This is a genomic window from Lacticaseibacillus chiayiensis (assembly GCF_004123795.1).
In the GTDB taxonomy this organism is placed as follows: Bacteria; Bacillota; Bacilli; order Lactobacillales; family Lactobacillaceae; genus Lacticaseibacillus; species Lacticaseibacillus chiayiensis.
On record NZ_MSSM01000001.1, the window covers coordinates 115,344 to 196,510 of the forward strand.

General features: G+C 48.0%; 76 protein-coding genes and 5 pseudogenes (1 of these 81 only partly in view). 65 read left to right on the forward strand and 16 right to left on the reverse strand.

The genetic code is table 11. The features are described from left to right. Positions 1 to 632 carry the 5' portion of a 5-dehydro-4-deoxy-D-glucuronate isomerase gene (kduI, locus tag BVJ53_RS00570; protein ID WP_129300681.1) on the reverse strand. Its footprint begins 214 nt before the window's first position, so 632 of the gene's 846 nt are visible here — the first part of the coding sequence; the start codon lies at positions 630 to 632; its stop codon lies beyond the left edge, outside the window. 382 nt (positions 633 to 1,014) lie between these two features. On the opposite strand from kduI, the gene BVJ53_RS00575 reads away from it, so the two are divergent. From BVJ53_RS00575 to BVJ53_RS00630, 13 genes are all read left to right on the forward strand, one after another. Further along, positions 1,015 to 1,506, forward strand: coding sequence for a PTS system mannose/fructose/N-acetylgalactosamine-transporter subunit IIB (locus BVJ53_RS00575; RefSeq protein ID WP_129300682.1), 492 nt, complete (start codon positions 1,015 to 1,017; stop codon positions 1,504 to 1,506). Positions 1,507 to 1,519: 13 nt separating this feature from the next. Next, positions 1,520 to 2,323: a PTS mannose/fructose/sorbose/N-acetylgalactosamine transporter subunit IIC gene (locus BVJ53_RS00580; protein WP_129300683.1), complete on the forward strand. Its 804-nt coding sequence runs from the start codon at positions 1,520 to 1,522 to the stop codon at positions 2,321 to 2,323. Beyond that, positions 2,316 to 3,173: a PTS system mannose/fructose/sorbose family transporter subunit IID gene (locus BVJ53_RS00585; RefSeq protein ID WP_129300684.1), complete on the forward strand. Its 858-nt coding sequence runs from the start codon at positions 2,316 to 2,318 to the stop codon at positions 3,171 to 3,173. Before BVJ53_RS00580 ends, BVJ53_RS00585 begins: the two co-directional genes overlap by 8 nt. A gap of 160 nt (positions 3,174 to 3,333) precedes the next feature. Further along, positions 3,334 to 4,098 (forward strand): HAD-IIB family hydrolase, encoded by a 765-nt coding sequence (locus BVJ53_RS00590; protein WP_158280552.1) that lies wholly within the window; start codon positions 3,334 to 3,336, stop codon positions 4,096 to 4,098. Between the two features lie 11 nt (positions 4,099 to 4,109). Continuing rightward, entirely contained in the window at positions 4,110 to 4,658 is a 549-nt protein-coding gene (locus BVJ53_RS00595; protein WP_238150112.1) for a hypothetical protein, read from the forward strand. Positions 4,659 to 4,720: 62 nt separating this feature from the next. Next, entirely contained in the window at positions 4,721 to 4,906 is a 186-nt protein-coding gene (locus BVJ53_RS15270) for a hypothetical protein (protein ID WP_137291797.1), read from the forward strand. A 35-nt stretch (positions 4,907 to 4,941) separates the two neighbouring features. After that, positions 4,942 to 7,044: a glycoside hydrolase family 36 protein gene (locus BVJ53_RS00600; RefSeq protein ID WP_129300686.1), complete on the forward strand. Its 2,103-nt coding sequence runs from the start codon at positions 4,942 to 4,944 to the stop codon at positions 7,042 to 7,044. Between the two features lie 113 nt (positions 7,045 to 7,157). Next, complete coding sequence (locus BVJ53_RS00605; protein ID WP_158280542.1) at positions 7,158 to 7,577, forward strand: PTS sugar transporter subunit IIA; 420 nt, start codon at positions 7,158 to 7,160, stop codon at positions 7,575 to 7,577. Between the two features lie 14 nt (positions 7,578 to 7,591). After that, positions 7,592 to 9,157, forward strand: coding sequence for a glycoside hydrolase family 43 protein (locus BVJ53_RS00610; protein ID WP_129300688.1), 1,566 nt, complete (start codon positions 7,592 to 7,594; stop codon positions 9,155 to 9,157). Next, a complete protein-coding gene (locus tag BVJ53_RS00615) occupies positions 9,154 to 10,287 on the forward strand; it encodes a glycoside hydrolase family protein (RefSeq protein WP_238150113.1) in 1,134 nt (377 codons plus the stop codon). Before BVJ53_RS00610 ends, BVJ53_RS00615 begins: the two co-directional genes overlap by 4 nt. Positions 10,288 to 10,331: 44 nt before the next feature. After that, positions 10,332 to 12,128 carry a DUF2264 domain-containing protein gene (locus tag BVJ53_RS00620; RefSeq protein WP_129300689.1) on the forward strand — a complete coding sequence of 599 codons (1,797 nt, stop codon included), beginning with the start codon at positions 10,332 to 10,334 and terminating at the stop codon, positions 12,126 to 12,128. Positions 12,129 to 12,143: 15 nt separating this feature from the next. Continuing rightward, entirely contained in the window at positions 12,144 to 12,782 is a 639-nt protein-coding gene (locus BVJ53_RS00625) for a ThuA domain-containing protein (protein ID WP_129300690.1), read from the forward strand. Between the two features lie 150 nt (positions 12,783 to 12,932). Further along, positions 12,933 to 13,952 carry a sugar kinase gene (locus BVJ53_RS00630; RefSeq protein WP_129300691.1) on the forward strand — a complete coding sequence of 340 codons (1,020 nt, stop codon included), beginning with the start codon at positions 12,933 to 12,935 and terminating at the stop codon, positions 13,950 to 13,952. A gap of 18 nt (positions 13,953 to 13,970) precedes the next feature. On the opposite strand, the gene BVJ53_RS00635 is transcribed toward BVJ53_RS00630, so the two are convergent. Both BVJ53_RS00635 and BVJ53_RS00640 read right to left on the reverse strand, forming a co-directional pair. Further along, complete coding sequence (locus BVJ53_RS00635; RefSeq protein ID WP_129300754.1) at positions 13,971 to 14,615, reverse strand: hypothetical protein; 645 nt, start codon at positions 14,613 to 14,615, stop codon at positions 13,971 to 13,973. Positions 14,616 to 14,920: 305 nt separating this feature from the next. After that, positions 14,921 to 15,691: an IclR family transcriptional regulator gene (locus BVJ53_RS00640; protein WP_129300692.1), complete on the reverse strand. Its 771-nt coding sequence runs from the start codon at positions 15,689 to 15,691 to the stop codon at positions 14,921 to 14,923. A gap of 348 nt (positions 15,692 to 16,039) precedes the next feature. Between BVJ53_RS00640 and rpiA the strand changes: the two genes are divergently transcribed. The 12 genes and pseudogenes from rpiA to BVJ53_RS15550 form a co-directional block, all read left to right on the forward strand. Then, complete coding sequence (gene rpiA, locus BVJ53_RS00645) at positions 16,040 to 16,729, forward strand: ribose-5-phosphate isomerase RpiA (protein WP_129300693.1); 690 nt, start codon at positions 16,040 to 16,042, stop codon at positions 16,727 to 16,729. 554 nt (positions 16,730 to 17,283) lie between these two features. Beyond that, positions 17,284 to 18,461, forward strand: a pseudogene (locus BVJ53_RS00650) (glycoside hydrolase family 88 protein). Positions 18,462 to 18,473: 12 nt separating this feature from the next. Next, on the forward strand, positions 18,474 to 18,974 hold the full coding sequence (locus tag BVJ53_RS00655; RefSeq protein ID WP_129300694.1) for a PTS sugar transporter subunit IIB: 501 nt from the start codon (positions 18,474 to 18,476) through the stop codon (positions 18,972 to 18,974). A gap of 145 nt (positions 18,975 to 19,119) precedes the next feature. Next, the gene (locus BVJ53_RS00665; protein ID WP_129300696.1) at positions 19,120 to 19,929 is read left to right on the forward strand and encodes a PTS mannose/fructose/sorbose/N-acetylgalactosamine transporter subunit IIC; all 810 of its coding nucleotides are present in this window, start codon (positions 19,120 to 19,122) and stop codon (positions 19,927 to 19,929) included. After that, positions 19,919 to 20,734: a PTS system mannose/fructose/sorbose family transporter subunit IID gene (locus BVJ53_RS00670; protein ID WP_129300697.1), complete on the forward strand. Its 816-nt coding sequence runs from the start codon at positions 19,919 to 19,921 to the stop codon at positions 20,732 to 20,734. The genes BVJ53_RS00665 and BVJ53_RS00670 overlap by 11 nt, the downstream gene beginning before the upstream one ends. A gap of 86 nt (positions 20,735 to 20,820) precedes the next feature. Continuing rightward, positions 20,821 to 21,291, forward strand: a complete 471-nt coding sequence (locus tag BVJ53_RS00675) for a PTS sugar transporter subunit IIA (RefSeq protein WP_129300698.1) — start codon at positions 20,821 to 20,823, stop codon at positions 21,289 to 21,291. After that, on the forward strand, positions 21,291 to 21,641 hold the full coding sequence (gene yajC, locus BVJ53_RS00680; RefSeq protein WP_129300699.1) for a preprotein translocase subunit YajC: 351 nt from the start codon (positions 21,291 to 21,293) through the stop codon (positions 21,639 to 21,641). The genes BVJ53_RS00675 and yajC overlap by 1 nt, the downstream gene beginning before the upstream one ends. Beyond that, on the forward strand, positions 21,577 to 23,508 hold the full coding sequence (locus BVJ53_RS00685) for a heparinase II/III family protein (RefSeq protein WP_129300700.1): 1,932 nt from the start codon (positions 21,577 to 21,579) through the stop codon (positions 23,506 to 23,508). The genes yajC and BVJ53_RS00685 overlap by 65 nt, the downstream gene beginning before the upstream one ends. Before the next feature lie 2 nt (positions 23,509 to 23,510). Then, a complete protein-coding gene (locus BVJ53_RS00690) occupies positions 23,511 to 24,509 on the forward strand; it encodes a hypothetical protein (protein WP_129300701.1) in 999 nt (332 codons plus the stop codon). 15 nt (positions 24,510 to 24,524) lie between these two features. Next, positions 24,525 to 26,807 carry a right-handed parallel beta-helix repeat-containing protein gene (locus BVJ53_RS00695; RefSeq protein ID WP_129300702.1) on the forward strand — a complete coding sequence of 761 codons (2,283 nt, stop codon included), beginning with the start codon at positions 24,525 to 24,527 and terminating at the stop codon, positions 26,805 to 26,807. Between the two features lie 181 nt (positions 26,808 to 26,988). After that, positions 26,989 to 27,114 (forward strand): holin, encoded by a 126-nt coding sequence (locus BVJ53_RS00700; RefSeq protein ID WP_414467412.1) that lies wholly within the window; start codon positions 26,989 to 26,991, stop codon positions 27,112 to 27,114. 296 nt (positions 27,115 to 27,410) lie between these two features. After that, positions 27,411 to 27,618 (forward strand): annotated as a pseudogene (locus BVJ53_RS15550) (hypothetical protein); the annotation flags it as partial. Between the two features lie 84 nt (positions 27,619 to 27,702). On the opposite strand, the gene BVJ53_RS00705 reads toward BVJ53_RS15550, so the two are convergent. Next, entirely contained in the window at positions 27,703 to 29,388 is a 1,686-nt protein-coding gene (locus BVJ53_RS00705) for a glycoside hydrolase family 13 protein (RefSeq protein WP_129300704.1), read from the reverse strand. Positions 29,389 to 29,651: 263 nt separating this feature from the next. Between BVJ53_RS00705 and BVJ53_RS14920 the strand changes: the two genes are divergently transcribed. Continuing rightward, positions 29,652 to 29,825: a hypothetical protein gene (locus tag BVJ53_RS14920; RefSeq protein WP_158280520.1), complete on the forward strand. Its 174-nt coding sequence runs from the start codon at positions 29,652 to 29,654 to the stop codon at positions 29,823 to 29,825. Positions 29,826 to 29,849: 24 nt separating this feature from the next. On the opposite strand, the gene BVJ53_RS00710 is transcribed toward BVJ53_RS14920, so the two are convergent. The 4 genes and pseudogenes from BVJ53_RS00710 to BVJ53_RS00725 form a co-directional block, all read right to left on the reverse strand. Further along, positions 29,850 to 30,656 (reverse strand): manganese catalase, encoded by an 807-nt coding sequence (locus BVJ53_RS00710; RefSeq protein WP_129300705.1) that lies wholly within the window; start codon positions 30,654 to 30,656, stop codon positions 29,850 to 29,852. A gap of 490 nt (positions 30,657 to 31,146) precedes the next feature. Beyond that, the gene (locus BVJ53_RS00715; protein ID WP_191983419.1) at positions 31,147 to 31,407 is read right to left on the reverse strand and encodes a helix-turn-helix domain-containing protein; all 261 of its coding nucleotides are present in this window, start codon (positions 31,405 to 31,407) and stop codon (positions 31,147 to 31,149) included. Positions 31,408 to 31,410: 3 nt separating this feature from the next. Then, positions 31,411 to 31,596: pseudogene (locus tag BVJ53_RS00720) on the reverse strand (type II toxin-antitoxin system RelE/ParE family toxin); the annotation flags it as partial. A gap of 251 nt (positions 31,597 to 31,847) precedes the next feature. Continuing rightward, positions 31,848 to 32,117: a type II toxin-antitoxin system RelB/DinJ family antitoxin gene (locus BVJ53_RS00725; RefSeq protein WP_129300706.1), complete on the reverse strand. Its 270-nt coding sequence runs from the start codon at positions 32,115 to 32,117 to the stop codon at positions 31,848 to 31,850. A 386-nt stretch (positions 32,118 to 32,503) separates the two neighbouring features. On the opposite strand from BVJ53_RS00725, the gene BVJ53_RS00730 reads away from it, so the two are divergent. From BVJ53_RS00730 to BVJ53_RS00750, 5 genes are all read left to right on the forward strand, one after another. Then, a complete protein-coding gene (locus tag BVJ53_RS00730) occupies positions 32,504 to 32,722 on the forward strand; it encodes a hypothetical protein (RefSeq protein WP_129300707.1) in 219 nt (72 codons plus the stop codon). Positions 32,723 to 32,739: 17 nt separating this feature from the next. Then, positions 32,740 to 33,858: a glycerol dehydrogenase gene (locus BVJ53_RS00735; protein ID WP_129300708.1), complete on the forward strand. Its 1,119-nt coding sequence runs from the start codon at positions 32,740 to 32,742 to the stop codon at positions 33,856 to 33,858. A 111-nt stretch (positions 33,859 to 33,969) separates the two neighbouring features. Then, on the forward strand, positions 33,970 to 34,530 hold the full coding sequence (locus BVJ53_RS00740) for a glycerol-3-phosphate responsive antiterminator (protein WP_129300709.1): 561 nt from the start codon (positions 33,970 to 33,972) through the stop codon (positions 34,528 to 34,530). Between the two features lie 150 nt (positions 34,531 to 34,680). Then, complete coding sequence (locus BVJ53_RS00745; protein WP_129300710.1) at positions 34,681 to 36,150, forward strand: FGGY-family carbohydrate kinase; 1,470 nt, start codon at positions 34,681 to 34,683, stop codon at positions 36,148 to 36,150. Between the two features lie 20 nt (positions 36,151 to 36,170). Then, positions 36,171 to 37,634 (forward strand): FAD-binding oxidoreductase, encoded by a 1,464-nt coding sequence (locus tag BVJ53_RS00750; protein ID WP_129300711.1) that lies wholly within the window; start codon positions 36,171 to 36,173, stop codon positions 37,632 to 37,634. A 269-nt stretch (positions 37,635 to 37,903) separates the two neighbouring features. On the opposite strand, the pseudogene BVJ53_RS00755 reads toward BVJ53_RS00750, so the two are convergent. Together BVJ53_RS00755 and BVJ53_RS00760 are read right to left on the reverse strand one after the other, a co-directional pair. Next, positions 37,904 to 39,026 (reverse strand): annotated as a pseudogene (locus tag BVJ53_RS00755) (NAD(P)-dependent alcohol dehydrogenase). A 191-nt stretch (positions 39,027 to 39,217) separates the two neighbouring features. Beyond that, the gene (locus tag BVJ53_RS00760; RefSeq protein ID WP_129300712.1) at positions 39,218 to 40,240 is read right to left on the reverse strand and encodes a helix-turn-helix domain-containing protein; all 1,023 of its coding nucleotides are present in this window, start codon (positions 40,238 to 40,240) and stop codon (positions 39,218 to 39,220) included. A 122-nt stretch (positions 40,241 to 40,362) separates the two neighbouring features. On the opposite strand from BVJ53_RS00760, the gene BVJ53_RS00765 reads away from it, so the two are divergent. From BVJ53_RS00765 to rhaD, 5 genes are all read left to right on the forward strand, one after another. Further along, positions 40,363 to 41,727 carry an MFS transporter gene (locus BVJ53_RS00765; RefSeq protein WP_129300713.1) on the forward strand — a complete coding sequence of 455 codons (1,365 nt, stop codon included), beginning with the start codon at positions 40,363 to 40,365 and terminating at the stop codon, positions 41,725 to 41,727. 81 nt (positions 41,728 to 41,808) lie between these two features. Beyond that, complete coding sequence (gene rhaB / locus BVJ53_RS00770; RefSeq protein WP_129300714.1) at positions 41,809 to 43,299, forward strand: rhamnulokinase; 1,491 nt, start codon at positions 41,809 to 41,811, stop codon at positions 43,297 to 43,299. Positions 43,300 to 43,301: 2 nt separating this feature from the next. After that, positions 43,302 to 43,616 carry an L-rhamnose mutarotase gene (rhaM, locus tag BVJ53_RS00775; protein ID WP_047107002.1) on the forward strand — a complete coding sequence of 105 codons (315 nt, stop codon included), beginning with the start codon at positions 43,302 to 43,304 and terminating at the stop codon, positions 43,614 to 43,616. A gap of 64 nt (positions 43,617 to 43,680) precedes the next feature. Then, positions 43,681 to 44,961 carry an L-rhamnose isomerase gene (locus tag BVJ53_RS00780; RefSeq protein WP_129300715.1) on the forward strand — a complete coding sequence of 427 codons (1,281 nt, stop codon included), beginning with the start codon at positions 43,681 to 43,683 and terminating at the stop codon, positions 44,959 to 44,961. Positions 44,962 to 44,990: 29 nt separating this feature from the next. Beyond that, entirely contained in the window at positions 44,991 to 45,881 is an 891-nt protein-coding gene (gene rhaD, locus BVJ53_RS00785) for a rhamnulose-1-phosphate aldolase (RefSeq protein ID WP_129300716.1), read from the forward strand. 415 nt (positions 45,882 to 46,296) lie between these two features. Here rhaD and BVJ53_RS00795 read toward each other — a convergent pair whose 3' ends face one another. Continuing rightward, positions 46,297 to 47,079 carry a DeoR/GlpR family DNA-binding transcription regulator gene (locus BVJ53_RS00795; protein ID WP_129300717.1) on the reverse strand — a complete coding sequence of 261 codons (783 nt, stop codon included), beginning with the start codon at positions 47,077 to 47,079 and terminating at the stop codon, positions 46,297 to 46,299. Between the two features lie 210 nt (positions 47,080 to 47,289). Between BVJ53_RS00795 and BVJ53_RS00800 the strand changes: the two genes are divergently transcribed. The 5 genes from BVJ53_RS00800 (at position 47,290) to BVJ53_RS00820 (ending at position 50,746) form a co-directional block, all read left to right on the forward strand. Beyond that, positions 47,290 to 47,769, forward strand: a complete 480-nt coding sequence (locus BVJ53_RS00800; RefSeq protein WP_129300718.1) for a PTS sugar transporter subunit IIA — start codon at positions 47,290 to 47,292, stop codon at positions 47,767 to 47,769. A 22-nt stretch (positions 47,770 to 47,791) separates the two neighbouring features. Further along, positions 47,792 to 48,112 carry a PTS sugar transporter subunit IIB gene (locus BVJ53_RS00805; protein WP_129300719.1) on the forward strand — a complete coding sequence of 107 codons (321 nt, stop codon included), beginning with the start codon at positions 47,792 to 47,794 and terminating at the stop codon, positions 48,110 to 48,112. A 96-nt stretch (positions 48,113 to 48,208) separates the two neighbouring features. After that, positions 48,209 to 49,792: a PTS galactitol transporter subunit IIC gene (locus BVJ53_RS00810; protein ID WP_129300720.1), complete on the forward strand. Its 1,584-nt coding sequence runs from the start codon at positions 48,209 to 48,211 to the stop codon at positions 49,790 to 49,792. Further along, a complete protein-coding gene (locus tag BVJ53_RS00815; RefSeq protein WP_129300721.1) occupies positions 49,785 to 50,021 on the forward strand; it encodes a hypothetical protein in 237 nt (78 codons plus the stop codon). The genes BVJ53_RS00810 and BVJ53_RS00815 overlap by 8 nt, the downstream gene beginning before the upstream one ends. Continuing rightward, positions 50,018 to 50,746: a class II aldolase/adducin family protein gene (locus BVJ53_RS00820; RefSeq protein WP_129300722.1), complete on the forward strand. Its 729-nt coding sequence runs from the start codon at positions 50,018 to 50,020 to the stop codon at positions 50,744 to 50,746. Before BVJ53_RS00815 ends, BVJ53_RS00820 begins: the two co-directional genes overlap by 4 nt. 481 nt (positions 50,747 to 51,227) lie before the next feature. Here BVJ53_RS00820 and BVJ53_RS00830 read toward each other — a convergent pair whose 3' ends face one another. Next, complete coding sequence (locus tag BVJ53_RS00830; RefSeq protein ID WP_129300724.1) at positions 51,228 to 51,953, reverse strand: GntR family transcriptional regulator; 726 nt, start codon at positions 51,951 to 51,953, stop codon at positions 51,228 to 51,230. A 223-nt stretch (positions 51,954 to 52,176) separates the two neighbouring features. Between BVJ53_RS00830 and BVJ53_RS00835 the strand changes: the two are divergent. From BVJ53_RS00835 to BVJ53_RS14925, 17 genes and pseudogenes are all read left to right on the forward strand, one after another. Continuing rightward, positions 52,177 to 53,503, forward strand: a pseudogene (locus tag BVJ53_RS00835) (PTS sugar transporter subunit IIC). A 23-nt stretch (positions 53,504 to 53,526) separates the two neighbouring features. After that, positions 53,527 to 56,166, forward strand: coding sequence for a glycoside hydrolase family 38 N-terminal domain-containing protein (locus BVJ53_RS00840; protein WP_129300725.1), 2,640 nt, complete (start codon positions 53,527 to 53,529; stop codon positions 56,164 to 56,166). Beyond that, positions 56,166 to 57,458, forward strand: a complete 1,293-nt coding sequence (locus BVJ53_RS00845; protein WP_129300726.1) for a glycoside hydrolase family 125 protein — start codon at positions 56,166 to 56,168, stop codon at positions 57,456 to 57,458. Before BVJ53_RS00840 ends, BVJ53_RS00845 begins: the two co-directional genes overlap by 1 nt. Beyond that, positions 57,455 to 58,351, forward strand: coding sequence for an ROK family protein (locus BVJ53_RS00850; protein WP_129300727.1), 897 nt, complete (start codon positions 57,455 to 57,457; stop codon positions 58,349 to 58,351). Before BVJ53_RS00845 ends, BVJ53_RS00850 begins: the two co-directional genes overlap by 4 nt. After that, positions 58,351 to 59,772: a glycoside hydrolase family 1 protein gene (locus BVJ53_RS00855; RefSeq protein ID WP_129300728.1), complete on the forward strand. Its 1,422-nt coding sequence runs from the start codon at positions 58,351 to 58,353 to the stop codon at positions 59,770 to 59,772. The genes BVJ53_RS00850 and BVJ53_RS00855 overlap by 1 nt, the downstream gene beginning before the upstream one ends. 18 nt (positions 59,773 to 59,790) lie before the next feature. After that, a complete protein-coding gene (locus tag BVJ53_RS00860; protein ID WP_129300729.1) occupies positions 59,791 to 60,105 on the forward strand; it encodes a PTS sugar transporter subunit IIB in 315 nt (104 codons plus the stop codon). Between the two features lie 42 nt (positions 60,106 to 60,147). Continuing rightward, a complete protein-coding gene (locus BVJ53_RS00865; RefSeq protein ID WP_129300730.1) occupies positions 60,148 to 60,486 on the forward strand; it encodes a PTS lactose/cellobiose transporter subunit IIA in 339 nt (112 codons plus the stop codon). A gap of 17 nt (positions 60,487 to 60,503) precedes the next feature. Further along, complete coding sequence (locus BVJ53_RS00870) at positions 60,504 to 61,694, forward strand: EndoS/ChiA family endoglycosidase (protein ID WP_129300731.1); 1,191 nt, start codon at positions 60,504 to 60,506, stop codon at positions 61,692 to 61,694. Positions 61,695 to 62,243: 549 nt separating this feature from the next. Then, entirely contained in the window at positions 62,244 to 64,289 is a 2,046-nt protein-coding gene (locus tag BVJ53_RS00875) for a BglG family transcription antiterminator (protein WP_129300732.1), read from the forward strand. Between the two features lie 39 nt (positions 64,290 to 64,328). Next, positions 64,329 to 64,955, forward strand: coding sequence for a bifunctional 4-hydroxy-2-oxoglutarate aldolase/2-dehydro-3-deoxy-phosphogluconate aldolase (locus BVJ53_RS00880; RefSeq protein WP_129300733.1), 627 nt, complete (start codon positions 64,329 to 64,331; stop codon positions 64,953 to 64,955). A 16-nt stretch (positions 64,956 to 64,971) separates the two neighbouring features. Continuing rightward, positions 64,972 to 65,436, forward strand: coding sequence for a PTS sugar transporter subunit IIA (locus BVJ53_RS00885; RefSeq protein ID WP_129300734.1), 465 nt, complete (start codon positions 64,972 to 64,974; stop codon positions 65,434 to 65,436). Positions 65,437 to 65,451: 15 nt separating this feature from the next. After that, positions 65,452 to 65,739: a PTS sugar transporter subunit IIB gene (locus BVJ53_RS00890; RefSeq protein ID WP_129300735.1), complete on the forward strand. Its 288-nt coding sequence runs from the start codon at positions 65,452 to 65,454 to the stop codon at positions 65,737 to 65,739. A 55-nt stretch (positions 65,740 to 65,794) separates the two neighbouring features. Beyond that, positions 65,795 to 67,171: a PTS galactitol transporter subunit IIC gene (locus BVJ53_RS00895; RefSeq protein ID WP_129300736.1), complete on the forward strand. Its 1,377-nt coding sequence runs from the start codon at positions 65,795 to 65,797 to the stop codon at positions 67,169 to 67,171. A 45-nt stretch (positions 67,172 to 67,216) separates the two neighbouring features. Continuing rightward, positions 67,217 to 68,362: a galactonate dehydratase gene (gene dgoD, locus BVJ53_RS00900; RefSeq protein WP_129300737.1), complete on the forward strand. Its 1,146-nt coding sequence runs from the start codon at positions 67,217 to 67,219 to the stop codon at positions 68,360 to 68,362. Positions 68,363 to 68,395: 33 nt separating this feature from the next. Next, complete coding sequence (locus tag BVJ53_RS00905) at positions 68,396 to 68,995, forward strand: hypothetical protein (RefSeq protein WP_129300738.1); 600 nt, start codon at positions 68,396 to 68,398, stop codon at positions 68,993 to 68,995. An 821-nt stretch (positions 68,996 to 69,816) separates the two neighbouring features. Beyond that, positions 69,817 to 70,044 carry a hypothetical protein gene (locus BVJ53_RS00910; RefSeq protein ID WP_129300739.1) on the forward strand — a complete coding sequence of 76 codons (228 nt, stop codon included), beginning with the start codon at positions 69,817 to 69,819 and terminating at the stop codon, positions 70,042 to 70,044. A gap of 300 nt (positions 70,045 to 70,344) precedes the next feature. Continuing rightward, complete coding sequence (locus BVJ53_RS14925) at positions 70,345 to 70,521, forward strand: hypothetical protein (RefSeq protein WP_158280526.1); 177 nt, start codon at positions 70,345 to 70,347, stop codon at positions 70,519 to 70,521. A 397-nt stretch (positions 70,522 to 70,918) separates the two neighbouring features. Here the strand turns inward: BVJ53_RS14925 and BVJ53_RS00920 are convergent, their stop codons facing one another. Together BVJ53_RS00920 and BVJ53_RS00925 are read right to left on the reverse strand one after the other, a co-directional pair. After that, positions 70,919 to 71,557, reverse strand: coding sequence for a CPBP family intramembrane glutamic endopeptidase (locus BVJ53_RS00920; RefSeq protein ID WP_129300740.1), 639 nt, complete (start codon positions 71,555 to 71,557; stop codon positions 70,919 to 70,921). A 167-nt stretch (positions 71,558 to 71,724) separates the two neighbouring features. Then, positions 71,725 to 72,051: a bacteriocin immunity protein gene (locus BVJ53_RS00925; protein ID WP_129300755.1), complete on the reverse strand. Its 327-nt coding sequence runs from the start codon at positions 72,049 to 72,051 to the stop codon at positions 71,725 to 71,727. 520 nt (positions 72,052 to 72,571) lie between these two features. Here BVJ53_RS00925 and BVJ53_RS00930 point away from each other — a divergent pair. Genes BVJ53_RS00930 through BVJ53_RS00945 form a run of 5 tightly spaced genes read left to right on the forward strand, consistent with a single transcriptional unit; the run spans position 72,572 to position 77,706 of the window. Then, on the forward strand, positions 72,572 to 74,359 hold the full coding sequence (locus tag BVJ53_RS00930; RefSeq protein WP_129300741.1) for an L-fucose isomerase: 1,788 nt from the start codon (positions 72,572 to 72,574) through the stop codon (positions 74,357 to 74,359). A 19-nt stretch (positions 74,360 to 74,378) separates the two neighbouring features. Continuing rightward, positions 74,379 to 75,632 (forward strand): rhamnulokinase, encoded by a 1,254-nt coding sequence (locus tag BVJ53_RS00935; RefSeq protein WP_238150116.1) that lies wholly within the window; start codon positions 74,379 to 74,381, stop codon positions 75,630 to 75,632. A 6-nt stretch (positions 75,633 to 75,638) separates the two neighbouring features. Then, the gene (locus BVJ53_RS15275; RefSeq protein WP_238150117.1) at positions 75,639 to 75,908 is read left to right on the forward strand and encodes a hypothetical protein; all 270 of its coding nucleotides are present in this window, start codon (positions 75,639 to 75,641) and stop codon (positions 75,906 to 75,908) included. A 1-nt stretch (position 75,909) separates the two neighbouring features. Next, complete coding sequence (locus tag BVJ53_RS00940; RefSeq protein ID WP_238150118.1) at positions 75,910 to 77,253, forward strand: sugar porter family MFS transporter; 1,344 nt, start codon at positions 75,910 to 75,912, stop codon at positions 77,251 to 77,253. A 15-nt stretch (positions 77,254 to 77,268) separates the two neighbouring features. Next, the gene (locus BVJ53_RS00945; RefSeq protein ID WP_129300742.1) at positions 77,269 to 77,706 is read left to right on the forward strand and encodes an RbsD/FucU family protein; all 438 of its coding nucleotides are present in this window, start codon (positions 77,269 to 77,271) and stop codon (positions 77,704 to 77,706) included. A gap of 330 nt (positions 77,707 to 78,036) precedes the next feature. On the opposite strand, the gene BVJ53_RS00950 is transcribed toward BVJ53_RS00945, so the two are convergent. After that, entirely contained in the window at positions 78,037 to 78,843 is an 807-nt protein-coding gene (locus tag BVJ53_RS00950; protein WP_129300743.1) for a class II aldolase/adducin family protein, read from the reverse strand. Positions 78,844 to 79,038: 195 nt separating this feature from the next. Between BVJ53_RS00950 and BVJ53_RS00955 the strand changes: the two genes are divergently transcribed. Together BVJ53_RS00955 and BVJ53_RS00960 are read left to right on the forward strand one after the other, a co-directional pair. Continuing rightward, on the forward strand, positions 79,039 to 79,794 hold the full coding sequence (locus BVJ53_RS00955) for a DeoR/GlpR family DNA-binding transcription regulator (protein ID WP_129300744.1): 756 nt from the start codon (positions 79,039 to 79,041) through the stop codon (positions 79,792 to 79,794). An 85-nt stretch (positions 79,795 to 79,879) separates the two neighbouring features. Further along, positions 79,880 to 80,047: a hypothetical protein gene (locus BVJ53_RS00960; protein WP_191983420.1), complete on the forward strand. Its 168-nt coding sequence runs from the start codon at positions 79,880 to 79,882 to the stop codon at positions 80,045 to 80,047. A gap of 224 nt (positions 80,048 to 80,271) precedes the next feature. Here BVJ53_RS00960 and BVJ53_RS00965 read toward each other — a convergent pair. Next, the coding region (locus BVJ53_RS00965; protein WP_129300745.1) for an LPXTG cell wall anchor domain-containing protein at positions 80,272 to 81,167 on the reverse strand (896 nt) is incomplete at its 5' end.

Below are 81,167 nucleotides of genomic sequence, written 5' to 3' on the forward strand. Positions count from 1 at the left end.
TCGCAATACATGTAAGTTTCCATGCGACGTGCATGGGTGTGAGCTGGCATTGTGTTCCATGAAGAGCCTGGTTCTAGGACAGTGTAGCCCATCTGTAACTGGCAAGTATCCATTTGGGATGCATCAATATACTTATAAATGGTCCGCTTGTTCATATGCTCTTGGTCGCCCATTGGCTTTGCCAGTGCATTCGCGAATGGAAGTTTTTTATTTGGGTAGGTTTTGTGAGCCGGCGTTGAAACAACATAGAACTTAGCAGGATTAGCAGCATCCTTCGACTGAAAGACGACATGTTTTGTTCCCATGCCAATGTAAAAACCATCGTGAGTTGTCATTGGTTCTGTAGCGCCATCAATCGTGACGCTGCCATCGCCGCCAATATTGATGAGACCCAATTCGCGACGTTGTAAGAAGAAATCAACCCCTAAATCTTTAGACAACTTAATTTCTAAAGGTTGATCAGTAGGGGTTACGCCTCCAAAGATCATGCGATCGTTGTAAGTGTATGTGAGTAGTATGTCCCCTGGCGTGAAGATCTTCTCCATCAAAAACTCTTCACGAAGCTTATCGGTGTCGTAATGTTTGATGTCTTCAGGGCTATGCGCATAACGCGTTACCATCTTGAATGACAATGAAAAAGCCTCCGTTTCTATTTAAGAAATAGTGTTTACTCCTATGAGCAACTCTAATATAACACGACCACTCAAAAAAGCAAGCGCTATTATGAATTTAATATTTAGGACTTGACATTGTGTATACGCTTGCAATACGATACAGATGTTTTCATATTTTGAAAACTCTATTTCTTAAATAGAAACAAATTTAAGTGTTTAGGGAGATGGGACTTTTCTTGATAACCTGTACGTTTGGCGTGCGATATCGCTAGATTTTGCGGTGATACACATGTGGATTTTAGCCATTATGTAAAAGTGTTCACAAGTTCAGCACATGTGAGTGTCATGGCATACACCATAAACTCAACAATATTATATGGAAAGATTGGTGATCAGCACTATGATCAAAATGTTACGGATAGACGATCGGTTGATTCATGGACAAGTAGCAGTAGTGTGGTCTAAGAATCTCAACGTATCACGCATCATTGTCATTAGCGACTCGATTAGTAAAAACGAAATTCAAAAAAGTGCTTTAAAGATGGCTGCACCGGAAAACATTAAAACGTTTATCCAGCCTGTTGATGAAGCCCTAAAGCTTTTGAACGATCCTCGTGCAGCAAAGCTTTCGATTTTGGTTGTGATGAATGATCCTAAGGAAGTTAGGCGGGTACTTGAGGGACTAAAGCCTGATGCCAAACCCGAGACATTGGATTTAGCAAATTATGGCCGAATTGTTGGTGATCTAGAAGGTAAGCACAAGATTACCGATACGGTTTATCTAACTGACGATGAGATTAGGATTTTCAAGGATCTCAGTTCAGAAAACTTTAAGTTTATCTATCAACCATTACCTAGTGACACTGCAAAGGCGCTTGACGATTTGATCTGAGGAGGAAAAGAATATGACAATGATTTGGCCTGCATTCATGGTCGGCATAGCGCTGACTATTCAAAAATGGGGCGACTGGTATGGCAGCCTCGGATTTAACCGGCCAATGGTAGCTGGTACGATTGTCGGGATTTTACTAGGTCATCCTGCTGAAGGCATTACGATAGGCGCAGCTTTGGAACTTGTTTATTTAGGTAGTATTTCATTGGGCGGTGTAATGCCGCAGGACTTTGGAATGGGCGCTGTTTTCGGAACAGCTTTTGGTATTTTACTTTCATCGAAAACCTCTGTTGCTATCGCGTTGTCATTGCCGATTAGTATGCTTGGCACCTTGGTATATCAGCTGTTCAAGATCTGGGCGACAGCTTTGGTGCCGCGTTTTGAAACTCATCTGAAAGAACATAATATCAAAAAGTTTAATCGACTTTGGCAGATTCAACGTGCTGTCTACTTACTGATGTGGTTTTTAATGGGCTTTATCGGGATTGCAGCTGGCACAAGTGCTATTAAAAGTTTAGTTAATGCTATTCCCAAGCCGGTTATGAGTAGTTTGACAGTTGCTGCTGGCATGCTTCCAGCTGTCGGGATTGCATTATTAATGATTACTTTATGGAACAACAAACTTGCGCCATGGTTCTTTTTGGGTTTTGCAATTGTTTCCTTCTTTAAAGGCACAATGATCGAAGTAGCCTTTATCGGCGTTTGCATTGCGGTTTTAGTTGGCATTTCCGATTTGTCTAAAAACAAACAAAAACCTTCTACCCCTGAAGGTGGTTCGTCTGAAAGCAGCGTAGAGGAGGACTTTTTCAATGACTGATCAAGTGCAGAAGTACGACAGCTTTTTAACAGATAAGCATACTGAAAAGCAATTTTACCGAAAACTGTTTTGGCGTCAGAATTGGCTGATGTTTTGTACCTCTTATACAAAGCAACAGGCGGTCACTTATTCGTGGACACTCGAGCCATTTCTTGAAAAAATTTATGGTAAAGACACGCCGGAATTTTATTCAGCGATGTTACGTCATCAAACGTTCTTCAACACGACACCAATGATGGCACCTTTCATTATGGCGTTGAATCTGTCAATGGAACGTGAAAATCATGATACAAAAGGTAAATTCGATGTGACTTCCATCACGGCAATTAAATCAGCCTTGATGGGGCCATTCGCTGGTCTTGGTGATTCAGTTCAGCAAGGTGCATTGCGGATTATTGCAACTGGTATTGCTATCGGATTTTGTCAGAAGGGCATGTGGCTTGGACCGGTACTGTTCTTATTGATTTACAATATTCCTAATTTCTTAATTCGGTGGTATGGTGCTAAGCTGGGTTATAGTGTTGGTCAAGAATTCGTACAAAAAGCGATGGCCAACGGAATTTTTAAAACGATTACAAATGCAGTGTCAGTTCTTGGCTTGATGATGATTGGTGCCATGACAGCACAGTATGTTACCTTTACCTCAACTTTTGTAACAAAGGCTGCCGGACAAACATTCAAGTTGCAGGCAGTATTGGATCAAATTCTACCAGGGTTATTGCCATTAGTTTTGGTGCTTTGCTGCTTTGCCTATCTACGTAAAAAGAACCGTCCTGTACGCGTACTAGTAGCTATCTTGGTTCTAGCGTTTGTTTTGACATTCTTAGGTCTTACAGGTGGCAAGGCTTAGCGTAAAGGTGAAAACGGTGTGGGTAAAACCAACACCGTTTTATTTTTGAAGGTGTGGCGCTTGTTACTTGAAATGGTTTTTGAGCGTCAGTGCACTTGATTTTTAAAATGTGGGTATGTGTTCTTGCGAGGAGATCAGGAGGAGAGGTTGGTTCACAAAAATGATAAAAGTCATTTGCTCTGACTTAGATGGAACATTACTTAATGATGACAAGACACTATCAGAAAGAAATGTTGCGGGGATCAAACGCTGGCAGAAGCAAGGTCGCCTATTTGGTATCACATCAGGACGACAGCTGACTGGCGTTAGAAGGGCCCTGGCAAATAAATTTGTGCCCAATTTCATTGTTTGTCTCAATGGCGGCCGTGTACAAACGATTACGGGTCAAGTCATATGGAATCGAATTGAAAACGCTGCAGCGGCGGAAGTGTTAAGTGTCATGTTTAGCCACGCTGATAGGCTTGATAAACTCATGGTCACAGAAAATGGCGCAACTGCCAGCGTGGATCTGCAACAACAGACATCTGCTAGAGAAGAATTGGGTGCGCGGTTAAATACTTCCAAACCTATTTTTGAAAAAATTTCTGCCAGATTAAAGGACGACAGCTATAGCCGCGTGCTTCTTGCCGAACTAACAAAGTTGCCAGTGAGCCCTTCTTGGTCAGATCGTTTTTTTATTGAAGTTGCCGGTCAAAGTGTCAATAAACTTAACGGGCTAAAGCAAGCACTTGAAAATTCGATTTCAATTGATCAGGTTGCGGCTATTGGGGATTATGGCAATGATTTGCATATTGTGAAAGGCGTCGGTTACGGGATCGCGGTGGCCAATGCTTCTGATCAATTAAAACGCGCGGCTGATTTGGTCACACTGAGCAACAATGATGACGCGATTGCACAAGTGATTCATGATCTTTTAAAGGAATAGGAGATGGTACTATGACAAAAATAACTTTGCAGTTAATGAACGATACCAGTGTTTTAGCGGAGGCGTGTGCAGATGACAAAACATATTTAGCTTACCAGTCACAGTATGCCTTGGGAAATTATTATCGAGTAAGGATTCGTAATGCACCTGCTTATGTTTGGGTACAATTAGATGCCAGTCTGGCGCCTTCGTTAATCTACATGAATCAACCGACTTGGGATTTCAAGATACCATTTAATACCCAGAGAGAGTGGCCGTATCCTGATGGTGCCTTTTTAGGTAAGCGTCATTATGCATGGGTTCGGCTGGCTAATGAAGACGAGCTGACCGTTTCGCGTAACTTGGCGCTGAACACATACGATCAACACGAAGAAACAACGGCCTATCCACACATCTCTGCGAATGCTGAGACACGCAATGAAACAGTTTTTTATGCCAAAAATGCGATTGATGGCGTCATCGCCAACGAAAAACATGGTAGCTATCCATTTCAGTCATGGGGCATCGCCGGCCGAGCGGATGCTGAATTGATGTTGGATTTTGGGCGCCTGTTGATTTAAATCAACTAGTCCTTATTTTGCGCGCCGATTATCCGCATGATAGTTATTGGACGGATGCTACAGTGACATTTTCTAATGGTAATGTACAACAGCTTTCGTTGGCGAAAACCGCGAATCCACAAGCGTTTGACTTGTCAGCAAAGCACATCACTTGGCTGAAACTTACACATCTTGTGAAGGCTCCGGACAGCTCATCTTTTCCAGCATTAACCCAGCTGGAAGCTTGGGGCAAAGAAGCCTTTTTGTAAGCGTCGAGAATACGTGACAAGGAAGGAATCCACAAATGGTCAATTTTTCAACACTTTCAACATTTACTTTTGATGATATGGTCTTGCATTACATCATTGATGAAGACGGCCATGTTGAGTGGATGATATATCCACAAGAAAAAAAGGATCTTGTCAAATTACCTGATCATCAGCGCACCCCGATTAGTTTGGTTCAGGCTAAATTGGCTGGTGATGCGTATGACAAGAACTTCAGCAATGGCATGACGATGTATAACAGTGAAACAGCTAGACATTTAACTTTTGTTGGGCAGAATAAAAACGCAGATCAACGCGTGACACAGATTAGAACAAACTTGAAAGATCAGCACGGCAACCTGTATACCCATGTGGTCGAGTGGCAAACAGGTAGCCAACGTCTGAAGTGCTGGGCGGAATTCACGAATCAAACGCAGACAACCGTTAAGCTTGACTATTTAAGCTCGTTTACGCTTAATGGCGTGACCCCTTTTTATAAGCGAATCCCGGCTGGCACGTTAGATTTAATTCGTTTTCGTTCAAAATGGTCCATGGAAGGACGACTCGAGCAACAGCCAATCGAAATGTACGACCTTGAACCGAGTTGGAAGCCTTCAGGATTGGCACTTGAGCGATTTGGACAAAATGGGACTATGCCGGTTCGACGTTTTTTCCCGACCATAGGCATGGCAGACAAACACAACAATGTCATTTGGTTAGCAACATTTGACGCGCGCGCTTCATGGCAGTTGAATGCTGCGCGGTTGGATGATCGGTTGGTGTTGTTTGGCGGCTTGCCTGATGCTGATAATGGGCAGTGGTACAAGTTGGTTGCACCGCAGACGACTTACCGGACGCCTAGTACTTATATGACGGTGGCTGCCGGCGATTTGACACAAACAAGTCGCCGCTTGCAACAGATCCCCAGTGCTAAATCAGCGCTGCCAATAGTTTACAACGAGTGGGGAACAACATGGGGTCATCCGAGTGCAAGTCTGGTCTCAGAGTCATTGTCATTGCTGGCTGATCATGCTGTTGATTATTACGTGATCGATGCTGGTTGGTATCATAGTCCCACTGATGACTTTAACGCGGGCCTTGGTGACTGGCAGATTGATCAGGAGCGTTTTCCCCAAGGCTTAACTCCAGTCGTGAAAGCTATTCATCAACATGGCATGAAAGCTGGTATTTGGTATGAGTTTGAAGGATTAGGACCAGACAGCCATAAATATAATGACACGGCAGCACTCGTTAAACGCGATGGTTGGCCAGTGACAACGATGAAACGGCGATTTCTCGACATGACCAGTGTAGAAGTCCAAAACCATCTTGAAGAAAAAATGATTCGGCCAGTTACAGACGCAGGGTTTGAATATTTGAAAGTCGACTACAATGACAGCATTGGCATTGGGGCTGATGGGGCTGACTCGCCGGCTGAAGGCCTCCAGGCGCAAGAAACGGCCACACTGGCTATGTTTAAGAAGATTCACGAACGCGTGCCAGGCATCGTAATCGAAAACTGCTCCTCAGGTGGACATCGCCTTACACCTGCTTTTATTGAAAATACTGAATTGTCATCGTTCTCAGATGCACATGAAACGCATAGTATTCCAATAATCGCCGCTAACGAGCTGCAGATTTTACCTGCTGCCAAAAACTTGATTTGGTGTGTAGTCCACCCCGATGATCAGCTACACGAGCTTCAATTTCATCTAATTGCCACCTTCCTTGGTCGCATCTGCATGTCCGGTGATATTCGTAAACTAAGTCAGGAACAATGGCAGACGATTGACACTGGATTTGCTTTTTATCACCAGTGCAACCGATTGATCGCAACCGGATTTCCTTTCCGACGAGGGCCAAAGATTCTCAGTTACGCGAATCCAGTCGGTTATCAAATAAGCGGTTTTTGTGATGGCAAAACGCTGGAAGAGAGTCATCAGGTACTGGTACTTGTTTTTGGTTTTAACCAAGAAACGGCGCAAACCATGAGTTTAGACATGGATGCGACCAAGTGGCAGTTAACGGATGAGTTCGGTGCGGAAAATCTAACGGTTCACAATTCAAAAAAAGCGTATCACGTGACAATTCCAAGTCATCAATTCGTTGCAAAGGCGCTTCTATTCACCTTAAAGGATTAAGTTAAACAAATCGTAAGCAAAAATGGCGCTTGCTTTCTGTATACGCTTGCAATACGATAGTTATATATTAAGGCAACACAATTTCAGTATAAGAAATGGAGTGGCTGTGCGTTATGGCTGAAACAAAATATCAAATTTTCTTTATTTCACACAATAAGTTGGCGGAAGGGGTATTAGCAGCCGTCAAGATGATTGCTGGCGACCAAGTTGAAGCAACTGCCTATGGTTTGATGCCAGGGCAAAATCCTGAAGACAAGATCAAAGAGATTGAGGCTAAGATTGAGTCGGATAGTCATACATTAATTCTGGCTGATCTCTTTGGTGGCAGTATGGCCAATGCAGCCGTACAACTTGCAGCAAAACCTAACGTTCGCTTAATCACCGGTCTGAACTTGGCTTTGGCGCTGGCGGCAGTTTTGGAAAAGCCGTGGACGGATGAGGAAATTAACAAGTTAATTGCACGCTCACGTGAAAATATTCGTGAAGTTACCATTGATCCTGTCAAGGAAGATGCCGAGGAAGACTTTTTTTAGGAGGACCCGAGTTAATGGTTAAGAATCCAATTCTTACCGGCATGAATCCTGATCCAAGTGCTTGTACCGATGGCCAGCGGTACTATATTGCGACCTCAACGTTTGAATGGTATCCGGGTATTAAGATTTATGTTTCGGATGATCTGGCGAACTGGGACTTGGTTGCACGTCCATTAACGACCAAACAGGTTAACCTGAAAGGAATACCCGACAGTGCTGGTGTTTGGGCACCTGGTCTTCGTTATTTTGATGGCAAGTTTTGGTTAACATATTCGGTGATGCACCAAATTGACGGTGTCTATAAGGACTTGCGAAATTACGTGGTCACAGCCGAGCATGTAGAAGACGAATGGTCAGATCCGATTTTTATAGGTGCTCAAGGGTTTGATCCGTCTTTATTCCAAGATGACGATGGCCAGATTTATCTTGTTTCGCAAAACTGGGACTATCGACAAACTTATTTACATCAGAAATTCAACGGCATTTTAATGCAAAAGTTTGATGATGAAAAGAAAACGCTGGTGGGACCGAGTAAGCGTATTTTTACCGGTAGTCCGCAGGGTGGGACGGAAGGGCCGTCCATTTTCCGGCACAACGGGTATTACTATCTTTTGATGGCCGAAGGAGGTTCTGGCCGCCACCATTCAATCACGGTTGCGCGCAGTCAGCGGGTTACCGGGCCTTATGAGTTATCGCCCAATGTTACGTTGTTGACAGCCTTCAATGCCGATGATCAGCCAATTCAAAAAGCCGGTCATGGTAACTTGATTGAGACGCCGGATGGCCGAACGTTTTTAGTCCATTTGATGAGTCGCTACTTGCCCGGTACTGGCATGAGTATGCTTGGGCGGGAAACGGCGATTGAAGAAATTACATGGCAAGATGACTGGCCAATCTTGAAAGGCGGTGGTCAAGCGCCAGCCGAGGTCGTTGAAGATTTGCCACGAGTCACACCTGAGTCGACTTACGAAACTGATTTCTCTGGCGGTTTGGATCTTAGTTGGAGCAGTTTACGTCAACCATCTTTACAGAAGAAAAGCCAAGAAGTCGGATTGGTACTAAAGGCAGATGAATCGCTATCGTCTTTGTTATCGCAGGCAATGGTAGTTCGTTCATGGCAGGCATTTTCGTTTGAAACAACAGCAACTCTTTCGTTCGAGCCGCAAAGTTTCCGTCACCAAGCTGGGCTAGTGCTTTATTACAACACAAAAAATTGGCTATTTCTGTATGTTAGTCATGATGAAATAACCGACCGACGAATTCTGAATTTGCAGATGGCTAAACAAGGACATATTACGGAACCATCTAATGGTTTGTATGCTTATTTACCTGATAACGGCGATGTACAGTTACGCTTTGTTGTTGCTACCGGAGTGGCACATGCTTATTACCAAGTGAAGGCGGATGGCTTTCAGTCTTTTGGTCGACACATCGATGTTAGTTTCTTGTCTGATGAAGGTGTTGGCGGCTGGGGATTTACAGGCGCCATGATCGGCCTAACTGCTATTGATACTGATCGCAAAGACACAACTGCGACTTTTTCGCATTTTGAGATGAAAACAACGGAGGAAAAATTGTGACAAACACAGAGCAATTGAATGAATGGGCAACTGATAAACTAGACAAAATCCAGACAAAAACGTTACAGAGCCTTAAGCGCCATGGCAAAAAAATGATTCCGTATCAAGCTATGAATGGCGTTTACACCAAAGACATGGCCAAGGAAGACATTACTTGGTGGACCAATGGATTTTGGGGAGGATGGTTGTGGCAGCTAAATCATTATCAGCCCAATGCCGATCTAGAAGCGGCGGCTATTGCCAATGAAGATGAGCTGGACGCAGCTTTTTTAAAGTATCAAGGTCTGCACCATGATGTCGGTTTTATGTGGTTGCCAACTGCGGTCACCCATTATCGTCAAGATCAAAATGAACGGGCATACTGGCGGGGCCGACATGCAGCAGATTTGCTGGCAGGTCGTTACAACCCAGCTGGTCATTATCTGCGTTCCTGGAATCGTGATCGCGCTGGCTGGGTGATTATTGACTCTATGATTAATATTCAATTGCTATACTGGGCTAGCGAAGTGACGAAGGATCCACGGTTTGCGATGATCGCAGATGAACATGCGCATACGGTCATGCAAAATCACGTGCGGCCAGATGGCTCGGTTTCACATATTGTGGTTTTCGACCCGACCACGGGAGAACGCTTACGGACTGAAACAGGGCAAGGTTATGACGAAAATAGTAGCTGGTCACGCGGCCAAGGATGGGCAATTTATGGTTTTGCCTTAGCTTATCGCCACACAGGCAAACCTGAGTACTTGGCAACGGCAAAACGAGTTGCAAATTATTTCTTGGCAAATACAGCACAGACAAACCATATTCCAGCCATCGATTTTCGTGCACCGTCAAAAGACGCGGGAACCGATACGTCTGCTGCGGCAGTGGCTGCTTGCGGTATGCTTGAAATCGCGAATCATTGTAAAGACACTGAGGCGATGCTTTATACAACTGGTGCGGTCGATATGTTGCAGGCAGTAAGCGAGCGGTTTGCCAATTATGATGCCAACGTGGATGGCATTTTATCAGGCGCTACGACTGCCTACCATGAAGCGACTGGGCATAATGTAAACCTGAACTATGGTGATTACTATTTTGTTGAAGCGTTATTGCGCGTGATTAATAAGGACATATTGGTCTGGTAGTTGCAAGGTTTGATCAAAAGCCGGTTTGGAAAACAGGGATAAACGTGCAGACGAAAGCAGATCTTTTACAGTGGTTAAAGCAAATGGTTCCCGGAGATCTAAAATATCTCGATCAAAGCGGCGCGGCCTACCTGCCAGAGATTCGCGAACTAGAGGCGATTCTCCGACCGCTTTGGGCAATTTTGCCAGCTTATTTTAGCGGGGAGCCGCTAACAACGAGTGAGCAATTTTATTTAAATGAACTAAAGCGGAGGGTTGAAACTGGCGATTTACCGGCGATAACGACCCATAACCGCCAGATTGCAGTTGAACTTGGCGTCATTGCTTATGCCCTTGGTACCTATCGCGAACGGTTTCTTAACTTGTTTTCCGCAAAAGGACAAAAGCAATTTGCTGCTTGGCTAAACACAATTAACGATATTGAATTTCCTGCTGGTAATTGGTACTTTTTCTTGGCTCTCATCAATGCGGCGCTTCGGCGAAATCACTTTCCATATTCGAAGGAAAAGTTAACGGATGCGCTTGATAAGATTGAGACCTTCTATAAAGGCAATAACTGGTATACAGACGGATCCAATGAGCAGTCTGACTACTACATTGCTTTTGCGTTTCACTTCTACGGGATGATCTATGCCAGTTTTGTCGATGATGACGCAGCGCAATTGTTTAGGCAACGCGCACTTGGATTTGCTCATGATTTTCAATATTGGTTTGATGATCAAGGTCGTTCATTGCCTTTTGGACGTAGCTTGACTTACCGATTTGCTCACGTTTCATTTTGGAGCGCGATGGTGACGACCGGATTGTATCGCGACTCGGACTTCTCACTTGGGCAGATTAAAGGCATTATCTTGCGGAATTTTCGGTTTTGGCAAAAACAACCGATTGTGGTTCCGGCCGAACATAATCTTGCCATCGGTTATGGCTATGCCCAGCAAGTGATGGCGGAAGATTATAATGCCCCCGGTTCGCCAATGTGGGCCTTCAAAAGCTTGATTTTGTTAGGGCTGCCGGCTGATCACGCTTTTTGGCAGGTAAAAGAAGCAAGCTTAGAGAAATGGCACCATGTTGCTGAAACTGGACCGGGTTTCTTGATTGACCATGACGATCAGCAAGTAACGGCTTTGTCAGCACGCCAATATGCTAATAGTCCCCAGCTTTACCGCGGCACTGAAAAGTATAGTAAGTTTGCCTACTCGACCTATTTCGGCTTTAACGTCAGTCGCGGACAAAGTGGGTTGAGTCAGTTTGCGATTGACTCAACACTGGCTTTTTCAATCCCGGGGCACGATCAATATGCAACACGCCATGTGATTGACGATGCGGCCGTTTTTTCTGAATACGCAGTTAGCAAGTGGCGAGTGTGGCATGACATTCAAGTGGTCAGCTATTTAATACCGGTGGCTGCCAATTGCCATGTCCGCCTTCACGAAATTGACACACCCTATGCAGTGATGACTGCAGAAGGGGGCTTTCCGCTAGCAAATTGGAACCATAAATATAATCAGTCTCGCATCAGTGAAACAGTGTGCGTAGCTTATAGCGATCACGGTCAATCCCTGATTAAAAGTTTAGCAGGAACGCGGCAACCGCTGTTAGTACCACAAGGGCCGAATACGAATCTTTATTCTCCGGAAAAAAACGCCATTCCTGTATTGACAGCGACGCTTACAGCTGGTCAGCACGTCTTAGGCTGTTTGGTGTTTGGTGATCCAAATACCAAGAAGCAGATCGCAGAAGTGTCCTTGACGATGTCAGACAAAGCTTTTGAGCTAAAAATGCCTGGTCGGCTTGTAACAATTTCGCGAGCAACACCACTGAAGAGGAGGCGAAAAAATTGAAAAGAGCGTTGATTTATTTATGGTGGTTGGGAGGGACACCAGCCAGCCACAGTAAGTGCTTATCTCGCCGCGCAATTAAAGGAAGTAGGATTTGACGTGACGCGCACGCCCTCACTGGATGTGCTCGATGATGTCGACACGCTATTCGACTTTAATCTCATTATCATACACTGGACGCGCGGTGAACTCAGTCCTGAGCGATTTGATAATATTTCTGCAGCAGTTGCACACGGCGTTGGTTTGGCGGGGATTCATGGTGGCTTAACATCGGCCTTTCAAAACAATAAAAAATGGCTTTGGTTAACCGGTGGATGTTTTGTGGCACATCCTGGTGGCCTCAATACAACCTATACCGTGAAGATATTGGATCATCAGCATCCAATTACACAGCATTTGGATGACTTTGAGATTCAAACCGAGCAGTATTTTGTGCTGATGGATCCTGCGATTCATGTGTTAGCGGATACTGTGTTTGCAGCTGGTGAGCATCCAGAGGCAACTAATCCGGAGCCGATTCATCTTCCGGTTGCTTGGATCAAGCGGTGGGGCCGCGGCCGGGTTTTCTTTCAATCGCTTGGGCATGATCTCACAACTTGTCAACGTCCGGAAGTTACAAGGCTAACGCTGCAAGGGTTTCAGTGGGCTGCGCAGTGATTTAGTGAGTGGAAGCGGATGACGTCAAGTCTGCTTGTAACTGAAAGCACAGCTTGTTTGAAGCTTTTTTTATTTATTATTGAAAATCGACCTTATGACTATAGCATGAGTCGCAGGTCATCAGAGCTTAGGCGAAAGGAAGATCAAACAATGACAAAAATTTTAACGATGGGCGAGATGCTGTTGCGTTTAAAACCAACCGACCATCAGCGCATTATTCAGGCAAATACGTACGATGCTAATTATGGTGGGTCTGAGGCCAATGTTGCGGTGTCGCTGGCACTTTTGGGGGATGATGTTGAGCTTCTAACCAAGTTGCCTCAGAATGCACTCGGTGATATGGCGCTCAATACTGTTCGTCAGTACGGCGTGAAGACGCAAAAAATTCTGCGCGGTGGTCGGCGTCTAGGGATCTACTTTTTTGAAAAAGGTGCCAGTGTCCGAAACACGAATGTTGTGTATGACCGTGCTGATAGCTCGTTTGCGACTGTTTCGCGAACTGAATTTGATTGGGAAAAGCTTCTCGGCAATGTTGACTATTTTTATTTCTCCGGGATCACTGCAGCTTTGTCGGATTCGATTCGCGCATCGTTGCTTGATGCCTGCAAAGCTTGCCGTGATCGCAATGTGACCGTTGTATGCGATATGAACTATCGCGGTAAAATGTGGACGCCTAAAGAAGCCCAAGCGTGCATGCAGACATTGATGCCGTATATTAATATTTGCATCGCCAATGATGAGGATTTTGAAGCAACGCTGGGTATTAAAGCGTTTGATGGCGATATGACGCGCGGTATTGAGCAAAAACAGCAGTTTGAACAAGCAATGCGCGAAGTTCAGGCCAAATATCCAAACTGTCACACGGTGGCAAGCGTGCTGCGCGATATTCATTCAGTCGAAGACAGCCAATGGACAGCCATGATGCTGCACGATGGTCAGATGGTTGAAGGTCCCACCTATAAAATGCACGTTTATGAAGGCGTAGCTGGTGGCGACGCGTTTGGCGCGGGGCTAGTTCATGGGTTTGTGAACGGATTTAAAGCGCAGGAAATGATTGATTATGCGATTACGGCATCTGTCATGAAGTTGACGATTCCAGGCGATTTGAATCTGGCTACAGATCAAGATATCCGCAATGCGATGGCGTCAGGTAATTCGGTCAATCGCTGAAGGCTCGCCAAGCCCATTTCAGTCCTGTGAAACCTTTTCTAATTGATCAGAAACCTTGAAGTTATGCTTTAGCTGGGGCCAGATATGCTTGTCGGCCCAAGCAATGATAACACCATTAAACAGGATGGAAAAAATTGTTGCGACGTTAATACCCAGTAAACGCCCAGAAGAAAAATAAGCAATAATGATGACCACGATCGGTGGAATGAAGTCAATCATTTGTGCAGCCGTCGCGTTTCCCCGTAGATAAAGAAAACGAAGGATGTTTGTTGTGTCGTCATTTGGATGCATAATGATGTTTGCTCGTTGATATAACGAAATCGCGATCCCAAAAGAAACAACCCCAAAGCATGAAACCAATCCGCGCGCCACGACTGGCCAAGTGCCAACTCCCAGAGTAGTGAACAACCATGTAAAAATATTGACAAAATAGCCATAAAAAATAGCATAAATAATTTCCCCGATGAATCTTGGCAAATCAATATGTTTAATCAAGAACTGGTTGGTTAAGGCATTTAAAAAACCGCTGATGATCAAAATGATGCCGATGTCCCAGTTTTGCCATGCATTTAGGTTAATCGCTGCTGCTGTCCAAATACCGCTTCCCATCGCACCAACGATACACAGACCTTGGCCAAAAGCATTTAGCAATAAGCCAATGATCAAACCTGACCAACGTTCCGTACGCGAATTAATAAACATAAGCTCCTCCTGATGACAAAGTGGTGTCCGTTTGTTGAAGTATATTCAATATACCACGTTTTTTAAATAAGAAACAGCATTTCCTATTAATAAATTTCATGTATTGCTCAATGGCTGTCAACGCATAGCAATGAGGGACAAGGAACAAACCATTCGCGATATTTATAATGGAAAAAGGCAGTCGCCCCGCTTGTTGTCACAACAAGCGGGGCGACTGCCTTTTGTGTGGGTCGGTTGCGATTACTGATGGGCAGTTAATAATAACCTTACAGCGTTTGTTCAATCGCGTGCTGTGTATTGAGCAACAAACGGATGAAGTTGGACTGCCGTTCTTTGTTCACTCGATATTTCGGCGAACTGATACTGAAGGCACCATAAATTCTGCCAGCTTTCATGATCGAAGCACCGAGGCAAAGAACTTCCGGTTGGTTTTCTTCATTATCGATGGACACGCCCATTTCTTGAATGTTTTTCAGATTCTGGCGAAGTTTTGGCAGACTGGTAATCGTATTTGGGGTCAGTGGTTTAAGCTTATGCGTCTCAAGATAATCATCTAAATGCTTGCGCGAATAGTTGGCTAGCAGCGCTTTGCCCATCGCGGACGAGTACATGTTCATTGTACCGCCGATGATAGATTCCAACTTGATACTGTTGGGGCTTTCAAGCTTTTCGACCAACACGATTTTGTCGTTGCGGACAATGCCGAGGTTAATCGTCTCGTTGGTTTCATCACGCAAAGTCTCAAGGAACGGCCGGGCGACCTTGGCGATGTCAAAACTGTCGAGCGCTTTTTTGGCATATGGAATGAGCTCAGTGCCGAGATAATAGCGCTTGGTGCTTTCATCACGGCGAACAAAGCCAATCATATCTAGCGTGTTGAGAATCTTTAGAATCGTCGGTTTTGACGAACTTAAGGCGGCGCTCATGTCTGCCAGCGATGGTGGATCATCAGCCTTCATGAGATAGTCTAAGATGTCCTTAGCTTTGATGAGCACCGTGCCATAAGGTTTTTGGTGGTTTTCCTTTACTTGTTCCAATTGAAGGCCTCCAAACAAAATTTAAAAGTTTATTATATAGAAATATACATTGAAAAAAATGGTTTGTCCAGTGTGTTTCTTACTGAATACTGTTTTTTTGCAATGGTCGCGCCCAGACATTGCTTGTTTGATGGCGTTTACATATAGATTACCAAAATAACGGGTTGTTTCAAAATATTTTGTTTCATTTTTGGAAATTGTGATATTCATTTAAGAAAAGCTTAACTTGAAGCGGGCGCAACTGGCAAAAGGGCACAGGTTAATCTAAGGACACAAGCCATTTGCTGAGCGTCCATCGTTCGGAAAATCAGATATAATAAAGTTATTAAATGAAAAGGATGGTTGACCATGGATCAGAATAAGTTGAAGCAGGAGGCCGCTCAAAAGGCAGCTGAATTTGTTGAAGACGGGATGACGATTGGCTTGGGCACTGGCTCGACAGTGTTTTATCTAGTTGAAGCGATTGCACAACGGGTCAAGGAAGAGCACCTGAATCTGACCGGTGTTGCGACCAGCGTGCGGACGCGTAAGCAAGCAGAGTCTCTTGGCATTCCCATGAAGGATCTGGATGAAGTGGCGCAAATCGATTTAACGATTGACGGCGCCGATGAAGTGGACAAGCATTTCCAAGGCATCAAAGGCGGCGGACGCGCGCATTTGATCGAAAAAATTGTGGCGATTAATTCTGCGCGCAATATCTGGATTGTGGATGAAACCAAATTGGTGGATACGCTGGGTAAGTTTCCGTTGCCGCTTGAAGTGATTCCCTTTGGCAGCGGCAAGTTGTTGCAGCGTCTTAGGGATGAAGGCCTGAAGCCGGCTTATCGCCTGAACGACGACGGCACCAAGGCATTGACTGACTCGAAGAATTATATCATTGATCTGCATCTTGGGCACATCGACCATCCGCATTTGTTAGCGGAATGGCTGAACAGGCAGGTGGGGATTGTCGAACATGGGCTATTCCTTGATCTCGTCAAAACCGTGGTTGTCGGCACCACGCATGGCCCGGAAATCTTGGATGCGCACCGCGGTTAATAACTAACTAAAATAAACAACAAACGCGCACTGTCTGCTGAACAGCGCTCACGATAAACCCTCAAAGCTGCAATTTGGTTTTGAGGTTTTTTTGTGTTGGCGTTTTTGCCGATTCGGTCTGATTCAGCGGGCTGATGCTCACGGATGACTTAAAAGTGATTATAAATGTTTATAGATGTTTCTTTTAAAACCTTATTAAAACAGCCTTTATAAGCTTTAACCGTTTTTTAAAGCCGTGAATTTGGGAAAAAATGTTCTTAAATGATTTACATTAAAGCGCTTCCATGTTATAGTCGTTTTGGAAATAAAAAGAAAGAATGTTTATCATAAAGAAATAAATGAACGGCTCAACAATATCCTTTGTTTTTAACCATTTCATCAAAATAGTTGAGTTTTCCTACGTGACGAGGCGCGAATTCTGCAGGTGAGTTTTTGAGAAGGACGATTTTTCCTAACGTATCATGTGGCGGGAACTCTATTTCCAAAAGGTATACACCGATTTTACATAGCTAGTGATCCAAGCAATCAGCAACAAAGCATCAAGGAGGCAGAAATTGAAATCTGAAAACTTAATGAATGCCCAGCGCTTTTTTAACGCCGGGATCGTGGACAAAGGTATGGTGACGGCAGCACTGGATGATGCTGTGAAGCATCTTGATTTAAACATGAAGGTGTTCGGCGAGAATTTTCCTGAGCCTCAACGGTGAACAACCGCTATGCGCCGATGAAAAATACGGAATGGACCAATGGCTTTTGGACCGGCCTGTTGTGGCTGGCTTATGAGTATACAGGTGACCACAAGTATCGTGCGTTGGCCGAAAAGAATGTCGCCAGTTTTGCTGACCGGATTGATCGCAAAGTTTCCGTTGATCATCACGATTTAGGCTTTTTGTATTCACCATCAGTGGTCAGTGCGTATCGGCTGACTGACAGCACGTTGGCAAAGGACACTGGGATCAAGGCGGCCGACCAGTTGCTCACGCGTTTCCATGAAAAAGGCGGCTTTATCCAGGCGTGGGGCGCAAAGGGCGCTAAGGATGAAAATCGGCTGATCATTGATGCGTTGCTGAATATTCCGCTGCTGTATTGGGTAACGAACGTGACTGGAGATTCTAAGTATCGGCAGGTGGCTGATCGCCATTACCAAACGGCGCTTAAGACAGTGTTTCGTGAGGACGGATCCACGTTTCATACTTATTTCTTCGATGATGCGGGGAATCCGTTACGTGGGGCGACGCGGCAAGGTTATGCTGACGATTCCGATTGGGCCCGCGGGCAGGCGTGGGCGATTTACGGGACGGCGTTGCACTACTATGACACGCATGATGCGGCCACATTTGACAGTTTCAAAGCCGTGACCAACTTTTTCTTAAATCGGCTTCCGGGAGATGATGTGCCGTATTGGGATCTGATTTTTCAAGACGGCAGTGATCAAAGTCGCGATTCGTCTTCAGCGGCGATTGCGGTATGCGGCTTGCATGAGATGTTGAAATATTTGCCGGAGTCGGATCCGGATAAGCCGGTTTATCGGGCGGCAATGCATGCCCAGTTGAAGTCGCTGATTCAAAATTATGCGACGCCGGTGGACGGCCAAACTGCGGAACCGCTTTTGCTTCACGGCGTCTATTCATGGCATTCCAGTCATGGCGTGGATGAGGGGAATTTATGGGGCGACTATTTCTATATGGAAGCGTTGATCAGGTTTTATAAGGATTGGCAATTATATTGGTAGGAGGCTTTTAAAATGACGGAACCAAATATTAAGGCAGTACGGCTGGATGAGCGGCTGATTCATGGACAAGGACGGTTGTGGATTTCCAACCTCGGCGTCAACTTGGTGATCGTGGCCAATGACGAGGTCGCCAAAAGTCACATTCAGCAACAGTTGATGTCTTCATTAATGCCGGAGTCGGTGGGAATTCGCTTCTTTTCACTTCAAGAGACGATCGATAAGATTTTCAAAGCATCGCCGCGGCAAACAATTTTCATTATTGTCAAAACGGCGCAGGATGTTTTGACGTTGGCGGAAGGTGGTGTGCCGATCAAAGAATTGAACGTGGGCAATATTCATATGAAAGAAGGCAAAACGCGACTGACGAATTTTATTTCGGTGGATGCAGATGACCTGCACGCGTTGAGGACGTTGCATGAAAAGTATCATGTGGATTTGAACACGCGGACGACGCCGCTGGGGAACGATGTCGGATCGGATTTTGATTTAAACGATTATGTTGCTAAGCATTAACACTTATGATAACGCGTTCACCGGCGCAGAAGTCTGCGTGTCAGGATCTCCGGCGCAGTGGCCTGAAAGTCCGGGCCATCCCGCCCGACACTGCGTATACGCTGACCTGTAAGCGCGCCGGTTCACGCTCAAGGGGGAGAAAAGCATGACCTATTCTATTGTTCAAGCACTTTTGGTGGGTCTCTGGGCGGCATTTTGTTTTGCCGGCCAGCAATGGGGCATTTACACCAACCGGGCATTATTTATTTCATTTGGTATCGGCTTGATTTTGGGTGATTTGCAAACAGCTGTTGTTTTCGGGGCAACTGCGGAACTGGCCTTTATGGGCTTCGGGGTTGGTCCCGGGGGCTCAACCCCGCCTAATCCGTTGGGGCCAGGCGTGGTTGGCACGATCATGGCGATTTCGATTTCAGGGTTGAAACCGGCCGCGGCCTTGTCGCTGTCGTATCCGTTTGCGATTTTGATTCCATTCGTCATCACGTTTATTTTCTCGGTCAATGCCAACAACTTGGCATGGTCACGAAAGGCGATTGAAGAAGGCAAGTATCGGCGGTTCCATTTCCTGGCAAATACCACGTTGCTCGGGTTCATCATTTTCGCCTTCTGCTTCGGCTTTGCGGCGACCTTGAGTACGTCGGCGTTGAAGGTGTTCGTTCAGGCGATTCCGCAATGGCTGATCAGTGGTTTGACCGTTGCCGGCGGGTTGCTTCCGGCCGTTGGGTTCGCCTTAATCATGAGCACGATGGTCAAGAAGGAATATATTCCGGCGCTGATTCTGGGTTACGTTTGCGTTGCCTATCTGAAGATGCCGGTTATCGGGTTAGCTTTTGCCGGGGCTGTATTGGCGTTCAACAACTATTACAATGGTCGCCGTGCTGATAAGAAGGATCATGGCACTAACGGCAACGATGACGGCAGTAACGAGAATGAAGGGGGTATTGAAGATGGCATCTAGTCGCAAACCGGTTTTAACCAAAAAAGATTATTTAAACTCCATTCTCCGTTCTTATGTCCTACAAAATGCCCAAAACTACGGCACCATGCAGGGAACTGGAATGGCGAACAGTATCATGCCGCAGTTGCGGAAAATCTATAAAGACGATGAAGCGGAGTTTAAGCGCGTGACAACGTCCAATTTGGAATTTTACAACACGAATCCGCAGCCATATCCGTTTGTGACCAGCATCATGCTTGCCATGTATGACAGTGGTCAGGATGAAAATGATGTGCGGGCGATCAAGTTTGCATTGATGGGACCGTTAGCCGGGATTGGCGACGCGCTTTCGCAATTCGGGTTGGCACCGCTGTTCAGTTCGATTTTTGCCTCCTTGGCACTTCAGGGGATGACCTGGGCGCCGATTCCGTTTATTCTGTGCTTGTTCGGCATCACATTCGGTGTTCGGATGTTGATGGGATACTTGGGCTGGAAAGTCGGCACGAGCATCATCGACACACTGTCGGATCGGATGGCGGCAATTGCCGATGTCGCCAGCATGTTGGGCCTGACCGTGATTGCCGGGTTGTCGGTTTCTTTTGTGAAAGTCAACTTAGCCTGGCAGTATACGCAGGTGATCAAAGGCAAGACGCAGGTCGTGGCGATTCAGACCATTTTGGATAAGATCATGCCGTACATGCTGCCGATTGCGCTCACGTATTTTGTTTATTGGCTGATTACCAAGAAAAAATGGACCATTTACAAGATTGTCATTTTGCTTTTTGTTGCCGGCGTCCTGCTATCGGTGCTGGGGATCTTAAAGTAAACAGATGATGCATTCGGCCGTCGCAAACCTTTGTCGACGGCTGTTTTAGAAATTAACAAGGCGAAAAAATTGGAGGATTTGAACACATGAATTACGCAATGGCAGTTGTCGGTCACGGGCGCTATCCAGAAGGGGTATTGTCCGCCTTGAAGTTGTTAATCGGTACCACAGAGGGCATGACCGCGTTTAATCTGGACGAAACCACGACTCACGAGCAATTCGAGCAGCGGTTAAAAAGTTTTCTTGATGAAAATGATCACGCTTTGGTCTTCGCTGACATGACTGGTGGCGCGCCACATCAAATAGTTGCGCGGCTGATGCTGGAGCAAAATCGGCCACACCAATACATTATTTCCAGTGCGCCATTGAACTTGATTTTGGATCTATACGCTAAAAATATGGGCGGCTTTGACGATGCCAGCGTTGATGAAACACTCCGGCATACCGTCACACTGTCAAAAGACTTGATTGAAATTTTGCCAGACAGAATGAAGACCAACTCTGATGAAGTGCCGGTGCCGGATATTAAGCACGAAGATGAAGGAGATGGGATCTGATGACGGTGTGGCAAATTGCGTTGATTGTGATGGTGATCATTGTCTGTGCACTTTATCTAGTCGCGATTCCGCTGGCGAAACGATCAGCCATGCGCAAACAGGCCAAAATGGTTGATCAGATGCATGCGAATCTGAAACCTGGTGATCAGATTGTTTTGATTGATGGCATTGTCGGGAAAATCAAACATTTGAATCAGGAAGACGTTCAAGTTGAAATTGCAGCTAATACCGTGATCACGGTTAAACGGATGGGGATTGCTGGTGTTGTGAAGGAGGCGGCGACAGGTGACGGAAACGAGTTGGACCACGTACATTCAGCAGTTGAGTCAACAGCGGCATCTCACGGATGATGCTCGTAAAAATGCTGACCGATTGTTAAAGAACGAATTTTTATTTGACAGTCCTTATGCGATGGAACCAACGCAAGTGAGTTACACCATGGATCCGATTACCTGGCAGCAGACGCCTAATGGGGATCCGGAGTGGTTGTATATGTTGAAGCGCCAAGAGTATTTGCTGGATCTTTTGGAAGCTTATTACGAAACCGGCCGCAGTGACTATCAAGTTAAAATGAAAGCTTTGTTGTTTGACTGGCTTGATGAAAATCTGGCGGTGCCGGATACTTGGCGCACGATTGATACCGGCATTCGCTTGCTTAATTGGACGGGTGTTGTCGCGAATCTGTTGGAAGATCAGCAGTTAACCCATGAAGAGCAAGCCCGCATTGAAGAAGCCGTCAATGTTCAGGCGACATACTTGCAGCAAAATTACACTGAAAAATTTGATATCAGTAACTGGGGTGTGTTGATCACCACGGGTATCTTGGTATATGCGGCGCGCTTTCCAGAGGTTTTACCGCGCGCGATTGTCCAGTGGGCCCAGCAAAAATTTGAGACTGAACTGGATTTGCAAGTTGACGCGCAAGGGATGCAATGGGAACAGTCGCCGCTTTATCTACTTGAAGTCTGGCGGAGCACCCTAGCCGTCATTGCCGCACAGCAGCGAGCCGGGATGCCAGTCGCGCCGATCGTGCTGATAAAAGCCCGTGCCATGCAACAAATGATCACGCAGTATGTGAAACCGGATTTATTGTTGCTGCAGCAAGGCGACACCGACGCGATTCGGATTGACAGCCTGTACCATGCGTCGGCAGCGCTGTTGCAACAACCATCACCATTGCAGCAACGGTTGGCACCGGTGGTTGATTTTGCCTTGTTAGAGCTGAGGCATCAGGAATGGCAGGTGCCAAAAGCGGACGCGGAACAGTCGCTGTCAGAAGTATTTGCGGCGACCACGAGCGGCAATTACTTTTGGCGGTCTGGTTGGGATGCTAAAGCAGATTATTGGCATGTGTTTAATGGCAATTTAGGCAGTGGCCACGGACACGCAGCGCTGGGGCATGTCGATTTGACGATTGGCGGCCATGACGTGTTGGTGGACCCGGGTCGTTACACATATGTTGACGGGACTGAACGGCGACAGCTCAAGTCAGTGGCTGCGCATAATACGGTCATGCTGGATCAGCGGCCGTTTAGCTTGCCAAACGACTCGTGGAAGTATCGCTATGTGGCGACACCAGTGCAGCATTCATTGATCGATTTTGGCGGCGGGCAGGTGGTTAAGCTGACGTTTCTTGATCAGGCACAGACGCAACCAGCGCTTGTCACGCGGCTGTTGATCAGCTTAAGCCAAGAACGTTTATGGCTGGTCGTTGATATGATCCATCAGCCCGGGCGCCATTCGCTGAAACGGTTTTGGCAGGTTGCGCCGCAGTTAACTGTGACACAACAGGATCATGGCTATCAACTTGGTGAGGTGGCGAACTTTGCGACAACTGATACCCAAATGTGGACCAGTCAGCAGCTCTTTTCACCGCGGTATAACGAACTTGAGCACCTGACGCGGGTGGAAAGTGAAACGACATTTACCGATTTCACGGTGCAAGCGGCGGTGTTTGCGTCGCAACAACAACCGCTGACTCTCACGCCGATTGCCGCGCAACACTCTGGCGATCGCCAAGCGCTTGTGCCGCAACGGCTAGCGGCTGGATTCCGCATTGATTTGGGCGAGGGACGCAACATTTTGGTGACCCTGCAACCGGAAAATACGATCGTTGGCCGCAAACTTTATTGGTTTGATGGTACCGAGGCGTATGGCAGTTTGAATATTTTTGAGCGGCAGGTACAGCAGGTCAAGCAACATTTTCAGGTGTTTTAAGGATGAAAAAGAAGAAAACAAGCCTTGAACTGCGGCTATTGTTGGGCTTACTTTCGCTAGCGCTGACATTTTCGATCGGCGGCTGTCAGGCACTCAAGCCGACGGATGCGCTGGCCGTGGCGGGTACGCCGATTTCGACCAAAGTTTACCGTTTATTCCTACAAAATGAAAAAGCCTTAACGGTCAATCGCTATGTTACCAAGTATCACGCCAAGTATGACACGCACTTTTGGCAGACAAAATACGGACGCCAAACGCCGCAACAGGCCGCGCAAGTGCAGGCGATGAAAAAGCTGCGGCAGTTTGTGGTGGAAGATCAGGCGTTGGTGAAGGCAAAACTGCTGGACAAACCGTTGGCGGAGTTTGCGGTTTTGAAGAAAACTAACGGCACCGGCGCGGATTTGACGGGAATGGCCGCGGCACAGAAACAGCATCGCGAGTTGATGTTGAAATTACAGTCGCAGTACGTTAAGGCACACCGTAAGTCGGTGACGGAGAAGCAGCAAGGGGGTTTTTATAGCCACAACAAAAGCAAATATTGGGCGCGCCCGAATGTCATCCATTATGAAACACTGACTTTTAACCGGGGAAAAATCAATAATCTTAGTGATTTTACCGCGATGATTCAGCAGGTTAACGGCCAGCAAACTGATTTGGCCAGCGTGCAGAAGGTATTTGGCGCAGCAGGTTTCCAAGGGCAGCTGAACCAAACCGATTCGCTGCATGATGCCGACCAATATTACGGCGCCTATTTGCGGGCGACCAATGACCACACCGGGCAGATTGGCCAGATTTTTGCGGCATGGTTGTCGGATCGGAAAATGTGTCTTGTGCGCGTCACGAAATCAGTACATGGCGGCTTTGTCCCATTTGCCGATGTGCAAGAAGATGTGACGGCGAAAATTTTGCAGAAGCAACTGGCCGAGACGCTAGCGAACCGAGCTAAACATGCCGGCGTGAATGGTGATCCAGCCGTACTTGCCAAGGAAACGTTAGCGTAAAATGGAGGATGAAGGATGAAACAATGGCGGGTGACACAAGGGAAATTATTGGCGATTTTACTGGCCATGGTTGGATTAGCCGTGCTGGTCAACGGGCAGGCACCGCAACGCTCATTAGCCGCCGGGCCGCGGACGTTTTACGTGGCCAACGATGGCAGTGATCACAATGACGGGTTGTCGGCAAATCAGCCGTGGCAATCGCTGGAAAAAGTGGCGGCGACGCATTTTCAGCCAGGCGATCGCATTTTGTTGGATGCCAATAGCGTTTGGAATGGGCAATTGATTTTGGATGGTGCAAAAAACGGTGAAGGAACCAGTGGCGCGCCGATCACGCTTGGCAGTTACAACCAAGGCAGCACCGGCAAAAAAGCGATTATCAACGGCATGGGGACGACGGCTGACAAAAATCCTTATCATGCGCGGCATTTGAGTAATCTTAATTTGATGACCGGAACCGTTGAATTGTGGAATGCCAATCATTGGACGATTGCCGATTTAGAGGTGACCAATACGGCCGGTGACGGAAATCGGCAGGGGATGCGGATTGGGATTTTGGTCGCGTCCGACATTCCTCGCGACTATCCGGCTGGCAATGATGCTGCGGCGGTGCAACAGAAGCTGGCGATTTTTAAGGCTTCGCACCGAACTGGCATCACAATTACGAATAATCACGTTCACAATGTCGATGGAGCGTATCAAAGTGACCTGATTCTCGACCAAACCGGCAAGTTGGTGGCGGCGGGGAAAAATTCCGGTGGCATCATCATTGTCGGCAACACCGATGTGACGGCGACCCACAATGTCATCACCGATGTCGCCAACGAAGGGCTGCGCAATGATGCCAACGCCTCGGTTTTGCCAGGTGGTTGGGATCAGTATTCTTTTCAGGCCAGCGCTAAAACGGTTTTCAAAAATAACTACATTCGCAACAGCGCCGGTGACGGGATTGTGATTAGTGCAAGCGAAAATGGTACCGCTGAGTATAATACCGTGCAAGCTGCCAACACGATGCCGAACTCGAAAAACAAAGCTGGCGCCAGTAAAAATTTTGCCGGCCTGTGGTTTATGGGCGGCGAATATAACCTTGCGCAATATAATGAAGTGTTTGATATCCCCAACCATTATCTGGATGGCGCCGCGTTTGATTTTGACGGATTCGCAGCCAAAGGCGTTTACCAATACAATTACTCACACGATAATTCCGGCGGGTTCACCTTGTTCATGGGCGATCATCAGACGGATAACGTTTTCCGCTATAACCTGAGCGTCAATGACGTGAAAGACGTGCCATCGCCGGCGCTGAATCATTTGATTTTCGTGGTTTCCGGCAAGGTTGACGGCATCGACGGCTTCCCGCTGTTCAACAACAACACGTTCATCGTCGGCAAAGCCGTGAAAAACCTGATGATTTCCAACAACGGCCAGACGGGAATTCGTTTCGTCAACAATTTGGTTTACGCGCCGGGTGGCAATGTGCCACGTTTTGTCGTCAATCAAAATGGCACGAAACGCCCGGTCTTTACCGAAGGCCGATTGGATCATAACCTATTTTATCCGCAAGCGCTGATGGATGAAAGCCATGCCGGGACCGTGGACGTGAGTGGGAATATTTTTGCAGATCCACAGTTGGCCGACGCTGGGGCAAAACCGAGCGGCGTCATTCGCCATGCGGACGGTACCTTTGATCGCAGCGAGTTGGCAGCATTTGTGCCGCAAGCCCAATCGCCAGCTACCAAGGCGGGGATTAACGTGGATGCGCTAACCCCGGCGGCAGTGAAAGAAAAGTTCCCGATTAGCCAAGACTTTGCCGGCAAACCAATTGATTTTCAACATCCGACAATCGGCGCCTTTGAAGCAGCAGCGGCGGTTCCGGTGGTGCATAAAGACAATTTAAAAGCGTTGATTGATCAGGCACTTGATGCTAAGAAGACCGATCGTTATTTGTTGGCAAGCGTGGCCAAAAAGCAGGCGTTTGATCGAGCTGTAGTGGATGGCCAGAGCGTTTTAGCTGATTCGCAGGTCAATCAAGCCACTGTTGATCGGGCGGTAAAGGCGTTGAAAACAGCCATGAATCAGCTTGACGGTCAGAAAATTGCTCAAACGCCTTCGACGACGCCTCAAGAAAGGGCTTCTAAGCATGACGTTGGCGGTAAGAAAAAGCCTGAGCGTGATCGGGAGGACGAAACGTTACCGCAAACAGGTGATTTAATGGTTCGTGGCTTATCGATGTTCGGGGTGCTGATTCTTGTCAGCGGCGTTTTTGGCAGTTTGTATTTGAAGCATGCCAGAGAAAAGTGAAATTTAGAAATCCTGGTAAATAAAAAACGCCTGTAACCGTTGCGGTTGTAGGCGTTTTTGCTATTCATATGATATGATGGCTGTAACAGAGAAGTTAATACGGCGGTTTGGCAAATCCAACGTATTGTGAGGTGGTCGCCTATGCGCGATGATCAAAATCTATACGAAGGGAGGTGCCCTGTTGTCCGTTGCTGACGCGTTGATGTTGATGCTGATGCTGACCTTTGCTATGTTCACTATAGCATTGGCTGCATTCATCATTGATGTTATCGTAGCAATTTTAGGCAATCAAAAAGACCGTCACTAGATTTCTGGTGGAAGTCTAACGGTCTTCAGATTGTTACAACTTCAATGCCAGCTGTCTCAAACAACTAACTCTGCCAGAGGAGGAGTGCTGTAGCTAACCAGTGCTCCTCTTCGTTTTTTATTGTAGCATGAAAAACGATCTGGCTACAACAATTCTTGTCCATGAGTATACGTGATAGCAATTTTAGGCAATCAAAAAGACCGTCACTAGATTTCTGAGCGGAAGTCTAACGTTCTTTGGATTGTTAAAGCCATTCTAGCATGAAAATCCAGCTAACCGCAATCATCCCTGATCATATTTTTGGGCCATTCTGTAACCACAAAACCCCCGCTGTCTCAGCAAACAGCGGGGGTTGTTATGTATTGGCCGACCGGCTGGGAAACCGGTCGGCGATTTCTACTTTGGAGGAGTAAAAATGAAAAAGTTGGGTTGGGGTTTGTAGGAATGAGTGGGTGGCTCATTTCTATGTTGTTAATACTACCGAGCAGTTGTGACGAAATTGTGACGTTGTTATGTTGTTTGTGTTATTCATGTTCGGTGAAAGCTTGACGGTATGCGAGACAGCTTGCCGTGCCAGTCTTTTCGCCTTCAAGATCGTCGCTTACCCAGATATGCCTTAACTTCATAAGGTCGTAGCGTATCACCGGCGTCATCGACGTAATTGCTAATCAACAACTGAGCAGCTTGTGGCTGGCGTTTAGTGATGTTCCGGGTGAGTGTCTCGTCAGTGAAGTTGCTGACAACAAGTAGTTCCTGATCAGCGGCGTGACGTTGATACATATAGACCTCGGCGTCATTCGGATCGAGTAAGGTGTAGTCACCATAAACGATCAAGTCCGGATACTGTTTGCGCAAGCAGTTGAGCTTTTGATAAAAGAAGAAAACCGAGTCCGGATCGGCCAAGGCGTCAGTCGCATTAATCGTCGTGTGATTGGGATTGACGGCCAGCCACGGTGTCCCGCTGGTGAAGCCGGCCTGATTCTCGGCGGTCCATTGCATTGGCGTGCGGGCGTTATCTCGCGAGCGGCGGTGGATTCTTTTCAGCATATCTTCCGGCGCCAAGGCGTGTTGCTGTTCGACCAGCTCGTGCCAGGCATTCAACGTGTCGAGATCGCGATAGTCGTGGATGGACGGGAAGGCTGCGTTGGTCATCCCGAGTTCTTCGCCTTGATAAATGTACGGGGTGCCTTCGAGAAAATGCAACGTGCCGGCGAGCATTTTGGCGGAACGTACCCGGAAAGCCGGGCGGTCATCGCCAAAACGCGAGACGGCGCGAGCTTGGTCGTGATTGTCCCAGTACAGGCTATTCCAGGCTTTGCCGTGCAAGGCGGTTTGCCAGTCGGATAAGACGCGCTTGAGATCGGTCAGCTTAGGGCGATGCAGGGACCACTTGCCGAATTGCGGGTCGTTATCAAGGCCTACATGCTTGAATTGGAAGACCATTTCCAATTCGTGGCGGTCAAAACCGGTGTATTGCAGCGCCAGGTCAGGGGTCACGCCAGGCGCTTCGCCAACCGTCATGAGATTGTACTTGCTCAGCACCGCTTGATTCATGGCGCGCAAATAGTCGTGCACATGCGGACCGTTGGCAATCAGACCCAGCGAGTTGCCGTTGGGTTGTGCAAAAAGATGCGGGTCATCCTTAAATTTATCCGGCTTAGAAATCAGATTAATGACGTCCATGCGAAAACCGTCAATGCCTTGCTTGCACCACCAAGTCATCATGTTGAACACGGCATCGCGTACCGCAGGATTTTGCCAGTTGAGGTCGGGTTGTTTGACTGCGAAAAGATGAAGATAATACTGGCCGACTTCCGGCACATAGGTCCATGCCGAGCCACCAAAATCTGCCCGCCAATTGGTTGGGGCATGACCGTTGACGGGATCGCGCCAGATGTACCAGTCGTGATAAGGATTGGTGCGGCTTTGCTTGGCAGCTTGGAACCAGGGATGTTCGTCAGAGGTGTGGTTGACGACCAAGTCCATCATGATTTTCAGGTCGCGGGCGTGGGCTTCCTTTAGCAAACGTTTAAAGTCCGCCATCGTGCCAAACTCAGGCATGATTTGCTGGTAGTCTGCGATATCATAGCCGTTATCGGCGTTGGGCGACTTGTAAATTGGATTGAGCCAGATCACATCGGCGCCGAGCTGCTTGATGTAATCCAGATGTTGAATGATCCCGGGCAAATCACCGATGCCATCGCCGTTGCTGTCTTGAAAACTACGCGGATAGACCTGGTAAACGACTGCTTCCTGCCACCAACTTTTATGCATGTGGAAAAACCTCCTGAGCGTGAGCCGGCGCGTTTAGAAGCCGGAGTGTAAGTGGCCTTGGGCGTGATGGCCCGTTCTTGGCCATTGCGCCTGAGGTCCTTACACGCAGACTTCTGCGCCGTTAAACGCGTTAATATATATCGTCAATTTCAGTATAAAGGTTTCATCCATCAACGCAGGTAAAAATGGTGTAAACCCGGTTTACTCAAGGCAGTTGCGCCGCACAATCGAAATCTTTTCAAAAAAATCCGGCAAGCAACCGGATGAAACCATTGCTTACCGGAAAATATGTTGGTGATCGTAAGGGCATGTGGCGGGGCTTTGACTTGACCGGGCTGAAACAAATAGATAAAACAGTCGGCACCGTTTTAATCACCAGTCTGCGCAGTTTGCATGCTCGCAGGATTTTTGTTTCAGCCGAAGATCTTAGTGTTTAATCAACGTTGCAAAGCCAGATTCGCTTAGCCTTGATCGTTGTGCAGGTGCGGATCGGCCGGTTTGAAGGTTGGCACGTCGCCCATAGCTTCAGGATTTTCCTGGTAGGTGAATTTTTCACCATCTTTGGCGACTTGACCTTCAAAGGCACGCGAGCCGTCGCCATCCGAGAAGTTCATCAGTACGTGGGAAAATTCAGTGTGTTCGATGTCTTTCATATCGCCTGGAACGACCACCCCGTATTTGTCCTCGAGTTCTTCTTGTGCCTTCATGAATTGCAGTTGGTGCTGGGTTTCGCGGGCTAAAAGGAACTTGAGCATGTCGCGGACACCTTCATCGCGGGTCATGTAGTACAGGCGGCTTACCTGAAGACGGGCTTCGGATTCACGGACAACGTTGAAGCGCATGTCCGCTACCAAGTTGCCGCTGGAAGTTGCGTAGCCTGCGTTCCAGGCGGCGCCGTTGGGGTTGTTCAAACTGGCGGTTAACCCATGCACGATCGCATGTTCAGGATCCATGCCGCCCATGACCGCAGCCAGTGCCGGATCGGACTGGTACGCGTCAGCTTCCGCATAAATCGGCGCACCTTCTAACAACCGCGCGATCATCGTCGAAATCATCTCGACATGGGCGATTTCCTCGGTACCGGTGTCCAGCAGCAAATCCTTATACTTTTCGCTGCCGGTCGATGACCAACCTTGCGACAGGTAAGACATCATCCCGGTTACTTCGCCCCATTGGCCACCAAGTGATTCCTGCAGCCGGCGCGCCATCAATGGATCCGGGCGATCCGGTTTCGCGTTGTATTGCAACTTTCGCGTGTGCTTAAACATGAAATACCCTCTTTCTTGAAAGATCAAGGCAGATGTGGACAAGACCCTGCAGTGTGCGACTTGCACTGGATCTTGCCATCGCCAAGACGACAGTTGCTTTAAAAAGAAAGCGAAATGCCCCGCCACATCATGTACAATGTTGACACCATAAACATTGTACACAATTAAATATAGTGCGTCATATTATGATGTCAATAAGAAGATAATTCATGAATGGCGGAAAAAGGCCGGGGAACGCCCTACATTCCGCGGCAAAACGAAATGGTTAAAAATATCTTATGGCCGCTAAGTACAAAAATAGGCGAAGACATTTTTGCCTTCGCCATTCATGTTGAAAGGTTACCATGAAGGTTAAGCTTATACAGCTAACGCCTCCCACATGGTCTCCGCGGAGCGATATTTTCTCAACTCGTCTGGGTTCCTTGCTTCTTGCAGTGCCAGTCGCAAAGCTTCGAACAGTAAACCGGTTGGCCAACGATTCAGTGAGAACCTAAGCCGGTACCAAAGAAACTTTGACTTTCAGCCCTAGTCCTTCAGCATACCGATTTAAGGTGACTAGCGTGGGAATTGAATCTAAACGCTCAATCTTTGCAAGCTGTGGTTGCTTCATGGCAATTTTTTCGGCAAAGTCTTTTTGACTAATTCCCCTTTTGATACGTTCTGCCACTAACTCTGCCAGCGTATCGATAATGGTCATTTCTTCAGACGATAAAGCAGTGATTGTCGGTTTATATTCCTTCCACGCTGTCATAATCTAGTTCTCCTTTCGCTTCAACCAGTCTTCAAGATTGCTTAAAGCCTTTTGAACTTCGCGTCTGTTTGTCTTGTTTTGGCGTTTAGTATAGTGATGCAGCAGAATATAATGATTTTTGTTCCAAGCTGCATAGAATATTCGCTCCAGCATTGGCCGTAATTCAAAAAACGGTTTTGAATATCCCTTTTATTAACAAATCTTAGTATCCACTTATTTAATCCTGCCTCGTCAATTGACCACGGTCACTTTGGGTCCTGAATTTAAAAAAGCGCGCATCTCTTTTACAGATTCTTTATACTCGCGCGTTCAGTTGGGCGAATTATTTTAAAAGCATCTTTAAAGGATGGAGTGTCCTTAAATTTCAAAACGTGATTCGCTGGCTTCTTTCCCATGAGTGTACCTCTTCTAAAGTTATCTTACCGTCTTAAATATCAAGTCTACACAACTAAATCCTTCCACATGGCGTCTGGCGTACGATACTTCGTCAATATTGCGGAGTTCTTTGCTTCCTTCAATGCCTGCAGAGTTTCGGCTGGCAAGCTGGTTGGCGTAAATGGCAAGGCGTGATCTTTGACCATCTTGACAAGAAACATATTAACGGCAGCGGATAAATCCATGCCCATGTCCTTCGCCACGTTTTGGGCAGCTTCCTTTAATGTAGGATCAATTCGAATGCTTAATTGAGCTTCTCTTTTTTCGGTTGACATCGGTGGTTACCCCTTTCTGCCTGGTAGTCGTATTGTATCATGTCTTTTCCCAAAATAAGTATGATGAGATTTGAAGTTGAAATATAACGCAAAGTCTCGAATCGTATAGACAAACGAGTCAATTAAATTGACAAAATGAAAGCGCTGTTATAAGCTTCAATTGGTTAAAGAGAAGAAGAGAGATAACCGCTGGTGTTTGCTATACCAGTTTGGGTTAGCTCTCTTTTTTAATGAGCGCGAACTGGCGCGGTTAGGAGCCGAAGTGTAAGTGGCCTTGGGCGTGATGGCCCGGGTTTAGGCCATTGCGACCAAGGCCCTTACACGCAGGCTCCTGCGACTGTGAGCGCGTTAATGTCAAAGGGTTAAGAAAGAGGAGGTTCATTACCATGGCTAAGTTCAGTAAGGATACCAAGTTGTCAGAACTATTGGCTGACAAACGCTACATGAAGATTGTCGATAAGTATGTTGCCGGTGCATCAACCAACCCCGGCGTTGTAATGGTCAAGAATCTGTCACTTGAACAACTAATTGCCATTCCGCAAGTGCACAGTGACGAAGCAAGCATGAACAAATTGATTGATGAACTCAACGAGACGTTTGGCTGATTCAGGAGGCGCACGACATGCAAATCGATTTGCCGAAGATTTTTATCAGTCCATCGAATTATATTCAAGCTAAGAACATTTTGTTTAACGCGGATCCGTATTTAAGCCGGTACGGTACCAAAGCGGTGATTGTCGGTGATGAGAATGTGTATGGTTTGGTTGGTGATCGGTTCATTGACTATCTAAAGGACAATGATTATACCGTGACCAAGTTGATGTTCGGCGGTGAGGCTTCACCAGAAGAGATCCAAAAGGCGATTGATGAAATTAAGGATACGCCGGATTTTGTGATCGGCATTGGCGGGGGCAAAACGCTTGATACGGCCAAAGAAATCGGCCAGCATTTGAACATTTACACCGTAATCATCCCGACACTAGCCTCAACGGATGCGCCGATTTCCCGGCTATCGGTGCTGTACAACGAAGATGGTACGTTTAATGCCTACCAGTTCCACACCAAGAGTCCGGACTTGGTTCTGGTCGATCCGGCCGTTATCAGTCAGGCGCCTCCACGGTTCTTGGCTTCGGGTTTTGGCGATGCGCTGTCGACTTATGTTGAAGCCAAGGCCGTTGGCGACATCCACGGCTTTACCAATGCGCAAGGCATCGGCACGATCACGGCGATGAAAATTGCCCAGGCGTCAACGGATACGATTTTTGAGTTTGGCGCGCAGGCGTTTGAAGCCAACAAAGCCAAGGTGGTCACACCGGCGTTGGAAGCGGTCATTGAAGCCAACATTTTAATGAGCGGTCTGGGCTTCGAAAGCGGCGGTACCAGTTTGGCGCATGCCTTGCAGAATTCCTTCCCGGCTTTGAAAAAAGGTAAGCACTTGATGCATGGCGAAAAAGTGGCCTATTCACTTCTGACACAGCTTTTGATGGAAAATGCCGAGCGGGATGTGATTAATCACTATCTGCACTTCTTCTTGCAGGTTGGTTTGCCAACAATACTGGAAGACCTCGGCTGGGAAGACGCGACTGATGACGAGTTGATGCTGGTGGCCAATGATGCTGCAGCCGCTTGGACCGGGATTGATCAATTGCGGTTTGATACGTCACCGGAAGCAATCGTTGCGGCGATGCGTGCAGTGGACCAATATTCCAAGGATTATCAGGGTCATGCGTTAGCGGAATAACCGTCGACAGTTGTAGGAAGATTTTAGCCAAGTCGTGTATGCCATAGGGGTCATGTGAGGATCGCCAATCCTCGCCTGAACGAGTTTGCTGGGTACGGAGGAGAAAAAATCATGCAACTGCAAGATGTTGTGGCGGCGAATCCGGTGATTGCCGGGATTCAGGATGATAAAGGGTTAAATGCTGCCTTGACTGCAGATGTCAAAGTCGTTTTCACCTTGTATGGTTCCATTCTTAACATTGGGGATATCGTGGCGCAGCTGAAAGCAGCCAAGAAAATCGTGTTTGTCGACGTGGATCTGGTTGAAGGGCTGGCGAGTCGCCCCAGTGCGGTTGAATTCATTGCCAAAACAACCAAGGCAGATGGCATTTTAAGCTCCAAAGGACACTTGTTGGCCGTAGCCCGGCAGAAGAAAATGTTGACGGTTCACCGATTCTTTTTGATCGATTCTCGAACACTATACACGATGCAGCGGCAATATGATGTCGGGCATGCCGATATGATTGATGTGATGCCCGGCATTATGCCACAAGCGGTTTCCTGGATTACCCACGAAACCGATGTCCCGCTGATCAGTAGTGGCTTGATCAGTACCAAGGAAGCGATTATGGCCGATTTAGCGGCAGGGGCGACTGGCATTTCCACCACGAACACCACCTTATGGCAAAATTAGCGCAGAGTAAAAAGAGCGCGCAATCCTTAAATAGGGAGGCGCGCGCTTTTTGATTAGCGGGTAAAAAAGAAGGCCAAAATGTCAGGCGTTTCGGGGATATTTTGCATGAGATCACTGTCATTTTGGCGGCATTTGAAGGAGGCGAGTTGCATGAATCGATATGTTTTGGCGATTGATCAAGGGACGCAAAGTAATAAGCTGACAATTTTTGATTTGCAAGGGAACGCATTGTGGCAGGAACATCAGCCGCTAAAACCGTTGCATACGGCGGCGGGTGGTGTGGTTGAGCATCCTGATGATGATTTGTGGACGTCGCTGCAGGCAACCAGCCAGGCATTAATGGCGAAGTTTGATGGCGATGTGAGTGAAATTCTGGCGATTGGTTTAGGCAGCATTCGCTTCAATCGCCTCGTGTTGAAAGCTAACGGCGATTTGGCACAGCCGGCCATCAGCTGGATGGACGACCGGGCACATCAGATTTATGAGAAGACGACCGATGACGCGGTATATGTGACGGCCAGCACTGGTTATCTCGCTTACCGTTTGACCGGCAATCGGATTGACACGGCGGCCAGTTATATTGGCACATGGCCGATTGATATGGATAAGTGGGACTGGACCGATGAGGACATGATGTTTGATTTTCTTAATCTGCCGCGGACGTCGTTGTTTAAACTGGTCAAGCCTGGCGCTATTTTAGGCAATGTGACTGAAGAAGCAGCGGCGGCAACCGGTTTGCCTAAGGGATTACCAGTAATCGCGACCGCCAATGACAAGGCCGTGGAAGCGCTGGGCGCCGGGCTGAAAACCGGACCGGATCTTCTGCTGTCGCTTGGCACTTACACGACTTCCATGCTGCAAGGCAGTGAAAATCATCCGTTCGGTACGACCCGTTACTATTGGACTAATTTTGCCGATGTCCCGGATGAATACCTGTATGAAAGCAACGGTGTTTATCGCGGCATGTGGACGGTCAGCTGGTTTGCCAAGCAGTTTCAGGGAATCGGGAATGCCACCCATGAATCCACGCTGGACGTGCTGACGAGGGAGGCAGCCAAGGTGGCACCTGGCAGCGATGGCTTGTTGACTCTCATGGATTGGCAGGCGGCTGCGGATCGCCCATTTAGAAAAGGTGCGTTTATTGGCTTGGATGAACGCCATAACCGGGGGCACATGTTCCGTTCGATTCTTGAAGGGCTTGCCTTTAATCTGTTGGATTATTCAACGGCAATGCTGAAGGAACTGGATCGCAAGGTTGACCGGCTAGTGGTGACAGGCGGTGGCGCGCAGAATGACATTTTCATGCAGCTCATTGCCGACATTTTCAACTTACCGGCGCAACGCAATGTCGTGACAGATGCGGCTGGGTTAGGCGCGGCGATTAATGCAGCGGTCGGCATTGGCGAATATCGCACATATGACGATGCCATTGCCGCGATGGTAAAACCGGCCGATAGCTTCGTGCCGCAAGCCGATGCAGTGGCGCAGTATGCCAAAGTGTATGAAAAGTATAAGAACCTGCATCAATTCACCGATCCGGTCTTTAAAGAGCTTCAAACCATTAACGGCGTTGCGGAACGCGGCAAGGTCGGTGAACCGTTGATTGCCAGCTGGGACTGAAAGATAACGAGGTGAATCTAATGGATACCGTTACAAAAGATACGATCGTGCAACAACTAACACAATTAACGAGTCCTGATCAGGTCAATTTGGATCCGGATGAACTCAAATATGCCAGTCTCGATTTTTATCGAAAATATCCGCGGGCCCGTAAGATATATCAAGCGCCAATTCCGGTGGCCATTGTTTATCCGGAAAACGTCGAGCAAGTGGCAGCCGTGTTGAAATATGCCAATGACACCGGCGTGAACGTGATTCCGCGGACTGGCGGCTCCGAAATCGAACGCGGTTTGGAAAGTGCGCGCGAACCCCACATCATTGTCGATGGGTCGCGCTTGAACCAAATCTTGAAGTTTGACCCAGAAGATATGCAACTGACCGTTCAAGCCGGCGTGCCGTTGAAGCAAGCTGAAGATTGGTTAAACGAAAAAGGCTACACCACCGGCCACTTACCGCAATCACAGCCATTAGCCGATTTTGGCGGCTTGGTTGCCACCCGCAGTATCGGACAACTGTCGACCTTATATGGCGGGATCGAAGACATGGTCGTCGGTTTGGAAGCCATTATGCCAGATGGCCGTATCGTCCGCATTAAAAATGTCCCGCGCCGCTCAGTCGGCCCTGACATTCGCCACATCTTTATCGGCAACGAAGGCAGCATCGCCTTCATCACCGAAGTCACTGTCAAGCTATTCCCGTATTTACCGGACACATACCACTATCTGGCTTACACCGTCGACACCATGCGCGAAGGCTTCCACTTGTTACGCGATATTGTGGCGGCAGGCTATCGGCCATCGGTGATCCGACTTTATGACGCGCAGGATTGGAGTCAGTTTTATCCCAAACATGCCGAAAAACCGGTGCTCATTTTCCGAACAGAAGGCCCGCAACCGCTCAGCGACGCCACGGCTGGTGCCATTAAGACAATGGTCGAATCATCCGACCAAACGCAACCATACGAGCCGCTAGATGAAATCATTGACTGGTTCAAACATCTAACCTGGACGCAAAAAGAGGTCGATGCTGAAGTCAATCAACTTGAAAAAACGCCATTCGTCGGCTTTACGACCGAAGTAGCCAGCAACTGGAGCGAAATTGCCAACATTTTTGAAGCCGTGACAACGCGAGTGAAAAAAGAAATCCCGAACCTATACGGCATCGGCGGCCACTCCTCCCACAGCTACGTCAACGGCACCAACCTCTACTTCGTCTACGCCTTCATCGACGCCGAAGATGACCCTGCCGGCGAAATGGCGCGCTACCACGATCCGATCAACAAAATCATCGTTGAAGAAACCCTCAAACACGGCGGCACCATGTCCCACCACCACGGCGTCGGCAAAGCCCGCGCCCCATTCATCAAAGAAGAATACGGCAGCTCCTACTGGGTACTCAAAACTCTGCTAAAGAGCTTCGACCCGAAGAACACCATGAACGCTGGCAACATCATTCCGCTAGAATTCTGGGATGAAACGGATTAGACACGTCACTGCAAAAACTAGAACAAAAAGCCTGTCATCTCGCAGAATTTGCGAAAATGACAGGCTTTTTGGTTGGATGAGGGGTAAAAATATCAAGTGTCTTCGTAGAAAGCTAAGAAACTTAGCAACGAGCCCGAGTGCCAAAGCGGAGCAATCTAAGGCGGGGCGGGCTCAGTCGTACCCACCACTCTAGCTTCGCGTTCGCCAGCCCCAGGCCCCGCCGGAGATTGCGGAGTTTGGCACAGTGATAGAACAATCAGCCTACACCATTAGTTCCCCGGCACATAATCCTTATCAATAATCAGCACCGGCTTAATGGTCTTCCCAGAACGCGAATCCGCATTGGCTTCATTGATCTGCTCAAATGAATAGAACTTCTCGGTCTTGTCAAAGTCAAACATGCCTTGCTTGTAAAATTCAATCAACCGCGGCACATCAATCTGCGGAATTGAATCACCCATGTTAACCCCGACAATCTTCTTGTCATTGACACACAGATCATTCCAGGTATCCACATCAATATGATGCGGGCGTTACCGCAATCGTTGCCGTGGTACCGCCTTGGGCCAGCATCTGGATCGTATCTTCCATGATCGCTTTAACACCGGTCGTATCAACCGCCCAGTCTACGCCAAGACCGCCAGTTAACTTCTTAACCGCTTCAACCGGATCTTCGTTTTTGCTATTGATGATATCGGTTGCGCCAAGCTCTTTAGCCAGCGCTAGCCGCGAATCAACAATGTCAATCGCGATCACTTTGGTGCAACCGGAAATTTTACCTGCCATCATCGCAGCTAAACCTACCGCACCAGTCCCGGTAACCGCAATCGTGTCACCTGGCTTCGGCTTTAAGGTGTTCAAAACGGTGCCGGAGCCCGTGACATAGCCACAGCCTAATGGTCCCAGTTTGCGCAAATCGAGATCTTTGTCGACTTTAACAGCATTCCGCTCGCGAACAACTGTGGTCGTGGTGAAAGAGCTTTGATCAAACATGTCCGCCACCGGTTTGCCGTTTTCGGTGAAATGCGCGGATCCATCCGGTCGAGTTCCGGATAAGTTGTTGTGGGCGTAATTCAGGCACTGAGTTGGAATGCCGCGTAAACAGTTCTTACAATTACCACACGCATAAAAACTCATGACAACATGATCGCCTGGTTTGAATTGCGTTACTTCCGGACCGACCTTTTCGACAATACCAGAACCTTCATGTCCAAGGACAATTGGATAGCCGATGACGGCATCGCCGATACGTAATGCTTCGTCAGAGTGGCAAATACCGCTCGCAACCATGTGTACCTGCAAATCGTCAGGTCCCATTGGCGCTAGTTCAACATCGTCTCGAATTTCAAAATCAGCGCCTTTTTTATCAACAACAGCTGCTTTGATTTTCATGAAAATCGCTCCCTCAATCACCTATAAATTGATTACACGTTCATTCTTTCACAATTTTTGCTTTTATCAAGGGCGATACCAAATGATGTGTAGATATGTCCCGAAAAATATTTGACTTTTTCGGTTTCACGTTGAAAACGTTTTATTTCATGCGTTGGAACTGCGAAAATGTGAAACATATCGGGATAGATTTACAGAATGGTTAACGGCGGGGTGGTGTGGTTCGGTGAGACGTAACCATTGGAATGCTGCCGATCATCTTTCGGCGTGTTGCCGAAAAGGTCATGATACTTGTGATAAAAGAAGCTCTTGTTGCTGATGCCAACTTCAAGGCAGATTTCACTAATTGGCTTCTTGGTATTTTGAATCAGTCGCCGAGCGTTAATCAGCCGTTCCTGGGTTAACGCCTCAGAAAATGTTTTACCAACTTCCTTGGAAAAGAGATTGCCCAAGTAGTTCTTGTTATAGGCGTATTTGTTGGCAAGCTCTTCAAGCGATAAGTTGCGGTAATGCTCATGAATATCATGAAGCAACTCAACCGCAAGTTTTTGCGATGGTGACGGATCGGCAATCGTCGGTTCGTGTCCGCGAATCAGTTCGGCAATTAACACCGTCAACTCTGCTTGAATAATGGTATCGGAAAATGGTCGAGGTCGAAAATACTCCTCGATAATGCGTTCCAGCGAGGTACGGATGTCATGCATGCCACTGCGGAAAATCATGTAGCGCTTTTCGGTCTTTTTTTCCCGTAAGTGGTTAATCAAGAAGTCGTAGAGAACACTTTGTTGGCTTTGAATTTGGTTGAGAAAGTCGAGTGAAATATTACGGTCGCGGAAAAGAACGTTGATAAGGATATCATTTTCGCCAAGGGCATCAATCGAGTGTTCGCTGCCGATATCCAATAGGAGCACATCGCCTTGGGATAGATGGATGCGGTCGCCATCGACGGTTTCGTTGGCGTTGCCTTGCAGCATGTAGTTCATTTCAAAGAACTGGTGGGTGTGTAACGGATACGGGGCAAAGCGATTGTGCTTGCTGACGTAAATCGCGTGGTTACGAAAAAAGTAGTCATTTAATACCGGAACATTAAATTCTTTTGACTCCTGCAAATCAATAGCGGTTGTGGGAATGTCGTCACTGAAGATTTGGTGTTCTTTTTGCTGTTTTTCGATGGGCGTCATGCTTTCAAGTTGTTTCAAAACTGATAGTTCCATAGCGGCCTCCTGTGGTTATGTTCCATTCCTGATATTTATCTGACATTGTGACCATAACATGTAAGCGGTTAAATGTTAACCGTAAGCGATGGCAAAATTGTAAATGTGCAGGAGGTAACACAATGGTTTCAGAGAAAAGCTCGTTAAAATCCACAGTTCGCGTTTCGATTACGAACTTCCTGGATTCTGGCAGTATCGTCGCCGGCGCCAGTGGCTTGACACTGTGGACTCAGCATTTTGGACTTAGCAGTTTTCAAGTCGGCTTGCTTGGCGCACTTTCCGCGAATGCGTTCGGGGCGGCATTAGGGGCGCTGATTGGCGGTCCGCTGTCAGATAAGTTTGGGCGTAAACTCATTTACACCTACGACATGTTGGTTTATATGCTAGGAACGATTTTAGTGATGTTTGCGGTTAGTTTTCCGATGTTGCTCACCGGTTTTCTGATCACTGGCTTAGCAGTTGGTGCCGGTGTTCCTGCCAGTTGGACGTATATTTCCGAAACATCGCAAAATGATAACCGGGCTAAGAACATCGGGGTATCACAGTTTGCTTGGTCGTTAGGACCAGCCGTTATTTTCATTTTAGGAACGATTCTTGCACCTATGGGTCTTTTGGGTAACCGGATATTGTTTGGCTTGCTAACGGTGATTGCCTTTATTGCTTGGTTATTACAACGTGGTCTTGGTGAATCCAAGGCGTGGCAAGATCGCAAGGCATTTGAAAAGTCTTCCGGTCAAAAGTCGCATCCATATCGCACGCTGTTTTCTAATAAGACGTCCCTTAAGTGGTTGTTCTTCTTAATCGGCGTGTACATGTTCTGGAACTTGGTTGCCGGGGCGATGGGCTTCTTCATGCCGTATGTTTACGAAACGGCTGGCGGCTTGTCCAACCAGGAAGCCAACATGTTACAGGCGGTTCTATGGATCTTGACCGCGGTGGCAACCTACTTCGGCTTTGCTAAGTATGGCGACCGTGCGAACCATCGTATTTTCTTCTTCGTTGGTGCAGCAATGGCGGCTGCTTCATGGATCATTCTGACATACGCCGGAATGGCACAGTCATGGAGCTTATGGGCCTTCGTTGCTTTGTGGGGTATCAGTGCCGGCATCGGTGCGCAGGCATGGTACGCACTATGGGCAACCGAACTCTTCCCGACTCAGTTCCGGGCAGGTTCGCAAGGTGTTATGTTCTTCGTTGTCCGGGCAAGCGCTGGTGTTTGGTCCATCATTTTCCCGGCGATCCTCAGCAGCTTAGGCTTCACCGTTGCCGGAACCTTCATGATCGGTTTGCTACTTGTTTCCTTGGTGATCGGGACGATCTGGACACCGAAGACGCGTGGCAAGAGTCTTGAAGAAATCACCCGCGAACAATATGGCGACGAATTCCTTACCGACGATGAAAAGTCCAAGGCTGATCGCGATACCGCTGCTAAAGGCAAAGGCGCCGGCAGCTCAGTTGCACAGCAGATGATGAATCCAGATAAGTAAGTTTAGAAAATGACCGCATCGTTTAAAACGTGCGTGTCAGTACCAGTAATCGTTGTTGGTCAGTAAGAGAGGTGCCAGTTTATGAAAGCATACGTCGCAGTTGACATCGGAGCATCAAGCGGTCGCCTGATGCTAGGCGATGTCGTGGACGGACAATTAAAGCTCAAAGAAGTTCACCGTTTTAAGAACGGTTTTAAAAATGAAGATGGCCATGATCGGTGGCAAATCGACCACATCATCGATGAAATTTTTGCCGGTTTGGAAAAAGTCAAAAAAATGGGCTACACCCTGATCGACATGGGAATTGACACTTGGGCCGTTGACTATGTGTTGGTCGGTGCCGATGGTAAGAAAATGCACGATCCGGTCAGTTACCGCGATACGCGCACCAACACCGCCATTAGCAAGCTCACGTCGGAATTGCCGAAGTCCTACATCTACGAAAAAACCGGTATTCAATTCCAGAATTTCAACACGCTTTATCAGCTCTATACCGAAGAGCGGAATGATTTAGCCAAAGCAGACAAGATTTTGATGATTCCTGATTACATCGGCTATGTCCTCACCGGCAATGCCGTTACAGAAGTCACCAATGCGTCAACTACGCAGATGCTCAACCTGCGCCAAGGCTTGTTTGACAAAGATCTGTTAAAAGAAGTCAACGTCGCGCAAGATCAGTTCCCACAACTGGTTGAATCCGGCACGCCGCTGGGCAAAATCAGTCACAAGTGGCATATGAAATACGACATTCCGGATACCGACGTCATTACGGTGGCGACCCATGATACGGCCAGCGCGGTTATCGGTACCCCAGGCTTAGGTGATCACTGGGCCTTCCTGAGTTCCGGCACCTGGTCCTTACTCGGTGCTGAGCTGAACACGCCGGAAAATGGTCAGGACGCTTTCAAAGAAAACTACACCAACGAATGGGGCGCTTATGGGACATACCGCTTCCTGAAGAACATCATGGGTTTGTGGATTGTGCAATGCATCAAGCGTGAGCTCAATGACAAGTATAGTTTCAATGAACTAGCCGAGATGGCTGACAAAGTGGCACCATTCCGGGTCTTCATCGATGTCAATGATCAGCGGTTTGAAAACCCGAAGAGCATGATCAAAGAGTTACAGCAGTATGTCGCTGAAACCGGTCAGGCAAAACTCGAAACGCCAGGTGAATTGACGCGGGCAGTTTATGAAAATCTCGCTTTGTATTACGCCAACGAGATTCAAAAACTTAGCACTATCATTGCCGATCCGATCGATACCCTCAACATTGTCGGCGGCGGCTCCAACGTCACCTTGATGAATCAACTAACCGCTGATCTGGCTGGCGTCAAAGTCGTTGCTGGGCCAAGCGAAGCCACCGCCATCGGTAACTTGTTGGTTCAAATGATCACGACCGGCAGAGTTAAAGACGTGGTGGCTGGACGTAAGCTGATCCGGGAATCCTTTGACTTGAAGACGTATCAGCCAGACACCTCGGCCTATCCTGATGTATTGACGAAGTATAAGGCATTTATGAAAACAGCCAAGCCAACTAAGGCTGCTGCAAAATCTAAGGAGGCGGTTTGATCATGGCACGCATTGGCCAAGTCATGTATGTCTATCCGGACAAGTACGACGAATACGAAAAGCGGCACCATGAGTTGTGGCCGGAAATGAAGGCGGCACTCAAGGAATATGGTGCCACCAACTATTCCATCTACCTAAACAAAGCAAATGGTGAATTGTTTGCCTATCTAGAAGTACCGGATGTCGATAAGTATAACCAGATTGCCAACACCGACATTTGTAAAAAATGGTGGGCTTACATGGAGCCACTCATGAAGACCAATCCGGATAACAGTCCGGTAGCGGTTGATCTGCATGAAGTTTTTCACTTGGATTAACTCGGTTTTTCATTTTTGGTAACAAGCGGTTTCAAAACATTTTCAAAAAAGGAGCGTTTATCACATGGTTAAACCAGAAGAAGTCGATAAGGCATATGAAGTTGCCAAGCAACGTTACGCAGAAATTGGTGTCGACACAGACGCCGCAATGAAAGAATTGGAAAAGGTACCTTTGTCAGTTCATTGCTGGCAAGGCGATGATATTCATGGCTTCCTGTTCCCGAACCAGGCATTGACAGGCGGCATTGGCGTTTCCGGTAACTATCCAGGCATTGCCCGCACACCAGATGAATTGTCCGGCGACTTGCATGAAGCTTTGAGCCTGATCCCAGGCAAGCACCGGGTTCAACTGCACGCGATCTATGCCGTTACTGACAAGAAGCGCGACTTGGACACTTTGGAGCCTGAAGACTTCGATTATTGGATCGATTGGGCAAAGCAAGAAGGCATCGGCCTTGACTTTAACGGCACCTTCTTCTCCCATCCGATGGTTAAAGACAACATGACCGTTTCATCACCGGATCCCAAGGTTCGTGATTTCTGGATCCGTCATGGCAAGATCAGCCGCGAAATTTCCAACTACATCGGTGAAAAGTTAGGCAGTCAGGTTGTCAATAACTTCTGGTTCCCAGATGGCTTCAAGGACAACCCGATTGACAAAAAGACTCCGCGTCTACGCTTGATGAAAGCTCTGGACGAAATCATCAAAGAACCGCTTCCGGAAAAGAACACCATTGAATCCTTTGAAGGCAAGCTGTTTGGTACCGGGATTGAATCCTACACCACCGGTTCACATGAATTCTATCAAAATTACGCGATCAGCCGGAACAAACTCTGGACAATCGATGCCGGACACTTCCACCCAACAGAAGATGTGTCTGACAAGTTCAGTGCCTTCTTCCCATTCGGCAAAGGCTTGTTCATGCACGTTTCCCGTCCGGTTCGTTGGGACTCCGACCACGTTGTCATCATGGACGACGCTTTGATTCGGATCACCCGTTCGTTGGTTCGTGACGGTTATCTTGATCGCACCCACATTGGCCTTGACTTCTTTGACGCAACGATCAACCGGGTTGCCGCTTGGGTTGTCGGCGCACGTGCAACACAAAAGAGCTTGCTGCAGGCAATGTTGGCACCGATCGATCAGTTGAAGAAGAGCGAATTGAACGCTGACTTTACCACCCGTTTGATTGAAACCGAAGAATTGAAGTCCTTCCCATTCGGCGCTGTTTGGGACAAGTTCTGCCAGGATCACAACACCCCGGTTGGCTTCGACTGGATGAACAACATCCATCAGTATGAAAAGGATGTTCAGTTCAAGCGCGACACCAAGTTGGTTCACTAATTCAACAGATTCTGAAAGGAATATCTCTAATGGATAACAAGAAACAATTTCTGAATCCGGAATATACCCAAAGCTTCGCGGAATCGCCTTATGTGACGCAAATGCGCAAAGTTACCTGGAATCTCTACCAACATGGCTGGGATGAACGGAACGGCGGAAACGTTAGCTATCGGTTAACCGAAGCCGAGATCGCACCTTATGGGGATGTGCATGAGGTTAAGCGCAACATTCCGATCAAGTTTGATGCCAGCAAACTGGCCGGACAGTATTTTCTGGTTACCGGCACGGGACGCTACTTCAAGAACGTGAAGGATTTTCCGGCACGTGATACGGGCTTGGTTCGCATCGCCAAAGACGGGCACAGTGTTGACTTGCTGTGGGGCTTTAACGACGGCGGTCAGCCAACCAGCGAATTTCCGGCACACTTGATGACCCACATTCAACGGCTCAAAAAGGATCCGAGCCAGCGCATTGTCATGCACTGCCACCCTACCAATCTGGTCGCCATGTCCTTCACCCTGCCGCTAGAAGAGAAACTGTTCTCCCGCATTTTGTGGAAGATGCAGGCTGAATCCATCGTTGTGTTTCCAGAAGGTATCGGCGTTCTGCCATACATGACCCCGGGCACCAACGAAATCGGCCAAGCCACCGCTGACAAAATGGCCAAATTCCGCCTCGTGATGTGGCCACAACACGGTATCTTCGGTGCAGGCGACTCTATTGACGAAACCTATGGCCTGATCGAAACCGTTGAAAAAGCGGCCACGATCTACACCGCCATTCAGGCACAAGGCGGCCGGATCATCAACGAAATCACGGATGAAAATCTGGAACAATTGGCCAAGCGTTTTGACTTGACGCCGAACCCAGAGTTTCTCCATGGTGATACCTTGATTAGCAAGGTGACACTCAAAGTCTGAACCGATTCGTGTTATTGCGATACCTCCTATGAAGTTAAGAAAAGCACCTCGTTGACTGCCTATTCAGGCGCGGTTAACGGGGTACTTTTTTTGTTGGTGAGTGATGAGTTCCGGTTCGTGCCAAACTCCGCAATCTCCGGCCATCTGGGGCTGGCGACGCGAAGCTAGAGCGGAGGGCACGACTTTTAGCCTTTGCAAAACCGGCAAAGGCTCTAAGCTCGGCCTTGTTGTAGGCGGGGCAGAAACCGCCCCACCAACAACAATTTCACAGCTGAGCCCCATCTGGCCTACGATTGCTCCGCTTTGGCACTGGAATTTTGATGTTTCTAACAAGTCACTATGAAGAGATAAAAAAATAAAAAAGCAGATACAATTACGATTGAAAGACTTTATCTTATTATTGCATCAAACTTTGTTAACGAGTGCGATCTGGATATGTGAGTTGAATCTGGTTGTCCTCGAACAAATTTCTGTAAGAGGCAGATGGCTGTTTGTCGGTGATAATTTCGTTGATCTGATTCATGTTTGTGATGCGGATGTAGTCGCTTTGATCGAATTTGGTGGAGTCGATGCCAAAGATTACACATTTTGCCGCGGCGATCATGGCTTCTTTGACGGCTGCCTGTTCTGGGTCGGAAACATAGATCCCTTCTTCGTCAATCGATCCGGTTGATAATAACGCAAAATCAGGGCGAAAACTCTGGATTTCACGAATAGTTGTTGAGCCGAGTGTCGAGGCCGTGCGTGGGACCATTTTGCCGCCTACAATGATGGTTTCGACATTGTTTAGGTAGTTGAATTGGAGTCCCATGTTGACGTTGTTCGTGATGACGTGAAGGCCAATTTGGTCGTGGAGTAATTCTGGCAGACTGAAAAAAGTTGAACTGCCGTCAATGAAAAAAGCGGCATTGCTGGGAATTTTCGCAGCAATTTGCTGACTAATCGTTCGCTTAAGACGCGCGTTTTCGTTGCGTCTTTTTTCATACGTAAATTCAAGGTTATTGCCTTGAAGCAATTGGATCATGCCATATTGGCGCCGAATGATGTTGCTTTTTTCTAATTCAATCAGATCACGACGCAGTGTCGATTTGCTTGTGAACATTTGCTTGCTGAGATCAGCAATGCTAATTTGCGGCGTATCACGCAAAATCTGAATAATTTCATTTAACCGCTCAAATTTAGCTGGAGTTTGTGACATAGTAAACGCTTCCCTCAATTGATTTTTGTTGAATCTTTCTGAAGTGGTTTAGGTGAGTTTCGTGAACGATTCTCAACCTTGGTGAACCCCTTATAAATACCGTAGACATGCGCCTGTAAGCGTTTTAGCATTAACAATGTGATGAGAGGGAAAGTTCAAAAAGGTCCAAAACAATTGATTCAACTTTTTTCAGATTGAGGGGAGCTAGATATGGATTATAGCACAATGATTCACAAAGATTTAATTTTTTTGAATGAAGATGCTGCTGATCGTAAGAAATTGTTTAGAGCAGTGGCAAAAAAGATTCAGGCTGCTGGGTACGTCAAAGATACGTATGAAGCGGCACTGAATAAGCGGGAAGATGCGTTTCCGACCGGCATTGTTTTTCCGGAAATATCTGTGATGTTGCCGCATGCCGATCCGGAAAACGTCAACCGGCCATTCATGGCGATTGTCAAGAATGCCCAGCCGGTTCGCGTGCTGCAGATGGGTTATAACAAGCCAGAAGATGCAACGGCCATGTTCTTTCTCGGCATCACGGATTCGAGTCAACAAGTCGGGCTCTTACAGGTTTTCATGGATTTACTCCAGAATGAAAAGTTTGTCGCCAAGTTCAAGGCGATTAAGGATCCGGAGACAATGTATGAGTTTTTCGTTAACACATTTAAAGCACAAGCTGCTGGAAAATAAATCAAAAAGGAGTGTCAGTATTATGGCAAAAATTGTTGTTGCATGTGGCTCAGGCGTCGCATCAAGTGAGGCTACTGCTAGTCGAATCAAAGATTTCTTTGAATCACACAATGTTAAAGGCGTATCGGTGGATGCGACTGACTTTAAACAACTTCCGGAAGTGCTTCCTAATTACGATGTTTATGTTTGGATCGCCAAACCCAATCAGCAATTAGAGGACTTAGCCAAGAAAAATCATATTGCTGTCGTTAACGGCATGCCGATTTTCATGAACATGAATCCGGAGAAGTCCTACAAACAAATCATTCAGGCATTGAAGGACATGCAAAGTGCTGGTAAGTGACGTCTCGCGTCACGCGAACCGATGCGGAAAGGGTGGATTGTTCAATAAGCCATCTAACTGCATCACAGGTCATTAAGTTGTGAGGAGGAGAAAATCGTGACGATCTTAAAAGACGTCGTTAATTATATCCTGAATCTTGGGGGTCCGGTCTTTGTTCCCTTGATCATGCTGATTCTGGGATTGGTTGCCGGATTGAAGTTCAAAAAGTCGATTGTAGCTGCGTTGACCTTAGGGGTTGCCTTTTCCGGGATGACCTTGGTTGTTAACTACATGATGGACGCTATTTCACCAGCCGCCAAAGCCATGTCCAAGCTGTTTCACCTGAGTCTTAATGCGATTGATGCCGGGTGGACAGGGGTTGCAGCCATCACGTGGTCGTACAAATCAGCTTTTCTGTTTTTCCCGTTATTGTTAGCCATTAATTTTGTCATGTTGACGTTTAACTGGACCAAAACGCTAAACGTTGATATGTGGAATGTCTGGAACAAAATTTTCACTTATGTCGTCGTTCTGTACTTTACGCATAATGCATTCTTTGGCTTCTTAGTCGCTGGTTTCCAGATCATCTTTGAACTGAAGGCAGGCGATATGTGGCATCGCCATATCGAGGACTTAACCGGTATGCCAGGGGTCACGGTGCCACATTTCATCACGCTATTCGCGGTGATCTTACAACCGCTGAATAAATTACTAGATTTTATCCCGATCATGAATAAGCCTTTTGATGCCGATGCTTTGCAAAAACGAATCGGTGTTTGGGGTGACAATACAGTGATGGGTGCCTTGATCGGGGTACTTCTAGGGTTTGGCGCTGGCTACTCTATTTCCGGGTCCCTGAATTTGGCGATTAAAGCTGCCACGGCCATGACCCTGTTTCCGATGATTTCCAAACTTTTCATGACTGCGTTGCAACCGATTGCCGATGCGATGAGTGGCTTTATGCAAAAGCACTTTAAGGGTCGTGAAGTTTATATCGGGCTTGATTGGCCGATTCTTGCCGGGCGCAATGAGCTTTGGGTCACCGTGATTATCTTGGTGCCAATTATGTTGGTTTTTGCAATGATCTTACCGCATAACACGGTCTTACCATTCGCCGGCATCATCAACTTGTCCTTTGTCAATGCGGCTTTGCTGCTGACAGGCGCCAATCTTTTACGCATGATTACACTAGGTATCATTACCACGCCGATTTTCTTGTATGGCGCCACCTATTTTGCCCCTGTCATCACGAACTTAGCGAAAACAACCGGAACGGTCAAGGTGCACGCTGGTCAGCAGTTGTCATGGTCAACCTTCGAAGGTCCGGATTTTCGACTTTTCTTCGCTCAGGCCTTTAATGGTAAATGGTGGGCGATCGCATTAGCACTTCTGTGGACACTCGGTTTCATCTGGCTATACCGCGATCAAAATAGAATCAAATTGCCTAGTCAACGCTATGGTATTTTGAAACCGGCTACTGCAGCGGCAGCACCAGCAGCGTCGGATACGAATGACACTGCCGATGACGTTGATTTGAATGACTTGAGCGGCTTGGACTTCAGTGATGCCAAGGCTTCTAACGAAAGCAAGAAATCCGCATCCCCGAAATCTAATGTAGCCGATGATGTTGATTTAAATGATCTTGGTGGTTTGGATTTCAGTCATACCAGCCACGAGAAGAGGGGTGATAAGCGTGAGTAAGACCATGGCTTCATTTCTGGTTTTTCTGGATACCATCGGCGTCTCAGTTGCTTTGTTAGGTGGCAATACGCCGTTGTGTCTGTTGATGGGTCTGATGACTTTGATGCTGTATGTCAAGGTGAATCCAATCCTGTTTGGCGATTATGACCGGAAACAGCATGAAAGAATGTTGCAGCGTCGCAAGCTACTGTTGGAGCAGCGAGCGAATCATGGAGGAGATAACAAATGACAGAACAATATGTATTTGAAGAAGAACGCAAGGATTTAGCTACAGTTGCCCGTGAAATGTTCGTTCGCAAGAATACGAACGTGGCGGGGGGCAATATTAGTGTTCGAATTACACCTGACAAGGATTTTGATTATGGCACCATCCACATCAAAGCAGGCAAAGCTTATCTGATCATGACGCCAACAATGATGTCGGAAGCATGGTACGCCAAGCTTCAGCCAACGCAGATTTTGGTCGTGGATCTTGAAACCGGGCAACTGATTGATGGCGTTGGTCGGTTAACCCGCGAAATCAATATGCATGAAGAAGCCTATCGTGCCAATGACAAGATCCGATGCGTGTACCACTCCCATGCTGAAGAATCAATGTTCTGGGCAACCGCTGGATTGGACATGCCTAATGTTACCGAAGTCACCGAAGAAGTCGGTCCGATCCGCGTGCTTCCTTACGCACCTGCCTGCTCCAAAGAACTAGCCGATACGGTTTACAACGGACTTAAGGAGGTAGGAGATGCGGCAAAAGAGCACATCTTCCTGCTAAATAGTCATGGCGTCCTGATCACCTCTGAAGACTTGCATCACGCCACCGAAATTCTGGAAACCGTTGAATGGAACGCAAAGATTGCCTATCAACAAACCGTCTTCATGAAGCTGGGGCTGTTGGACAGCTATCAGTCTTGCGGCAAAGCCACAGATGGGATGCTGAAGCAGTCGTTAAAGTCATAGAATTTTGAAGCAATAAGTTTGTATAGATAAAAAAAAGCCAAGGCTGGGTCATCATCTAACGCCATTAGAATATAGCGAACAACATTCCTGTGTGTTTCGGAATATTGTCCGCTATTTGTTTCGTCATGGGTAATTTGTAGAGGATTTATGGTCATAGTGCCAAAGCGGAGCAATCGGAGGCGGGGACGGGCTCAGTGGTGAAATTGTACTAGCCGGGCGATCTTCCCGGCGTAGTACAAGGCCGAGCTTTGAGACTCTGCCGGTTTTGCAGAGGCTCAAAGTCGCGCCCACCACGTTCCAGCCCAGGACCCGCCGGAGATTGCGGAGTTTGGCACGACACGGAACCAATTGCCTATGGTTTCTGTATCGTTCGGAATTCAGTACACTAAAGACTTTTTACACGAATTATGGCTCAACCTCTTTTTTGAACAAAAAATGTGTTGGATATTTCGCCAACCTGTAAGTTCTATAATCAAAACCATCACCCCAAAAAATCCGGCAGCTTTCGATGAATATTCAAAACAAACCGCGAATGGTCGTGAATAAACCGTGAGACCGAGTATTCAAAAGCATGGCCTTTTTGATCATAAGCGGTTTGTTCGATGACGAGTACGGGACTGCCTTGTTTGATGTCGAGGGCTTTGGCGGTTTCGTCATCGGCATCGGTTGCGTAAAGAATACGGCGGGCATCGGTTAGCTGGATACCGCGGTTGCCGAGGTAATCGTAAATGGAACCTTTCAGAATTTCCTTGTCTAACGGCGCGATGCTGGTAGGCATGATCGTGTGTTCAAGGCTGTAGTAGCGGTCATTAATCAGGCGAACACGTTTGATATCGTAGACCGGCTCGTTGCTTTTAATGGCGAGACTTTTTTGCTCGATTTCATTGGGCAAGCGCGCATCAAAATACAGCAACTTGCTGGAGATGCTTTGATCGCGGTGGGAATATGTCGCCCCAATTGGCGCATCGAGTGGTAGCAGTTCCTTGTCGTCTTCAGTTGCTCGTGCGCGCACAAAGCTGCCTGATCCCTGCTGACTGTAAATCAGGCCTTCATCCTGTAAGAGTTTTAGCGCTTTTTTAATGGTTAGGCGGCTGGTATGGTAGGTTTCCGCCAGCTTTTTCTGCGTGGGTAGCGGCTTACCGGCGCGATAGTGGTTCGTTAAAATGCCTTTTTTAATGTCGGAATAAATTTCTGAATATAGATACAATACCGTCACCTCAATGGCTTACTTGTTAAGCGATTATAACATAAGCGAATGAGTTGATAAGCCATATTTTCGAGCTAGTCAGGATTAAGCCAGCGTTATCTGACAGAGTTGGAAAATTTGTATATACAAAACAAAAATAAGACTTTACAAAAACTAGGGAAACCGGTAAACTGACGATGTTGGGAAACGCTTTCTTTTCAAAACTATTTAGGGGTGATGCATGATGAAGTTCAATGTGGATAAGCTTCAGGAGCCGTTACTGAAGGCTTCGATGTGGGTGCAGAACAACACGATTCTCCAAGCTGTTAAGAATGCCTTTGTTTGAACGATTCCATTTACGGTGATTGGGTCGTTTTCGAATTTGATCAAGATGCAACTGGATGCATTGATTAAGTCGCAACAGTTACGATTGGGGGTGGTTGGCGAGCCTGAGTCAACTCTTTGGTTATCTCGGCATTGCTACGCTTGGCGTCGTCGGCTTGATTGTGGTTATCTCAAGCGCCTATTCTTACGCGGTTGAGTTAAAGCAGCGTGATGAGAACAAGGGCTTGAATGTCATTATTGCCACCTTGTTGGCCTTTTCCGCGTATTTTGTCATGGTGCCGAACAACGTGAATTTTGCTGATCCTAAAGCTAAAGTGATTGAAGGATTTGCGGCGTCGCTTTTCAGTTATGAAGGGATGTTTACCGGCTTGATTGTCGGGATGTTAGCCGTTGCTATGTTTGCTTCCTTCAGCCGCTCCAAATTCACGATCAGGATGCCTGGGAGTGTCCCACAAAATGTGTTTGACTCGTTTTTTGCCTTAATTCCGATGTCCAAAGTTTTGTTACTGTTCGGCTTGGCGCGGATTGGTCTTCAGGCGATGGGGTACACCAGTTTAATTCAGCTGATTTCAACGGTCATCATTAAGCCGTTACTGACTGTCGGCACCGGATTACCAGCTATTATTGTCGTCATTTTATTAGAACAGATTCTGTGGTTCCTTGGTTTACACGGCTTCAACATTGTTTGGGGAATTGTTTCCGCGTTCTGGCTGCCGTTATTCTTACAAAATGTGGCTAAGTTTGCGGAGACCAAGAGTTTTGCCGGTATCACGATTGCGCCTAACACGATGACCAATGTTTACGCGATGATCGGCGGTTCAGGGGCTACTTTTGGTCTGATTATCGCCATGCTGATTTTTGCCAAAAAAGGTGAAAAAGAACGGGAAGTAGCCAAACTAGCCTTGGTACCGGGATGTTTTGGCATCAACGAACCGGTTATCTTTGGGTTACCGATTGTTTTGAATCCGATCATGTTCATTCCGTGGATTTTCGTACCATTGTTTAATGCGATTGTGGCTTATGTTGTGACTTCAATTGGCTGGGTGGTACCGCTTGTCGTCTTAAATTCAGGCAATGAGCCGATTTTTGTCAGCACGTGGATCCTTGGTGGGTTGCATATGAGTCCGGTGATTCTTACGGCCGTTTTGGTTGTCATCGATATTTTCCTCTACGCACCGTTTGTCATTATGAATCAGCGTAGTGAACGGAGACTGGCCGCGGCATGAAGACAGAAAGAAGAATTTGATTAATGCAAAAAGTTCACGTAATTGCGCACACGCATTGGGATTTTGAATGGTACTTCACTCGTCAGCAGGCCCGGGTTCAGTTTGCTTATCATATGGCGGAAGTGTTGCAGGCGCTTGAAACGAATCAGTTGGATGCTTATTTGCTGGATGGGCAAATGGCGATTGTCGATGACTATTTGCAAACCAATCCCGAACGACGTGATCAGATGCGCAAGTTTGTTCAGGCACGGCGGCTGTTTGTCGGTCCGTGGTATACGCAAATTGATGAAATGGTTACCAGTGGCGAGTCGATTGTGCGGAACCTGCAGCTTGGGCACAAACTGGCTGCTGATTTAGGCGGCGTTATGAAAGTCGGCTATCTGCCTGATTCATTTGGTCAGGGACAGGACATGCCGAAGATTTATCAAGGTTTTGACATCGGTTCGACCGTCTTTTGGCGTGGTATGCCGCATGAAAAAAATGCGCGTTACTTTTACTGGACAGCGAGTGACGGCTCCAAAGTGTTAGCTGCCAACATTAAAAACGGTTATTATGCCGGCGTTGAGCTGATTGAAAATGACGATGTGGCGAGTTTGCTTCATCGGATTGCCACGGATACCGAGGCGCATGATTTGGTTTTACCAGTGGGCGGTGACCAGCGCGCGGTTGATTTCAACTTGAAGGATCGGCTGCAAATCGCCAATGCACAACAGAATGAGTTTGAATTGTTGGAAGACAATTATCCGGACTTTTTCAACGACTTGGCGAAAACGCCGGATTTACCTACCTATCAAGGTGAGTTTGTGGATCCGTCAGCATCAAAGATTCATCGGGGTATTTATTCATCACGGGCAGATTTAAAAGAGTTGTATGACCGTCTTGAACACTTGATGATCGATGTGGTCGAACCGCTAATGGTGGTGGCGGCTCATCATGGCATTGAGGCGCAGCGAGGCATCGTTGAAAACATCTGGAAAAGCATTGCTCGCGGCCAAGCCCATGATTCTTCCGGCGGGTGCAATTCGGATGAGACGAATCGCGACATTGTCCTGCGTGGCACCGACGCTTTACAGTTGGCGGAATCGCTTCGTGACTATTTATTACGCAAGTTGGCCAGCAATGCCCCAGACTCATTGAATGTTTTCTTTTGGAACCCGACGATTCAACCGGTCCGCCAAATTGGCCAGATCACGGTGGCAACGCGCGAACCGCACTTTAAGCTAAAAAATGCGGCCGGCGAACCGGAGGCGTTTGAGGTGCTGAAACAGGAACAAGTCGACAACGCCGTTTTGCGTGGCGATCCCGCACAAGAGACGCCGGACATCTATTATCGCACGACCATTGCAGTACCAGCGGTCATTGATGCGCTGGATTGGGTGGGCTTGACGCTTGAGCCTGCGCACCAGTCGATGGCGCTGCGAACAAAAAGTACTACGATTAGTAACGGAATTTACACGCTGACTTTTAAGGACGGCAAGCTCTTGTTGACGGATAACCGCACGCAGCAAACCTTTGTCGATCCGCTTCACTTTGAAGATGGCGGTGATGCGGGAGATACGTACGATTACTCGCCACCTGATGAAGACTGGCTGCTGGACTTGTCCTTGGCTCAAGCCGAAGTTACGGGTCACCAAGGTAAGTTTGTCAGTGAACTTATTTTCCGCGGCGAGTGGCAACTGCCGAGCGACTTGCCGGATCGCACTGCGAAAAAAGCTACCACTACGACGCCATACAAGCTCGTGTTGCAACTGACAGCTGATGATCCTGTCATTCACTTCGACTTGACCGTTGAAAATACCGTGCGCGATCACCGCATTCGCTTGGTGCTGCACACACCGATTCAGGCTCAAGCCAGCTATGCCGACACGCCATTTGGGGTGGCGGCACGGCCGGTCATCGATCCGCATCTTAAGGATTGGCGGTCAATCGGCTATCATGAGGAACCCACAGCACTGCGACCGCTGATTCATTTTGCCAACACGCACGACCAAACGACCAGTTGGACCTTCCTCGGCTTAGGTGAAAAAGAATTTCAAATTGTCGGGAACCATTTTGCCCAGCTGGCGGTGACGATGTTTCGTGGCGTTGGTTATCTGGGCCGTCCGGATTTAAACCGGCGGCCAGGCGATGCTTCGGGCTTGCAGACGCGTTATGTGGCGACACCTGACAGTCAATTGTTGGGGACGCGGCACATGCGCGGCGGTATCTGTCTGGATGCTACGTTTGACTCGGCTGAATTGCAACGCCGGGCGCAGGCACTGGCAATCGGCAGTCTGGGCTACCAAAATCAGACGCTTGATCGCTTCACCACGCCGCTGCAGTACTTCCCAATTAACGCGAATCAAACGCCACTGGCCCATCACTCGGCTATTGCGTTGAACGATACGAAGTTGGTTGTGTCCAGTGTTAGCGCCACAGCGGATGGAACAGGCTATCTTGTGCGACTTTATAACCCGAGCGAGCAGATGTACCAACAGGCAGATACGCTTCATTTTGCCCAGCCGGTTAGTGTTCGCTTGCTGAATCTTAACAACGAAACCCGGCAAACACTCGCGACCGATGTGACAAGTTTTGAACTGCCTGCATTTAAGCCAGGCGAGATCCGCACATACGGTATCTATCCGCGGCAGACGTTACCATTGCTAGAGGAGGCGCGCCATTAATGGAAGAAAAGTCAGCATTGGCAACCGCTTTGATGGACTATGCGGATGCGCATCCGTTACCAGACGCAGCCGCGCAGAAAATGTTCCGCACCTTATTACCTGATGCGTTGGTCAAGGCAACCCGCCGCCAGCCTGATGGTACCTATTTTGTGGCTACCGGGGATATTCCGGCGATGTGGTTGCGGGATGCGACGTTTCAGGTATTGCCATATGTGCAGCTCATCGAAGACATTCCCGATTTGAAACCGATACTTGGAGGCGTGTTGCGGCGTGAATTGGCGTTTGTGCGACTTGATCCGTATGCAAACGCCTTTAACGAAACGCCTAGTGGGGCACATTGGCGCGCGGATGATGAAAGCGATTGCCCGCTTTCGCCGCATGTTTGGGAACGCAAATTTGAAATCGATAGCTTGTGCGCGCCATTGCTATTGGCCATCAACCTGTATGCCGAAACCGGGGATGCCAGCATTTTTGACGTTGATTTTTGGGCTACCTTCACGCTGATTTTGACGACGTTTGAACAAGAGCAGCACCATGAGCAGTCGCCGTATTTTTTCAGAAGGAGCAACACTGATGAAAATGATACGTTGCCGAATAACGGCTTGGGCAATCCGATTGCCTATACCGGTTTGATCTGGGACGGTTTTCGACCTAGCGACAACCGCTGCGAGTATGGTTTTCATATTCCCGCTAACCTATTAGCCAAAACGGTTCTTACCCATTTATTGCCGTTAATGCCAGTTGATGAGCTGCAGTTGGTCAAACGAACGCAGGCGTTAGTAACGGCTATTGAGCAAGGTGTGATCAAGCATGCGATTCAAACCTTGCCAAGTGGGGAACAGGGATTAGCTTATGAAGTCGATGGCCTCGGGTACGCCCGCTTGATGGATGATGCCAATGTACCAAGCCTGTTGAGTTTGCCGTTTCTAGGCGCGATTGCCGCAGATGATCCGCTGTATCTGGCCACAAGAGCGTTTATTCTCAGCCTGCAAAATCATTACTACTATCAGGGCAAAAGGTTAAGCGGCGTTGGCAGCGAGCACACCCCGCCGCAATATGTCTGGCCAATCGCTGTTGCTATGGAAGGCTTGGTGGCAACATCAGCCGCGGAAAAAATGGCGAAATTGCGGCTGATCGCGGCGACGACTGGCGGGACCGGTCAATGCCATGAAGGGGTTCAAAAAGATGATCCGGCTCAATATACCCGCACGTGGTTTTCATGGGCCAATATGACGTTTTGCCAGTTGGCACTGGATGTCGGGCATCAACGAGAAAAAGAAGGATTGCGATGAGTTTAGCGGTGATCGATATCGGCGGCACCAGCATAAAGTTTGCGGGTTACACAACTGCGACCGGTCTTTTCGCGCAGACACGTGTAGCAACGCCAAAAACATTGGCTGCCTTTTATCACTGCCTGCAACAACAGGTGGCGGCGTTAAGGCAGATAACTGAACTGACGGGCGTGGCCATTAGCAGTCCAGGCGTTGTGGACCAAGCGGCAGGCGTCATTCGCGGAGCTAGTGCCGTGCCGTACATTCATCATTTTCCGATCGTGACTGAGTTGAGCAACCGCTTGCATTTGCCGCTTACCATTGAAAACGATGCGAACTGCGCGGCGTTGGCCGAAGCGCAGTTAGGGGCAGCCGCTGATGTGCGTGATGCAATTTTGCTTGTACTTGGAACTGGCGTTGGTGGCGCAGTCATTATAAATGGCCAACTTCATCGCGGTCGGCATTTGATGGGCGGCGAATTTGGCTATATGTTGCACGGCGATGAAGATACGGTCAGCCATCTTGGCACGCTTGTCAACACGGTCGCCCGATACAATCGGCAGCATGGCACGCAACTGGATGGCAAAAGGCTGTATGAATTGGCGCAATCCGGCGATTCAGCAGCTAGTACAGCCATGCAAAAGATGTTTCATGTCTTGGCAGTGACCATTTTCAATTTGCAGTATAGTTTTGATCCCGATTGTTTCGTGATCAGCGGCGGCATATCCCAAAACCCGGCGCTACTGGGAGACTTGGAAGCGGCACTCGATGAGATGATGGCCAATACCGAATTGACACCGATTCGACCGGTTATTCGCATCGCCAAGTTTCGAGCCGAAGCCAATCTATACGGTGCGGCGGTGCATTTTTACCAGCAACATCAAGCTGGTTTGATTCCCTTAGAAAGGACGTGATGGCCATCCAATTTCCAGCAGATTTCACTTGGGGCGCGGCAACCAGCGGCCCGCAAGCAGAAGGCACGTTTCACAAGAAGCATGAAAATATCTTTGATTATCATTACCACACGCGTCCGCAAGACTTTTATCACTATGTTGGTCCGGATGTCGCGTCAAACTTTTACAACGATTATGAACAGGATCTGAAGCTGCTGAAACAGGCAGGCGTGCAGGCGTTGCGCATCTCGATTCAGTGGACGCGGTTAATTGACGATCCTGAAGCGGCTACGGTTGATCCGGCAGGCGCTGATTATTATCACCGGGTGTTTGCAACGATGCATGAACTGGGAATCACGCCATATGTGAACCTGCATCATTTCGATTTGCCAGTCGCCTTACAGCATCGCTATGGCGGGTGGCAGTCCAAACATGTTGTCGACCTGTACGTGAAATTTGCGCAGCGGTGTTTTGAACTTTTCAGCGATCAGGTGACGCACTGGTTTACATTCAATGAGCCAAAAGTGATTGTGGATGGCCAATATTTATATCAATTCCACTATCCCAATCTGGTGGATGGCAAAGCGGCGGTGCAGGTGGCCTACAATCTTAATCTAGCCAGTGCCAAGGCGGTGGCGGCGTTTCGAAAAATCAACCGGCAGCCGCAAGCCACTATCGGCACGATCATTAATTTGACGCCGGTTTATCCAGCATCGCAGTCTGCCGGCGATCTTGAAGCCGCGCGATTTGCAGAGCTGTGGGCCAATGATCTGTACCTGGAGCCAGCGATTCATGGTCGCTTTCCAGAAGCACTCGTCGAACGGCTCAAGCAAGATCACGTTTTGTGGCAGGCGACTCCCGAAGAATTAGCCGTGATTGCAGCAAATCGCATTGATGTGTTGGGGGTGAATTACTATCATCCCTGCCGCGTCCAAGCACCGGCCGTGGCCCCTGACAGCCTGCAGCCATGGTTGCCGGACATTTATTTTGACGCGTATGAACTGCCCGGCCGCAAAATGAATCTCGACAAAGGGTGGGAAATTTATCCTGATGCGCTGTACGACATTGCGATGACCATTAAAAACCGTTATGGCAATATCGACTGGTTCGTGGCAGAAAACGGCATCGGCGTGGCTGACGAAGAGCGCTTTTTGCAAAATGAGGTTGTGCAGGATGATTACCGCATTCAATTCATGACCGATCACCTGTCTTTCCTGCATCAGGCGATCGAAAAAGGCGCGAATTGCCACGGCTATTTTGTCTGGACCGGCATTGATTGCTGGTCGTGGCTCAATGCCTATAAAAATCGTTACGGGTTGATTCGCAATAACTTACGCAACCAAACGAAGTCGTTAAAAAAATCGGGATACTGGTTCTGCCAAGTCGCAGCTACGGGCCATGTTCCGGATACGTGTTCCCAAACAGAGCAGGTTGCAGAATAGAAAAGAGGCAATGTCATTATGACGGGAAATCCGAAGACCATCATGCTGGTTTGTGCGGCAGGGATGTCCACCAGCATGTTAGTTAGAAAAATGACGGATGCGGCAGAGAAAAACAAGGTTAACGTGAACATTTTTGCCACCTCCGCATCCGATGCACACGATAAGCTGGCAGCAGAGCATCCTGACGTTTTGTTGCTTGGGCCGCAAGTGCGGTATTTAGCCGCCGATTTTAAAGCAGAACTGTCGATACCCGTCGCAGTCATCAACATGCAGGACTACGGCTTAATGAAAGGCGATCGCGTCTTGCAAACGGCACTTGATTTAATAGCTTGAGCAGCCACCTGTGTTATTGGATGTAGAAAGGGGACGAGGTTTATGGATGAGCAGCAACAATTGGTCGTGATGCAACTCATCATGGCAGGTGGCAATGCGAAGAATGCTGCGTTTGAGGCCATCAGAGCGGCAAAAACCGGCGACTTCAAGCAGGCCAAAGCCAAACTCAAAGAAGCCGATCACTTTTTAGCCGAGGCACATCAAGCACAAACCGGCATGCTGACCGCTGAAGCAAACGGCGACCACCAAGCAGTCTCACTTTTAATGGTCCACGGCCAAGACCACGTCATGACCGCCATTACGTTCCGCGACTTGGCCGGGGAAATTGTGGCATTGTATGAGCGCTTGGGTGAAGCGTCGAAGCAAGATAACTTAGCTTAATGGTGAGGAGAATGACGATGAAAAAAGGGTTTGTTGTACGACGGATAACATGGCTGATGATTGCTGCCGCGCTCTTTTTCAGCATCATGATGCCATCGCAATCAGTTAACGCTTCTGCCAAAACGCCACAAAAGACATTTATGGTCTATTATCGTGCTTGGCGGGATCAAGCCATGCATGGCGTTAATACATCAATTTTGGATCCGAATCCGCAAAGTATGCTGGATTTGCCATACGGAATTGATATTATCAACGTGTTTAGTTACGTCCCGGCCGGTCAAGAGGCTAAGGCACAACCGTTTTTCGATAAGTTAAAAACTGTTTATGCTCCGGAAATGCATCGGCGAGGCGCAAAATTAGTTCGCGCCTTGGATTATGATCACATGGTGGATGGCTTAATTCAGCAATATGGCCAACACCCAACCGCCAGCGAAGTTGATGATTATGTACGAGCCTTAATCTATGAGCTATCTGGTCAATGGGGACTGGATGGCATCGACATTGATATGGAAAAGCAACCCAGTGCAGAAAGAGTTGCCTTGTCCGACAGCATTATCCGCACAATGGGACAATATTTAGGGCCGAAAGCGGCAAATGGCACCTTACTGATTTACGACACAAATGGCAGCTATCTTGCCCCGTTTAAAAATGTCATGGCCTATTTTTCCAAACTTGGTTATCAACAATACGGCAGCGGCCCAAACCGTACCGAAAAAATGCGACAAACCTACACGGCAACCGGCTTTTCACAAGATCAAATACTGGCAGGATTGAGTTTCTCAGAAGAAGGCGACCAGAATCGTTGGTACGACACCAACCCTCACCATTTTCTAGATTCAAACATGCATACGGTAGCCGAATTTGCCCGTCAAAACTTAGGCGGCATGTTTGTTTATGCCGTCGATCGCGATGGCCGAACGTATGCAGAACCCGATTTTAGTCACATCAGCAAAACAACTTACCGATGGACCAAAACTGCCATTCTAGAAACGAAGGGCTATCCGTTAAGCGATATAAAAGCCGCGGCATACCGTTATCTGAAAAAAATAGCACCACGTCTGACTCCGACGCAACACCAGACGCTTCATCAGCAAATTGGCCAAGCAACCAATGCATTTGAAGTGAACAGTGTCTTCATGAAAGACGACTTCAACGATGCAGTCGATCCAAATTTTGACGCTGTTAGGGAAATTCAGATGGGCATGTGAGCACGCAGACAGATGTGTGTAAAGTGTGTTTTTAGTGACATCAATTTATCGACGCGATTGGAATCTTATTCGCGCTGGTCTAAAAAGACGAGTGATTTTTCAGTACATTTAGAAAAATCACTCGTCTTTTATTGTCTCATAGGATAATTTGTCGAAATTTTTAAGAAAGTGAGGGCCAAAGCGGAGCAATCGGAGGTCAGAGGGGGCTCAGGGGTGAGATTGTACTAGCCGGGTGATCTTCCCGGCGTAATACAAGGCCGAGCTTAGAGACTTTGCCGGTTTTGCAGAGGCTCTAAGTCGTGCCCACCACTCTAGCTTCGCGGTCGCCAGCCCCTCTGGCCGGAGATCGCGGAGTTTGGCCCGGCAATCGAAACATTCTGTATCTTGTCCCCGCTCAAGCCAAAACCGATAACCACGCACTTCCCGCAGGCATAAGTTCACCTTGAACATTCCGGACGCGCATGGGGTGCACAAAACCCAGAATGAAAGCGCCGTCATTTAGGGCGGTTTGTCTCGTACAATGACATTGGACCTGGAGGTGAGGGTTGAGTGAAAAAACGCAACTTGCAAATCCTTTCAGAAATTATTCGGCATCCTAATTTGAAAAGTGGTGATTTGGAAAAACAATTTAAAATTACGCGGCGGCAACTTGCTTACGCTTTGTCACAAATTAATCAGGAACTGACAGATCATCGGCTGCCTAAAATTACCCGAACCCCGCGCGGCGAATTCGTCACGCCAAGCGAGATCGCTGACTTTTTCAACGTGCAGGCAACGGAAGCACCGCAACCGGATGTGTATCGCGAAGAAGACGAGCGCATCCTGCTCATCTGCCTCTATCTGCTAGTCAGCGACGAATTGCTATCGCTGGTGCACATCTATGATTTCAGCGGCGTCAGTCGAACCACGACATCGGCGGATTTAAAAGCAGTTGCCCGGTTTCTGGAAAAGCGGCAGTTAACGCTGAAGTATACGCGGCAAGCGGGCTATTTTATTGCTGGCGCCGAACAAACAATGCGCAACTTGCTGAACTATCTGGTCACACAGCTGCTGACGTATGACGATGGCCGCAGCTCGATCGAACAGTTAGGCAAGGTGCCCACGGAGCAGGTGATTCATTTTATTCACAAAATCGAAAATGTCCGCAATGTGACGTATTCGGATGAGTCGTTCAGCTTCTTGATGCTGGCGGTGCTGATGAATGTGACGCGCAATCTGTCGCACCGGGCAAAAGATAGCCGCTACTTTGAGCATCAAATCAGTGATACGCAAGAGTTTGCATCGCTTAAACCGCTGATTCCCGACGCGTGGCTGACGAGCGATTCGGATGCGGAGTGGCTGGTGATTCTGTTGCTATCGGCCAATACGATTCGCGGGGATGTTGGCGTCGCTGATCAAGCCTTGGTTGCCGCAATTCGCACCATGGTTGCCAAGTTTGAACAGCAGACGTTCATCAAGGTGGCTGATCAGGACGACTTTGTGAAGCGCTTGCTGGCCCACCTGCGTCCCGCGATTTTCCGTGTGCGTTATGGCTTGCACCTGCATGATATCGGCATCGGCCAGGTCATGGCGGCTGATCCCCGGCATCGATTTTTAGCCGACACCATTGATGCCATTATCGAGCCGCTGGAGAAGTTAACCGGCAAGCCGATTCCCGAAGATGAACGCAACCTTATCGCGTTTTACTTCGACGGTGAGTTGGAAAAGTCAGCTGACTTGCACGTCAGTAAGGAGCGCGCAGCGGTGGTTTGCACCAACGGCCTGATTGTTTCCAAGCTGATGATTCAGAGCCTGCGCCGGCTGTTTCCGGAAATCAGCTTTTTATCCGCCACATCCGCGCGTGAATTCGAACATTTTTCCGGGGATTATGATCTGGTGTTTACCACGGTGCCTTTAAAAACGTCGGCGCGGCAATATATCATTCACCCGCTATTGACGGAAGATGAACAAGTCCAATTGCGTTATCGCGTGTTGAACGATATCGGCGTCAAAAATATTCAAACCGGCATTTCGGCACTCACCGCGATTGTGCGTAAACATGCCAAAATCACGGATTCTGCAGGATTGGATGAAGCCTTGCGTCGCTTTTTAGCCGATCAAGGCGTTGAGGAACTGCCAGAAGTCCCACAGCCGCGGTTGTCAGCGTTGACGGCGCCGAATCTGATTCAAGTTGGCCAAAGCCGCAATTGGCAACAGGCCTTGCGTCAGGCGATTGCGCCACTGGAGCGCTTGGATTATGTGACCGATCCGTTTCGGCAAACGTTGATGGACGAAACCGCCGCGGCAGACAACTACAGCTTCATTGGAACCGAGGTGGCCATTCCCCACACGGTTCCGGAAAACGGGGTGCTTAGCAATGGCTTTGCCTTTTACATTCTGAAGCATCCGGTGGTTTATCCAAACGGGTTTCACATTCGGATGATTGTGCCAATTGCGGTTAAAGATACCGATCAGCACCTTCACGCTATTCAGGAGCTGTCGGAACTGATTGCCGACAACGCCACTTTGAAGCAACTGTTTGCTGCCAAAAGCGGACAACAGGCGTATGAAGTTTTGCAACATTACGAAGCCAAATCAGGCGCAAACCTGAATTAAAAAATTAAGCGAGACATTAAGCAACCCAAGGAGGGCATCATGGAATTATCTGAATATCCAACTTTTACCGTCATTATGCGCGGATACACGCCAGCACAGGCAGACGCCATCATGCAGGCGATGGCCGGTTTTGAAAATCAGTTCGGCGTTGAAGTCACGATGAACACGCCGCATGCACTGGAGATTATTGAAAACGGCAATGCATCGTACGGCGATCGGATCAACATCGGCGCAGGAACCGTGACAACCCTGGACGAGGCTAAAGCAGCGATTGCCAAAGGTGCCAAGTTCATGCTGAGTCCGATTGAGTTCACGGATGACATTTTTGCTTATGCCAAAGCACATGACGTCATCACGGTGCCGGCTGCGATGACCCCAACCGAAGTGCATGACATGTTTGAAAAAGGCGCCGACATTGTCAAAATTTTCCCGGCGACCACAGTCGGATCAGGCTTCTTTAAAGCGATTCAGGCGCCGCTTGGCAAGTTGTCGTTGATGGCAGTTGGCGGCGTCTCGCTGGAAAATGCGAAGGATCTGTTGACGCACGGCACCAGTTACTTGGGTATCGGTTCGAAAATGTTCAACGCCGAAGACTTGGCGAACCGAGATGTGACCGGTTTGGCAGCATCCATGCAAGCCTTTGTCGATGTCAAAAACGAATTGTAGAAGGGAGCCTGGATCTGTGGCGGTTGATTTGGTCATTGATAAAAAGTTATTACTGCCTCACTTAGAGGCGACGGACAACCTGGATGCCTTGAGCCAGATTGCCGACAACCTGTATGCGCAGGGTTATGTCAAGGAAGGTTACAAACAGGCCATTCTCGAGCGCGAGGCCACGTACCCAACCGGGCTGCCATCGCCGCGGCCGACCGTAGCGATTCCTCATGCGAATTATCGACTCGTGAAGCAAACCACCATTTCAGTCGCTACCCTGGCGCACCCAGTGAAGTTTCACGATATGGGAGATGTCAATCACGTCTTGGATGTGGATGTCATCATCATGATGGCCATTGGCGAACCGCATGGCCAGGTCGAGATGCTGCAAAAAATCGTCGATGTCATTCAAGACGATCAACTGCGCCACGCGATCGCGGATGCGAAAGATTCAGATGGATTGTATCAATTATTGGCGAAAACATTTAAATAAACGGAGGTACAAAAAATGGCTGCTCATATTTTAGTTGCATGTGGTAACGGGATCGCAACATCAACGGTGGTTGCATCCAAGATTAAAAGTTTTCTGGCGGAAAAAGGTGTTGATGTTGAAACGACTCAGACGAAACTGATGGAAGTGCCAGGCAAAGTCGAAAACTACGACTTGCTGGTGACGACCGGCCAATTTGAAGGGCAAACTCATGGCGTGCCGTATATTCACGGCCTGCCGCTGTTAACCGGTGTCGGCGCTCAAGACACGCTTAACAAGATTTACGAAACGGTTAAAGACAAGTAAGCAGGCACGTCAACAAGGTCGGGTCAATCCGACTGAATTGGAGGGATAACGTTCTATGAATATCGTAATGGATGTGTTTAACTGGCTAATTGCCGCCGGTCCAACGGTGTTACTGCCAGTTATCATCACGATTATCGGCATGATCTTTGGCCTGCGCATCGACAAAGCGTTTAAATCCGGGCTGACATTAGGCATTGGTTTTGCCGGGATCAAATTGATTCTGGATTTCATGACTACCAATGTCGGGCCGGCTGCCAAAGCCATGGTTGAGCGGACCGGTGCCCATCTAACCGCACTTGATGTCGGCTGGGGTTCCATCGCCGCCGTCACTTGGGCATCACCGATTATCGCGATTCTGATTTTTGCTATTTTGGCCGTCAACATCGTGCTGTTGATCATCAAACGCACGCATACGCTCGATGTGGATATCTGGAACTACCATCACATGGCTATTGTCGGCGTCATGGTTTACTTCGTCACGAAGAACATCGCGCTTGGCGTGGGTTCATCAATTGTGATGGCGTTGGTCACCTTCAAGCTCGCCGACTGGTCACAGCCGATGACGGAAAAATTCTTCGGTATGCCCGGCGTGTCCCTGCCAACCGTTTCGGCACTGTCATCATTGGTCATCGCGTGGCCATTGAACTGGCTACTCGACCGCATTCCGTTTATGCGGCGCAATAAGTTTTCCATCCGTGATGCTCAAAAATATTTAGGCTTCTTCGGGGATTCAATGATCATGGGGCTATTAATCGGGATGGCCATTGGCTTTTTTGCCGGGTATAACCTGATGAAGATTATGCAATTAGGCGTGTCGATGGCGGCAGTTTTGGTACTGATTCCGAAAATGACCTCGCTGTTCATGGAAGGCTTGATGCCGATTTCCGATTCCGCGCAAAAATGGTCAGAAAAACGGTTCAAGGGCCGTAAGCTGTTCATCGGCTTGGATGCCGCAGTCGTTGTCGGGAATGCCGACGTTATCACGACCGCACTGATCATCATTCCATTGACGATTTTGATGGCATTGGTTTTGCCAGGCAACCAGGTCTTGCCATTTGCTGACTTGGCGGTTGTGCCATTCCGGGTGGCTTTGGTTGTGGCACTTACGAACGGCAATTTGCTGAAGAACATCATCATCGGCTTGGTCGTCACCGCCTCGCTTTTGTGGTGCGGGACGTCGACAGCGCCAGTTTTGACGGAAATTGCCAAATCAGTCGGCATTAAACTTGGTGCCAACTCGCTGTACATTTCGTCATTTGCAGCAACTTCGATGATTCAAAGTTTTGCGGTATACTTCGCCTTCACGTGGCATCCGCTGATTTCGATTCCGGTGTTGTTGGTCATTTTCGCCGGCGTCTGGTACTTCTTTGACGGCATCAAACACGTCAATGCCGCGATGGATGCCCAGAATCAGAAAAGTGCACATGCGTAAGTCGCGTAGGTTTGTTGAAGCAGTTTTGAAGGGAGCATTTTTGAATTGAAACTTTCAGATATTAAAGTCTATAAAGTGAAGCCGCGCTGGATTTTTGTTAAGTTATCGACCGATGAAGGCATCACCGGCTGGGGTGAAATGATTTCAGGAACCAAAACGGAAACCGTTGTCGCTGGTGCTTATGAAATGGGGAAAAAGTTAATCGGCCGCGATCCGTTCGAGATTGAACGGCTGTGGCAGGAGATGCACCGCTCGTTCTTCCGTGGCGGTCCGATTAACGGCACCATCATTTCCGGTTTAGAGATGGCACTTTGGGATATTAAAGGTAAGGCGCTGAATCTGCCGGTTTATGAGTTACTTGGCGGAGCAGCACGCGATCGCATTCGGGTCTACTCCTGGATCGGTGGCGATCGGCCATCCGATGTTGCCGAACAGGCGCAAGCACGGGTCGACAAGGGTTTCACCGCAATTAAAATGAATGCCACTTCCGAACTCCACTACATTGACTCTTACAACAAAGTGCAGGCTGTCGTGGATCGCGTCGCTTCCATCCGTGATCAGGTCGGCGATAAGCTGGAAATCGGCATCGACTTCCACGGACGCGTTCACCGGCCAATGGCAAAGGTGCTGGCGCATGCGCTGGAACCATATCATCCGATGTTTCTGGAAGAAGTTGTGTTACCAGAAAACTGGGATTCTTTTGATGACATTGCCCGTGAAGTTTCCATTCCGTTGGCAACCGGCGAACGGCTGTACACGCGGTGGGACTTCAAGAATCTGTTCCGGCAAGGGGCGATTGATATCGTGCAGCCGGATGTGGCGCTGTGTGGCGGTATTTTGGAAACCCGCAAAATTGCGGCGATGGCCGAAGCCTTCGACATGGGTGTTGCGCCGCATGCACCGTATGGACCGGTGTCACTGGCAGCCACCTTGCAAGTTGATGCCTGCACGCCGAATGTGTTCATTCAGGAACAAAGCCTGGGCATCCACTACAATCAAGGCTTTGACCTGCTCGACTTTGTGAAAAATAAGGAAATTTTCCAATACAAAGACAGTTATGTTCAACTACCGAAAGGCCCGGGTCTCGGCATTGATATGGATGAAGACAAGATCAAGTCAGTTGCTCAACAAGGTCTGGTTTGGAGTAACCCGTCTTGGAAGAATTACGATGGCACGATTGCCGAATGGTAAAAGTCGCGGATTAAAAGCTAGGGGGCATGTGAGGTGACAGATGTAACGGCAACGGCACTCTTGTCAGGCGGCCTGCTTTATCTCGAGTGGCAGCAGCAACGACAGCTGCAAATCAAAACCAAGTCCTCTTGGCTTAAAGTCTTAGTCGCCATAGTCGCAGCATTATTAATCGTTGCGTTGTTCTGGTCGGGGAACACCATCAGCAACCTCCGTCTCGTGATTCTGGCGATTCTTGTGGCCAGCGTTGGGCTGTATCGCCAAGGGTTAGGCAAAACCAAAGTCATCACGTATGGCTCAGTCGCGCATGCAAGTGACTATCGGCGCTATGATCGGGTCATTACCGAAACGATTAAGCATGGTACCATGGTCACGTTTTGGTCCAAAAAAGGCGGCAGCTACTCCTTAATGTTCGATCAGTCAGAGGCGACAATCCGCGAGTTCTTCAAGGAAAACTTACCGCAAAATGTGGCATTGTTGACCGCGGAAGAGTGGGCAGTGTTGGAAAGCCGCGATGCCCAAGATGATCGTCAGCGTCAGGCGGACATGTTAGCAGCCATTCGTAATCGACCACAGCGGAATCGGCTGCCGTGGCAGAAACAGGAGCGGCGGTCTGAGGCAACGCGCAAAGGTTGAATGAACGAAGAAAGCCTCGAGCGATCGGGGTTTTCTTTGTTTATTCAACATGGGCTTTCTCAAAATTCAACTATTTAGTAATGATTTAGAGGACAATATCTTTCATAAATTATGATGTTGTCTAGCGCTGCTTTGTTCTCGCTTCTCTTTCCTTTGAAGTAGTTGGTTGCCAACCGCCAGCCAAAGCGAAAAGATCATAAGTAGTGCGTATAGAACAAGAGCATAGATGTTATGCGGGTTCAGCGTTCTATAACCGACACCTATCACTATGGGAACAAAGAAAGGTGAATTGAAAGTTAAGCCTTCGTACGGCTGTGTGTACCAAACCATGGCGATATTAACAGATACAAATACCAGTAAAATATAACCTGCTATCATAGACATATTGCTAGATGCTTGTATCAAATAGGACTTAATCCGATATATCATAGAATGGCCTTCTTGCTAAAATGGTATTTTGGTACATTGAGTAGCAAGCAACGCAACATAACCTCGTGACCTTTAAAGAGATGGATTGGATCGTTTGCAGAGCAGCGGCTAAAAGCAGATGAATCTGTGATGGCAATCTGTTAATAAGCTTTTGATAAATAGAATGATACAGCATCACAAGACAAAATACATCTGTTTAAATAATATTTTTTAAGGTGCATAAAGGATTATAAGCTTTTTAGGTTCACCAACTCGTTATCAGTAGTCGCACAGACCGCTTGTTTTGTAATAGCTGTTTTTCCTTTACTTTGCATTCAAAATGTTATATTGTCATTGCATAAAAATCCGCCGACTAACGGTTTCGTCCCAGTAAAAAGCGAGGAGGATGTAGCATGACGCTGCTTAGAAAAGTCATTTGGGTAGTCGTGTTTGTTATTTACGGTTTTGTTCTTTTTTCGACTTCTTATTATGGCAACAGCGCTTTTCTTTTACCGGTGATCGTCGTTCCCGCTATTTTTTCGGGGATTTTTTGGCTGATTGAAAATGCTAAGAAAAATAAGAAGCGAAGATTGGGAGCTGATGAAAAACGAAAAAAGGCAGGTATCATACCAGCAAGCTAATTCTTGAATTGGTATGATGCCTACTTTTTGATGTTTTTGAAACTAGCTTAAGCACCGTTGAAATGAAAAACGTTTTATCACCTTTTTAATGCCAGCCAGGTACAATTTAGAATGCGAATGGTTTTCAGTTGGCTTCATTTTAGTGACACTCGATCAATTTTTGTAAGAGCTAACAGTGCAGACCTTGTCGACTAAGGAAGCTGTTGTTTCTATGCTTGGGTGACCACTTGGAATGTCCATGAATGATGTCGAAATTTGAACTGAGCTTTCGATCTAATAAACTGGAGAGGGATGGGGTCCTTGAAGAAACTTTTTATTGCCGTGTTCGCTTATATTGTTGTCATTGCGCTGATTGTGATTGTACAGGTAGTCATGAAGGTTCCTAACTTGCTGTTCTACATTGTCCTTGTTGCCACCTTCGGGCTGTTTACGTACATCACACGATATGCAACTAAGTCGAAAAATGCCGTGAAATAAATGACATGCTGGATTCATTCATAATGCGGAATCAGTTTGATCGTCGAATTTAAAGGCTCTGAAATTCCGGATCTAACGGGCTTTCAGAGCCTGTTTTGGTGGGGAACTTATTCCAGCAACAGCGAATATTTCACATCATGATTCGACTCCGGCACTAAAAAACTGAACCTCATTTTCTGACTGCGTAACGCATAATTTGCCTGCGTTGTCGTAAAATACAGTGTAATGGGTTGTTTAGCAACTAAAAGATGCTCGGTTTTGTGAATACGCTGGTTGTCTTTATCCGTGACATCAGCCGTTGCAGTGCTGATGCTATAGGGGATGTTCAGCCACATGTTTTCTAAAAAATTGGTGTTATTTTTCTTAATTGACCACCTCTGGCTACTAAGATAACGATTTAAATAATTGAAAATATGGCTAGCACTGCAACCAAATTTATGACGGCATGCAGCGCAATCGAGTTTTGCAACTTGCCGCTTTTCCAATAGACAAATCCAAGTACGATTCCCGAGAAGGCGTACATCAGGAAACCAAAAATTGTGTTGCTGTCATGCTCAGATGAAAACAAAAGCGCACTTAATATGATTTTAATCCAAGCTTGCTTTGAATTGAAAAATAGACTAAACACCATTCCCCGAAAAAACAACTCTTCGACGATTGGCGTTATGATCACCATGTTAATGATAAACAGACCAACCATTAGCTGGTGATGGTCGAACAAGGATCTTTCGATGATTTGGTTATTTGGTGTTTGCGTTTGATGATATGTTATGTAATTTAGATAAATGAAAACAGCATCACTCATCAGGCCAACAGCATAGCCGCCGAAAATATATCCAAGGTCGTGAAGACTGGCCTTTTGCAGAATGCCATTATTTGTGTATTTACGGACAAATCTATATGCAGCGAAAAGAACGACTGCCTCTGCTAAAACAAAAGCATTCGTAAGTTCAACTAAAGCCAAGGTACTTTTGGCATCAGCCATCAGCAGTAAAAAGCACTGCGGGAGCGGCGACACGAAGTACATCAGTGTCATATAAGCGATCCTTTTGAGTAAAGGATCCCTTTGAATCGTCACGGGTTATCACAGTCTTTCATAATTGTTTATTTTCCAACGCATTAGCACTTTTTGCTTTCATTTAGTAGCGTGAGGAAGGCGCCAAGCTCATCAGTAGCAAAGCCACAAAGCTGCCTTTCACACTCTCATGGATCCAGATAACTGATCAACGTCTCCAGAACCCCACAATTGGTACCAAAAGGCAGGTTTCGATCATAGAGAACTTGAAAGTCATCATAAAATTTGCCCACATTACGTGACAGACCGAAACGCATTGACTCTCTCTGCAGACTAACGAGCGTCTGGTGAAGAACCGCCACGTTATATCTGCCTTTTTCCATATCGGCTTTTGCCATAAGCTCTATTCTTCGCTCACGGTCCTTGATATCAGGATCGAGGACGAAATCGTAGAGCTTGTTTAGCATATCTTTGTTTATTTGAGCATTCTTTTGCTGTTTCACTATGTCTACCATCGTTATCAATATAGCTTCGACGTTGACGACCATCTGTGTCTGCAATGCTAACAACAGTTATGATACCACTAAAAAAGAATTTATTTATTCTTCACGTGCATTTCTCAGTTGATAAGTGTTGCTTAGCTAGCGTCATGCTAACGCTAAAAGGAATTTATATTAAATAATTTATTTCAAAGTGATATAAACATTCCCGATACTATCAGCAAATCCACATCAAGAAATCGTCTATTTAAGATACAGTGAGGTGCCATCAGTTGTCCAAGCATGAACACCCCAGCAACACGTTTCTGATTGGGTCACGCCACCAATAATTTCCTTTTGGTATACCCACCTTAGCAAAGAAAAATTCACAAGCTTGATGAACTATGACGAAAATTGGCGCTTTTTTTGACGAAGTTTCAATCAGTTTGCCAACCCTTGGCGCGTGACATGAAAGCGCTTATCATAAAAGCCGTAGTCAGCTGATGAAATTAACGAGATGGCAACTAGACAAGTAGCACATTTGGAGGCTAAACAAATGACAAACATGACATTCCCGAAGATTGGTATTCGTCCGACGATTGATGGTCGGCGGCGTGGTATTCGTGAATCATTGGAAGACCAGACGATGAAGATGGCACATTCGGTGGCGGATCTTTTGGCGGCGACGTTGAAGTATCCTGATGGCTCGCCGGTGCAGACGGTGATTTCTGACACGACGATTGGCGGGGTTAAGGAAGCTGCCATGTCTAAAGAGAAGTTTGATCGCGCCGGGGTGTGCGGGACCATTACCGTAACGCCGTGCTGGTGCTATGGCAGTGAAACAATGGATATGTCGCCGGATCTGCCGCACGCGATTTGGGGCTTCAACGGCACCGAGCGTCCAGGCGCGGTTTATCTGGCCGCAGTTTTGGCAGCGCACGCGCAAAAGGGCATTCCGGCGTTCGGTATTTATGGGCATGATGTGCAAGATGCCGACGATATCAGCATTCCTGACGATGTTAAAACCAAACTGATTCGTTTTGCCAAAGGTGCATTGGCAACGGGGATCATGCGCAACAAGAGCTACCTGTCGATCGGTAATGTGGCGATGGGGATTGCCGGCTCGACGGTTAACCCTGACTTCTTCCAGGAATACTTGGGCATGCGGAACGAGTATGTGGACATGACGGAAATTGTTCGCCGCTGGGACGAAGGCATTTACGATAAGGAAGAATTCGAAAAGGCCTTGGCATGGGCGGAAAAGAACACGCCGATTGGTCCGGATCTTTACAACGAAGACGATCCGAACAAATTTACCGACGAGCAAAAGCATGAGCAACTCGTTGCCTGCGTGAAAATGACCATGATTGCCCGTGATCTCATGGATGGTAATCCGAAACTGGCTGACATGGGCTTCAAAGAAGAAGCGGAAGGCCATAACGCGATTGCAGCTGGGTTCCAAGGACAACGGCAGTGGACGGATCATTTTCCGAATGGCGACTACATGGAAGCCTTCATGAATTCCCAGTATGACTGGAACGGTATTCATCAACCGCATGTTTTTGCGACCGAAAATGATTCATTGAATGCGACATCCATGTTGTTCAACTACCTATTAACCAATACGCCGCAGATTTTTGCCGATGTGCGGACCTACTGGAGCCCTGAAGCCGTTGAGCGTGTCACGGGCACAAAACTTGAAGGGTTAGCCAAAAATGGTTTCTTACATTTGTCTAACTCTGGTGCCCAAACGCTTGATGCAACCGGTCAGGAGACGATTGACAGCCAGCCGGCGATTAAACCATTCTATGACTTGAGTGAAGAAGAAGCCCAGGCCAACCTTGACCATACGCGGTGGATTCCAGCGAACATTGGCTACTTCCGCGGCGGCGGTTTCTCATCTAACTATGTCACGCGCGGCGGTGAAAAGGGCATGCCGGTCACGATGGCACGCCTGAATCTGGTCAAAGGTGTTGGCCCAGAATTGCAGTTGGCGGAAGGTTTCGCCGTTGATTTGCCGGAAAATGTGTTCGATATCATTAACAAGCGAACCGACCCGGGCTGGCCATCCACCTTCTTCGTACCGATTTTAACCGGTCATGGTGCCTTTAAGTCGGTTTATGACGTGATGGATAACTGGGGTGCCAACCACGGGGCCATCAGCTATGGGCATATCGGTGCTGATCTGATTACCTTGGCATCAATTTTGCGGATTCCAGTGAATATGCACAACGTTCCGGAAGCCGATATTTTCCGGCCGCGCGCATGGTCGTCACTAGGCACAGAGAATCTGGAAGCAGCGGACTTCAATGCCTGCAAGAATTTTGGCCCGTTATACAAATAGCTGGAAATGAGTGATAGCCATGGCAATAACAAATTTAATTGCCGTCGATCTGGGCGCAAGTTCTGGACGCTTGATTTCCGGCCAGTTTGATGGTGACCAGATTCACTTAAAAGAGCAATTTCGCTTTTCCAATCAACCCGTGGCAGTGAATGGCCATCTGTATTGGGATTATCTGAAAATTATCCAGGAAATCAAGTATGGATTGGCCATTGCCCGGCGTGATCTCGGGCGCATTGACGGCATGAGCATCGATACTTGGGGCGTTGATTACGGCATCCTGAGCCAACGCGGTGAGTTGCTATTTGCCCCGCACAGTTATCGGGACTCGCGAACCGACGCCGTCAAAAAGGCATTTTACCAGCGCATCAGTCCCTGCAAGCTATTTTTGGCGACAGGTAATCAGCCGGCGATGATTAATACCAACGTACAGCTTTTTGCCGATGTGGAACGGTATCCGTTTTTGCTGAGTGAAGGTGCCGATGTGTTGATGATGCCGAATCTGATTGAGTATTTTTTCACCGGTGTCAAACAGACGGACTTTACGATTGCCAGTACCAGCGGCTTGCTTGATGTTGCTGATCGTGGTTGGAATGACGCGGTTTTGCAGAAGCTTGGCATGCCTAGGAAATGGTTCGGCAAGCTGGTGACAGGTGGCGCAGTGTTAGGGCCGTTGCGTCCGGAGATTCAGGCTGAGTTGCAGCTCAACGAGGATATGCAGGTGATTAACGGTGTCGGTCATGATACCGCTGCAGCTGTGTTGGCGTTGCCGTTGACACCGGAAGATTGGCAGCAAACCGCCTTTATCAGTTGCGGCACATGGTCGATCATCGGGCGTAAAACGGCCAAGCCGATTGTGTCACTGGAAGCAGAAGACGCCGGCTTGACCAATGAAGGCTGTTTTGACGGCAGCAATCGTCTTTTACAAAACGTCACTGGCTTATGGATTGTGCAAGAGTTACAGCGGGAATGGTCGTATCAAGGCGAGATGGTGGATTTTGCCAAAATGACGGCAGAAGCGCAGACGGCGGAATCGCTTCATAGCTACATTGATCCGAATCATCCGTTGTTCACCGGCCCGAGTCGCATGGAAGAAAAAATTGAAGTCTTCTTGCGCCGAACTGGCCAACCACTGCCGCAAAGCCGTGGTCAGCTGATACGCACCGTGCTGGAAAGCCTGGCTATGACGTATCGGCAGACGATTGCCAACTTGGAAAAAGCCACTGGGACGCCGTTGACAAAGATTCACATGTTTGGCGGCGGCATCCAGAACTAGTTGTTGGTGCAACTGACAGCGGATTTGACCCAGATGCCGGTCAGCGCTGGGCCGATCGAAGCCAGCGTGACCGGAAATATCGTGTCACAACTGCTGGTGCTGCAAAAATTAACGCCGGAAGCGGTGGCCGCAACCATGAAGCGGTCGTATACCGTGACGACCATCCAGCCGCAAGCCGTGCCGGATCTTGAGGCGCATCTCAAAGCGTTCCAGCAGATAGTGGCGAAAGGTCAAACATTGCCGGCTGACTTACCATCAAAAACGGAGGCGAAGTGATATGGGCATGGAAACCAAGAAACCTGTCACCAAACCGGCAACAAAACCGATTGTGTATCTGTTTGCGATTTTGGGCGGCTTTGCAGGGTTGCTATATGGCTACGATTCAGGCGCCATTTCGCTCGCTTTGCCGTCGATTACCACCGCATTCGGCTTGAACTCGGCAGAAAAAGGATTGGTTGTCTCGTTTCTGCTATTCGGCGCGTTGCCATCCATCGTGGTGTTTACGGCGATGGAAAAGAAAATCGAACGGCGTAACGTTTTAGTTCTTGGCGGGATCATTTTCATCGCCGGCAGTGTTTTCAGCGCGTTATCCACGGACACGATGATGTTGATGATTGCCCGGTTTGTCCTCGGGGTAGCGGCAGGGATCGCTAATATGTATGGCTTGATCTATCTTTCCGAATTGGCGCCGGCGCATATTCGCGGGCTCATGTCCTCGCTTTATCAGTTGAGTGTCAATGTCGGGATTCTGGCCGCTTATGCTGTGGGGGCTTACAACCTGCCAACAGATAACTGGCGGTGGACACTTGGGCTCGGGGCGGTTCCGGCTGCGGTTTTTGCGATTGGCATGATGTTGTCGCCGCAAAGCCCGCGATGGTTGATTCGTGATCAGCAAGTGGCAAAAGCGCGTAAGGTCTTAAAGCGGGTTCGGATGACGGATGATGAAGTCGAAACCGAGATTCAGGATATTCAGGACAGTTTGAAATCCCAAGAAGCTGGGATGCGTGAGTTGTTTGGCGCCTTTCGTCCGGCGATGTTGCTGCTGTTTACCTTGACGTTTTTCCAGGTGTTTACCGGCATTAATGCGGCGGTTTATTACGCACCTGAGATTTTCCATAACTTAGGAATGGCCAATGCCAGTATCATCGCGGACTTCGCTGTCGGCAGCGCGTTGGTGATTTCAACGCTCATGTCCCTGCCGTTTATTGATCGGTTGGGCCGGAAAAAGTTACTGGAAATCAGTCTTGCCGGTCAAGTGCCGCCTGCCATCGTGTTGTGTCTTTGGTCGAACGATGCCACGATTGCGATCATTGCGATCTTCGTGTATGTCTTTGCTTTCGGGTTCGGATTGGGACCGGTCTTTTGGTCATATGTGCCGGAGATCCTCCCGTTAAAAGCACGGGCATTGGGGATGGGAGTCATTACGTTTACGCAGTATCTGTTTAATGGCCTTCTCTCGTTGGTTTTCCCGATGATGCTGGAAGCGTTGGGCATTAACGTGTTTTACATTTTTGCAGCATTGTCGGCGCTGGCGGTGGTTTATATTCACCGCAACGTCTTGGAGACCAAGGGGCGGACGTTGGAAGATATCGAACATTACTGGGAAACGAAGCATGCGTAAAGGAGCAGTAGAGTTATGCTGAAGCATATTCCAAAGCAGTTGTCACCGGCGCTGGTTGAGGCGCTGATGGAGATGGGGCATGGTGATGAGATTTTGCTGGCGGATGCCAATTATCCGGCGAAAACGAATAATACACGCGTTATTCGGGCGGATGGGTTGACGATTTCGTCGCTGTTGGAAGGTATTTTGACGCTGATGCCGCTAGATCCGTACGCGGATTATCAGGCGATTGTTCAAGCGGTGGTGCCTGGCGACAAAAATGTTCCGGAAGGCGAGCCGCCGATTTGGCACGAGTATCGCGCCCAGCTGGCCAAGGCGTTTCCGGGGTTTCACTTGAAGTCGTTGGAGCGCTTTGACTTTTATGATCATTCCAAGCAATGCTTTGCGATTGTCCAGACGGGTGAGCAGGCGTTGTACGGGAACTTGGTTTTGAAAAAGGGTGTTATTGCGTAGTGAGACTAAAAGGCAGGCTTTTAGATTGGTTGTCGTGCCAAACTCCGCGATCTCCGGCGGTTTGGGGCTGGCGACGCGAAGCTAGAGCGGAGAGCACGGCTGAACCCCAAACCGCCTCCGATCGCTCCGCCTTGGCACTAGGGAGTCTTCACAGCATCTTGAATTAGCAAGTGAAACTTTTACTAATCAAAATAGCCGAACATTTCCAACTGGGGATGTTCGGTCTTTTTGCGGCTTGGCATGATTGATCTGTTGCTGGAGAATTAAAAAAAGCCACTTCATTCAGGTTATTGTTTAACATAACCGGAATAAAGCGGCAGTGGCGCTAAATCAAAGCCCATTTACAGCGCTGGTTGGCGTGACTTCGCCTGGCTGCATTTCGCTGGCTGGGCGTTGGGGATTTTTGGGGAGTGGGACTTGCTTGGCTTTGATTGGGATGCCGGGGACAGCGATGGGTGGGACTTCTTTGTAGGGTTTGTGGTAGTTTTGGCCGCATGAGTGGTAGTCGTCTAGTAAGCCTAGTTTGATGAAGATGGCTTGTTGATAGGCGATGCGGGCGTTCCATTCCAACGTTTCCATGATGCGGGCCGCGATGTGGAGGTCGGTGCTGGTGATGAGGATCCCGTGACTATCTAATAGGAAGACATTTTCCATGGCCTTGTCGCCGATTTCTTTTAAAGCCGTGTACACGGTATCTGCGAGTTCCATGGAGGTTGCCGGCGCAAATGGCAGTACCCGAATGCGGCCGAGCTCGCGGGTGGCTTCGGTGACGTTGGGCATGTCGAGTCCCGCGGTGGCCCAGAACATGGATTCTTCGGCGTGTGAATGATAGACGCAGCGAATGCCGGGATGCGCGTTGTAGGCCTTTTCGTGCATGTTGACTTCGCGCGTGACATCCCCGACACCATCCACTTTTTGCCCGGTTTCCGCATCGATTACCAGAATCTGCGCCGGATGCAGTTCGGAATAATAAGTTTCGGACATAAACGTCGGGGTCATAAGGATGTAAGGATGTTCCTGTTCATCAAAAACCTTGACCGACATATTCCCGCCTGCGACATTGGTATCTTTGCGGTCAAACATGACTCTGACTGTGTGAGCCAGGTCATCACGTTCCGCCTGAAACATCATTTCCATTTTGAATAACTTCCTTCCATGATTGATTACCGTCATTATAGTTGAAAACGCTATCGTAGCGGGGCTTGGCGGATATTCTGGCTAAAGCGCGGAAAACGCGGCAGAGGAACGCCACAATTCGCCACAAAGCGTCATTTCTTGCAACCGCTTTCTCTGCCATTTAAACTGTGTAAGGGTGAATAGGGGGACGATATTGTGTTTAAGAATGAAAGGCTCAATCGCATCATGACGATTCTGGAGCATAAAAAAGTGGTGAGCACGACCGATTTGGAAAAAACGTTATTTGTCAGTAATTCCACGTTGCGCCGGGATCTAATGACGCTAGAGCGGTTGGATAAGGTGCATCGCAGTTTTGGCTATGTGGAACTGGTGAAACCGGACAATCTGGAATTGCCGTATCTTTTTCGGGGACAGGAACGGGCGCATGAAAAGCACCAGATTGCCGCCACGGCGAGCGTGTTTCTTGGCGATAATCAAGCGATTTTCATTGATTCAAGTTCAACGGCCTCTTTTTTGGCGCCATATCTTGTCAAACTCAACCATGTCATCGTGATCACGAATGGGCTGCGTGTTGCGGTCGAACTTGATGGGCTGCCTCGTATCAAGACCTTTGTCACCGGCGGCAGGTTGCGCAACGGTGCCGGCTCGATTATCGGGGATGATGCGATTGGTTTTCTCAATAACTTTCGGGCGAACCTGTTCTTTATGTCGTGCGTCGGACTGACCAACGATGGCGTCTTCATGTCCAGTCAGGAACAGTCCAGCGTGAAGCGCGCCATGATGCAACACGCGGAGAAAACGATCTTACTGTGCGATCATTCAAAGTACAACGTCAAAAGTTACTATCGCTTGTGTCATGAAGAAGAATTGGAAGCCGTTGTTTCCGATGACAAACCGGATCAATCATTGGCGACAAGTTTGGAAGATGCGGGCGTTGAGGTGTTGGTTTAATCGCTTGGCGGAAATAGCAGTCTAAATAAATGCAGGTTACAAAGGGACCGGGACATCAAAGGATGAGGCACGGTATAAAACGATCGTGTTAACAGCTAAAGCGCAACACGATGCAGCCCATATTCGTGCGTATTTTGACCAACACGATGCCTTTTTACGGAAGGCATTGGGTGAGAACGCGGATGTTGTCATTGCTTCACTTAAGCAGTTGCAGCAGGTGATGGCTGGTAAGTTAGCGGAAGTGGATGGGTGAGCTTCTGTGGCTTGAGCCAATGAGGAAAAGAGTGGCAGAACGAAACTTTGAAGCACACATCATCTATTTTCAAATATGCAAATGAACGGTGAAAATGATTGTTATGATTGCCTTGATGCCGCCATTACCAAGCAAGCCCCACGAGCGAGTGTCGTTTCGGACATCTCGATCGCGAGGCTTGTTGTTTTACTCATGGAGGAGTTGTAGGCGATACCTATTTTGTTTTAGGAGCGTTTGCGTTTTTTACCTGTCAGTGCAAAACCGAACATGCTCAGGAGGAAGGCGCCTAGAGCAGCTAAGCCGGTTGCTGGTTTGTCGCTGGTTCGTGGCAGCGAGGAGGTTGATGTGCGCGATGTTGACAGTGGTTGTGTGCTTGTTGGTCGCGGATCACCAGGCAGTGGCGCTGGGGTCGGTTTAGGATCCGGCGCTTTTTGTGTTCCTGGTACATATTGGGCATCAATATTCTTGATACCGTCAGCAAGCGCGGCATTTAATTCGTCAGCATTGCCAGCTTTTGCCAGTGCTTCTTTAGCCAATGCGGCTTCGTGATCCACGCGCGCTTTCTGGGTGGCTTTTTCTGCTTCGGTCAACAATGGGTCGTTGTCGATTTGCTGTTTGACTTTGGCCGCCTCTTTGTCAATTTCGTTAACTGCGGCTTGACGTTGGTCTGCTAACGACTTGCCAGGTTGATGCTGGGTGTTGATGTTAGCTTTACCGGTTACGAATGCTGTATTGATGCTGTCGGCATCCGACGCTTGATCAATTGCCCTTTGGCCGTCTACAAGCGCTTTGTCAACGTTTTCTGACTGTTGTTTCTTTTCGGCGGTCGTCAGGGTTGAATCGTCTTGAATCGCTTGCTTTACCTTGTCCGCTTCTTCAGCAAGCTGTTTCTTTTGTGCCGCTTTTTGATCATCAACGGCTGTGCCCGGTTTGTGAGCATTGTCGATGTTGACTTTGCCGGTATCAAACGCTTTGTTAATGTCATCAGCTGTGGTTGCGGCATCAATGGCAGCTTCACCATCTTTGTAGGCTTGGTCAACATCAGCAGCTTGCTTTTGTTTTTCAGCGGTTGTCAGGGTTGGATCATCTTGAATTTCCTGTTTAACTTTGGCCGCTTCTT

Excerpts from the sequence above, each read along its gene's own strand:
- BVJ53_RS00575 (WP_129300682.1), top strand. The coding sequence starts at position 1,015 with ATGATCAAAATGTTACGGATAGACGATCGGTTGATTCATGGACAAGTA.
- BVJ53_RS00580 (WP_129300683.1), top strand. The coding sequence starts at position 1,520 with ATGACAATGATTTGGCCTGCATTCATGGTCGGCATAGCGCTGACTATT.
- BVJ53_RS00585 (WP_129300684.1), top strand. The coding sequence starts at position 2,316 with ATGACTGATCAAGTGCAGAAGTACGACAGCTTTTTAACAGATAAGCAT.
- BVJ53_RS00590 (WP_158280552.1), top strand. The coding sequence starts at position 3,334 with ATGATAAAAGTCATTTGCTCTGACTTAGATGGAACATTACTTAATGAT.
- BVJ53_RS00595 (WP_238150112.1), top strand. The coding sequence starts at position 4,110 with ATGACAAAAATAACTTTGCAGTTAATGAACGATACCAGTGTTTTAGCG.
- BVJ53_RS00600 (WP_129300686.1), top strand. The coding sequence starts at position 4,942 with ATGGTCAATTTTTCAACACTTTCAACATTTACTTTTGATGATATGGTC.
- BVJ53_RS00605 (WP_158280542.1), top strand. The coding sequence starts at position 7,158 with ATGGCTGAAACAAAATATCAAATTTTCTTTATTTCACACAATAAGTTG.
- BVJ53_RS00610 (WP_129300688.1), top strand. The coding sequence starts at position 7,592 with ATGGTTAAGAATCCAATTCTTACCGGCATGAATCCTGATCCAAGTGCT.
- BVJ53_RS00630 (WP_129300691.1), top strand. The coding sequence starts at position 12,933 with ATGACAAAAATTTTAACGATGGGCGAGATGCTGTTGCGTTTAAAACCA.
- rpiA (WP_129300693.1), top strand. The coding sequence starts at position 16,040 with ATGGATCAGAATAAGTTGAAGCAGGAGGCCGCTCAAAAGGCAGCTGAA.
- BVJ53_RS00655 (WP_129300694.1), top strand. The coding sequence starts at position 18,474 with ATGACGGAACCAAATATTAAGGCAGTACGGCTGGATGAGCGGCTGATT.
- BVJ53_RS00665 (WP_129300696.1), top strand. The coding sequence starts at position 19,120 with ATGACCTATTCTATTGTTCAAGCACTTTTGGTGGGTCTCTGGGCGGCA.
- BVJ53_RS00670 (WP_129300697.1), top strand. The coding sequence starts at position 19,919 with ATGGCATCTAGTCGCAAACCGGTTTTAACCAAAAAAGATTATTTAAAC.
- BVJ53_RS00675 (WP_129300698.1), top strand. The coding sequence starts at position 20,821 with ATGAATTACGCAATGGCAGTTGTCGGTCACGGGCGCTATCCAGAAGGG.
- yajC (WP_129300699.1), top strand. The coding sequence starts at position 21,291 with ATGACGGTGTGGCAAATTGCGTTGATTGTGATGGTGATCATTGTCTGT.
- BVJ53_RS00690 (WP_129300701.1), top strand. The coding sequence starts at position 23,511 with ATGAAAAAGAAGAAAACAAGCCTTGAACTGCGGCTATTGTTGGGCTTA.
- BVJ53_RS00695 (WP_129300702.1), top strand. The coding sequence starts at position 24,525 with ATGAAACAATGGCGGGTGACACAAGGGAAATTATTGGCGATTTTACTG.
- BVJ53_RS00705 (WP_129300704.1), bottom strand. The coding sequence starts at position 29,388 with ATGCATAAAAGTTGGTGGCAGGAAGCAGTCGTTTACCAGGTCTATCCG.
- BVJ53_RS14920 (WP_158280520.1), top strand. The coding sequence starts at position 29,652 with ATGAAACCATTGCTTACCGGAAAATATGTTGGTGATCGTAAGGGCATG.
- BVJ53_RS00710 (WP_129300705.1), bottom strand. The coding sequence starts at position 30,656 with ATGTTTAAGCACACGCGAAAGTTGCAATACAACGCGAAACCGGATCGC.
- BVJ53_RS00715 (WP_191983419.1), bottom strand. The coding sequence starts at position 31,407 with ATGACAGCGTGGAAGGAATATAAACCGACAATCACTGCTTTATCGTCT.
- BVJ53_RS00725 (WP_129300706.1), bottom strand. The coding sequence starts at position 32,117 with ATGTCAACCGAAAAAAGAGAAGCTCAATTAAGCATTCGAATTGATCCT.
- BVJ53_RS00730 (WP_129300707.1), top strand. The coding sequence starts at position 32,504 with ATGGCTAAGTTCAGTAAGGATACCAAGTTGTCAGAACTATTGGCTGAC.
- BVJ53_RS00735 (WP_129300708.1), top strand. The coding sequence starts at position 32,740 with ATGCAAATCGATTTGCCGAAGATTTTTATCAGTCCATCGAATTATATT.
- BVJ53_RS00740 (WP_129300709.1), top strand. The coding sequence starts at position 33,970 with ATGCAACTGCAAGATGTTGTGGCGGCGAATCCGGTGATTGCCGGGATT.
- BVJ53_RS00745 (WP_129300710.1), top strand. The coding sequence starts at position 34,681 with ATGAATCGATATGTTTTGGCGATTGATCAAGGGACGCAAAGTAATAAG.
- BVJ53_RS00750 (WP_129300711.1), top strand. The coding sequence starts at position 36,171 with ATGGATACCGTTACAAAAGATACGATCGTGCAACAACTAACACAATTA.
- BVJ53_RS00760 (WP_129300712.1), bottom strand. The coding sequence starts at position 40,240 with ATGGAACTATCAGTTTTGAAACAACTTGAAAGCATGACGCCCATCGAA.
- BVJ53_RS00765 (WP_129300713.1), top strand. The coding sequence starts at position 40,363 with ATGGTTTCAGAGAAAAGCTCGTTAAAATCCACAGTTCGCGTTTCGATT.
- rhaB (WP_129300714.1), top strand. The coding sequence starts at position 41,809 with ATGAAAGCATACGTCGCAGTTGACATCGGAGCATCAAGCGGTCGCCTG.
- rhaM (WP_047107002.1), top strand. The coding sequence starts at position 43,302 with ATGGCACGCATTGGCCAAGTCATGTATGTCTATCCGGACAAGTACGAC.
- BVJ53_RS00780 (WP_129300715.1), top strand. The coding sequence starts at position 43,681 with ATGGTTAAACCAGAAGAAGTCGATAAGGCATATGAAGTTGCCAAGCAA.
- rhaD (WP_129300716.1), top strand. The coding sequence starts at position 44,991 with ATGGATAACAAGAAACAATTTCTGAATCCGGAATATACCCAAAGCTTC.
- BVJ53_RS00795 (WP_129300717.1), bottom strand. The coding sequence starts at position 47,079 with ATGTCACAAACTCCAGCTAAATTTGAGCGGTTAAATGAAATTATTCAG.
- BVJ53_RS00800 (WP_129300718.1), top strand. The coding sequence starts at position 47,290 with ATGGATTATAGCACAATGATTCACAAAGATTTAATTTTTTTGAATGAA.
- BVJ53_RS00805 (WP_129300719.1), top strand. The coding sequence starts at position 47,792 with ATGGCAAAAATTGTTGTTGCATGTGGCTCAGGCGTCGCATCAAGTGAG.
- BVJ53_RS00820 (WP_129300722.1), top strand. The coding sequence starts at position 50,018 with ATGACAGAACAATATGTATTTGAAGAAGAACGCAAGGATTTAGCTACA.
- BVJ53_RS00840 (WP_129300725.1), top strand. The coding sequence starts at position 53,527 with ATGCAAAAAGTTCACGTAATTGCGCACACGCATTGGGATTTTGAATGG.
- BVJ53_RS00845 (WP_129300726.1), top strand. The coding sequence starts at position 56,166 with ATGGAAGAAAAGTCAGCATTGGCAACCGCTTTGATGGACTATGCGGAT.
- BVJ53_RS00850 (WP_129300727.1), top strand. The coding sequence starts at position 57,455 with ATGAGTTTAGCGGTGATCGATATCGGCGGCACCAGCATAAAGTTTGCG.
- BVJ53_RS00855 (WP_129300728.1), top strand. The coding sequence starts at position 58,351 with ATGGCCATCCAATTTCCAGCAGATTTCACTTGGGGCGCGGCAACCAGC.
- BVJ53_RS00860 (WP_129300729.1), top strand. The coding sequence starts at position 59,791 with ATGACGGGAAATCCGAAGACCATCATGCTGGTTTGTGCGGCAGGGATG.
- BVJ53_RS00865 (WP_129300730.1), top strand. The coding sequence starts at position 60,148 with ATGGATGAGCAGCAACAATTGGTCGTGATGCAACTCATCATGGCAGGT.
- BVJ53_RS00870 (WP_129300731.1), top strand. The coding sequence starts at position 60,504 with ATGAAAAAAGGGTTTGTTGTACGACGGATAACATGGCTGATGATTGCT.
- BVJ53_RS00880 (WP_129300733.1), top strand. The coding sequence starts at position 64,329 with ATGGAATTATCTGAATATCCAACTTTTACCGTCATTATGCGCGGATAC.
- BVJ53_RS00890 (WP_129300735.1), top strand. The coding sequence starts at position 65,452 with ATGGCTGCTCATATTTTAGTTGCATGTGGTAACGGGATCGCAACATCA.
- BVJ53_RS00895 (WP_129300736.1), top strand. The coding sequence starts at position 65,795 with ATGAATATCGTAATGGATGTGTTTAACTGGCTAATTGCCGCCGGTCCA.
- BVJ53_RS00910 (WP_129300739.1), top strand. The coding sequence starts at position 69,817 with ATGACGCTGCTTAGAAAAGTCATTTGGGTAGTCGTGTTTGTTATTTAC.
- BVJ53_RS00920 (WP_129300740.1), bottom strand. The coding sequence starts at position 71,557 with ATGACACTGATGTACTTCGTGTCGCCGCTCCCGCAGTGCTTTTTACTG.
- BVJ53_RS00925 (WP_129300755.1), bottom strand. The coding sequence starts at position 72,051 with ATGGTAGACATAGTGAAACAGCAAAAGAATGCTCAAATAAACAAAGAT.
- BVJ53_RS00930 (WP_129300741.1), top strand. The coding sequence starts at position 72,572 with ATGACAAACATGACATTCCCGAAGATTGGTATTCGTCCGACGATTGAT.
- BVJ53_RS00935 (WP_238150116.1), top strand. The coding sequence starts at position 74,379 with ATGGCAATAACAAATTTAATTGCCGTCGATCTGGGCGCAAGTTCTGGA.
- BVJ53_RS00940 (WP_238150118.1), top strand. The coding sequence starts at position 75,910 with ATGGGCATGGAAACCAAGAAACCTGTCACCAAACCGGCAACAAAACCG.
- BVJ53_RS00945 (WP_129300742.1), top strand. The coding sequence starts at position 77,269 with ATGCTGAAGCATATTCCAAAGCAGTTGTCACCGGCGCTGGTTGAGGCG.
- BVJ53_RS00950 (WP_129300743.1), bottom strand. The coding sequence starts at position 78,843 with ATGGAAATGATGTTTCAGGCGGAACGTGATGACCTGGCTCACACAGTC.